The 114,545-nt window shown below is 63.3% G+C and carries 100 protein-coding genes (2 of these 100 cut by a window edge); 59 read left to right on the forward strand and 41 right to left on the reverse strand.

Annotated features, from left to right (window positions below):
- Positions 1–259: the beginning of a GTP cyclohydrolase II gene (gene ribA, locus AAGS40_RS20525; RefSeq protein ID WP_345816528.1), read on the reverse strand. It extends 392 nt beyond the left edge of the window; only the first 259 of its 651 coding nucleotides appear in the window; its start codon is at positions 257–259; its stop codon lies off the left edge, out of view.
- A gap of 274 nt (positions 260–533) precedes the next feature.
- On the opposite strand from ribA, the gene AAGS40_RS20530 reads away from it, so the two are divergent.
- A complete protein-coding gene (locus AAGS40_RS20530) occupies positions 534–980 on the forward strand; it encodes a CBS domain-containing protein (RefSeq protein ID WP_345814601.1) in 447 nt (148 codons plus the stop codon).
- Between the two features lie 347 nt (positions 981–1,327).
- On the opposite strand, the gene AAGS40_RS20535 is transcribed toward AAGS40_RS20530, so the two are convergent.
- Together AAGS40_RS20535 and AAGS40_RS20540 are read right to left on the reverse strand one after the other, a co-directional pair.
- Positions 1,328–1,678, reverse strand: a complete 351-nt coding sequence (locus AAGS40_RS20535) for a DUF4148 domain-containing protein (protein ID WP_345814602.1) — start codon at positions 1,676–1,678, stop codon at positions 1,328–1,330.
- Between the two features lie 223 nt (positions 1,679–1,901).
- Positions 1,902–2,519, reverse strand: a complete 618-nt coding sequence (locus AAGS40_RS20540; protein WP_345814603.1) for a DNA-3-methyladenine glycosylase — start codon at positions 2,517–2,519, stop codon at positions 1,902–1,904.
- Between the two features lie 348 nt (positions 2,520–2,867).
- Here AAGS40_RS20540 and AAGS40_RS20545 point away from each other — a divergent pair, with 348 nt between their 5' ends.
- Positions 2,868–3,224: a BON domain-containing protein gene (locus AAGS40_RS20545; protein WP_345814604.1), complete on the forward strand. Its 357-nt coding sequence runs from the start codon at positions 2,868–2,870 to the stop codon at positions 3,222–3,224.
- 295 nt (positions 3,225–3,519) lie between these two features.
- On the forward strand, positions 3,520–4,602 hold the full coding sequence (locus AAGS40_RS20550; protein WP_345814605.1) for an ionic transporter y4hA: 1,083 nt from the start codon (positions 3,520–3,522) through the stop codon (positions 4,600–4,602).
- A 55-nt stretch (positions 4,603–4,657) separates the two neighbouring features.
- Here AAGS40_RS20550 and AAGS40_RS20555 read toward each other — a convergent pair whose 3' ends face one another.
- Positions 4,658–5,551 carry a LysR substrate-binding domain-containing protein gene (locus tag AAGS40_RS20555; protein ID WP_345814606.1) on the reverse strand — a complete coding sequence of 298 codons (894 nt, stop codon included), beginning with the start codon at positions 5,549–5,551 and terminating at the stop codon, positions 4,658–4,660.
- Between the two features lie 531 nt (positions 5,552–6,082).
- On the opposite strand from AAGS40_RS20555, the gene AAGS40_RS20560 reads away from it, so the two are divergent.
- The 7 genes from AAGS40_RS20560 to AAGS40_RS20590 all read left to right on the forward strand — a co-directional run bounded on the left by AAGS40_RS20560 (position 6,083) and on the right by AAGS40_RS20590 (position 12,537).
- Complete coding sequence (locus tag AAGS40_RS20560; RefSeq protein WP_345814607.1) at positions 6,083–7,177, forward strand: extracellular solute-binding protein; 1,095 nt, start codon at positions 6,083–6,085, stop codon at positions 7,175–7,177.
- Positions 7,174–8,169, forward strand: a complete 996-nt coding sequence (locus AAGS40_RS20565) for an ABC transporter permease (RefSeq protein WP_345814608.1) — start codon at positions 7,174–7,176, stop codon at positions 8,167–8,169. The genes AAGS40_RS20560 and AAGS40_RS20565 overlap by 4 nt, the downstream gene beginning before the upstream one ends.
- Complete coding sequence (locus tag AAGS40_RS20570; protein WP_345814609.1) at positions 8,166–9,050, forward strand: ABC transporter permease; 885 nt, start codon at positions 8,166–8,168, stop codon at positions 9,048–9,050. The genes AAGS40_RS20565 and AAGS40_RS20570 overlap by 4 nt, the downstream gene beginning before the upstream one ends.
- A gap of 59 nt (positions 9,051–9,109) precedes the next feature.
- Positions 9,110–10,204 carry an ABC transporter ATP-binding protein gene (locus AAGS40_RS20575; protein ID WP_345814610.1) on the forward strand — a complete coding sequence of 365 codons (1,095 nt, stop codon included), beginning with the start codon at positions 9,110–9,112 and terminating at the stop codon, positions 10,202–10,204.
- Between the two features lie 41 nt (positions 10,205–10,245).
- Entirely contained in the window at positions 10,246–11,064 is an 819-nt protein-coding gene (locus AAGS40_RS20580; RefSeq protein WP_345814611.1) for a transporter substrate-binding domain-containing protein, read from the forward strand.
- Positions 11,065–11,131: 67 nt separating this feature from the next.
- Complete coding sequence (locus AAGS40_RS20585; protein ID WP_345814612.1) at positions 11,132–11,878, forward strand: amino acid ABC transporter permease; 747 nt, start codon at positions 11,132–11,134, stop codon at positions 11,876–11,878.
- A gap of 2 nt (positions 11,879–11,880) precedes the next feature.
- Entirely contained in the window at positions 11,881–12,537 is a 657-nt protein-coding gene (locus AAGS40_RS20590; RefSeq protein WP_345814613.1) for an amino acid ABC transporter permease, read from the forward strand.
- Between the two features lie 93 nt (positions 12,538–12,630).
- Here AAGS40_RS20590 and AAGS40_RS20595 read toward each other — a convergent pair whose 3' ends face one another.
- Genes AAGS40_RS20595 through AAGS40_RS20605 form a run of 3 tightly spaced genes read right to left on the reverse strand, consistent with a single transcriptional unit; the run spans position 12,631 to position 16,633 of the window.
- Positions 12,631–13,911 carry a cytochrome c gene (locus AAGS40_RS20595; RefSeq protein WP_345814614.1) on the reverse strand — a complete coding sequence of 427 codons (1,281 nt, stop codon included), beginning with the start codon at positions 13,909–13,911 and terminating at the stop codon, positions 12,631–12,633.
- 12 nt (positions 13,912–13,923) lie between these two features.
- Entirely contained in the window at positions 13,924–16,176 is a 2,253-nt protein-coding gene (locus AAGS40_RS20600) for a xanthine dehydrogenase family protein molybdopterin-binding subunit (RefSeq protein ID WP_345814616.1), read from the reverse strand.
- Position 16,177: 1 nt separating this feature from the next.
- On the reverse strand, positions 16,178–16,633 hold the full coding sequence (locus AAGS40_RS20605; protein WP_345814617.1) for a (2Fe-2S)-binding protein: 456 nt from the start codon (positions 16,631–16,633) through the stop codon (positions 16,178–16,180).
- A gap of 326 nt (positions 16,634–16,959) precedes the next feature.
- On the opposite strand from AAGS40_RS20605, the gene AAGS40_RS20610 reads away from it, so the two are divergent.
- Complete coding sequence (locus AAGS40_RS20610; protein WP_345814618.1) at positions 16,960–17,361, forward strand: hypothetical protein; 402 nt, start codon at positions 16,960–16,962, stop codon at positions 17,359–17,361.
- A gap of 406 nt (positions 17,362–17,767) precedes the next feature.
- Here the strand turns inward: AAGS40_RS20610 and AAGS40_RS20615 are convergent, their stop codons facing one another.
- The 4 genes from AAGS40_RS20615 to AAGS40_RS20630 form a co-directional block, all read right to left on the reverse strand.
- The gene (locus tag AAGS40_RS20615) at positions 17,768–19,123 is read right to left on the reverse strand and encodes a cytochrome c (protein ID WP_345814619.1); all 1,356 of its coding nucleotides are present in this window, start codon (positions 19,121–19,123) and stop codon (positions 17,768–17,770) included.
- A complete protein-coding gene (locus AAGS40_RS20620) occupies positions 19,120–19,920 on the reverse strand; it encodes a (2Fe-2S)-binding protein (RefSeq protein ID WP_345814620.1) in 801 nt (266 codons plus the stop codon). The genes AAGS40_RS20615 and AAGS40_RS20620 overlap by 4 nt, the downstream gene beginning before the upstream one ends.
- On the reverse strand, positions 19,917–22,745 hold the full coding sequence (locus AAGS40_RS20625; RefSeq protein WP_345814621.1) for a molybdopterin cofactor-binding domain-containing protein: 2,829 nt from the start codon (positions 22,743–22,745) through the stop codon (positions 19,917–19,919). The genes AAGS40_RS20620 and AAGS40_RS20625 overlap by 4 nt, the downstream gene beginning before the upstream one ends.
- Positions 22,746–23,401: 656 nt before the next feature.
- Positions 23,402–23,569: a hypothetical protein gene (locus tag AAGS40_RS20630; protein WP_345814623.1), complete on the reverse strand. Its 168-nt coding sequence runs from the start codon at positions 23,567–23,569 to the stop codon at positions 23,402–23,404.
- Between AAGS40_RS20630 and AAGS40_RS20635 the strand changes: the two genes are divergently transcribed.
- Positions 23,568–23,867 (forward strand): hypothetical protein, encoded by a 300-nt coding sequence (locus AAGS40_RS20635; protein WP_345814624.1) that lies wholly within the window; start codon positions 23,568–23,570, stop codon positions 23,865–23,867. The two genes, AAGS40_RS20630 and AAGS40_RS20635, sit on opposite strands and share 2 nt — an antisense overlap.
- 30 nt (positions 23,868–23,897) lie before the next feature.
- Here AAGS40_RS20635 and AAGS40_RS20640 read toward each other — a convergent pair whose 3' ends face one another.
- Positions 23,898–25,058 carry a porin gene (locus tag AAGS40_RS20640; RefSeq protein WP_345814625.1) on the reverse strand — a complete coding sequence of 387 codons (1,161 nt, stop codon included), beginning with the start codon at positions 25,056–25,058 and terminating at the stop codon, positions 23,898–23,900.
- A gap of 511 nt (positions 25,059–25,569) precedes the next feature.
- On the opposite strand from AAGS40_RS20640, the gene AAGS40_RS20645 reads away from it, so the two are divergent.
- Together AAGS40_RS20645 and AAGS40_RS20650 are read left to right on the forward strand one after the other, a co-directional pair.
- On the forward strand, positions 25,570–26,679 hold the full coding sequence (locus AAGS40_RS20645; protein ID WP_345814626.1) for an OpgC domain-containing protein: 1,110 nt from the start codon (positions 25,570–25,572) through the stop codon (positions 26,677–26,679).
- A gap of 110 nt (positions 26,680–26,789) precedes the next feature.
- Positions 26,790–27,662, forward strand: a complete 873-nt coding sequence (locus AAGS40_RS20650) for an alpha/beta hydrolase-fold protein (RefSeq protein WP_345814627.1) — start codon at positions 26,790–26,792, stop codon at positions 27,660–27,662.
- A gap of 192 nt (positions 27,663–27,854) precedes the next feature.
- Here AAGS40_RS20650 and AAGS40_RS20655 read toward each other — a convergent pair whose 3' ends face one another.
- Positions 27,855–28,937, reverse strand: coding sequence for an AI-2E family transporter (locus tag AAGS40_RS20655; protein ID WP_345814628.1), 1,083 nt, complete (start codon positions 28,935–28,937; stop codon positions 27,855–27,857).
- 341 nt (positions 28,938–29,278) lie between these two features.
- Between AAGS40_RS20655 and AAGS40_RS20660 the strand changes: the two genes are divergently transcribed.
- On the forward strand, positions 29,279–29,554 hold the full coding sequence (locus AAGS40_RS20660; protein WP_345814629.1) for a DUF3331 domain-containing protein: 276 nt from the start codon (positions 29,279–29,281) through the stop codon (positions 29,552–29,554).
- A gap of 235 nt (positions 29,555–29,789) precedes the next feature.
- Positions 29,790–32,417: an adenosylcobalamin-dependent ribonucleoside-diphosphate reductase gene (locus tag AAGS40_RS20665; RefSeq protein ID WP_345814630.1), complete on the forward strand. Its 2,628-nt coding sequence runs from the start codon at positions 29,790–29,792 to the stop codon at positions 32,415–32,417.
- A gap of 107 nt (positions 32,418–32,524) precedes the next feature.
- Here the strand turns inward: AAGS40_RS20665 and AAGS40_RS20670 are convergent, their stop codons facing one another.
- Positions 32,525–33,457: a 2-hydroxyacid dehydrogenase gene (locus AAGS40_RS20670; protein ID WP_345814631.1), complete on the reverse strand. Its 933-nt coding sequence runs from the start codon at positions 33,455–33,457 to the stop codon at positions 32,525–32,527.
- 286 nt (positions 33,458–33,743) lie between these two features.
- Here AAGS40_RS20670 and AAGS40_RS20675 point away from each other — a divergent pair, with 286 nt between their 5' ends.
- Positions 33,744–35,222: a sensor domain-containing diguanylate cyclase gene (locus AAGS40_RS20675; RefSeq protein ID WP_345814632.1), complete on the forward strand. Its 1,479-nt coding sequence runs from the start codon at positions 33,744–33,746 to the stop codon at positions 35,220–35,222.
- 28 nt (positions 35,223–35,250) lie between these two features.
- Here AAGS40_RS20675 and AAGS40_RS20680 read toward each other — a convergent pair whose 3' ends face one another.
- Positions 35,251–36,651, reverse strand: coding sequence for a heavy metal sensor histidine kinase (locus tag AAGS40_RS20680; RefSeq protein ID WP_345814633.1), 1,401 nt, complete (start codon positions 36,649–36,651; stop codon positions 35,251–35,253).
- On the reverse strand, positions 36,648–37,319 hold the full coding sequence (locus AAGS40_RS20685; RefSeq protein ID WP_345814634.1) for a heavy metal response regulator transcription factor: 672 nt from the start codon (positions 37,317–37,319) through the stop codon (positions 36,648–36,650). The genes AAGS40_RS20680 and AAGS40_RS20685 overlap by 4 nt, the downstream gene beginning before the upstream one ends.
- Positions 37,320–37,504: 185 nt before the next feature.
- Here AAGS40_RS20685 and AAGS40_RS20690 point away from each other — a divergent pair, with 185 nt between their 5' ends.
- From AAGS40_RS20690 to AAGS40_RS20700, 3 genes are all read left to right on the forward strand, one after another.
- A complete protein-coding gene (locus AAGS40_RS20690; RefSeq protein ID WP_345814635.1) occupies positions 37,505–38,137 on the forward strand; it encodes a hypothetical protein in 633 nt (210 codons plus the stop codon).
- A gap of 189 nt (positions 38,138–38,326) precedes the next feature.
- Positions 38,327–38,962: a cytochrome b/b6 domain-containing protein gene (locus tag AAGS40_RS20695; protein ID WP_345814636.1), complete on the forward strand. Its 636-nt coding sequence runs from the start codon at positions 38,327–38,329 to the stop codon at positions 38,960–38,962.
- Complete coding sequence (locus AAGS40_RS20700; protein ID WP_345814638.1) at positions 38,959–39,756, forward strand: molybdopterin-dependent oxidoreductase; 798 nt, start codon at positions 38,959–38,961, stop codon at positions 39,754–39,756. The genes AAGS40_RS20695 and AAGS40_RS20700 overlap by 4 nt, the downstream gene beginning before the upstream one ends.
- A gap of 24 nt (positions 39,757–39,780) precedes the next feature.
- On the opposite strand, the gene AAGS40_RS20705 is transcribed toward AAGS40_RS20700, so the two are convergent.
- Positions 39,781–40,749, reverse strand: a complete 969-nt coding sequence (locus AAGS40_RS20705) for an AraC family transcriptional regulator (protein WP_345814639.1) — start codon at positions 40,747–40,749, stop codon at positions 39,781–39,783.
- 318 nt (positions 40,750–41,067) lie between these two features.
- On the opposite strand from AAGS40_RS20705, the gene AAGS40_RS20710 reads away from it, so the two are divergent.
- Entirely contained in the window at positions 41,068–42,120 is a 1,053-nt protein-coding gene (locus AAGS40_RS20710) for an NAD(P)-dependent alcohol dehydrogenase (protein ID WP_345814640.1), read from the forward strand.
- A 409-nt stretch (positions 42,121–42,529) separates the two neighbouring features.
- Positions 42,530–43,486, forward strand: a complete 957-nt coding sequence (locus tag AAGS40_RS20715; protein WP_345814642.1) for a LysR family transcriptional regulator — start codon at positions 42,530–42,532, stop codon at positions 43,484–43,486.
- Positions 43,487–43,526: 40 nt separating this feature from the next.
- Here AAGS40_RS20715 and AAGS40_RS20720 read toward each other — a convergent pair whose 3' ends face one another.
- The 5 genes from AAGS40_RS20720 to AAGS40_RS20740 all read right to left on the reverse strand — a co-directional run bounded on the left by AAGS40_RS20720 (position 43,527) and on the right by AAGS40_RS20740 (position 49,384).
- On the reverse strand, positions 43,527–44,672 hold the full coding sequence (locus AAGS40_RS20720; RefSeq protein WP_345814643.1) for a nucleoside hydrolase: 1,146 nt from the start codon (positions 44,670–44,672) through the stop codon (positions 43,527–43,529).
- A 214-nt stretch (positions 44,673–44,886) separates the two neighbouring features.
- Entirely contained in the window at positions 44,887–46,368 is a 1,482-nt protein-coding gene (gene zwf, locus AAGS40_RS20725) for a glucose-6-phosphate dehydrogenase (RefSeq protein ID WP_345814645.1), read from the reverse strand.
- A 233-nt stretch (positions 46,369–46,601) separates the two neighbouring features.
- Entirely contained in the window at positions 46,602–47,546 is a 945-nt protein-coding gene (lhpI, locus tag AAGS40_RS20730) for a bifunctional Delta(1)-pyrroline-2-carboxylate/Delta(1)-piperideine-2-carboxylate reductase (protein ID WP_345814646.1), read from the reverse strand.
- A 116-nt stretch (positions 47,547–47,662) separates the two neighbouring features.
- Positions 47,663–47,935 (reverse strand): hypothetical protein, encoded by a 273-nt coding sequence (locus AAGS40_RS20735; RefSeq protein ID WP_345814647.1) that lies wholly within the window; start codon positions 47,933–47,935, stop codon positions 47,663–47,665.
- A 108-nt stretch (positions 47,936–48,043) separates the two neighbouring features.
- Complete coding sequence (locus tag AAGS40_RS20740) at positions 48,044–49,384, reverse strand: FAD-binding oxidoreductase (RefSeq protein ID WP_345814648.1); 1,341 nt, start codon at positions 49,382–49,384, stop codon at positions 48,044–48,046.
- Between the two features lie 260 nt (positions 49,385–49,644).
- Here AAGS40_RS20740 and AAGS40_RS20745 point away from each other — a divergent pair, with 260 nt between their 5' ends.
- From AAGS40_RS20745 to AAGS40_RS20755, 3 genes are all read left to right on the forward strand, one after another.
- Positions 49,645–49,935 carry a helix-turn-helix transcriptional regulator gene (locus tag AAGS40_RS20745; RefSeq protein WP_345814650.1) on the forward strand — a complete coding sequence of 97 codons (291 nt, stop codon included), beginning with the start codon at positions 49,645–49,647 and terminating at the stop codon, positions 49,933–49,935.
- Positions 49,929–51,287, forward strand: coding sequence for a type II toxin-antitoxin system HipA family toxin (locus AAGS40_RS20750; RefSeq protein WP_345814651.1), 1,359 nt, complete (start codon positions 49,929–49,931; stop codon positions 51,285–51,287). The genes AAGS40_RS20745 and AAGS40_RS20750 overlap by 7 nt, the downstream gene beginning before the upstream one ends.
- Positions 51,288–51,615: 328 nt before the next feature.
- Positions 51,616–52,470 carry a helix-turn-helix domain-containing protein gene (locus AAGS40_RS20755; protein WP_345814652.1) on the forward strand — a complete coding sequence of 285 codons (855 nt, stop codon included), beginning with the start codon at positions 51,616–51,618 and terminating at the stop codon, positions 52,468–52,470.
- A gap of 55 nt (positions 52,471–52,525) precedes the next feature.
- Here AAGS40_RS20755 and AAGS40_RS20760 read toward each other — a convergent pair whose 3' ends face one another.
- Together AAGS40_RS20760 and AAGS40_RS20765 are read right to left on the reverse strand one after the other, a co-directional pair.
- Positions 52,526–54,376 (reverse strand): ATP-binding protein, encoded by a 1,851-nt coding sequence (locus tag AAGS40_RS20760; RefSeq protein WP_345814653.1) that lies wholly within the window; start codon positions 54,374–54,376, stop codon positions 52,526–52,528.
- Positions 54,346–54,936, reverse strand: coding sequence for a molybdopterin-dependent oxidoreductase (locus tag AAGS40_RS20765; RefSeq protein WP_345814654.1), 591 nt, complete (start codon positions 54,934–54,936; stop codon positions 54,346–54,348). Before AAGS40_RS20765 ends, AAGS40_RS20760 begins: the two co-directional genes overlap by 31 nt.
- A gap of 238 nt (positions 54,937–55,174) precedes the next feature.
- Between AAGS40_RS20765 and AAGS40_RS20770 the strand changes: the two genes are divergently transcribed.
- Positions 55,175–56,134, forward strand: a complete 960-nt coding sequence (locus AAGS40_RS20770) for a phosphoribosyltransferase (protein ID WP_345814655.1) — start codon at positions 55,175–55,177, stop codon at positions 56,132–56,134.
- Here AAGS40_RS20770 and AAGS40_RS20775 read toward each other — a convergent pair.
- Positions 56,131–57,825, reverse strand: coding sequence for an ATP-binding domain-containing protein (locus AAGS40_RS20775; protein ID WP_345814656.1), 1,695 nt, complete (start codon positions 57,823–57,825; stop codon positions 56,131–56,133). The two genes, AAGS40_RS20770 and AAGS40_RS20775, sit on opposite strands and share 4 nt — an antisense overlap.
- 295 nt (positions 57,826–58,120) lie before the next feature.
- Here AAGS40_RS20775 and AAGS40_RS20780 point away from each other — a divergent pair, with 295 nt between their 5' ends.
- Positions 58,121–58,747 (forward strand): glutathione S-transferase family protein, encoded by a 627-nt coding sequence (locus AAGS40_RS20780; protein ID WP_345814658.1) that lies wholly within the window; start codon positions 58,121–58,123, stop codon positions 58,745–58,747.
- 51 nt (positions 58,748–58,798) lie between these two features.
- On the forward strand, positions 58,799–59,437 hold the full coding sequence (locus AAGS40_RS20785) for a Fur family transcriptional regulator (protein ID WP_345814659.1): 639 nt from the start codon (positions 58,799–58,801) through the stop codon (positions 59,435–59,437).
- A 226-nt stretch (positions 59,438–59,663) separates the two neighbouring features.
- On the opposite strand, the gene AAGS40_RS20790 is transcribed toward AAGS40_RS20785, so the two are convergent.
- Together AAGS40_RS20790 and AAGS40_RS20795 are read right to left on the reverse strand one after the other, a co-directional pair.
- Positions 59,664–60,176 carry a response regulator gene (locus tag AAGS40_RS20790; protein ID WP_345814660.1) on the reverse strand — a complete coding sequence of 171 codons (513 nt, stop codon included), beginning with the start codon at positions 60,174–60,176 and terminating at the stop codon, positions 59,664–59,666.
- 368 nt (positions 60,177–60,544) lie between these two features.
- Positions 60,545–61,321, reverse strand: a complete 777-nt coding sequence (locus tag AAGS40_RS20795; protein WP_345814661.1) for a TetR/AcrR family transcriptional regulator — start codon at positions 61,319–61,321, stop codon at positions 60,545–60,547.
- A 140-nt stretch (positions 61,322–61,461) separates the two neighbouring features.
- Here AAGS40_RS20795 and AAGS40_RS20800 point away from each other — a divergent pair, with 140 nt between their 5' ends.
- The 3 genes from AAGS40_RS20800 (at position 61,462) to AAGS40_RS20810 (ending at position 66,045) form a co-directional block, all read left to right on the forward strand.
- On the forward strand, positions 61,462–62,928 hold the full coding sequence (locus AAGS40_RS20800) for an MDR family MFS transporter (protein WP_345816529.1): 1,467 nt from the start codon (positions 61,462–61,464) through the stop codon (positions 62,926–62,928).
- 432 nt (positions 62,929–63,360) lie between these two features.
- Positions 63,361–64,698 (forward strand): hypothetical protein, encoded by a 1,338-nt coding sequence (locus AAGS40_RS20805; RefSeq protein WP_345814663.1) that lies wholly within the window; start codon positions 63,361–63,363, stop codon positions 64,696–64,698.
- Between the two features lie 261 nt (positions 64,699–64,959).
- Positions 64,960–66,045, forward strand: a complete 1,086-nt coding sequence (locus AAGS40_RS20810) for a TAXI family TRAP transporter solute-binding subunit (RefSeq protein WP_345814664.1) — start codon at positions 64,960–64,962, stop codon at positions 66,043–66,045.
- A gap of 48 nt (positions 66,046–66,093) precedes the next feature.
- Here AAGS40_RS20810 and AAGS40_RS20815 read toward each other — a convergent pair whose 3' ends face one another.
- Positions 66,094–67,530 (reverse strand): PLP-dependent aminotransferase family protein, encoded by a 1,437-nt coding sequence (locus tag AAGS40_RS20815; protein ID WP_345814665.1) that lies wholly within the window; start codon positions 67,528–67,530, stop codon positions 66,094–66,096.
- A 115-nt stretch (positions 67,531–67,645) separates the two neighbouring features.
- On the opposite strand from AAGS40_RS20815, the gene AAGS40_RS20820 reads away from it, so the two are divergent.
- The 14 genes from AAGS40_RS20820 (at position 67,646) to AAGS40_RS20885 (ending at position 80,638) form a co-directional block, all read left to right on the forward strand.
- A complete protein-coding gene (locus AAGS40_RS20820; RefSeq protein ID WP_345814667.1) occupies positions 67,646–68,524 on the forward strand; it encodes a DMT family transporter in 879 nt (292 codons plus the stop codon).
- A gap of 287 nt (positions 68,525–68,811) precedes the next feature.
- Positions 68,812–69,705: a MurR/RpiR family transcriptional regulator gene (locus tag AAGS40_RS20825; protein ID WP_345814668.1), complete on the forward strand. Its 894-nt coding sequence runs from the start codon at positions 68,812–68,814 to the stop codon at positions 69,703–69,705.
- A 32-nt stretch (positions 69,706–69,737) separates the two neighbouring features.
- On the forward strand, positions 69,738–70,301 hold the full coding sequence (gene ddpX / locus AAGS40_RS20830) for a D-alanyl-D-alanine dipeptidase (protein WP_345814669.1): 564 nt from the start codon (positions 69,738–69,740) through the stop codon (positions 70,299–70,301).
- Between the two features lie 57 nt (positions 70,302–70,358).
- On the forward strand, positions 70,359–70,628 hold the full coding sequence (locus tag AAGS40_RS20835; protein WP_345814670.1) for a hypothetical protein: 270 nt from the start codon (positions 70,359–70,361) through the stop codon (positions 70,626–70,628).
- 250 nt (positions 70,629–70,878) lie between these two features.
- Positions 70,879–71,493, forward strand: a complete 615-nt coding sequence (locus AAGS40_RS20840) for an N-acetyltransferase family protein (protein WP_345814671.1) — start codon at positions 70,879–70,881, stop codon at positions 71,491–71,493.
- Positions 71,494–71,497: 4 nt separating this feature from the next.
- On the forward strand, positions 71,498–72,373 hold the full coding sequence (locus AAGS40_RS20845; RefSeq protein ID WP_345814672.1) for a MerR family transcriptional regulator: 876 nt from the start codon (positions 71,498–71,500) through the stop codon (positions 72,371–72,373).
- Positions 72,374–72,545: 172 nt separating this feature from the next.
- Positions 72,546–73,544, forward strand: coding sequence for a sulfonate ABC transporter substrate-binding protein (locus AAGS40_RS20850; protein ID WP_345814674.1), 999 nt, complete (start codon positions 72,546–72,548; stop codon positions 73,542–73,544).
- A gap of 183 nt (positions 73,545–73,727) precedes the next feature.
- Positions 73,728–75,329, forward strand: a complete 1,602-nt coding sequence (locus AAGS40_RS20855; protein WP_345814675.1) for an NAD(P)/FAD-dependent oxidoreductase — start codon at positions 73,728–73,730, stop codon at positions 75,327–75,329.
- 103 nt (positions 75,330–75,432) lie between these two features.
- Positions 75,433–76,341, forward strand: a complete 909-nt coding sequence (locus AAGS40_RS20860) for an SDR family NAD(P)-dependent oxidoreductase (protein WP_345814677.1) — start codon at positions 75,433–75,435, stop codon at positions 76,339–76,341.
- Between the two features lie 78 nt (positions 76,342–76,419).
- Complete coding sequence (locus tag AAGS40_RS20865; RefSeq protein ID WP_345814679.1) at positions 76,420–77,301, forward strand: metal-dependent hydrolase; 882 nt, start codon at positions 76,420–76,422, stop codon at positions 77,299–77,301.
- Positions 77,298–78,263 (forward strand): alpha/beta fold hydrolase, encoded by a 966-nt coding sequence (locus AAGS40_RS20870; RefSeq protein ID WP_345814681.1) that lies wholly within the window; start codon positions 77,298–77,300, stop codon positions 78,261–78,263. The genes AAGS40_RS20865 and AAGS40_RS20870 overlap by 4 nt, the downstream gene beginning before the upstream one ends.
- A gap of 265 nt (positions 78,264–78,528) precedes the next feature.
- On the forward strand, positions 78,529–79,476 hold the full coding sequence (locus tag AAGS40_RS20875) for an urea transporter (protein ID WP_345814683.1): 948 nt from the start codon (positions 78,529–78,531) through the stop codon (positions 79,474–79,476).
- Positions 79,477–79,607: 131 nt separating this feature from the next.
- Positions 79,608–80,384: a class II aldolase/adducin family protein gene (locus AAGS40_RS20880; RefSeq protein ID WP_345814685.1), complete on the forward strand. Its 777-nt coding sequence runs from the start codon at positions 79,608–79,610 to the stop codon at positions 80,382–80,384.
- Positions 80,385–80,446: 62 nt separating this feature from the next.
- Positions 80,447–80,638 (forward strand): 4-oxalocrotonate tautomerase, encoded by a 192-nt coding sequence (locus tag AAGS40_RS20885; RefSeq protein WP_345814686.1) that lies wholly within the window; start codon positions 80,447–80,449, stop codon positions 80,636–80,638.
- Positions 80,639–80,723: 85 nt separating this feature from the next.
- Here AAGS40_RS20885 and AAGS40_RS20890 read toward each other — a convergent pair whose 3' ends face one another.
- The 4 genes from AAGS40_RS20890 to AAGS40_RS20905 form a co-directional block, all read right to left on the reverse strand.
- Positions 80,724–81,923: a porin gene (locus AAGS40_RS20890; RefSeq protein ID WP_345814687.1), complete on the reverse strand. Its 1,200-nt coding sequence runs from the start codon at positions 81,921–81,923 to the stop codon at positions 80,724–80,726.
- 93 nt (positions 81,924–82,016) lie between these two features.
- On the reverse strand, positions 82,017–83,369 hold the full coding sequence (locus tag AAGS40_RS20895; RefSeq protein WP_345814688.1) for a TRAP transporter large permease: 1,353 nt from the start codon (positions 83,367–83,369) through the stop codon (positions 82,017–82,019).
- A 7-nt stretch (positions 83,370–83,376) separates the two neighbouring features.
- Positions 83,377–83,856 (reverse strand): TRAP transporter small permease, encoded by a 480-nt coding sequence (locus AAGS40_RS20900; protein WP_345814689.1) that lies wholly within the window; start codon positions 83,854–83,856, stop codon positions 83,377–83,379.
- 168 nt (positions 83,857–84,024) lie between these two features.
- Entirely contained in the window at positions 84,025–85,020 is a 996-nt protein-coding gene (locus AAGS40_RS20905; protein WP_345814690.1) for a TRAP transporter substrate-binding protein, read from the reverse strand.
- Between the two features lie 799 nt (positions 85,021–85,819).
- Here AAGS40_RS20905 and AAGS40_RS20910 point away from each other — a divergent pair.
- On the forward strand, positions 85,820–86,575 hold the full coding sequence (locus tag AAGS40_RS20910) for a class I SAM-dependent methyltransferase (RefSeq protein WP_345814691.1): 756 nt from the start codon (positions 85,820–85,822) through the stop codon (positions 86,573–86,575).
- A gap of 104 nt (positions 86,576–86,679) precedes the next feature.
- Here AAGS40_RS20910 and AAGS40_RS20915 read toward each other — a convergent pair whose 3' ends face one another.
- Genes AAGS40_RS20915 through garD form a run of 3 tightly spaced genes read right to left on the reverse strand, consistent with a single transcriptional unit; the run spans position 86,680 to position 90,083 of the window.
- Complete coding sequence (locus AAGS40_RS20915; RefSeq protein ID WP_345814692.1) at positions 86,680–87,609, reverse strand: SMP-30/gluconolactonase/LRE family protein; 930 nt, start codon at positions 87,607–87,609, stop codon at positions 86,680–86,682.
- A complete protein-coding gene (locus AAGS40_RS20920) occupies positions 87,606–88,448 on the reverse strand; it encodes an NAD(P)-dependent oxidoreductase (RefSeq protein WP_345814694.1) in 843 nt (280 codons plus the stop codon). Before AAGS40_RS20920 ends, AAGS40_RS20915 begins: the two co-directional genes overlap by 4 nt.
- 45 nt (positions 88,449–88,493) lie before the next feature.
- On the reverse strand, positions 88,494–90,083 hold the full coding sequence (garD, locus tag AAGS40_RS20925) for a galactarate dehydratase (protein WP_345814695.1): 1,590 nt from the start codon (positions 90,081–90,083) through the stop codon (positions 88,494–88,496).
- Between the two features lie 225 nt (positions 90,084–90,308).
- Here garD and kdgD point away from each other — a divergent pair, with 225 nt between their 5' ends.
- From kdgD to AAGS40_RS20940, 3 genes are all read left to right on the forward strand, one after another.
- Positions 90,309–91,226 (forward strand): 5-dehydro-4-deoxyglucarate dehydratase, encoded by a 918-nt coding sequence (kdgD, locus tag AAGS40_RS20930; protein ID WP_345814696.1) that lies wholly within the window; start codon positions 90,309–90,311, stop codon positions 91,224–91,226.
- Between the two features lie 176 nt (positions 91,227–91,402).
- Positions 91,403–92,776, forward strand: a complete 1,374-nt coding sequence (locus AAGS40_RS20935; protein ID WP_345814697.1) for an MFS transporter — start codon at positions 91,403–91,405, stop codon at positions 92,774–92,776.
- An 87-nt stretch (positions 92,777–92,863) separates the two neighbouring features.
- On the forward strand, positions 92,864–93,607 hold the full coding sequence (locus AAGS40_RS20940) for a FadR/GntR family transcriptional regulator (protein ID WP_345814699.1): 744 nt from the start codon (positions 92,864–92,866) through the stop codon (positions 93,605–93,607).
- Between the two features lie 145 nt (positions 93,608–93,752).
- Here the strand turns inward: AAGS40_RS20940 and AAGS40_RS20945 are convergent, their stop codons facing one another.
- Entirely contained in the window at positions 93,753–95,336 is a 1,584-nt protein-coding gene (locus AAGS40_RS20945; protein ID WP_345814701.1) for an aldehyde dehydrogenase (NADP(+)), read from the reverse strand.
- Between the two features lie 241 nt (positions 95,337–95,577).
- On the opposite strand from AAGS40_RS20945, the gene garL reads away from it, so the two are divergent.
- Together garL and AAGS40_RS20955 are read left to right on the forward strand one after the other, a co-directional pair.
- Positions 95,578–96,378 (forward strand): 2-dehydro-3-deoxyglucarate aldolase, encoded by an 801-nt coding sequence (gene garL, locus AAGS40_RS20950; RefSeq protein WP_345814702.1) that lies wholly within the window; start codon positions 95,578–95,580, stop codon positions 96,376–96,378.
- Between the two features lie 32 nt (positions 96,379–96,410).
- The gene (locus AAGS40_RS20955) at positions 96,411–97,304 is read left to right on the forward strand and encodes a 2-hydroxy-3-oxopropionate reductase (protein WP_345814703.1); all 894 of its coding nucleotides are present in this window, start codon (positions 96,411–96,413) and stop codon (positions 97,302–97,304) included.
- Positions 97,305–97,415: 111 nt separating this feature from the next.
- Here AAGS40_RS20955 and AAGS40_RS20960 read toward each other — a convergent pair whose 3' ends face one another.
- Both AAGS40_RS20960 and AAGS40_RS20965 read right to left on the reverse strand, forming a co-directional pair.
- Positions 97,416–98,708: an MFS transporter gene (locus AAGS40_RS20960; RefSeq protein ID WP_345814705.1), complete on the reverse strand. Its 1,293-nt coding sequence runs from the start codon at positions 98,706–98,708 to the stop codon at positions 97,416–97,418.
- Between the two features lie 49 nt (positions 98,709–98,757).
- Positions 98,758–99,591: an NAD(P)-dependent oxidoreductase gene (locus AAGS40_RS20965; protein ID WP_345814707.1), complete on the reverse strand. Its 834-nt coding sequence runs from the start codon at positions 99,589–99,591 to the stop codon at positions 98,758–98,760.
- A 650-nt stretch (positions 99,592–100,241) separates the two neighbouring features.
- Here AAGS40_RS20965 and AAGS40_RS20970 point away from each other — a divergent pair.
- The 4 genes from AAGS40_RS20970 to AAGS40_RS20985 all read left to right on the forward strand — a co-directional run bounded on the left by AAGS40_RS20970 (position 100,242) and on the right by AAGS40_RS20985 (position 103,868).
- A complete protein-coding gene (locus tag AAGS40_RS20970) occupies positions 100,242–101,666 on the forward strand; it encodes a cytochrome ubiquinol oxidase subunit I (protein WP_345814709.1) in 1,425 nt (474 codons plus the stop codon).
- 37 nt (positions 101,667–101,703) lie between these two features.
- The gene (gene cydB, locus AAGS40_RS20975) at positions 101,704–102,708 is read left to right on the forward strand and encodes a cytochrome d ubiquinol oxidase subunit II (RefSeq protein ID WP_345814711.1); all 1,005 of its coding nucleotides are present in this window, start codon (positions 101,704–101,706) and stop codon (positions 102,706–102,708) included.
- A complete protein-coding gene (locus AAGS40_RS20980) occupies positions 102,683–102,883 on the forward strand; it encodes a hypothetical protein (protein WP_345814712.1) in 201 nt (66 codons plus the stop codon). The genes cydB and AAGS40_RS20980 overlap by 26 nt, the downstream gene beginning before the upstream one ends.
- A 205-nt stretch (positions 102,884–103,088) precedes the next feature.
- On the forward strand, positions 103,089–103,868 hold the full coding sequence (locus AAGS40_RS20985) for a response regulator transcription factor (RefSeq protein WP_345814714.1): 780 nt from the start codon (positions 103,089–103,091) through the stop codon (positions 103,866–103,868).
- Here the strand turns inward: AAGS40_RS20985 and AAGS40_RS20990 are convergent.
- Positions 103,865–105,676, reverse strand: coding sequence for a hybrid sensor histidine kinase/response regulator (locus AAGS40_RS20990; RefSeq protein ID WP_345814716.1), 1,812 nt, complete (start codon positions 105,674–105,676; stop codon positions 103,865–103,867). The genes AAGS40_RS20985 and AAGS40_RS20990 overlap by 4 nt on opposite strands.
- Before the next feature lie 364 nt (positions 105,677–106,040).
- On the opposite strand from AAGS40_RS20990, the gene AAGS40_RS20995 reads away from it, so the two are divergent.
- The 3 genes from AAGS40_RS20995 (at position 106,041) to AAGS40_RS21005 (ending at position 111,276) form a co-directional block, all read left to right on the forward strand.
- The gene (locus AAGS40_RS20995) at positions 106,041–106,832 is read left to right on the forward strand and encodes a hypothetical protein (RefSeq protein WP_345814717.1); all 792 of its coding nucleotides are present in this window, start codon (positions 106,041–106,043) and stop codon (positions 106,830–106,832) included.
- Positions 106,833–106,994: 162 nt separating this feature from the next.
- Positions 106,995–110,414, forward strand: coding sequence for an alpha/beta fold hydrolase (locus AAGS40_RS21000; RefSeq protein WP_345816530.1), 3,420 nt, complete (start codon positions 106,995–106,997; stop codon positions 110,412–110,414).
- An 85-nt stretch (positions 110,415–110,499) separates the two neighbouring features.
- Complete coding sequence (locus AAGS40_RS21005; RefSeq protein WP_345814719.1) at positions 110,500–111,276, forward strand: hypothetical protein; 777 nt, start codon at positions 110,500–110,502, stop codon at positions 111,274–111,276.
- Between the two features lie 30 nt (positions 111,277–111,306).
- Here the strand turns inward: AAGS40_RS21005 and AAGS40_RS21010 are convergent, their stop codons facing one another.
- Both AAGS40_RS21010 and AAGS40_RS21015 read right to left on the reverse strand, forming a co-directional pair.
- Entirely contained in the window at positions 111,307–112,731 is a 1,425-nt protein-coding gene (locus AAGS40_RS21010; protein WP_345814720.1) for an FAD-binding oxidoreductase, read from the reverse strand.
- A gap of 24 nt (positions 112,732–112,755) precedes the next feature.
- The gene (locus AAGS40_RS21015; RefSeq protein WP_345814721.1) at positions 112,756–113,736 is read right to left on the reverse strand and encodes a 2-oxoglutarate and iron-dependent oxygenase domain-containing protein; all 981 of its coding nucleotides are present in this window, start codon (positions 113,734–113,736) and stop codon (positions 112,756–112,758) included.
- Positions 113,737–114,031: 295 nt separating this feature from the next.
- Between AAGS40_RS21015 and AAGS40_RS21020 the strand changes: the two genes are divergently transcribed.
- Positions 114,032–114,545, forward strand: the 5' portion of a protein-coding gene (locus tag AAGS40_RS21020) for a transporter substrate-binding domain-containing protein (RefSeq protein WP_345814723.1). Its footprint extends 314 nt past the window's final position; 514 of the gene's 828 nt are visible here — the first part of the coding sequence; the start codon lies at positions 114,032–114,034; the stop codon falls past the right edge of the window.

The following is a 114,545-nucleotide window of genomic DNA, read 5'->3' on the forward strand; positions in this document are numbered from 1 at the left end:
GCTCGCCGCAATCGCAACGATACGAGCCGAGCACGTCGCCGGTCAGGCATTCCGAGTGCAGTCGCGTGAGGACGGACGACTGGTTGGCAACGTCGCCCATCACCAGCGCGAGATGCTCGGCGCCGCTTTCGACCACGCGAAACACGTAGGAGGTGAACGTGCCGTAGCGCGTGGGCAGCGTGGCGGTCGCGTCGAGAACGACGCATTCGCCCTTGTTTTCGCCGTCAGTTGCTTGCGACGGATCGTGAGACGTGAGCATGGCTTTGGACAGTGGTGCTGACATGAACCCGATCGAACCGGGGATGAGGTACGGACTGCGAGTTTACCGCTAATCGGCGTGGCGTATGCGGATGCCCCTGCACATCCTGAACATCAGCGGTTCGCGCGGTTTTCTGCCCCGGCGCAAACGCGGCGGCACATAGGCATAGGTATTCCCCGAGTCCCGTGGCGGCGTGGCGCGCCTATACTGAAATAGCCTGTACTCATGACAGCGCGCCAGCTTGGCGTGCTGCACTGCGAAACGGAGCCGCTCCATGACCAGCGTTGCCCAGCTTCTTAAAACGAAACCGAATAACACACCAGTCTTTACCGTTTCCGATAACGATTCCGTCTACGACGCGATCAAACTGATGGCGGAAAAAGGCATCGGCGCACTGGTCGTGACAAACGCCAGCGGCATCGTGGGGATCGTCACCGAGCGCGACTATGCCCGCAAGGTCGTGCTGATGGACCGCTCGTCCAAAGCAACGCCCGTGCGCGACATCATGAGCACGGCAGTGCGTTTCGTGCGTCCGGATCAGACCACCGAGGACTGCATGGCGCTGATGACCGAGCGCCGGATGCGCCACCTTCCGGTGATCGAGAACGACAAACTGATCGGTATGGTGTCGATCGGCGACCTCGTGAAAAACATCATCGCCGAACAGCAGTTCGTGATTCAGCAACTCGAGTCGTACATTCACGGCGGCGAGCAGCCTTAAAGGCGGCCGACCCGCGTCGACGACCCAACGCGCTGCGGCGTCGGGCGCAAAAAAAGCCCAATCCTCGAAAAGGTTGGGCGAAGCTACCTTGCGGCAGCGGAGGTTTCTGAATGAGTGAGCCGCAGCGAAACGGTATGCGCGGCGAATAAGTTCGAGCGGTGCGCAGTTAAAAAGTACTACGTTCGCCGCTACCAGAAACAGTAAGAATGGGGTGACGTGCGCCGGTTCAGCCGGATGTCGCACGTCGAAGTCTGGTGACAGACAATTATTCCCAGATCGGCGAGTCGCGGCAGTCGGCAGGTCATCCCGCAGGGCCGCGCGCCGATTGCCAAGCTGGAAATCCGAGCTTAGTTACCAAAATAAATCGACTTCGGGCCGCTTGCCGGCTGCAAGACGCCGCCCGACGCTGACGTGCCGCTCATGACGCCGCCGTAGCCGCTCGTATCGGCAGTAGGCTCCTGCATTTTCGCCTGGGCGATAGCCGGGTTGTCCGCAGATACACGATGCTCAGCGGCTTGAACATCCGACGGGTAGGTCGGGTCGTTGCTGGTAGCCGGGTTGTAACCTGCCTGTTCCATCTGGATCAGATCACTGCGCACTTGCGCGCGGGTCACCGGTTGCTGATCGGCCTGCGCGAACGATGCAACAGGTGCGGCGAGAACGGCTGCAATAGCGACTGCCTTGATGAGCGATTTCATGGCGACTACCTCCATAACTGGTTTTTTTGGGCTCTGCCTGCCACGCTGCGTGGGAAGCGAGTAAGTCCAGTCTAGTCAGCGGACCTTCGAGGGAAAACCCCTATTTGCGAGATAAATAATTGTTGAAAGCGCAACAAAAGCGCGCTATTTACCTCATGATGCGGAATGCGTGAGATATTTTCCGTAATAATTGTCGGAATCGTAACGCTTTGTGTCAGATGTTTCAAAAACTCTCAAGCAACTTCCGCGGCCCGCTGACAAATGCGCTGTCCGGCATGAAGAACCGCAACGGCCGGTCGGTCTCGCGCGAAAGTCCAATGCGTGTCGTGACGCCAACGGGCATGGGCGCTGTTTCGATCGCGCCAATCCACAACCCTTGCCCCGCGCACAGATCGCGGCCGTCAAACGATTGGCCGATGCCGAGTGCCATCGTCAGCCGGCCGGGTCCGCGCGCCAGATCACGCAAGCCTACGCCGGGCCGGCGCGCTTCCATGAGCGGCAGACCTTCCAGCGGCTCGATCGCGCGAAACAGGATTCCGGCGCCGACATCGACCGCTTCCGCCGACATGTTGAGCATGTACGACAGTCCATACGTCAGCCGGACATAAGCATGGCCTCGCGCGAGATACATCGAGCCGTTATGAGGACGACGTCCTTTGAACGCATGGCTTGCCGCGTCGCCGGGCGGATACGCCTCCGTTTCGACGACACGTCCACTCGTGCGACCATCCGGCGTGTCGTGCACCAGGTATTTACCGATCATGAAGCGCGCCAGTTCGACGGTATCTACTGGCAAATCGTCACGTGAAAGCGGCACAATGGCTAGCGCGGGAGTGGGCATGAACGGAACGGTGACAGGGTTGCAGAGGACGGCCGGACAAGCGGAACATCGCCATCGGCCAGCTTTGATCGGCCTCTTCGTTGTACCAAAGCCTCATTTCAAGGCAGCGCCGCGTTTAACATGGCACTAATTGGAGTATCGTGTGTTTCCGGCCTGCAGCACAGCCCTGGCCGGCCGCATGTGCCAGTCAGCTCTGACAGACCCGCATCCGGACACCTCGCTTTTGCATCACCGCAATTGCAGTACGCGCAGCAACGTTCCATTCAGATCCGATCCCGAATTACCCGCAGGTGCAGTACCACGTCCCCGCCCGGGGAAGATGTGTCCATGACAACAGGAGAAAGTTGAATGAAAGCATTTCCGGCAATCAAGATGATCGGCGGCGCGCTGATCGTTCTGGCGTCCCTCAATGCGTATGCGCAAAGCAGCGACGCGATGGCCACCACGGCCGCGCCGTCGGCATCGAACAGCAAGGCGGACAAGGCTGCAAACCGCGCACTGGGTCGTAAGGTGCGTAGCGCGCTTTCGAAAACCAAGGGGCTGAGCGTCGCCAACATCACGGTGCGCGCGCGCGGCGGTGCAGTGACGCTGGCTGGCACGGTGCCGGAGCAACAGCAGATCGATCTGGCTACGCAGGCGGCGCAAGGCGTCGCTGGCGTGACGTCGGTGAAAAATGCGCTGACGATCCGTCCGGTCGGCCAGTAAGCCGTCTCATGGGCATCGTGATTTGAACCAGGCGCGCCGTCTTTCTGCAAGGCGGCGCGCCCTGCCCGGACCTCGGCCCTGCGCTGAAGAAACCAACGTCCGGCGGTTTTCATGCCCCGGCTTTCTCGTATCACCTGGCGCTGATTTCTGGAGCGCTCAACAAATCGATTCTTGCGTCAGCCTCACCGCCTGCATGGCGGCGCGCGACGCAACTCGACGCGACGCTTAACGGCGCAATCGCGCAGTCGCTCAGCGGCGCAACGCGCCGTACAACAAGCCGAATCAGGAAGCCCGAATGTCCCTGCCCGCGACCGTCTTGCCCCGCTGGACCATCGCCGCGCCATTCGTTGCGTGGATCGTGCTGGGCGCGGCTTACGCACTGCCGGGCAACGGCCTGCTGCTGACCCTGGTCGGCGTGGCGCTGTGCGCAGCCGTTTTCACCGCCGTTCACCATGCCGAAGTCGTCGCGCATCGCGTCGGCGAACCGTTCGGCACGCTGGTGCTCGCTATCGCGGTCACGGTGATCGAAGTCGCGCTGATCGTGTCCGTCATGCTCACGTCCGGCCCGGAAAAGGCCGGTCTTGCCCGCGACACCGTTTTCGCCGCCGTGATGATCGTCTGCAACGGAATCGTCGGCATCTGCCTGCTGGTCGGCGGCATCCGGCATCGCGAACAGGATTTTCAGATTCGCGGCGCCGCTGCGGCGCTCGCTGTGCTGGCGTCGCTCTCCGTGCTGACCATGGTGATGCCGAACTACACCACGACCAGCGTCGGGCCGGTCCTGTCGCCGTCGCAACTCGCGTTCGCGGGCGTTTCGTCGCTGGTGCTGTATGGCGTGTTCGTATTCGTGCAGACGGTGCGCCACCGTGACTATTTTCTCGCCGACGCGTCCGACGCGGACGTCCACGCGGTGCCCCCCACGTCCGCTGTCGCGCTGACTGCGGGTGCTCTGCTCGTGGTGTGTCTCGTCGCCGTGGTGCTGCTCGCGAAAGTGCTCTCGCCGGTCGTCGAAACCGCCGTGAAGAATGCGGGCGCGCCGGCTGCGGTGGTGGGTATCGTGATTGCCGCACTGGTGTTGCTGCCCGAAGGGCTGGCCGCGGTGCGCGCGGCGCGCGCCGACCGTTTGCAGACCAGCCTGAATCTCGCGCTCGGTTCGGCGCTCGCCAGCATCGGGCTGACCATTCCGACCGTGGCCGGCGTTTTCCTGTGGACCGGCCAGCCGCTCGTGCTGGGCATCGACGGCAAGGAAACCGTGTTGCTGATCTTGACGCTACTCGTGGGCACGCTGACGCTGAGTACCGGACGCACTACGATTCTTCAGGGCGCGGTGCACCTGTCGCTGTTCGCGGCGTATCTTTTTCTTTCGTTCGCGCCCTGAGCCGGCCTGCTCGTCAGGTGCCCAGACGGCCACCGGCAAGGCAGCGCGCGTTGCCCTAATGCTCCCAATTCGCCGCAATCCAGTCGCGAAAAAGATTGAGTTTCTGCTGATGCGCGACCGAATCCGGATAAACGAAGTAATAGCGCCAGCCAGTTTTCAACACCGTATCGAATGGACGCACGAGGCGCCTCGCCGCCACGTCCTCGTCGATCAATGCGAGATCGCTGATCGCGACGCCGAAACCCTGCAACGCGGCGTTGGTGGCCATGTCGAGCGTGTCGAAACTCGGGCCGTGCCCGGCGTCGATCGTCTGCGCGCCTTCGGCGTCTGTTTCGCCGATCTTCGCGAGCCACATTTTCCAGTCGCGATGATCGCGTGTGGGATGCAGCAGCGTATGCCGCGCGAGGTCGCCGATCCGCGCGAGCGGTTTGTCCTTTAGCAGATCGGGCGCGCACACCGGCGTCAGACGCTCCTCGAATAGCGGCACCGCCTGCACGTCCGCGCCCGGCGACGACCCGTAAATGATCGCCGCGTCGAACGGTTCGAGCTGGAAGTCCACGTCGTGCTGCCAGGTGGTCGTGATCTGCACGTGCAGGTCCGGATACTCGGACTGAAAGCGCATGATTTTCGGCAGCATCCAGCGCATCACGCAGGTCGGCACCTTCAGCGCGAGATCGGTGCGCTGCCGCGTGAGCCGCAGCGAAATCTCCTCGATGCGCGCAAAGCTCTCCTTGACGGCCGGCAGCAGCAATTCGCCTTCGGCGGTGAGCGTGAGCCCTTTCGCGTGACGCTTGAAGAGCGGAAACTTGTAGTAATCCTCGAGCGCGATGATCTGGCGGCTCACCGCACCTTGCGTCAGGCACAGGTGATCGGCGGCGCGCGTGAAGCTGCGGTGCCGCGCGACCGTTTCAAAAATCTGCAGCGCGTTAAGCGGCGGGAGACGTCGCATGAGCGTGGTCGGATGGGTCTGTCAGGGATCAGGAAAATTCATTGCGGTGGCATTCGGCCCACACGGTCGATTGCCCGCGAAGCCTCCAGCATACGTTGATTACGGGCCAGGACAAAAATCGCCGACTCGATCGACACATGCACGCCGCTCATGATGACCATGCGGTCGTGCAATGTCCTGCGTGACGGGCGCAGAGACAGCAGACGCTCCCGCCGCCGTCCCGCCGAAACCCGGCTTTCCTCATACCTCGCCTCGCCCGACCCGAACGCAGCATTCGTGGACGATGGTCAGCGGACGTCCTTGCGCAAGCGCTCGCCGCCGATTTCGCCAGGCGGCTCGTCATTGCCGCGCTGTTTGCGGGCGCATGAGATTACGTCATGCTGTCCATGCGCATATTTCGGTTGTTGAGGGATTTTGGCAAACCTAGAGTGCATCACGCGCTGCGCTTCGCGCAGCAGGCCGCGGGTCGGTCAGAGCCAGGCGGACTCACCACGGCACACAGGCAACAGGCGTTCAACACGGGAGACTGCCATGCAGGACATCAAACGGGGTAGAAGGCAGGCCATCAAGACGATCGGCGCGGCGCTCGCGGCGTCCACGTTGCCGATGCCGTTCATCAACGTCAACGCGCAGAAGCACAACTTCTCCGGCAAGACGCTGCGCCTCCTGACCTGGTCGGACGACACCGGCGCGGCCGCATTGCGCAACATCGCCGCGACGTTCACCGCGAAAACCGGCGCCAAAGTGATCGCCGACCGCGCCGACGGTACGTCCGGCATGGTCGCCAAAGTCAAGGCCGCGGGCAATCGCCCGACCTACGACGTGATCACGCTCGCAGGGGTCGGTGCGGCCGGCCTCGGCGACGCCGGCCTGCTGATGAAACCCGACCTCGACAGGCTGCCGAATCTGAAAGACGTCGCGCCACCATACCGCACGGGCGCGAGCGGTTTTGGCGTCGGCTATCTGCTGTGGTCGGACGGGCTGATCTACAACACGTCGACGGTGAAGACGCCGCCCTCGACGTACGAGGCGCTCTGGGACCCGAAGTACGCAGGCCGCCTGTTCCTGCCGCCGCCCGAATGGGCCGAGGCGGTCGATCTCGCGATCATCGCCGCGAAACTGAACGGCGGCTCGCAGCAGAACATCGATCCGGGCTTCAACAAGCTCGCGCAACTGAAAGACCGCGTGATGACGCTCGGCGAAAACCCGAATCAGGTCGCCGATCTGTTCCGTACAGGTTCGCTCGATATCGGCGGCATCTATTCGCCGGCATTCTTCCCGGATCAGATCCGCAAGCCCGAATACAGGATGGGTGTGACATACGGCATGAAGGAAGGCTTCGCGACGCAGCTCATGTTCACCGTGATCCCGAAAGCGCATCCGGGCGACGTCGATCTGATTCACGCGTTCATCAACCATTCGCTCGACGCAGGCGTGCAAGGCCGCATGGCCGCGGACGTGCTGAACGGTCCCGTCAACTCGAAGGCGGTGATTCCCGCCGAAAGCCGCGCGTTCGTGCCGAGCCCGCAGCAGATCGCCGATAAAGCCGTGCTGCACGACGACAAGGCCCTCGCTGTCGTCCAGCCCGCGTGGATCAAGCGGTACACCGAACTCTTCTCGGCATGACCGCGATGCTTGCGCGCTTTTCGCGGCGTGCCGCAGCGCAGGCGCACGAAAGACCGGACGCCGCCGGCGACACGTCGTCCAAAGCGGTGCCGGCGGACGCACACGGCTCGCCAGTTCTGCCCGGCGAAAGCGCGCTGTCGCCGATGCAAAAAGCGCGGCCGTGGCTCCTGCTCGCGCCCATTCTGCTGTTCCTCGCGATTCTCGGTGCGGCCGCGCTGGTCGTGCTGCGCATGAGCTTCGGCACGCAAGGCGACGAGTGGCACGGGTTCACGCTGCGGAACTACGCCGACCTGCTCGACGGCTACTTTATGAAGTCGCTCTGGCTCACGCTCAAGCTCGCGTTCCAGAGCATGATCTGCGCGGTGCTGCTCGCGATTCCCGTCGCATTGGCGATGGCGCGCACGAAATCGCGGCTCGCGCGGCGTCTGCTGCTGGCTGGCGTGCTGTTGCCGCTGCTCGTCAATCTGCTGTTGCAAGGCTACGGCTGGCTCATCATTCTCGGGCCGGCTGGCCTGCTCAATCACGCGCTCGTCGGCAGCGGCCTCGTGCAACGCCCGCTGATGTGGCTGTACCGCGAAAACGGCGTGCTGCTCGGGCTGATCCAGACGGCGTTTCCGCTTGCCGTGCTGCCGCTGTCGAGCGCAATGCGCGCCGTCTCCACCTCATACGAAGAAGCCGCCGCGACGCTCGGTGCGTCGCGCTGGCAAACGCTGCGTCACGTGGTGTTGCCGCTGGCGATGCCCGGGCTCGTCTCCGGCGCGCTGCTGGTGTTCGCGTACAACGCGAGTGCGTTCGCCGTGCCGCTGCTGCTCGGCGGACGCCGCGTGCCCATGCTCGCGGTGCTGGTCCACGATCAGGTCGCGCCGCTGCTGAACTGGCCGGCTGCGTCGGCCTCCGGCGTCGTGCTGATGCTCGCCACGCTGACGGTAATGGGGCTTTCGCAGCGGCTCGTGCGCCGTACGCAACGTCTTGCCGAGGAGCCTCACCCATGAGCACGCCCGCTCAGACCGCGCGCCGGCATGCTCCGCAGCCTCGTTCTCCACGTCTGCGCATGACGCTGCCCGGACAGCTCGGCAAAGCCACCGCGCTGCTCGCCGCGATCGTGCTGTTTCTCGCCGCGCTGCCCATTCTCACGATGATCACGATGTCGTTCAGCGCGGCCGACACGCTCGAATTTCCGCCGCACGCGTACGGGCTGCACTGGTATCGCGCCGCGTGGCACAGCTTCGTGTCGCCCGACGCGAGCGACACGCTCTCGATGGGCGCGGCATTGAGCACGAGCCTGATCGTCGCGCTCTCGACGATGGTGATCGCCACGTTCGTCTCCGTGCCCGCCGCTTACGCGCTCAGCCGTTACCGGTTTCGCGGCAAGCCGCTGGTTGAACAGCTGGTGGCGCTGCCGCTGGTGTACCCGCTCGTGATGCTCGGCCTCTCGCTGCTGCTCGTGTTCAACGTGCTGCCCGTCGAACTCGGCGTATTCCGCCTGATCATTGCGCATGTGATCCTCGCATTGCCGTTCACGGTGAAGAACTGCGCGGCGTCGGTGGCGGCAATCGGTCCGCAGTTCGAGGAAGCCGCCTGCGTAATGGGCGCGAGCCCATTGCGCGCGCTCGTCGACGTGATCCTGCCGCTGATGCGCCCCGGCATTCTCGCCGGCATGCTGTTCGCGTTCATCGTCTCGTTCAACGAATTCACCGTGACGTTTTTCCTCTACGGCATCGATACGATGACGCTGCCGGTCTGGCTGTACAGCCGCACGGTGTCGTCGCTCGATCCGACCGTATTCTGTTTTGCGGTGTTCATCGTCGCGATCGACTTCGCGCTGATCTGGCTGCTCGAAAAGCTGATCGGCGACGAAGGTGTCGCCCTTTGACACGCGGCCGCTTCATGCGAGCCACCCCACCGAATTGACGCGTTTAGCCGGAGCTTTCGATGACCCATCTCACCTTGCAGGCCGTCACCCGCCGTTTCCACGCGACCTATGCCGTGGACAGCGTCGATCTGAACGTGCCCGACGGCAAGCTGGTGTGCTTTCTCGGACCGTCCGGCTGCGGCAAGACCACGTTGCTGCGCATGATCGCCGGACTCGAAACGCCGAGTTCGGGCAGCATCCAGTTCGCCGGCCGCGACATCACGCGATTGCCCGCGAACCAGCGCGACTTCGGCATGGTGTTCCAGTCGCTCGCGCTGTTTCCGCATATGACGGTCGCGCAGAACATCGCGTATCCGCTGAAGCTGCGCAAGATCGGCAAAGAACAGCAGACGCGGCGGGTTGCCGAGCTGCTGGAGCTGATCCAGCTGCCGAACATGGCGAACCGGCCTGTCACGCAACTTTCCGGCGGCCAGCGCCAGCGCGTGGCGATTGCCCGCGCGATCGCATCGCAACCCAGGCTGCTGCTGCTCGACGAACCGCTCTCCGCGCTCGATGCCAAGCTGCGCGAAGCGATGCAGGTGGAGATCCGCCTGCTGCAGCAGCGCCTCGGCATTACGACGATCATGGTCACGCACGACCAGCGCGAAGCCATGACGATGGCCGACGAAATCGTGGTCATGGAAAAAGGCCGCATCGCGCAGGTCGGCAAGCCGCTCGACATTTATCGCGATCCGGTAAGCGAGTTCGTCGCCGACTTCATCGGCTTCGGCAATATCCTGCCGGTCACGTACGACGGCGCGGGCGGCGTGCATTTGCCGGGTGGCCGGCGTATCGCGCTTGCGCAATCGGCGCGCGTGCCGGATTCGACGAATGACATCCGCCTGCTGATCCGTCCGGAAGACGTATGCGTCAGGACCGCCGACACCCGGACCGACGACGCCGACGCTCGCGGCAACCGCCTGCGAGGCACGGTCGCGTTTATTCGCGACGTGGGCGCGTCGCTCGAAGCGACGATCGACTGCGCGGGCTTCACGCTGACCGCCGCGACCACGCCTCGCGAAACGCCGGGGCTTGCGCTCGGCATGACCGTGCTCGCGGAGTTGCCGCCGCACGCGTGCAAGCTGATCGCGGCGCGCACGGTCACGGCGCACTGAATCACCCACTCCAATACCGACGAACCGACAGAGGAAAGACCATGACTCACTCAGCCCAGCCCCACATCCGCCGCGTGTTTGCCGCGCTGGCCGCCACACTCGCGTTCACCGGCCTCGGCGCGTTGTGCGCGTTTTCTCCGGCGGCGCACGCCGATGCGCTCGACGACATCGCCAGGTCCGGCACGGTACGGATCGGCGTGTTCGAAGACTATCCGCCGTTCGGCTCCATTGGCCCGGACATGAAGCCGATGGGCTACGACATCGACGTCGCGAATCTGATCGGCAAGGCGCTGAACGCGAAGGTGGAACTCGTGCAGGTCACGGGCGACAATCGCATGGCCTTCCTCGCCGACCACAAGGCCGACATGCTGCTCTCGGTGGGCCAGACCCCGGAGCGCGAAAAGGTGATCGATTTCTCGCAGCCCTACGCGCCCTACTACCTGGCCGTGTTCGGCCCGAAAACGCTGCCCGTCAAAAGCGCCGCGGACCTCGCCGGCAAGTCGGTTTCGGTCGCGCGCGGCACGCTGGAAGATCTGAGCGTCACCAAGATCGCGCCGCCCACGGCGACGATCAAGCGTTTTGATGATCCTAACGGCGCAATTTCGGCGTTTCTTTCTGGTCAGGTACAGTTGATGGTGGTCGGCAACGACGTCGGCGCAACCATTCTCGCGCGTCATCCGGCGAATGATCCGGAGCAGAAGTTTTCGCTTTTCAGCTCGCCGGACCACGTCGGTCTGAACAAGAACGAACCGCGCCTGAAGCAGAAGGTCGACGACACGATTGCCAAAGCCCGCAAGGACGGCACGATGAACGCGATCTCGCAGAAATGGTTGCGCGCACCCTTGCCGGCCAACCTCTGAACCTTCACTACGCGCATGGGTGAGCCCCTGCGCGGCGGAGTCCTGATTTCATGATGAGCGCCACGCCATGACCTATGCGTTCGACTTCACCGGCTTCGGCCTCTATGCGGGCATGCTTGCGCGCGGCGCGGCCGTCACGCTCGGGCTGACCGCCGTCTCCACCCTGCTGGGCGGCGTGGTCGGGATAGCCGGCGCGAGTATCGCGGCGGCCGGCCCGAAATGGGCGCGCTGGGTCGTGGCGAGCTACGTGGAACTGATCCGCAACACGCCGTTCATCGTGCAACTGTTCTTCGTATTTTTCGGCCTGCCGAGTCTCGGCATTCATATCGATGAAGTCCAGGCCGCGATTCTTGCGATGACCGTCAATCTCGGCGCTTACGCCATTGAAATCGTGCGTGCGGGCATCGACTCAATTCCGCACGGCCAGGTGCAGGCGGCTCAGGCGCTCGGCCTGCAAGGACGCCAGGTGTTCCGTTTTGTCGTGCTGCCGCAGGCCATTGCCAACGTGTTCCCGGCGCTGCTAAGCCAGGTGCTGATCGTGATGCTCGGCTCGGCGGTGGTGTCGCAAATCTCGGTGCCCGATCTCACTTACGCGGCGAATTTCATCCAGTCGCGCAACTTCCGCTCGTTCGAGAGCTATCTGATTATTACCGTCGCGTATCTCGCGCTTTCCATCATCTTGCGGCAGGTGCTGAACCGGCTCGGGCGGGGTCTGTTCGCGGGCCGCGTCGCGCGCGGCGCCGAAAGCGGGCCGCGCGGTTGGCGCAACCGCCTGATGTGGCGCGGCGCTCGCACCCTGCCGACGGAGCGTTGATCATGGTCGAATTCACGCTGTGGGACATTGCCCGCAATCTGCTGCTCGCCGCCCGCTGGACCGTGCTTCTGTCGCTGATCGCGTTTGTCGGCGGCGGCGTCGTCGGTCTGATCCTGCTTGCCATGCGCGTATCGCCGATCGCGTGGCTGCGACGCGTGGTCGTCGTGTACGTGGAAATTTTCCAGGGCACGCCGCTGCTGATGCAGCTGTTCCTCGCATTCTTCGGGCTGCCGCTGCTCGGCGTGGACGTGTCGCCGTGGGTCGCCGCCACCGTCACGCTGACGCTCTACACCAGCGCCTATCTCGTCGATATCTGGCGCGGCTGCGTCGAGGCCGTGCCGCGCGGCCAGTGGGCGGCGGGTGCGAGTCTGGGCATGACCTTCGGCCAGCAGTTGCGCTATATCGTCTGGCCGCAGGCACGCAGGATCGCGGTCGCGCCCACGGTCGGCTTTCTCGTGCAGGTGGTGAAGAGCACGGCGCTGGCGTCGATCATCGGCTTCACCGAGTTGACCAAGACCGGCACGATGATCACGAACGCGGCGTTCCGCCCATTTCCGATCTACGGCATGGTTGCGATGATCTACTTCGCGATGTGTTTTCCGCTGACCTGGTATGCGCGCGTGCTCGAAAAGCGGCAGAAGGTCGGGCAGCACCGTTGAACATCTGTATGCGGATACAAAAGAGAAGCGGCAACCGCCCGTGAGGCGGTTGCCGCTTTTTTCCGGCACGAGCTATGACGAAGGCACGCGCCGTTACTTCGCCGCCTGGGTCGACTTGCGCAGCTTCGCCACGTCTTCGGCCGAGACCGAAGGCGCGCCGTTGTTCCACCCGCCGCGCACGAAGGTGAGCACGTCGGCGATCTGCTGATCGTTGAGCACCGGCGCGTACTTCGGCATCGGATACGGCGCGGGGATGCCGCCGATCACCAGGTCCTCGGTGCCGTTCAGCGTCACGTTGATCAGTGACGACGGATCTTTCTCCAGCACGTTCGGATTGCCCGACAGCGGCGCCAGCATCGGCGCGAAGCCGCGCCCATCAACGCCGTGACAGTGCATGCAGTACGCCGTATAGACACGCGCGCCGGCATTGTTCGCCGGACGGTTCAGCGACACCTTCGTCGCCTGCGGATCGAACGTGTACGGCGGCGCACCGGTGCCGCCCGCCGCCGGCAACGACTTCAGGTAAGCCGACATGGCCGCGACGTCCGTGTCGCTCATGTTCTGCGTGCTGTTGTTGATCACGCTGGTCATGGAGCCGAACGCCGACGCATGACGGTTCGCACCGGTCTTCAGGAACGCCTGCAGATCCTGGTCGTTCCAGCGGCCGAGACCCACGTTATGCTCGCCCGTCAGGTTCGACGCGAACCAGCCGTCGAGTACGCCGCCCGTCAGGAACGCGCTGCCGGTTTCGTCGAGCGCCTTCTCCTGGAACGCAATACCGCGCGGCGTATGGCATGAACCGCAGTGGCCGAGGCCCTGAATCAGATACGCGCCGCGATTCCATGCCACGTCCTTGCCCGACTTGTCCTGATAGACGCCCTTGTCGAGAAACACCATGTTCCAGAACTTCAACGGCCAGCGCATGTTCAGCGGCCACTTGATGTCCGGCTCGCGGTTGGGTTGCTGCACGGGTGCGACGCCGCTCATGAAATACGCGTAAAGCGCCTTCATGTCGTCGTCGTTGACCTTCGCGTAGGACGGATACGGCATGGCCGGATACAGATTGTGGCCGTCTTTCGCGACGCCTTCGCGCATCGCCCGCGCAAAGTCCGCCTCGCTGTAGCTGCCGATGCCGGTCTGCTGATCCGGTGTGATGTTGGTGGTGTAGATGCGGCCCATCGGCGTGTTCATCGGCAGGCCGCCGGCGAACGGTTTGCCCTTGGGCGCCGTGTGACAGGCGACGCAGTCGCCGAGCTTCGCGACGTAAGCGCCGCGCTGCACGAGCGCCTGGTCGGCGGCATGGGCGGGCACCTGGGCGGCGAACGGCAAGACCGCGCACAGCGCCGCAGCGAGACCCTTCAGTGTAGTTTTCATGTGAGGCTCCGGTTAGGCGGTCTGTAGCTGGCTGCCGACGGGCAACTGCCGCAGGCGCTTGCCGGTGGCCGCGAAGATCGCGTTGGTCAGCGCAGGCGCGAGCGCCGCGGTGCCCGGCTCGCCGATGCCGCCGGGCGCCTCGCTGCTTTTGACGATATGCACGTCGATCGGCGGCGTCTGATCGATACGCAGCATCCGGTAGTCAGTGAAATTGTTCTGCTCGACGCGGCCGTCCTTGATCGTGATCTCGCTGTAGAGCGCCGCCGTGATCCCGAAAATGATGCCGCCTTGCACCTGCGCCTCGATCGTGTTCGGGTTGACCACCATCCCGCAGTCCACCGCGCACACCACGCGGTTCACCGCGACTTCGCCCTGATCCACCGACACGTCCACCACCATCGCGAAGTAGCTGCCGAATGCGTGCATCACCGAGACGCCGCGCCCCTGCCCTTTGGGCACCGCGCTGCCCCAGTTCGCCGCCTGCGTGGCCGTGTTCAGCACGTTCAGCGCGCGCGGCGTCTTGCCCAGCAGATCCTGGCGGTATTTGACGGGATCGACCTTGGCCTGCGCCGCCAGTTCGTCGATGAAACTCTCCACCACGAACGTGCCGCGCGTGGGACCGACGCCGCGCCAGAACGCGGTCGGCACGGCGTGCGGCTCCTGGCGCACGTAATCGACCAGTTGGTTCGGCAGGTCGTACGGCAGATCCGCCGCGACTTCCACGGCGTCCGGATCGAGCCCATCCTTGAATGCGGGCGGCGCAAAGCGCGCCATCACCGACGAGCCGACGATCCGGTGCTGCCACGCGACCGGTTTGCCGTTCGCGTCGAGTCCGGCCGAGATCTTGTCGTAGTAGTACGGGCGGTACATGTCGTGCTGGATGTCCTCTTCGCGCGTCCACAGCACTTTGACCGGCGTCTGCACCTGCTTGCCGATCTTGACCGCCTGCGTGACCATGTCGAACTCGAGCCGCCGTCCAAAGCCACCGCCAATCAGGTGGTTATGCACGACGATCTTGTCGGCGGGCAAGCCGGTTTCCTTCACGGCGGCATCCACCACGCGCGTGGGCACCTGCGAGCCGAGCCAGATGTCGCAGCCGTCGGCGCGCACGTGAACCGTGCAGTTGATCGGCTCCATGGTGGCGTGCGCAAGAAAGGGCTGCTGATACACGGCGTCCACGCGCGTTTTCGCATTGGAAAACGCGTTGCCCACGTCGCCTGCCTTGTGCGCGATCGCCCCGTTGCGCTGCGACGCATTGGCCAGATCGTCGACGATCTGCTTCATGCCGATGTTCGCGCCCGCGCCTTCGTTCCAGGTGATGTTGAGCGCCTGCACGCCGCGCTTCGCGGCCCAGGTATGGTCGCCGATCACGGCCACCGCGTTGTCGATCCGGATCACCTGGCGCACGCCCGGAATCTGCTTCGCGTGGGTGTCGTCCACCGTCGCAAGCGTGCCGCCGAACACCGGGCAGTTCGCGATGGCGGCGTACACCATGTCGGGCACGCGCACATCGAGGCCGAACATCGCGGTGCCGTCCACTTTCTCCGGCGAGTCCAGACGTTTGGGCGACGTGCCGATCAGCTTGAAGTCTTTCGGGTTTTTCAGGGGGACGTTCTGCGGCACGGGCAGTTTGGCGGCGGCGTCGACGAGCTGCCCGTAGCCGATGCTGCGATTGCTCGCCGCATGTATGACCTGGCCGGCCTGCGCATGGCAGCTAGCAGGTTCGACCTGCCATTGCTGCGCGGCTGCGCTGATCAGCATGGTGCGGGCGGTGGCGCCGGCTTTGCGCATGGGGTCCCACGCATAACGGATCGACGTGGATCCGCCGGTCAACTGGCCGCCGAGCAGCGGGTCCGTGAAAAGCTTGTCGTTCGGCGGCGCGTGATCGACCACGACCGAGTCGAGCGGCACTTCGAGTTCCTCGGCGATCAGCATTGGAATCGACGTGTAGACGCCCTGACCCATCTCGACCTTCGGGATCACCAGCGTGACCTTGCCGGCAGTGTCGATCTGGATGAATGCGTTTGGCGCGAATACACCGCTTTGCGGCGCTTCATTGCCGTCGCCGCCAATCACCGATTTACCCGTTTTCTGATCCTGGCTTGCAGCGGGCAGGCTGAAACCGAGCAGCAGACCACCACTGGCCGCCGCGCCCACTGTCACGCCGAACTTGAGGAAGTTGCGCCGCGAGAAACCCGCCGCGGCTTGCGCGCCGTGCGTGCCAGGCTGCGCGCCATTCTGTGCATCGAGCAATCCCTGGGACATGTCAGGCTCCCTTCGCGGCTTGCTTGATGGCCGCGCGAATGCGGTTGTACGTCCCACAGCGGCAGATGTTGCCGGCCATGGCGGCATCGATGTCCGCATCCGTTGGATTGGGGTTGCTCGCGAGCAGTGAAGCCGCCGACATGACCTGGCCGGACTGGCAGTAGCCGCACTGCACTACGTCGAGCTGGCGCCATGCCTGTTGCACTTTCTGTCCGGCGGGCGTCGCGCCGACTGCTTCGATCGTGGTGATCTTCCTGTCGCCGACGGCGGCGGCCGGCAGCACGCACGAGCGTACCGCCACACCGTCCAGATGAACCGTGCAGGCGCCGCATTGAGCAATGCCGCAACCGAATTTTGTGCCGGTCAAGCCGACGAGGTCGCGCAAAACCCACAGCAGCGGCATGTCGGGCGGCGCGTCGACGGTATGGGTTTCGCCGTTGATAGTGAACGTGGTCATAAGCGGCTCCGGGGTGGGGATTATTGTTAGTGAGTCAGAAAAGCCGGCTCTTTAGCGAGAGCCGTCAAACCAAAACCGAAAGAGTGGCGACGTTTATTCGATTAACCGGACTAATACGCAGGGCGGATTGCGCACAGTCCAGCATCGCGGCGAAGGCCGACAGCAAGGGCCTTCGCGGCGTCGAGCAGATTGTAGTCGGGAAAAGAAAATTCGCGTGCCCGCGCGCGCATCGGCATGCCATGTGCATCTCGCACGGTTCGAATCGAAGCCGGGCAATTTTGATAGCATGGACAGTCATCTCGCCGACCATACGAAGGAGCCGCACGATGAACGACCCGCAATGTACTCAATTCCTGTCGGAGATTCGCAAGCCGCTGCTCGCATTGCATAAGGCTATTCTGGATCATGAACGCGCGGCTTACGAGAAAGAGTTCGGCCCGGTAACGCCCGCCGCATTTTTGCAGGTGCTGATTAACGGTTCCGGCTTTCGCTGGCTCACGCCGCTTTCAACGGTGATCGCGAGCGTCGACGAAATTCTCGACGACAAGGAAGCCGATGCCGGTGACCGTCTCGCCGCCGCCGAGGCAGTCACAGGACTCTTCTCGTCCGACATGCCGAACAATATCTTCCTGCCCCGCTATCTGCCGCTGTTGCAATCCGATCCCGGGATCCTGCATCACCACGGACAGGTGGCGCAGTTGCTGCGCGGAATCGAGGAAAAGAGGTAGCCGCATCCCGTATTTCCTCACCTTCCGGAAGCGCGGTATCGAGCAGTCGGGCAGTGCATAGGCGGCGCACTGCCCTGACGCGATGAATGGATGACCCGGCTTTGTGGACTATGAAGGTCGCCAGCACACGCGAAATAGCGCAATGTGTATGGGATTCGTACGGGATTCGCAACAGTGACGCTTCCAGCCACGTTGCACGAGCCCGTATCAGCGCGCCGCCTTTCAAATTGCCTGGGTTTGCTGAATAAAAGCAAGGGTGAGCTTTTACGGGAGCGCACGCCATGTGACGCGTGCCGCACGGTGCAACAGCCGCGCGCTTCGTCGCCGGAAAATAAAAATGCCGATGCCCATCACAGGCACCGGCATTTTCGTTGAGCCACTTTACGCGCGCGCAGCGCGACAGCTTTTACCGCAGCGCTTTGACCGCGTCCGCCGTTACATTGGCGGGCTGGCCGCCCCACGTGGCGCGCAGATAGTTTGCGAGCTGCGCGAGTTCGGTGTCGCTCAGTTGCCGCGCGAAGCCCGGCATGTCCTGCATGCGCTCCAGGCCCGGAAACTCCTCCGGCTCCAGACCGTCGAGCATCGCGACGAGCAGATTGCGCGGATCGCTTTGACGCAGCGTCGAGTTTGCCTGCATCGGCACGGCGACATGCGGCTTGCCCTGCCCGTTCAGTCCGTGACAACCCGCGCACACCGCGAGGTAGACGTTGCGGCCCGCTTCGAGTTGCGCGGCATCGGCCGAACCCCGCTGCAACGCCTGCGGCGCCAACGGATGATCGCCAAGCAGATAGGTAGAGAGCGCGCGCAGATCGTCATGCGTCATGTACTGGCTGCTCAGATGGATCACCGGATACATTTCGCCGAACGCCGAGCCTTGCGGCGCAATGCCCGTTGCGAAGAAGGCCTGCAGATCCGTCGCCGTCCAGCCCCGTGCGGCGAGACCCTGCGGCGTGATATCGGGCGCGGCGATACGGCCAAGCGCCGCGCCCGTCAGCGGCCTTGCATTATCGAGCTGGCCCGAGAACGCGCGCGGTGTGTGGCACTCCGCGCAATGACCCAGTGCGTTCGCCAGATACCGGCCACGATTCCAGTCCGCCGATTGTCCCGTCGATGCATCCGGCAACGCGTCCCTCAGGAACGCCCAGTCCCAGAACCGCACGCCAAAGCGCAGGTTGAACGGGAACGTCAGGTCCGGGTCACGATTCGTTACGGCAGCCGGTTTCTGCGCCATCAGGTAGGCGTAGATTGCGTCGCTGTCCGCGCGCGACAACATCCGGTACGACGTGTACGGCATCGCGGGATACAGATGCTTGTCCGGCGCCACGCCGTCATGCAGCGCTTTATACAGGTCGTCGGCAGTCCAGTTGCCGATGCCGTGCGTCCTGTCGGGCGTGATGTTGGTCCCGTAGAACGTGCCGAACGGAGACGCCAGCTTCACGCCACCGGCGAACGGCGCGCCGTCCGCGGCCGTGTGGCACGCGGCGCAGTCGGCGGCCTTGACGAGATAACGGCCACGCGCGAGCGGATCGGCGGCAGTGGACTGCGGACCCATGGCGGCGGCGGCGGCCGTAGCGGCGGCCAGATCGTCCTGCTTCGCACAGGCGCTCAGCACGAGCGCGGTGCCGAGCGCCAGTAGCGCGCGGCTGACGCGCCGGGGACGATCGCCGAAGCGGGTCGTTCGAGCCGCCACGCGATTCTCAAGGCGACTCGCGCTGCCGCTCCCCGAGGTTGTCGCCATGCGGCTTGCGATGCGTCTCGTCATGCTGCGGCTCCCGGAACGGCATCTTTCACGAGGCCGGGCGTCGTCATCACGACTTCCTTCACGGCTTCGTAATAGCGCACGTAGCCCGTGCAGCGGCAGATGTGGTCGTTCAGCGCGGCGGTGATGGTGACTTCCACCTTGTCGCGCGCGACCGGCTGACGCTTCAGGCGTTCGAGCAACACGATTGCCGCATTGACGAAGCCCGGCGTGCAGTAGCCGCACTGGAAACTGAAATGCTCCAGGAACTTCTGCTGGATCGGCGCGAGTTCGACGACCTCGCCCGCTTCGTTGCGCGTCGCGTGCCCTTCGATCGTGCGAATACTTTTGCCGTGGAAGAAGTTTGCACCGGTGATGCAGGTGCGCACTTCCTCGCTGGTGCCGTCCGGGTTGTCCACGATCACGACGCACGCGTGACAGATTCCCTGACCGCAGCCGAGCCGCGAACCGGTCAGGTGCAGATACTCGTGCAGGTAGTCGATCATCATCAGACCGGCCGGCACGTCGGTCGGTCCGACCATGCTGCCGTTCACTCTGACCGACAACGGCAGCTTGCGAAAATGCGTCAACGGCTGTTCGACGGGCGGGCTTGCAGGACCAGCCGGTGTGCCGGCGGACGTGCTGCCCGTGGTCGTCACCGAAGAACTGGCCGCGACGGCGGAAGCCGCCTGAGCATCGCTTGCGGGAACCCTGGCAGTGGCGTCGGCAGCCGCGCCACCCGCGGCGGTTGCGTTCACCGCGCCGCTCGCCGCGCTGGCGCTCGTGCTGGCATTGGCGTTGGTTTGAATAGCGTCCGTCATGCGAGCGCCTCCTGAATACGTTGCGGGGTAACCGGCAGGTCGGTAAAGCGATGGCCGATCGCGTGGGCGATAGCGTTCACGATGGCGCCGACCACTGGAATCATCACGACTTCTGCGATGCCCTTCGGCGGATCGGTGTCGGTCAACGGCGGCAGCACTTCGCCGGTCTGGGTCCAGACGGCGACGTCGGTGGCGCGCGGCAGGTGGTATCGATTGAAATTCCACGTGCCGTTGCCGGGGCCATCTTCGTAAAGCGGCAGATATTCGTGCAGTGCGTGGCCGATGCCCATGGCAAGACCGCCCTGCAATTGACCCGACACGAGTTGTGGCGAAATCTGATTGCCGCACTCCATGATCGAATGATGCGCAAGCAGATCGACCTTGCCGCTCGCCTCATGCACCGATAACTCGACGAGCGTGCCAACCGCGCTGTAATACGTGACGGCGGCGTTGTTGCGTTGCACCGGCGCAATGAATACGCGCTGACGGTCGAGCACACGGTAGCGGTTCACCGTGGTCTGCAACTTCTTGCGCTCGTCGGCGGCGTTATCGCCATAGCGCACCGAAAGACCGTCGAGCGGCAGACGCACCACGTTGCCGTCGATATCGAATTCCGCCTCGGTCCACTGCCAGCGGTTGAACACATGGACCGTCGCACCCGTCACGAGTCCGAGTTCGTGCGCCTTCTTCGCGAGCTGATCGAACGGCAGCGCTTCGAGACCTGCTGCGGAGAGCTTGCCGTCTACCCAGCGTGCGTCTTCGATACGCACGACCAGCGGCGCGGCCTGTCCGCCGCCGATACCCTGGCCCCAGAGGCTCAGCGCCGCCGGCCACAGACCGTGGGTGAACAGCACGCGTGCGGCCTCGCGGGTGCTGTGCGTGAAGTAGTACGCCGAATTCGTCGCGCTCGACGGCGACGCATAGCCGGGCGACCAGCGCGGATTCGCTGCGAGCTTGTCCTGATCCGCCTGCGACATCGTGTATGGATCGCCGCTCGTCACGACCGGCAGATCCGGCCAGTCCGTGATCGCAACGTGCACGTCGGTGGCCGGCTTGCCAAGCCACTTCGCGACAGCGACCGCCTGCGACGTCGACATACCCGTGCCGATTTCTGCCGCCGTGTGCTGCAGGCTGATCTTGCCTTCGGCCGTGAACTCGACCTTCGCGAACGAGGTCTCCGCGCCCGTGCCGAAATCTTTCTGTACACACGCGAAGCCGACGCCGTAGCGCTTGCCCGGGTGCGTCGCTTCGAACTCGGCCTTGCGCTTTGCGCGGTTGATCCACAGCGGATGCACCTTCGCCTTGTTCAGCACGTCGTCGACGCGAATCGCGCCGGCCGGCACCGCGCCCTGCGTGTTCTTCATGCCCGAGCGCAGCGCGTTTTTCAGACGGAAGTCGATGGGATCGACCCCGAGTTGCGCCGCGATTTCGTCGACCATCATTTCGGTCGCGGCCATGCTCTGCAGCGTGCCGTAGCCGCGCGCGGAACCTGCGTCGATTGCACGCGACGCAACGGCGACCGCGGACAGATCGTTCTTCGGGAAGTAGTAGATCGATTGCGCGGCCGTTGCGCCCACCATGGCCACCGACGGCGAGAAGTTGCACCGTCCGCCGCCGTTCGCTTCCATCTCGGCCTTGAACGATTGCAGCAGACCCGTCTTCCTGTCGACCGCGATCCGGTAATTCATCTTGAACGCATGGCGCTTCAGCGCAGTCTGGAACTGCTCGTAGCGGTCGTTGGCAAGACGCACCGGCCGGCCGTCCGAGTACAACGAACAGACGAGGCCGTAGAACGGCACGTTGAAGTGATCTTTCGAACCGTAGCCCACGGTATAGCACGGGTGAATGAACAGCTTCTTCACCGGGAAAGCGCATTTCGCGACCATCTCCGCGGCGCTGTCGCCGACTTCGGACGGCGCTTGCGTCGGCACGACCATATGCAGCGATTGAGTCGCTGCGTCGTACCACGCGTTTACGTTGTCGGGCTCGAGCGCAGCCGTATCGATCGACTGTGTGTTGTACTCGCGCGCCATCACAAGCCAGTCCGGCGACGGCTGGTCGAGTTCGTGCTGGATCTGCGCGGCGTGGAACATGCCCTGCTCGTCGAGCTTGCCGTGTTCGACGCCGTCCGGCCACACCGGCTGATGTTTGCGCATCATGCTCGGGAAGATCGGCGCGTCTTTCAGGCTGGAGTAGCTGTCGTCGTCATAAGGCGTGTTGCCGCCGACACGCACGAAGCGGAACGTGCCCCACGGATCGCGCTCGAGCGGCCCGGTCTGCGCGCCGTAACGGATGATCTGATCCTGGAACTTGAGCTTGTCTTTTGCAAAGCGGAAGCGCGCGAAATCGTGATAGATGAGAATGGCCACCGCGTGCCCGAGGTAGGCGGGCGTCTTGCCGGGCGGCAGCAGCATGTCGTCGCCATAGAACGCGGGGAACACGAGGCCGTCGCGCTTCAGGTCGTCGGCGCTCACCACGCGATCCGGTTTCAGCTCGTCGCCGAGCAGGCTCAGATCGAAGCCTTCATAGGTACGGTCGGCGAGCGTCGTGCGCAGAATGAATGCATGCGACTGCTGTTGCGGCCAGTGCGGCATGTCGGTTGCGCGAATGTCGCGCGCGAATACTTTCGAACCCGTCACCTTGGATATTCCGTCGATACGGAATTTCGCCTGGCCGTTGACGGCGTCCCACTGAACCGGCGTGAGAATCTTCTCTTCGAACAACGCGGCGAATGCGCGGCTGCCCATCGGCGCGATATAGACCGAGACACCCGCCAGCACACTGGCCTTCAGAAAACTGCGACGCGAAAGGCCGAGTTTCCCCATGGACTTCTCCTTTATTGAAAACAGCGGCAACACGGCGGCGCAGCCGACTTGCTGCGACCTCGTGCGCAGCCGCGCGCCATGCGCGCCAAACCCGCGTTGAATGGCTTTCGCCGCGACGAGGGAGGGGTTCGATCAGCAGGCGCAAGCTCGCGCCCGAGCGGTCGGCGACCTGCGGCGGCTATTCATTCAGCGTATGACCGCGCCGCAGTCGTTGTGACTTTCGTTGAACTACCGTGAGTTGCCCACTCTTTGTCCTACAGAGGACAAGGGCCGCGATTATCGCGCTGATTTGCCGCACGTTGCGTCAAATTTTGTCCCGCTATCTCGCAAATAAAGAAACGCGTATAGATTGTCATAACGCCAGTTATATAAAGCTCATGCGGCTTTGTTAATAAGCTGATTTCGGACCGGTCGGCGGTTTCCGCCGTGCGATCAGAAAGCACGTCTGTTTATAAAGGGTTCCTAATTATTTAAGGTGCTCAAGTCTCTTTACGGATGGGTACTCGCCACGCGCAGCTTTTTGCTGAACGCCAGGCTCAATCTCTTTAATGGTGACGGCAATCGCCAAGGGTCGCGCGAACACCCCGCCCTTTCGGACAAATCTTATGCGCCATTAGGAATAGGACGATAGGTAGGCAATCGCGAAAAAAATATTCTTACGCGTCCGCCCCTTGCCTGGCCTGCGCCGCGTCCAACGCGGCAGGCTGGTCAGCCGGGAAATCCATACCGTCAGAATATTTTTCTTCGCCGCCTTCCCAGCGCGGCGAAGCGTCGAGGTGAACAGTGGACCCGCTCAGCCCATCCAATTCGGCCAGCCGCTTCATGAGCGGCTTTTTTCTCGGCGCACTGATCGCCGCCGTCATCATGGTTCTGCTATGCAACGCTGGCCAGTTCTCTCCGTTCATGGCACGGCTGCATGCGCTACAACAGGTGATCGTAACGGCGCTCGTGTCGCTCGTTATCGTCGACGCAAAACCGTTGATGTACAAAACCGTCTGGCGTGAAAAACGCTGTAGTTTCGTGCTCGACGAAGACATCAGCGCGACGCTTCGTGGCCGTACCTTCGGCATTCCTGCCGGCGTGATTGTCGGCATCCTGATCCAGAACTTCGTGATGAACTGAGCGTGTGCCGGCTCGTCGCCCGGCCGTTCGCTAGAACTTGTGCCTGATCGCCGCGCGCACCACGACCTGCTTCGACGTGGATGACGGCGATTGCGTGCCGACGTTGAACGCATCGTCCAGAATCGAATAGGTCGAGTCGCCCGTCACCTGCTGGTATTCGCCCTGTATATAGACGTCGGTGCGTTTGGACAGGTTGTAGTCCGCCATCAGACCAAACGAGTGGACCCGCGGCTTGACCCCGCCGTTCGAAGCGTCATAGGTTTCCATCGTATAAACGTACTGCGCGCCGACGAAAAACATCGGCGAGATCTGATACTTGCCATTCACTTCGAAGTTTTGATATTTCAGCGAGTTCAGCAGAATGCCCGGCGGCGCGAGCGGCGTGATACCAAGGTAGCCGTTGCCGGTCGGGTCGAGGTAATTCGAATTCGTATAGACGAAGCCCGCGGTGGCCGGCCCGAACGTGTACGTCATCCCGCCGCCGAACGTGCGCATGCGGCCCGCTATGAAACTCGCGTCGTTCGAGGTGATCGCGCCATTCGCGCCATTCCCCGGGTTATCGGCCTGAAGATAGGCGCCCGCGACGAGCAGGCCGCCGTACGCATACTGTCCGCCGAAACTGTACGCACGGTTATTCGCGAAGCCGGTGTCGTTGCTGAAGCTGTACATGCCGCCGAACTGGAAGCCGGACAGCGACGGGCTCGTGTATTTGACCGCGTTGTCGAGGCGAAACGAGTTGTCGGTGTTGTCGTTGTCGTACGGGTGGGAAAACAGCAAGCCGGCCCAGTTGCCGTTTGCGGTGGTCTGCGCAAGATAGTCGACCATCGAATCGTACTGGCGGCCGAACGTCAATGAGCCGTAGTTGTCTGCGCTCAGCCCGACGAATGCCTGGCGCCCGAACAGCCGGCCGCCCTGGTTCAGGCGCCCGGAGTTCACGTCGAAACCGTTTTCAAGCTGGAAGATCGCCTTCAGTCCGCCGCCGAGTTCTTCCGAGCCTTTCAGACCCCAACGGCTGCCTTGCGCATAACCGCTTGTCAGTTCATACACATGACCGCGACCGGCGTTGTTCGTGTAGTTCACACCCTCGTCGATCACCCCGTAAAGCGTCACGCTCGTCTGCGCCGAAGCGGACGCTGCAAATGCGGCGCACAAAGCGGCAGAGACAGCCAGCGCGAACACTTGCTTGTTCATGAAGATCTCCCTGCACTCTCGAGTAATGGGACAACTCGATCCGACCGCCCGATCGCCCTTCGACGGGTCAACCACGGACTCCGGGGCGCTTGTTGGAAATCGTCACACGCCGATTGCTGGCCGTCCATTGGGTGCCACGCTCAAAGCTCAAATCGTTGCTAATTCTCCACTTGCCACACCCGCCCCTTTTTTTGACGAGCGCAATGAGGTAAGCGGCGAGCCGTCTTGAGCGCACTTCCGCTGTGTTCAGTATGGTTGGGGTTAACGCGTAGATTTAACGGCCGCATTGTCACAAAAAGAAATATAATCATGGACTTGCTGCACCGCGGCGGCGGAACCCATGAACGGTTGTCAGGGTCTCCATGAAAGCTATTTTTTGCAAAAGCAGGTGGCCCGAGCTTCGGCGGCTCCAGACCGATTCGCGACAGAGTGGCAACGAAAATCTGACGCCTGGCGACGTTTGCCGCGCTGCATGAGCGCGCCGTCGCGACGGGCATTTTGACGACAAGAAATGAAACAATCGCAATCCCGCCTGATCGAGCTCGATTTTTTCCGCGGACTGGTCCTGTTGATCATCGTGGTGGACCATATCGGCGGCAGCATTCTGTCGCGTGTCACGCTACACGCCTACGCACTGTGCGATGCCGCCGAAGTGTTCGTGTTTCTCGGAGGCTTTGCCACCGCCACGGCTTATGCGGCCCTTGCCGAACGGCGCAGCGAAGCCACCGCGCGCAACCGGTTCCTGCGCCGCTCGCTGGAGATCTACCGCGCGTTCCTCGTCACTGCGGGTCTGATGCTGCTGGTCAGCGCCGTGCTGACCGCTTTCAGCATCGACGCTCCTAATCTCGCCACCACCGATCTCGACGACCTGATGGACGCGCCGCTTGCCGCGCTTCGCGACATTCTGCTGTTTCGCCGCCAGCCGTATCTCGCCTCGGTACTGCCCATGTATGCGTTCTTCGCGCTGCTCGCGCCCATGGTGCTGCCGCTTGCGCGCAGCAAGCCGTGGCTGCTGCTGGCCGGCAGCGTCGCCTTGTGGGCCGGGGCGCCGGCCGTCGACGCCTATCTGCCCGCAGCGCCGGACATGCATTGGGATTTCAATCCGTTTGCGTGGCAACTGCTGTTCGTGATCGGCGTACTCGCGCGCTGCCAGCGCGTCTACCAGCGGGTCAGCGCGCATCGGCTTGGCTGGATCGTGAGCGCCCTCGCTTTCGCCGTGGTGGCGGCGGCCGCGTATTACAAGCTTTTCATCGAACACGAGCCGCTTGACGGCAGCCTGAAGCAGAACCTTTCGTACTTGCGCGCGGTGAATTTTCTTGCGATCGGCTGGCTCGTCGCCAATCTGATCCAGCTCGGCTGGGCAAAGAAGGCCGCGCAGTGGCTGCCGTGGGTCGGCGTGATCGGCCGCAAGGGGTTGCTGTGTTTCGTGGCGGGCGCGGTGATTTCGCTGACCGTCGACTCGGTGCTCTACGCGGCCACCGACGGCTATCTGAACTATCCGCTCGGCCTGCTCGCGGACGCAATTGCGGTCGGCGCGCTGTTCGCGGTGGCGCTGGCATCCGAACCGCTCAAACGTTTCTTTGCCCGGCTTTACGGCACCCGTCTGCGCACGTGGCCGTAAGCGCTGCAAGATCGTGGCGAGCCGCGCTTTTGCTCGCCGTACACGTTGAAGAGGCGCCACCGGTTAGTCCCACGCCGCGAGTCACCCAAGCGCCGCACGCTCCATCCGATATGCGTCCACTCCTGCACTCCGCCCTTCTCGTTGTGTGCGCCGCCACTCAGGCGCAGGCTGACGCCAGTACGGTGATCACCCGCAGCTTTCACTCAAATGCGCTCGACCGCGACTGGTCCTACACGATTTACCTGCCCACCGGCTATCGCCACGATGGCGCCCGGATCCCGGTGCTCTATCTCCTGCATGGCAACAATGGCGACGCGACCGACTGGATCACGCAAGGCCACCTGCAAACCGCCGCCGACGTGCTGATCGAGCACAAGGAGATGCCGCCCGTCGCGATCGTGATGCCGCAGGGCGGCACGGACTGGTATGTCGATCGCAAGGAGAAAATGGAGACCGCGTTTTTCGACGATCTGCTGCCCGAGATCGAATCGCACTATGCAGTGTCCACGCAGCGTGGCGGCCGGATGATCGGCGGTGTGTCGATGGGCGGCTTCGGCGCGCTGCGCTATGCGATGACGCAACCCGAACTGTTCTGCGGCGCATTGCTGCTGAGCCCGGCCATTTATGCGACCGAGCCGCCGCGCGCGTCCGCGGCGCGACGGGTCGGTGTGTTCGGCGAGCGGCAATTCGATGCGAGTGTCTGGCACGCGCTCAACTATCCGGCGCAGTGGGAGCACTACATGAGCCGGCCGTATCGGCTGCCCATGTTCATCGCCGCCGGCGACGACGATCTCTCGATCCAGGCCGAGGCATCATCGCTGTACACGCATTTGCGGCTGGCGGGAAACCCGGCGGCGCTGCGCATTATCGACGGCGGCCACACGTGGGACGTGTGGAGCGCATTGCTGCCGGCCGCGCTCAAGTACACGCTCGCCTGCGTGAAGCCCGTTGCGCAGGAGCACCCGTCTTATCAGCGGCCATGAGCCTGGCGGTTCATGTGGCGGCTGATGTGGCGGCTGATGTGGCGGCTCATGTGGCGGCTCATGTGGCGGCTCATGTGGCCGCTCATGTGGCGGCTCATGTGGCCGCTCATGTGGTAGTCATGTGGCGACTCAAGTAGCGGCCTGACACGACGACTTGCCAGAACCGCCGCCCTCCCGCCATCGCGTGTGCAACTATTGCACGAGGTCAGTCCACAGCACCATCAGCACGGTCATCAACGCGGGCCCGATGAACAGCCCGAGCAGCCCGAAGGTCTCCGCGCCGCCAAGAATGCCGAACAGAACGAGCAGAAACGGCAACCGCGTGGAATTGCCGATCAGCACTGGCCGGACGAAGTGCTCGGCGACGAACACCACCACCGTGCCAAACGCGGCCAAACCGATTGCGCTCGCCACCGAACCCTGCGAGAACAGCCATAACGCAGCCAGCCCGAACGTGAGCGGCGCACAGAATGGCAGCATCGCGGCGATTGCGGTGATCAGCGCCAGCAGTGCGACGTGCGGCAAGCCGGTGATGAAGTACGCCACGCCCATCAGCGCACCCTCCCCGAGTCCGACCACCACGAGTCCGGACACCGTTCCGCGCACCGCCGCGGCCATACGCTGAAGCAGTTGCGCACCGGCTTCGCCGAACGCCCGCCGCATGCCCTTGATCAGGTCGCCGGACAGGCGCGGCCCTGCCTGGAAGATCACGAACAGTGTGACCAGCATGAACGCGAACACCATCATCGCGTGAATCGCGCGTGCGCCGAAATGGCGGCCGAGCGTCATAACCGTGGCGCCGTGCAACTGCTTCATCGCCGAGGAATCACGCAGCGGTTGCGCGAGATTGGCCTGCCACCAGGCGGTGATCTGATGCGCGCCGACAGGCAGGTTCTGCAGGAAAGCCGGCATGGGGATGCCATTTTCCTGCGCCGTCTTGAACCATTCAGTCAGGTCATGCATTTCGTGCAGCGCCTGGCCGATGGCGATTCCCACAGGCAGCACGACCAGCAATGCAATGGCGAGCGTGAGCGCGACGGCCACCAGGGTCGTGCGGCCCTTGCACCAGCGGCTTCCCTCGAGTTTGTGCAGCAACGGCCACAAAGCAATGGCGATGACGCCGGCCCACGCCACCACCGCGATAAAGTCGCGCACGACCCATAGCGCGAGCAGCACCAGCCCGATATACAGTGCGAGCGAGTACGCCCTCTGCTTTCTCAGGCGATCCTGCGGTGACGACGATTCAGAAGGGACAACGGGTGGGCGTGAATTCATGGAGACTCTTTGGTTTTGCGAACCTGCGCGCGAGCCGACAGGAAAAAAATAAAAGCGCTAGACTTGTTCCCGGTCGCTCTGCAATAGCGACATCTTAAAGGAAGCGCCCGTGCCCTTTACAGGCGGTGATTCCGTCGCGCTCCAGTCAACACTGCGTTGCAAAAACAGACGTTATCGAAAAATGCCCTTTGATCAGGCCGCCTCAAGCCGGTCGTTGGGAGCTGGCGCAAATGTCAAGCGTAATTGTTGCTAAATCGAGAACAGTGTTTCAACGCGGACAGAATGGCTCTTAAGCGTCCGCAGGAATACATTCGGCACACCACCACACGGAGCCGACCACGATGACCTTAGAGTCCATCCCCCTAGACGGTAGCAACGGCGTTCGCATCGAGATCCTCGAGCGCTCCGACACTACGCTGGTCATCCGCTGGGTCGAGCCAGGCCGTTGCCATTATGGCGAGCAGCGCTGGCGCCGTCGCTCGGCGCATACGTCTGGCACATGCGCGGTATCGCGCCGCAAGATCCGTCGCGGCGATGCGGTCTTCAAGCCGGCAGAGCGTCCCGCACCCGCCAATGCCTCCGCGATGATCTGCGCCGATCTGCTCGGCGAAGCCTGAAAAGTCTGTCTGTCGCGCCGGCAGCGTCTTATCCCGCCAGACGCGCCGGTCTGCGGTCATGACCGCACGCCACATCGCGCGACGCAAAACCACCCCCGATTGCAGCCCTGCGCCTCGTGCGTTAAGGTGGATCTCATTGCGGCTCGTCACCGCGCCGGCGTGGTACGCGGCGTAGTATCGACCGCATTTCCACCCACCGCGCCGCGAACGTTGCGGCGCTGCATGAGGGCACACCATGGCTGAAGATACGCCGGACACCCGCATTCCCGCTGCACCATCGGTCTCATCCTCCACCGCACCCGACGCGCCGCGCGCCGCCCTGATTGCTCCTCAACAGTTCTCGCTCGACGTGCTGCTCGAAAAGTACGCAAAGGGCGACGAACAGTCCGCTGACGACGTCTACCGGCGCGTCGCGCGCGGCGTTGCGCAGGCGGAGCCGGCAGCACTGCGCGACACGATCGAGGCGCGCTTCGTCGACAATTTGCGGCACGGCGCGCTCGGCGCTGGCCGCATCATGAGCGCGGCCGGCACGGGCATCGCGGCGACGCTGATCAACTGCTTCGTGCAACCGGTTGGCGACGCGATTCAAGGCGTCGACGAAGACGGGTTGCCCGGCATCTACGTCGCCCTCTTGCAGGCTGCGGAAACCATGCGGCGCGGCGGCGGCGTCGGCTATAACTTTTCGGCGATCCGCCCGAAGGGCGCGCGCGTGCACACTACCAGTTCGGCGGCCTCCGGCCCATGCAGCTACATGGACGTGTTCGACGCGTCGTGCCGGACGGTCGAAAGCGCCGGCTCGCGGCGCGGCGCGCAGATGGCCGTGCTCGATTGCAGCCATCCTGACCTGCTCGAATTCATCGAGGCCAAACATTCGAAGGGGCGCTGGAACAACTTCAACGTGTCAGTCGGCGTAACGGACGAGTTCATGCGCGCCGTCGAAGACAATCAACCCTGGCAACTCGTGCACCGCGCGGAGCCTTCGCCCGCGCTGCGCGCAGCCGGCGACGTGCAGCAGCGCGAAGACGGCCTGTGGGTCTACAGCGAGCAACCTGCCCGCTCCATCTGGGAGCGCATCATGCGCTCCACGTATGACGTCGCCGAACCGGGCATCGTCTTCATCTCGCGGATGAATGAGGACAACAACCTGCGCGCAGTCGAGACCATTCGTGCGACCAATCCGTGCGGCGAGCAGCCGTTACCCGCATATGGCTGCTGCAATCTCGGGCCGCTGAATCTCACGCGTTTCGTGATCGACCCGTTCGCGCAACTGCAAGGCCGCCAGCCGTCGTTCGACTTCGAAGGCCTCGCGCAACGCACGCGCACGCAAGTACGCTTTCTCGACGACGTGCTCGACGTGACGCTCTGGCCGCTGCCGCAGCAATATGACGAATCGCGCGCGAAGCGGCGCATCGGCGTGGGTTTCACGGGCCTCGGCGACACGCTCGTGATGCTCGGTCTGCGCTACGACTCGCAGGAAGGCCGCGACTTCGCGGTACGCATTGCGCGACTGATGCGCGACGAGGCGTATCGCGCATCAGTCGAACTCGCGCGCGAACGCGGTGCGTTTCCGCTTTTCGACGCCGAGCGCTTTCTCGAAGCCGGCACGTTCGCGTCACGCCTGCCCGACGACCTCAAGCAGGCGATTCGGCGCGACGGGATTCGCAACAGTCACCTGCTCTCCATCGCGCCGACCGGCACGGTCAGTCTCGCATTTGCGGATAACGCATCGAACGGGATCGAACCCGCGTTCTCGTGGACTTACACGCGCATGAAGGTGATGGCCGACGGCGGCCGCGAATCGTTCGACGTCGAAGACTACGCGTATCGCCTGTACCGCGAACTCGGCGGCGACGTGAAGAATCTGCCCGGCTATTTTGTCAGCGCGCTCGACATGTCCGCACGCGACCATCTCGACATGATGGCGGCCGTGCAACCGTATGTGGACACGTCGATTTCGAAAACCGTGAACGTGCCGGCCGACTATCCATTCGAGTCGTTCGAAAGCCTCTATTTCGACGCATGGAAAAGCGGCCTGAAGGGCCTCGCCACCTACCGTCCCAATGAGACGCTCGGCGCGGTGCTCAGCGTGAGCCCGCCGCGGGCGGACGCCGACGGCCCGCTCGCCGAAACCGATCTCGACCCGCTGCGTATCGCGATCGACCATCGGCCCAAGGGGGAGTTGCCGGCGATCATCGAAAAGGTCGAGTATCTGACGCAGGCGGGCAAGAAATCGCTGTACGTCGCGGTGTCGTTCATCGAAGTCACCGGGCGGCTGGGTGGCGAAGAGGTGACGATCGAGCGGCCTATCGAGTTTTTTATCCCGACCGGCCAGCGCGATGAGTCGCAGCAGTGGATCACGGCGACCATGCGCTCGCTGTCGCTTGCGGCACGCGGCGGCTTTGTCGCGCGCAATCTGCAGGATATGCGCAAGGTGTCGTGGGATCGCGGCCAGGTGCGGCTTGGCGAAGTGCTGCGGCTCGACGGCCATCGCACGCCGCGCTGGCACGACTCGGAGGTCGCGGCACTGGCGTTCGCGATCCAGCAGATCCTGCATCGTCGCGGCTTTCTCGACGCCGAGGGCAATCAGGTGCCCTCGCGCATGCTAGCGCGCCTCGCGCGCGGACAGATGAAAGTGGAGACGGCACTGCCCGCCGATTTTGGCCTCCGCCCACATCCGGCCGACACCCCTCGCTCCGCCGGCACCGCCGACGCCGACGAATCGACGTTGACGCAACCGGGCGGCGCGCAAGGTCTGCACACCATGCTCGGCCGCAAATGCGGCACCTGCGGCGCAAACGCGGTCATCCGCAAGGACGGTTGCGACTTCTGCACCGCGTGTGGCGAAGTGGGCGCGTGCGGCTGATGTTCCGCGCGCTGCAGCGGCAAAAGATCTTTACTGTCGGTTCGCCGCCCGGGCCAACGCGCCGATGAGTCCGGCGCCGCCCTTGCCGCCAACCGGCGCTGCATCGTTCAGATCGGCGTCAGCACGGGTTGTCCCGTGAAATGCCGGCGCGCGTTGGTCAGGAAGTTATCGACCGAGGCGGTGACGGCTTCCGGCGAACGGCCGGCCACATGCGGCGTCAACACCACATTGTGCAGCGTGAGCAACGCCTGCGGCGGCTTGGGTTCGCCCTCGTAGACGTCGAGCGCCGCGCCGGCAATCGCGTTCGCCGTGAGCGCCTGGGCCAGCGCCGCGGTATCGAGCACGCTGCCTCGCGAAACGTTCACCACATAACCGTTCGGACCCAGCGCGTCGAACACGTCCTTGCCGATCAGATGGTGCGTTCCGGGGCCACCGGGCGTGCACACGACCAGAAAGTCAGCCCACTGCGCGAGCGCTTCGACGGTGTCGAAGTATTGCAGTGGCGAAGCTTCGCGTGGTCGGCGGTTGTGATAGCCGACCTGCATGTCGAATCCCGTGCCCCGCCGCGCCACTTTCTCGCCGATATGGCCGAGCCCGACAATACCAAGGCGTTTGCCGGAGACATTAGGCTGCATGGGCAACGTATCGCGCCAGACGCCAGCGCGTGTGGCGTGGTCCAGATGCGGCACCGCGCGCACTACCGCCAGTAGTAACGCGAAAGCGTGATCGGCGACGCAGTGGTCGTTCGTGCCCGCGCCATTCGCGAGCACGATACCGTGTGCCCGGGCATGATCGACGGCCAGGTTTTCGAAGCCGGCACCGAGCGCGCTGACGAACTCCAGCCGTGGCATGCGGTCGATGTCGGCGGCGCTCAGTCCGGTCGTTCCGTTGGTCAGCACGGCGCGCACCGCGTCACCGTGCGTATCCAGCGCTGCTCCGCGCTCGCCCGGTGTGGGTGCGTAGATGATCTCGAAGTCGGCCGCAAGACTGGCAAGGCTCGACTCGTTCAACTGGATCAGGACCAGCAAAGTGGGCTTCATGATGAAAGATGTCTGGCTGCGTGGGCGGACGGAGGCTACGTCCGACGAGTGTAGCAAGGCTGCGGGCGTGCTGCCGTAACGGTCGCCTGAAAGGCAATTGCAGGGCGCATGCAGGCGCAGACGGCAAAGCGCGCGAAGCGAGCACGGCTTTGCCTCAAGTCGCGCGGTGGCTGGCCGTTAATTCCGCTGAATGAGCCACGCGCGCCATCGACCCGCCCGCCGCCAATCTTTTCAACCGACGCCGATCCCGTCTTAAAATAGTCGGACTTCCGATCAAGAGATTCTCATGCTGGATATCCTGCCGCTCGGCTCCGCCGCCACGAATGACGATTCCGAGATGTTTGAACTCGCGCCTGTTTCGCTGTGGCTAGAAGACTTCAGCGGCGTGCGCGCGCTCTTCGACGCATGGCGGGCGGACGGTGTGACCGACCTGCGCGCGCATTTCGCCGCCAATCCGACCTTCGTCGCCCAGTGCGCGCACAGCATCCGCGTCATCAAGGTCAATCAGAAGACGCTCTCGCAATTCGAGGCCGCCGACTTCGACGCGCTGACCCGCAGTATCGGGTCGGTTTTCCGCGACGACATGCTGAAAACGCATCTCGAAGAACTGTGCCAGCTATGGGCCGGCGAGTCGCATTTCACCAGTCAAACCGTGAATTACACGCTCGGCGGCCGGCGGCTTGACGTGCTGCTCAAGGGCACCGTGCTGCCGGGTCATGAAGCGCGCTGGGATCGCGTGCTGGTGTCGACTGAAGACATCACCGAACTGGAAGGCGCGCGGCATCGCGTGGCGCTGGCTGAACAATATGTACGCGGCCTCTTCGAGCATTCGCCGGTTTCGCTGTGGGTAGAGGATTTCAGCGCGGTCAAACGCTTGCTCGATGAAGCCCGCGCAGCCGGCATCAGCGACTTTCGCGTGTTCACGGACGTGCATCCCGAGTTCGTCGAACGTTGCATGGCCGAGATCCATGTGCTCGACGTGAACCAGCACACGCTCGAGATGTTCGGCGCACAGGACAAGAAAACGCTGCTCTCGCGGCTTTCCGAAGTGTTCCGCGACGACATGCGTCTGCATTTTCGTGAGCAGTTGCTCGACCTGTGGGACGGCAAGCTCTTCCAGCAGCGCGAGGTGCTGAACTATTCGCTCGACGGCGGCGAGGTGCACGTGCACCTGCAATTCTCGGTGTTGCCCGGGCATGAGAAAAACTGGGACCTGGTGCTCGTCGCGCTCACCGACATCACCGCGCGCAAGAAGGCCGAGGCCTACCTGGAGTTTCTCGGCAAGCACGACGTGCTGACCAAACTGCGCAACCGCTCGTTTTACGTCGACGAATTGAACCGGCTGGAGCGCAAGGGCCCGTGGCCGGTGACGATCATCATGGCCGACCTGAACGGTTTGAAGCGCGTGAACGACCAGCTGGGCCATGCGGCCGGCGACGCGCTGCTGCGTCGCGCGGGCGAAGTGCTGGCGAAGGCGATGGAAGCGCCGTTTCACGCCGCGCGTATTGGCGGCGACGAATTTGCAATCCTGTTGCCCGATACCGACGAACGCGGCGGCGCGGCGATGATCGACGCAATCCGTCAGCTGGTAGAGATGAACAACCAGTTCTACCCCGGCTCGCTGCTGAGCTTCTCGATGGGCGCGGCGACCTGCCAGCGTGGCGAGCGGCTCGAAGCGGGCGTGCAGCGCGCCGATCTCCTGATGTACGAGGAAAAGCGCACGCATTACGCAAACCAGTCGACGAGCGGCACGCAGCGCGATTGACACTGTGCAGGCGCGCTACCTGCTGCAGTCAGACGCCCGGAAAACGCAGTTCGAAGCGCACCACGCCTCTCGCCGGGCACAATACGCGCGCGCTGCCGCCGTGCAAATGCATGATCGCCTTGACAATCGCCAATCCCAAGCCGTGCGATTCGGTCATCGCACTGCGCGCGCTGTCCGCACGGTAGAAACGGTCGAATAAGCGGTCGAGCTGGTCGGGCGGAATCGGCTCGCCGTCGTTTTCCACCGTCACTATCGCGCCCTGTGCGTCCTGCTCGCCACGCATGCGCACCACGGTGCCGCCCGCGCCATACCGCACGGCGTTGACCACCAGATTGTTGATCGCGCGCCGGCATAACATGGGATTGACCGTGGCGACGCCGCGCGCGTCGACGTCGAAACGCATGTTGCGCTCGTCGGCCGGCCCCTCGAAATATTCAGCGATCCTCACGAGTTCACCATGCAGATCGAGCGATTCACGCTCGATGGTCACTGCCGCGTGATCCGCATGCGCGAGAAACAGAATGTTCTCCGCGATGTGGCTCAGGCGGTTCAGTTCCTCCAGATTGGATTCGAGCAACTGCTGGTATTCATCGACTTCGCGGGGCTTGGCAAGCGTGACCTGGGTCTGCCCGATCAACGCGCCGACCGGCGTGCGGATCTCGTGCGCCAGATCGGCGGAAAACTGCGACAGGCGCTGATAACCATCGGCAAGACGGTCGAGCATGGCATTGAACGCATGCGTGAGTTGCCGCAGTTCGAGCGGCGCAGCGCTGCTGTCCAGCCGCACGGACAGGCTCGCGGGGCTGATCTGCGCGGCGCGGGTCGCAATGTCCCGGACCGGCCGCAACGTGCGGCGCAGCACGTAGTAACCCAGTAGCGTCGCGGCCAGCATACCGATGAATGTCGCCAGCAGAATGCGGTTCCGGTAGGCGGCCAGCATGCGTACTTCTTCTGTCATGGGGTGCGCGGCGATCACCTCCACTTCCGTGCCGTCCTCGCGTGCCTTCGCGCGGGCAATGGCCCAGTGGACCGGCACGCCGTCAGGCAGGCGCGTCTGGCGTACATCGGCGAGAGTTGGCAGGCGGCCGCCGTTGTCGGCCCATAACACGGGTATCGCCATGCCTGCGGGATTCACGTCGATGAACGGCGCCTCGCCGGGATGACGAAACACGAGCACGTCCTGCTCGGCGCCAAGCATGGTCTCGAACAGGAGCGGCCGGTTCTTTAGTTCGCTCACCGAATAAAGATCGCGCACGATACGGCTGAAATGCTCGACGCGGGCAGTCAGCACCAGATCCGCGCGATGTTCCAGCGACACTTCGGCTGAATGGTAGAAATACGCGCCGAGCGTGCCAATCACCGCGCACGCAATGGACGCAAAAAGAATCGTGGTGCGCGCGGTCAGCGAACGCTCGGTCCACAGTTTCACGATCCGTCACCGAACGTGTAACCGATGCTGCGCACCGTGTGAATCAGCTTCTTTTCAAACGGATGATCGATCTTCGCGCGCAGGCGTTTGACCGCGACGTCCACTACGTTCGTATCGCTGTCGAAATTCATGTCCCATACTTCCGACGCGATCTGCGTGCGCGACAACGCTTCGCCCTGCCGCCGCACGAGCAGATGCAGCAGCATGAATTCCTTGTTCGTGAGCGGTATTTCCATGCCTTCGCGCGTGACCTTGCGACGCAAAACATCGAGCTTGAGGTCGGCAATCTCGAACACGTCGCTTTCGCGGATTACGCCGCGACGCAGCAGCGTGCGGATGCGCAGCACCAACTCGGTAAATGAAAAAGGCTTGACCAGATAATCGTCCGCGCCGAGTTCGAGACCGCGAATGCGGTCGCTGACATGATCCCGGGCGGTCAGGAAAATGACCGGCAGGTCGCGCCGCGCGCGCAATGCCCGCATGATTTCCCAGCCGTCGATGCCCGGCAGCATCACGTCGAGCACGACGAGGTCGTACGCATGTTCGAGCGCCATGTGCAGACCGTCCGTGCCGGTACGCGCGAGATCGACCGCATAGCCGCTTTCGCGCAAGCCCTTCTTCAGATAATCACCGGTTTTCAGATCGTCTTCGATGACGAGAATGCTCATGATGCCTGCTGCTCCCTCATTCTGAATGGCCACCCGCCCGGCGCGGACGCAGGACATAGCCGTGACGGCCATTTTACGTGGCTGCAATACCGCGTTCATGACGTTTTTGTCATTCGACTGTCACCCGGCGGAGCCACTCGCACCCTTAACCTGCCTGATATCGTTCACCCACCTGGAGCAGATACATGAAGATCGTTTCCACGAACGCACTGCGCGCATTCGTTGCCCCTGCGTTCGTTGCCGCCGCCCTGTTCGCGAGTGCCGGCGCCGTGCAGGCCCAAACCGCCGCGCCCACCGGCGTGCGGGGCACCGTCACGTCATTGTCGGGCGATCTGTTGAAAGTGCATACGCGCGACGGCAAGGACGTCGACGTGAAGCTCGCGAAAGACACGCCGATTCGCGGCGTGGCGCTCGCCAGCGTCAACGACATCAAGCCCGATAGCTACGTCGGTACGGCGGCCATTCCGCAGGCGGACGGCACGTTGAAGGCACTCGAAGTGCATGTGTTCCCGGCGAGCATGCGCGGCTCTGGCGAAGGCCATCGTCCGTGGGATCTCGGCGCGAACAGTTCGATGACGAACGGCACCGTGGGCTCGCTCGTGGTGAGCAACGGCCGCACGATAACGGTCAAATACAAGGATGGCGAGAAGAAAATCGTCATTCCGCAAGACGTGCCGATCGTGAGTCTCGAACCAGGTGATCGCTCGCTGCTGGTGCCGGGCGCCAAGGTCGTGCTGTTCGCCCACAAGGACGCCGACGGCACGATGGCGGCCAACTTCATCTCGGCAGGCGAACACGGTGTAACGCCGCCGATGTGACGGGGCGGGCTCAGGCAGAGCCGTTCCTGTGCAACGGATGCGATGCGTTTGGCTGCGAAGTGATGCAAGACGATGCGAAGCCATGCGAAGCGATGCGCCGGACAGATTCGCCCATAGCCGCAATCCAGCCGGCCGCACTGCCTTCTGATTGCATATTCGCAGACCTTTGACCTTACTTTCCTGATAGCCATGCCCGACCCGCTCAAGCGCTCCATCGTCGTTCATCCGCTGATCGTTCGCGTCACGCATTGGGTCAACGCGTTCGCCATGGTCTGCATGGTGATGAGTGGTTGGGCGATCTATAACGCGTCGCCCTTCTTCCCGTTCAGATTTCCGGCGTGGGCCACCGTCGGCGGCTGGCTCGGCGGATCGATTGCATGGCATTTCGCCGCCATGTGGCTGCTGTGCGGAAATGGCCTGCTGTATCTCACTTATGGCGTCGCACGCGGGCATCTGCGCCGCAAGCTTTTGCCGGTTCATCCTCGCGACGTCATGCACGACGCGGCATTGGCGCTGCGTTTCAGGCTTGCGCACGATACCGGCAGATATAACGCGGTACAACGCGCGCTTTATTGGGTCGTTCTTCTGCTTGGCGTCGTGCTGGTCGCGTCGGGACTGTCGATCTGGAAGCCTGTGCAATTTTCGTGGCTCACCGCGCTATTCGGCGGTTTCGACCTGGCGAGGCGCGTGCATTTCATTGCGATGGCCGGCGTGGTCGGATTCGTTGCCGTGCATCTGTCGCTGGTGCTGCTGGTGCCGCGCACACTACTGCCCATGTTGACGGGGCGCGCGAAACACGTCGCGCAGAAAGAGAATCACGCATGAATACAACCGATCCCAGCAGCAAGTATCCTGGCGACGTCACGCACGGCAGGACCTCGCGCGTCGTTCTCGCCGATCACAAACCGCAAATCGAACGTCTGCAACGGCGTCTCTTTTTGCGCTCGTCGTTATCGATCGGCGCGCTCGCCATGCTGTCCGGCTGCAACATGCAGGACGGCGATTCGGTCGACAAGGTGTTGTGGGCCATGTCGCGCTGGAACGATCGCGTGCAGGCGTGGCTCTTCAATCGCAACCGCCTCGCGCCGACCTACGCGGCGAGCCAGATCACCGACCCGTTTCCGTTCAACGCGTTCTATCCAGAGTTCGACGCACCGGACATCGACGGTTCGACGTTTGAACTTGAAGTTTCCGGTCTCGTCTCGAACAGAAGCACCTGGACGCTCGAACAACTGCGTGCGCTGCCGCAGGCCTCGCAGATTACGCGGCACATCTGCATTGAAGGCTGGAGCGCGATTGGCCAATGGCGCGGCGTGCCTTTTCGCACGTTTCTGGAGCGTGTCGGCGCCGATCTGAACGCACGCTACGTCGGCTTCAAATGCGCGGACCGCTATTATTCGAGCCTCGACATGGCAACCGCGCTTCATCCGCAGACGCAACTCACGCTCGACTTCCGCGACGCGCCTCTGCCGGCGAAATACGGGTATCCGCTGAAGTTACGTGTGCCCACCAAGCTCGGCTTCAAGAACCCCAAGCACATTGCCGCGATCTTCGTCACCAACACGAATCCGGGCGGCTACTGGGAAGACCAGGGCTATAACTGGTTTAGTGGCCTGTAGCCGCGAAGCCGCCCCGGCGACGCATCACACAGCAGTCACGTAACGTGCGACCGGCTTCGGCACACGCGCGGGCGGCGCGTCGTACACCGTGCGCATACGTTTGACTTCGTCCACCGGGCTCAGTCCAAAAAGGCGCTTGAATTCGCGGCTGAATTGCGACGCGCTCTCGTAGCCGACCCGCGCAGCCGCCGCGCCCGCGTTCAGGCCGTCCTGCACCATCAGCAAACGTGCGTGATGCAGGCGCGTGGTTTTCACATACTGCATCGGCGAGGTCGAGGTAACGGCCTTGAACTGCGCATGGAAAACGGCGAGGCTCATGCCCGCTTCCGCCGCAAGCGTATCGACGTCGAGTGAACCCTGGTAGTCCGCATGAATACGGCGCAGTGCCTTGGCAATGCGGCCGAAATGATTCTGATGCGTGAGCGCTGCGCGGATCGCATCGCCCTGCTCGCCCGTCAGCACGCGATAGCAGATCTCCTTCACGATTCCGGGTGCAAGAATGCGCGCGTCGAGCGGCGACGCCAAGGCGTCCATCAAGCGCAGCACGGCGTTGGACAACGGTGCGTCGAGCGGTGTTGAGTAGATGCCGACGGGATCGTTCTGCGCGGCGCCCTGCGATTCGTTCAACGCCATCAGCAACTCCGCCACCATCGCGAGATCGACGCGCACGGAAATCGCGAGGAACGGTGCCTCGGGCGTGGCTTCCGTTTCGCATTCGAACGGCAGCGGCACGGACAGCACCAGATACTGCTGCGCGTCGTACTGGAACACCTGATCGCCGAGAAAGCCCCGTTTGCGCCCCTGACAAACAATCACAATGCTCGGTTCATACATGACTGGCATACGCGGCATGGGGGCATTGGCGCGCATCAGACTGACGCCCTCCAGACTCGAACGTGTGAAGCCGGGATTGGGCGCCAGCAAATCGAACAGCTCGGCGACGCGCTGCTGCGCGGCTTGGGTGGCGTCGGGGTGGACAGCGTGTGACGACATGACGATATAGTGACGAGCAAGAGAATAATGCTTGAAATTTAGCACCAAACAGCCTACCGCGCTCGTGGGCAAGAGATTTAGGCAAATCTTCAAGACATTCAGGTATTCCCGATAGCGTGCCCGGCTCCTAACATGGGAACCCTGCCGGATCGTGATGTCCGGCGCCTTGCGGGCTTGGCCGTCAATTCACTGCTTCGGCGGATTGCGCGGTCACTGCGGGCGCCTTGATCCCGGCCTTCAGAAGGTTCAGCCGCATCGGCGACATGCGTCGCCTGTCGACGGCGCCTTGCAATCATCACCCTCTTGCTGGAGCTACCCATGAGCACGACTTATGCCTATGCAGCGACCGACGCTACCACGCCGCTCGCTCCGTTCGAAATCCAGCGCCGCGAACTGCGTGCCCACGATGTACAGATGGAAGTCCTGTTTTGCGGCGTGTGCCATTCCGATTTGCATCAGGCGCGCAATGAATGGAAAAACACTGTTTATCCGGTTGTGCCGGGCCATGAGATCGTCGGCCGCGTGACTGCGGTGGGTTCGGATGTGACGAAATTCAAGGTGGGCGAACTGGTCGGCGTCGGATGCCTCGTCGATTCGTGCCGCACGTGCACGAGCTGTGCGGAAGGGCTCGAACAGTATTGCGAAAACGGATTTGTCGGTACGTATAACGGCACGGACAAGGTCGACGGCAAGAACACGTATGGCGGCTACTCCACCCAACTCGTCGTGGACGAAGCATTCACGCTGCGCGTGCCGGACAATCTGGATCCGGCCGGCGTCGCGCCGCTGCTGTGCGCGGGCATCACCACGTATTCGCCGCTACGCACATGGGGTGCTGGTCCTGGCAAGAAGGTCGGGGTCGTCGGTCTCGGCGGGCTCGGCCACATGGGCGTGAAGCTTGCGCGCGCGATGGGCGCGCACGTCGTGCTGTTCACCACGTCGCCTTCGAAGATCGAAGACGCGAAGCGTCTGGGCGCGCACGAAGTGGTCATTTCGAAGAACCCGGAAGAGATGGAAGCGCACGCGAACAGTTTCGATCTGATCGTGAACACGGTCGCCGCGCCGCATGACCTGAATCCGTTCCTGAACCTGCTGAAGCGGGACGGCACGATGGCTCTCGTGGGTGCGCCGGAGCATGATCACCCGTCGCCGCAAGTGTTCAACCTGATCATGAAACGCCGCCGCCTGGCGGGTTCGTTGATTGGCGGGATTGCTGAAACGCAGGAGATGCTGGACTTCTGTGGTGAGCATGGAATTACTTCCGATATCGAGGTGATTCCGATGCAGCAGATTAATGAGGCATATGAACGGATGCTCAAGAGTGATGTCAAGTACCGGTTCGTCATTGATCTCGATTCTCTGAGGAAGTAATAGCGGGATTGTCAGGTCCGCGCGACGGGCGGGTTGGGTTGCCCGTGGCGCTGGCCTCCTGTTGTTGTGCGAGTGGTCTATTCGTGCCGCCCCTTTGCCGGGCGGCACACACTTGCGTTGCGGCCATGCAGGCCGCAAGCAAGCCAGCAATGCAGGCTTCAAACCGCCAGTCCATAAGCGCGTCCCCCGGCCTGAAGGGGAAGTGGTCCGTATCCCGCGTTGGTGACAAGCCAGTCATTCTTGCGGCGACGCATTTATAAAGCCGCTTCTTACTGTGTTCTGGATACCGAATCAATGGGTTCCGCACTGAACACGTGCAACGTTGATCGTTCCCGTTATTTCGGCATTTCTAAATGCCGAAACCGACCCGAATGACGAATGAAACCCGGATTTCGATGGAGTAAAACCCATGCTCGACAGAATTACCGCCATGCGGACATTCGTCCGGATCGTGGACACCAACAGCTTCACCCGTGCGGCGGAGTCATTGAACATCCCGCGTGCGACGGCGACCACCATCGTTCAGAATCTGGAAGCCCTGCTAGGCACAGCGCTGCTCGCCCGCACAACACGGCGCCTGAGCGTTACGCCGGAAGGCGCGGCCTACTACGAGCGCTGCGCGCAGATCCTCGCCGACATCGACGAGATGGAAGCCAGCATTCGCCATTCGACAGACAACCTCAGCGGCCGCCTGCGTATAGAAATGCCCGGCGCAGTCGCGAGTGCTATCGTGCTGCCGGCATTGGACGAATTTCACGCGCGCTATCCGCATCTCGACCTCGCCATCGGCATCAGCAATCGCACGGTGGACCTGATCTCCGAAGCGATCGACTGCAGGATTCAACTCGGCGAACTGCCGGATTCGAATCTGGTCGCGCGGCAATTGGGCACGCTGGAACACGTGACGTGCGCCAGTCCCGCTTATCTCGCGCGCTACGGCACGCCCGCGAGCCTGGATGATCTGCGCGAGCACGTCGCGGTCAACTGCATGTCGCCGCTCAACGGGCGCGAAGTGGATTTCGATTTCGAAGTAGAGGGCGAGGCGCAAGGCGTGAAAGTCAACGGCTTCATCAAAGTGAGCGACGAACACGCTTACCTGACTTGCGGCCTGCAAGGGCTCGGGCTCATTCAGCCCGCACGGATCGCCGCGCAGCCGTACCTCGACTCCGGTCTGCTGCGCGAAGTCCTGCCGCAATGGAAACCCGTGCCGATGCCGGTCTCGGTTGCGTATGTGAAAAACCGCCGTGTTTCGCCGCGCGTGCGCGCGTTCGTCGACTGGCTCGTGGAGTTGTTCGAGAAGACCGAGCACGTCGAGCAGGATCTCTCGCGCGTGCGCCAGTTGCTGCGTGGCCTGCATCCCGCCTGAGGCGGTGCGATGCCGGTCCACGGCAGCAACCCTCGGTGCGTCAGCCCGGCAGTTTGACCGGCACTGGACGCGTCAGCAGATCCACGTAGAAGTCGAAGAAGCTGGGATTATCGAAGCGCTTGACGACTGTCATCTTCTGCAAGCCCGCCGGCGGCGAACTCGTGTAACCCGTTGCCTTGCCGTCATTCGCGCCGAAAGTCGTATCCACGTCCACCCACTCTTCCACCGTTTGCGTCGCGAAAGAAGGACGCATCAGATACGCGAGCGTCAACGTGTCCCAGATGTTCGTCGTGTAGTTCGGATTCGTCTCGAAGCCGTTCTTGCCGTCGAAGCCATACCCATTCAACGTTTTGAAAAGCTGCGTAATGATGGTCTGCCTGTTCGGGTCGTGCGCGACGCGGTCGTAGAGCGTCTTGTCCATCTTCACGGTATCCGTTACGTCGAGCGGCACCACTACCTGCCTGATCGGCAACCGCAGCACCGTTTTCGCGGCTTCCGGGTCGAACCACCAGTTGAATTCTGCCGTAGGCGTGGTATTTCCCGCGACGTCGATTGCTCCGCCCATGTAGATGATCTGTTTGATCAACGGAACGATCTCAGGATGCTCACGTGTGGCGAGCGCAATATTGGTCAACGGGCCGATTGCAAGAATGGTGACTTGCCCCGGATATTGCTTGACGGAGTCGACGATAAAGTCCACCGCGCTCTTGCTCTGCACTTTAGTGTGCGTGGCAAAGCCATCGGGTGGTGCAACGAGATCGCTATCCGATTTTGGCTCGGGTGTATTCCATGCGCCGAGATAACCGTCGCCACCGGGGAATTGCTTGAGCTCTGCCTGAATGGTCGCGTAATCGTGCGACAGCGCGTAATTGGCGCCCGCATAGACGCCGATCTGATTTTCGACGCCGAGACGTTCGACTGATTTCAACGCGTCTGCGACACCCTGCTTCAGCCACTGGTTTCCAGATACCACGGTAATGCCCAGCACCTTGAGCGACCCCTGTGCCTGCAACTGTGCCGCCATGACGCCAAGCTGGCCGTCGTCGCTTAACGTGTTGTAATCGCTGTCGATAATAACCTTGGGTGGGTCGGCGGGCGAATTGATACTGCTGCCGCCACACGCGGGAAGAGCGAGAGTTGCCACCAGGCTGGCTACGCCTGTCAATGCCACGAGAACCCGCTTCATTGATGTCTCCTTTTTCTGATATCGCGTTGTTGCGCGATCGGGAGAGTCATCATAGACGTAAACATACTGAAAACAAATCGTCATCTTCATCGGACTAGCACGAGCAATCCGCCGCATTAACGATCTTGTTGCTGTAAGCCGGCGCGCTGCGCGCGCAAAAAAAAAACGGCCCGTATTGAAACGGGCCGCTCTTTTTTTATCGTTCAGGCGAAGCTCATTGCGATTCTTCCGCCCACACCGTGTTCTCGCGCGCCATCAGCGCTGTCGACGCCGACGGCCCGAACGTGCCCGCCGTATAGGCGCGCGGCTTCTCGTTCGACCTGGCCCACCCTTCGAGAATCGGCTCGGCCCACGCCCATGCCGCTTCCAGTTCGTCGCGGCGCATGAAGTGCGTCAGACGCCCGCGAATCACGTCGATCAGCAAACGCTCATACGCCTCCGCGCGGCGCTCGGTGAACGCCTGCTGCAGATCCAGATTCAGATTGACGGGCACCATATGCATGCCGCTACCCGGTTCCTTGGCGAGCACCTGCAGCTGGATCGACTCCTCCGGCTGTAGCTGGATTACGAGACGATTGCCATAGTTATGGCCACCATTCGGAAAGATCGAGAACGGCAGTTCGGAAAACTCAATGACGATCTCCGACACCTTCTTCTGCATCCGCTTGCCCGTGCGCAGGAAGAACGGCACATGCGCCCAGCGCCAGTTGTTGATATGCGCGCGCAGTGCGACGAAGGTTTCCGCGCGGCTGCCCGCCGGCACGTTTTCCTCTTCCTGATAGCCCTTCACTGCTTCGCCTTCGACCGCACCCGCCGTGTACTGGCCGCGCACGGTGTCGCGCGCGATGTCTTCCGCCGTCATGGGGCGCAGCGAGCGCAGCACCTTGAGCTTTTCGTCGCGCACCGCGTCCGGGTCGAGCGACACCGGCGGCTCCATTGCGACGATACACAGCAGCTGCAGCAAATGATTCTGCACCATGTCGCGCAGTGCGCCGGTCTTGTCATAGAAGCCCGCGCGAGTGCCCACGCCGACGGTTTCCGCGACCGTGATCTGCACGCTCTTGATGTACGGCGCCTGCCACAGCGGCCCGAAGATCGGGTTGCCGAAGCGCAGCACCATCAGGTTCTGTACCGTTTCCTTGCCCAGGTAATGGTCGATCCGGTAGATCTGCGCTTCGCTGAAATGCTTGCCGACCGCCGTGTTGATTTCCTGCGCGGAGGCGAGGTCGTGGCCGAGCGGCTTTTCGAGCACGACGCGGGAATTGGCGTCGATCAATCCGGCCGACGCCAGGTTGTCGCAGATATTCGTGAACAGATCCGGCGACGTCGCGAGATAGAACACGCGGCGCACGCCGGGCCGCGACGCTTCGGCAAGGCGCGCGTAGTCCTCGGGCGAATCGACGTCCATGCGCACGTATTCGAAGAGCGCGAGGAATTTGTCCCAGGCGGCTGCCTCGAACGCTTTCTTTTCGATGAAGGGCTTTGCCTTCGTTTCCATGAACTCGTTGATGTATTCCTCACGCGACCACGGCTTGCGGCCGATCGTGAGAATGCGGGTATCCGGCGGCAGATTGCAGTGCAGGTGCGCCATGTATAGCGCGGGCAGCAGCTTGCGGAACGACAGGTCGCCGGTGCCGCCGAAGATGATCATGTCGAGCGGCAAATCGGGAGTGGCAGAAGCGTGTTGGGTCGTCATAGCGCGGTCGCGGCGTAGTGATGAAGAAGGCGTCGATCAGGAGCGGAAAAGGCATAGGCAAGCATAGGCGAAGCCTACGCGCCTCGCCAAACCGGCACTTTTTTCTCGCAAACGCTCATGTTGCAACGTTTTGGGATTGTTTGCACGGCAACATGTGCGTCAGGTTCGCACAATATGCCAACCCACTATGGCAAGTACCTGTTTCTCGGGCTTTTTCGCCGTTCCCGCGTGAGTCATTGATCGGATAGCGTCTCGCGCGCGACCCGGCATGCGGCGAGATCCCACGCTGCACAACCCACGGTTTTGAAAACGACCGGTCTATTTTTCAGCGACGCCGCCGACGCATCCGCCCCGCGCAAAACAGAAGCCACTCCCCGTACTGTGGACCAGTCGACGTCGGCCTGGATGAAGTCGCCGGCCTCATGCCTCGCACCGGCTTCATCGTCGACGAAAAGCGCGCTGCCCGCGAGCGTTCGTGCGCCGATCTCGGCCATAGCCGGCGTAAATGCGCCGACGCCGATGACGAGCCGCTCCGCGCGCGCCGCTTCGTCGTAGACCGGCGACGTGCTCGTAGTCAGCGCAATGACCACGTCCACCGAAGCGGGAATCGCGGCGTCCGGTTCCGTCAGTGCGCGAAGCTCGTTCACCTTGCCGCGCTGCGCGGCGCAAAACGCTTCGGCGCGAGCGGGTGTGCTCCCTTTGATCCACACCCGCGCGTGCGGATACAGTTCGCCGATCGCTTCCAGATGGTTGAAGGACTGCGTGCCGGTGCCGATCAGCAGAAACTCATGTGGCGTGCCGGATGCGAAACTCTGAACGCCGAGCATCGACATCGCGGCGGTGCGCCGGCCGGTAACGGTGGGGCCGTCGAGGATAAAGAGGGTGACGCCGGTCTGCGCGTCGAAGGCCATCACCTGGCCGTGGATGGTCGGCAATTCACGTGCGCGGTTCGCAGCGCACACATTGACCAGTTTGTGGATCGCGAGATCCGGCGCCGTGGCGGGCATCGACAGCATGATGCCGCCTTCGGTCAGCGGCACGACGAGCCGCTCGGGACTCGCGATACGCTTGTCCTCATAATCGATGCTCGCACGCTTCAATGCGTCGACGAGCGCTGCGTAGGGAATCAGCCGCGCGGTCGCGGCAGCGTCGAAAATGGGCGTGGTCGGGCGAGTCATGAGCGTTATCGTTTCAATCCTTCGTGAGGCGCGAGAAGGCAGCACAAAGCGGTCACGGGGAGCAACTGCCGCTCGTCTGGCGCTCGTCTGGCGCCGACGCTACGCTCTGGCGTCGCTCACTGCGCTGTGCCCTTGTCGCGGCCCTTGTCACCACTTTTTTTACCACCCTTGAACATCGCCCGACAGGCGGGACTCAGTTCCTGGACGTGTTGCTTCATGCAGGCGGTGATCTTTTCCTTATCGGGAATCTCGCTCGAACAGAAGTGGATGGCGTCGCCGCGGCAGGCTTTCGCCTCTTCGTCTTCGGTCGCCGCATGGGCAGCGTTCAAAGACAATGCAGCGCTGGCCGCTACAAGGCTAACCGCAAAAAAAGCGTGGAGTCGGTTCATGGCAAATTCCGGTATCGCAAATGTTCGGTGTGACCATTTAGCAGAAAGCGGGCCTGATCATTGCAAAGGTAGCGGGGCTCACCTGTCGCAAAGCCGGGAGGGGCATTCCTACAACATGCTGCGCGGACGCTGCATGGTGCCGTCGAAGAAGCGCTGCAAACGGAATGCTGACAGATCGAGCGAAGCCTCGCCACCGTCGTTCATCTCGGCCAGTAGTTGGCCGACGATCGGCCCCAGTGCAAAACCGTGACCGCAAAAACCGGTGGCGATCGTCAAACCGCGCACCTGCGGCGGCGCATCGATCACCGGAATGCCGTCGGGTAGCACATCGATCAGACCGGCCCAGGATTCCACCACCTGCGCATCTTTCAGCGCGGGAAAGAGTGCGCGCAATTTTTGCAACGCGCGCGGCGCATGGCTTACGTTCGGCTGCGGATGCGGATCTCGCGGATGCAATACGCGCTCGGCCGCCGGTACGCCGCCAGGCAACCGCTCGCGCAGGTCACGCAGACAGGCGCCATCAAGATGGAAGCTGAACTTTTCGCGTTGAGCCCATAGCTCCGGCAAAAACCATTTGAGCGCCCGGAAATGGCCGAGCGTCATGTCCACGTCGACCTGCATGTCGTCGGCAAGATTGATCGCGCCGTTCGCGCGCTGCCGGATGCCGAGCCCGTGCCCCCAGAAAGTGGACGCGGTGATCGACGGCAGCGGGTTCGTGCGCATGCAGGTGCCGCGCACCGCCTGCTGCGGCAGTTCGAGCCCGAGCGTTCTGAGCAGACGCCAGCTGCTCGCGCCCGCCGCACAAATGAATCGCGAAGTCGCGACCGTGCCGCGCTCCGTGACAACGCCTGCAATCGCGCCGGCCGCGCGTTCGACGCCTACCACGCCGCAGCCTTCGAAAAACAGCGCGCCGGCTTCGCGCGCCCGCGCCGCGAACGCGGCCGCAGCGCGGCGTGGTTCGGCCTGGCCGTCGCTCGGCGTGTAGAGTCCGCCGAGGGCCGGACCTTGCATACCGGTTACGACCGCGTCGATCTGCCGACGGTCCAGCGTGCGGGTGTCGAGCCCGTGCTGGCGCGCGACGTCCATCCATTGCTGGAAGGAAGCCCAGTCCTCCTCCTGAGTCGCGACATAGAGGCAGCCGCCCTGGCGCCATTCGAGATCGAAGTTCAGCTCGCGTTCGAGTTGTTGCCACAGCGGAATGCTCGCCATCATCAGCGGCACTTCGGCGGACTCGCGGCCTTGCTGGCGCACGAAGCCCCATGCGCGCGACGACTGCTGGCCCGCGATCCGCGATTTGTCGAGCACTACCACCGCCAGACCGCGGCGCGCGAGATAGTACGCGGCGGCGCAGCCCATGATGCCCGCGCCGGCAATGACGACATCGGCCTGCTTCGGGAAGGGTTGATCGGCGGTGGTGAGATTGGCGTGCAGCGGGTAAGTCGTGGTCATCAGGGAACGCGGTCTCGTCAGGGCATTGAAAACGTGGGCGTCATCTTCGCAGGCGAGGCGGTTGTCTGCAATGCGACTCCAGGCGGGTGCAGGCCTGTCCGCTTGCTTTCTGACGCATGTCGCGACGGCCCGCCTTTCGCAGCACCAGAATTCGCAAATATCTTTCACACAGATATTTGCAAAATATCCGCTATACGCATATTTGACAAATATCCGTCTGACGCATAAACTGCATTTATTCGTCTCGCGGATATTTTGCCATGCTCCACGTCATCGCCACGCCGGACCAGATGTGTCAGCTTCTCGCCGCCAGCCGCCGTCAGGCGGGACTGACCCAAACAGAAGCCGCCATGCGGGTCGGCATCAGTCAGAGCCGCATTTCCGCGCTCGAAACCGACGCTGCCGCGCTAACGCTCGCTCAACTACTGGCGCTGTGCGGCGTCTATGGTCTGCAACTGCAAATCAACGACAGAACCGGCGAACCGAACGCATCATCGTCTGGTTCCGTGTCCGGCACGGCGCCCGATGCCGGGCCGCCGGTCGAATGGTGAGCGCACTGTCCCCGGCACGCCACACCCGTTCCCGCGCGCTGTCGGTGTGGGCCAACGGTGAGCGCGTGGGCGTGTGGCGCCTGCCTTCGCGCGGCCCAATGGAATTTTCGTACGATCTGCCGTGGATCGCGTCGGCCGCGGGCCGGCCGCTGTCGCTCTCGCTGCCCTTCACGCCCGGCAACTTCGCGCACAAGGGCTCGCGCGTGCTCAACTATTTCGACAATCTGCTGCCGGACAGCGAGGCAATCAGAAAGCGCATCGCGCAGCGCTACAGAACCGACACACTCGACGCGTTCGACCTGCTGCAAGCCATCGGCCGCGACTGCGTAGGCGCCGTGCAACTGCTTGGAGAAGACGACAGGCCAGTCGGCATCGGCCGGATCGAGGGCACGCCGCTCGCGGACGACGAGATCGAAGCGCTGCTGACGCGCACGGTCAGCTCCGCGGCGCTCGGCGCACTCGACGACACCGACGATTTCCGCATCTCGCTGGCCGGCGCACAGGAGAAAACGGCGCTGTTGCGCCACGACGGCGCATGGCTGCGGCCGCACGGCGCAACGCCCACGACCCATATCTTCAAGCTGCCGCTCGGCCTCGTCGGCAACCGGCGCGCCGATCTGACCACGTCGGTCGAAAACGAATGGCTGTGTCTGCGGATTCTGCGCGCCTATGGGCTGCCGGTGGCCAACGCGGAAATTCTCACATTCGGCAAGCAGCGCGTGCTGTGCGTCGAGCGCTTCGACCGTCAGATGCATTCGAGCGGTCAGTGGCTCCTGCGCCTGCCACAGGAGGATTTCTGCCAGGTGTACGGGGTGCCGTCACATCGCAAGTACGAAAACGAAGGCGGCCCGGGCGTGCTGGACCTCGCGCGGGTGCTGCAGCAGTCGGTCGATGCGCGTCAGGATATCGAAACACTGCTGGCCAGCCAGATCCTCTTCTGGATGCTCGCCGCGCCAGACGGTCACGCGAAAAATTTCAGTATTCGCCTATTGCCGGGCGGCCACTACCGCCTCACGCCGCTTTACGACGTTATGTCGATCTGGCCGGTGGAAGGCAGCGGCCCAAACCAGTGGTCGTGGTTCAAGGCGCGGCTTGCCATGGGCATGTGGTCGCGCAGCAAACATGACGCGTTCCGCGACGTGCAGCGCCGGCACTTCAATACGATGGCGCTCAAGTGCTCATACGGCGCGAGTGCCGAACCGCTGATCGAGCGGCTGATCGGCGACACGCCACGTGTGATCGCGCAAGTTGCGGCGCAACTGCCGCCGCACTTCCCCGGCGCAGTAGCCGAACGTGTGTTCGATGGCCTCGAAAAGTCAGCGGCCAGGCTCGCCGCCATGCCGGCGAACTAAGGCTGTCCAAGGCGTCCTCCGGCTAAAAGTGTGTCATTCGCTGATGCGACACCTTTTCATCGGTAAAATAGACTGATGCGAAATGAATAGGCAGCAGGCGATCGCGTCGTTGGAATTCGCGCCGGCGTGTGTGCACGCTCGCGCGTCTGAATGGTCATACAAAAGGGCTGACCGCGGCGCGTTTTACGGTACATTGGCTGTCTCTTGCGGAATTCCGGTTATGCGAAGTACCCGTTTTCTGCGGTATCGCAAACGCGCGGCGCGTGTCGCCGGACGTCCCAAGGCAGCACCCCACAGCCCACTTTAAGACAGCGGACCCTTACGCAGTATGGCCAACGAAACACACTCACCTGACTCCATCGCCGTGGCGGAACGCGTGCGCGAGTTGATGAGCCGGCACGGAATCGGCAAGCGCCAGCAGACCACGGAGCTATGCCGGATCCTCGACCTGAGTTTTTCACAGGGACACCGCAAGCTACGCGGCAACAGCCCGTGGACACTGTCGCAGATCAAGAAGGTCGCCGAGGTCTTCGGCGAACCGGCCGCGCAACTGTTCGGCGCCCAATCGCTCGATCCGGGCATGGTCGGCGCGATCGCCCAGGAAGCGATCTTCACTATCGGCGCGATCGAACTCGCCTGTACGGCATGGGTGGGCGCAGCGCTGGAACCGGGCAGCCGCCCCGAGTTCGTCGCGTATTCGCGGCTCGGGCAATGGCGCGTGGCGCGTCACGACGGTGCGCTCTACCAGAGCGCGTACGAGGTCCACAAGATCGAGATCTATCCGCGCCGCGCCGAAGCCGACAAGCCGACCATCGCCGTAGTCGACGACGATCAGGCGTCCGCCGACAATCTGCGCGACTATCTGGAACGCAGCGGGTTTGCCGCGGTCGCCATCTACGGGCTCTCCGCGTTCGCGGAGCAGTTGCAAACCCAGGTGTTCGACGGCGTCGTGATCGACTGGCTGTTTGGCTCGCAAACGTCGGCGTCAGCGATCCGCGCGGTGCGCGGCTCGGAAAATCCTGATGCGCCGATCTTCGTGCTGACCGGCGAACTGCTCACTGGCAAAGCCAGCGAATCGGAAATCAGCCAGGTGATCCGTCACTACGACGTGGCGTGTTATGAAAAGCCCGCGCGCATGGCGATCCTCGTCGCGGACCTGTCCAAACGGCTGAATCGGCCTTGATAAGTGGCGGGGGCGTGTGCCTGAAGAAGCCAGGCGGCCGCCACGGCCGCCCGTGTCACACCGTATGCCGCGAACCCAGCGCGCGCTGCAACGCATTGCGCAGATCTTCATAGTGCACCGGCTTCAATAGCGCTTCGAAGTACGGCTGCTCGCCCGCTTCGCTCTCTGTCCCCGAGTCGGCGAGCCGCTCCGGCGAATAGGCGCTGACCACGATCACCGGCACACCCGCCGACGGGCCGCCGCGTTCGGCCAACTCCGCGAGAAACGTGTAGCCGTCCCGATCGGGCATATGCAGATCGAGCAACACCACGTCGCACTGGCGCGTGTCGAGCCACGCGAGCGCGTCGTCGGCGCTGGCACATGCGTGCACGTCGTAATTCATGTGGGCGACCATCTCACTGAGCGACTCGCGAATCAGACGGTTGTCGTCGACGATCAGCACACAGGGCCGCGCGCCCGCCGCGCTCGCCTCTTCGTAGCGGCCAGCGGGTTCGGTGGTCGCCACCGGCGTGACCGGAACGGTCACGGTGAAACTCGTCCCCTCGCCGACCACGCTCGCCACGTCCACCGTTCCGCCGAACAGTTTGACGAGCCCCTGGACAATCGTCAGCCCCATGCCCGCGCCTTCGAAACGGCGCGTGCGCGACGCGTCGAGTTGCGTAAACTCCTGGAAGATCAGCGGAATCTGCGCTTGCGGCACGCCAGGTCCCGTATCGCTCACGACGAACACCAGCGCCGCGGGTTGCTGACGCAACTGCACGCGCACGGTGCCGTCCTCGGTGTAGCGGATCGCGTTGGTGACGAGGTTGTTGACGATCTGCCGGATGCGGTGCGGATCGGACTCGACGAGCCCGCTCGCGCCGCTCGCCTCGCTTTCGAGCAGCAAACCACGGGCGCGCGCCGCCATTGCGTGTTCGTCGACAATCGACGCGAGCAGCTCGCGCGGCTCGAAATGCTCGTGGCGCAACTCCAGCTTGCCGGCGCCCAGACGCGCGTAGTCGGTCAGATCCTTCATTTGCGCTTCCAGATGCCGCGCCGCCGATTCGAGCCGCTGGATCACCTTGCGGTCGGCCTCGGAGTGATAGTTAAAGCCCAGCAATTCGATCGACGACACGATTGCGTGCAACGGCGTGCGCAGTTCATGGCTGATCATCCCGAGAAACGCATCTTTCGCGGCACTCGCTTCGCGCGCCGCGCGACTTGCCTGGTGCTCCGCTTCGAGCGCCGCATGCTGCTGATCGAGCAGACGCGCGCGCCGCCGGCCGTTGAGCACCAGCAACAGCGTGGCCGCCGCCGACAGCAACAGCAGCAGCAGGCCGCCTGCGAACAGCATGCGGCGCTTGCTGATGAAATCGCGATTCAACGCCTCGCGGTCGGCGACGTCGGCGAAGCGGCGGCTGAGCGCAAGGTCGTTGACTTCGCTCCAGTGTTGCCGCAAAGCGTCGACGACCCGGCTCGCGCGACTGCGATCTTTCGCGAGCGCGTTCACGTCTGGCTGGATGCCGCCGAGCAGTTGATCGAGCGACTGGATTTCGTCCAGTTGCCGTTGCAGTAACGCGAGTTGCGCGGTCAGACGGCGCGTGGAGCCCGCGATCACATGAAGCTTCGATTGCAGCAACTGATAGCGCAGCATCAGGCGCGGATAATCGTTGTCGACACCCGACTGGTACAGCAGCAACTGATTCTCAAAGCGCGCGTAGGCAATCTGCAACTGTGCGGCGTCCCAATAGAAACCGTCGTAAGAGCCGGTCAACTGCCCGGTCGCGCGCGAATTCAGCAGGTTGGCGTACAGCAGATAGCCGATCGCGCCGGCAGGCGCGGCGAGCGCGGTCAACCAGATCAGCACGTAGATGAAGCGACGCCACGGCCTGGGCGCTATTTGACGATGAGGGCCTTGATCTGCCATACGAATTTCGAATCGCCCACCGCGCCCGTCAGCTCATCGGGAAACGCGTCGCGCGGATAAATGAGAAACAGCGGCCCAAAGTCGCTGATCTTCAGGCGCTTGCCGTTCAGGCTGTATGCCACGACCACGCCATAGCGATCGCAGTCCGACACCGGCACGGTGTACGTGTAGTCGTCGAGCGTCAGCACCTCCACCTGCGTGCCGTACGCGCCGACTGTCTTCAGAATATCCGCCAGCAGCGGTCCTGTGAAGGTGGAACGCGGAGTCCACGTGGTCGCGGTCGTGATCGAATGGACCGGCAGCGCGAGTAGCTGCGCCTCGCTGAAGTGATAGGACTGGTGAGCGACGTCGGAAGGCTTGCTGATTTTGCCCGACACGTCGAGTGACAGGGGCGGAATATCCGACTGCGCGTGCGCGTTGAGCGCTGTCAGCGTAAGCAGCAGCACGGCTGCGCAGCGCGCGGCGTGCGAGCCGCCGGGCCGTGGTTCGCCACACGGGCGGCCCGCGCCCCTCCCGTGAGTGCGCGCATCGTCGCGCACCGGTTCGGTCACCTTCGTCATTTTTTTATTCCGTTATGTATTTCACAGCATCCCGCGACGACGGGCATTCCCCACCCGCCACCGCCGGCAAACGCGTGTCACCCCGACGCGCGCTCTTTGAGTCGCATGCATAATATCGCCAAAATTCTTTGTCTCAAAAATGGGGCGTAAGGGTCGCGTCCGCGCGACGAAACGCGCCCCGGTCAACACGGTCAGATCCGGGTCGCACGGCTCGGCCCCAAGCGACACGCGAAGAGTCATGAACAAGCCGGTATTGCCCCTGACTTACGAACAGCTCGATCACTGGATCGAATCGCTGCGGCCCGCCTTGCTGGCTGCGCAATTCACGATGGCAGTGGGGATTCTGCGCGGCGGCGCGCCGCTCGCGCTGATGGTGTCGCACGCGGTGGGCACGCCGGTCGCATTCGTGCGCTATGACCGGCAGTCCCGCACGGTCACGTGGGATTCCACGCTGCCGATGCCGCCCGCGGGCTCGAGAGTGCTGCTGTGCGAGGACATTGCGGGACGCGGCTTGACGCTCGCCGACTGCATCGGCTTTCTACGCGGTCATGGGCTCGATGTCACGACGCTGACCGGCGCGGTCGACGATCTGAGCCGCGTGCAACCCGACTATGCGATCGACGCGCGTGGCTATTTCGCGCTTTTTCCGTGGGAGCGCCAGGCGTACACCGAGCGTTACCGCGACGACTGGCTGCGGGTCGAGGCCGGCGACACGCCGGCCATGGCGGAAGATCACGAGTACCTCACCTATGCGATCGACCTCGACGGCATTCTGCTGCCCGACGTGCCGCTCGCGCGCTACGACGAGGATCTCGCCGCCGCGCTCGCCGAACGCGACGCGCTGCTGCCCTTCGATGCGTTGCCGGACGTCGACCTGAAACGCGTGCGCACGATCATCACGGGGCGGCCGGAAGCGGACCGCGCGCGCACTCTCGGCTGGCTGGAGCGGCACGGCTTTGGCCATATGCAACTGGTGATGCGCGTGCCCGGCGCGCACGACGAAAGCCCGGCGGGCGCCGCGGCTCACAAGGCCGCTGCCGCACTGCGCGGCGGCGTCACGCATTTTGTCGAAAGCGATCCGGTGCAGGCGCTGCTGATCGCGCAGCAGGCGCCGCTGCTGCGCGTGATCTGGTGGGACGCTCACAGCCGCACCGCCACGCTGGTCGGCGCGCGTGCGTGGACGAGCGGCGAGCGCTAGACCGCTTTCGCGAGACCCGGCTCTCGGTGGGTTCTGTCAGCGCCTCGCTCCAGAAACCGCGCCGCCCGCTGCGACGCCACCACGATCAGTTTCATGGTGGCACGCGTAGCGCCGACGAACAGCTTGCGGGCGATGCGCTCGTCGAACGAATCGAAATCGACTTCCGTGAAGATCACGCACGGCGCCGCCTGCCCCTTGAAGCGATAGATCGACTCGAACAGCACGTCGCCTTCGCGATATTCCGGGTTGCCGAACAGATCGTACTTGCCGGTGAAACTGCGCAACCGGTGCGGGCCGAGCTGATCGAGCGCCGTCATGGCCGACCCTTCGCGGCCGCGGAACGACAGCACGGCAATGTCCTGCTTGCGAAAGCCGAGCGACAGCGCCTGCGTGATCGCACGCTTGGTGGCGTCGATGCTGCCTTCGGCCGCATTCGCTTCGTCGTAGACGGACAGCGAAATGTCCGAGCCATCGAACGGACTGCCCGACCTGAGCGCCGCCGCTTCCGGCGCGGACCCGCCGACCAAGTCGCGCACGTATTCGAGAATGTCGCGCGGGCTGCGGTAGTTCGTGGTTTCCGTGAGCGTGGTCCAGCCCGGCAGCGCCACCGGTTCGCGCATGTACAGATTCTGCAGCGGATCTTCGAGCCACCACCACGACGCGCCGGGACGCAGCAGGCGCTCGAGCGCTTCGACCCACGGCTGCTGGAAATCCTGACCTTCGTCCACGATCAGCACGTCGAACTGCCAGCGCGAATCGATTGGCGTGCCAGCAAAAATCGTTTCGAGCTGGTCGAACACGTCGCCTGCCTGGAAATCAGGCTCACGACCGGCGTCGCGCGCAATCCAGTCGCAGAGCTGGTGATAATTCGCCACTTTGGCTTCGGGCGGCGCCACCTGCGCGATGTGATCCGCCAGCGGCCGGTTGAAGCACACATACAAAGGACGCCGGCCGCGGCCGACCGCGTCTTTCATCACCTGTACCGCGAGCTGGGTCTTGCCCGAACCGGCCGTGCCGATCACGCGCAGCCGGAACGGCGAGAATTCGAGCCGCCGCGCCCATGTCGCGAGACCGCCCGCGAGCCGCGTGACGAGCGTATCGGCCTGGCCGACCAGCGCGCTGGTGTCGGGCGAAAGCGCGAGTTCGTCGGCGAGAAAATGGTGGATCTTCGGTGCGCACGCAAGACGCGGCTCATCGGCGGCCAGCGCTTCGCGGATGACCGCCGCGAGCCGGTCCTTGCGCGTGGCGTCGACGATGCGCGCCGGGTCCACGCCGGCAATGGCCGCGTCCTTCACGTTGTGGTCCGGGCAGTACAGCAACGCTTCGATGAAATAGGTGCCCGCCCCGAACGCGGCGGTAAATCGCCGGTGCAGATTTTCGACGGTGTGCGCGAGCGCAATCGCGACGTTGCGCTCGGTTTGCAGATACACCTTGACGAGCCCCTTCGCCGTTTCGCGAAGGAAACCGGTTTTCTGCTCGACGATCATCACGCGCCCTGCCGGACTGACGACCACGAAGTCCGCTTCGCCGAACACGGAGAAATTCTGGTTCAGGCGGGTCCAGTGCACGCCGTGATAGACCGTGTAGTCGTCGGGCAGCGCGTGCTCAAGCAACGCGAGGGTCTCGCGTTCGCGCGCCGCCGCGCCGGTTGCGGCGAGACTTTTCCAGTCGTCGGGAACAATGCGGGCCATGCGTTGCCTCTTGGTTTTCGGTTGCGCTCATTGTACGCAACGGCCGGGCCTGTTCGTGGCTGCCTGCGCACGCTGCTTCGCGCCTTCGCGCGCATCGTGTATCGTTACTGATTCGGTGTTACGCACAGGCATGGCAGAAGCAGCAAGCGGCAAGCGGCGCGCGGGGTTGGATAACGACGTGGAGCACGATCCGGGCGCGGGTTGGATCGAACGCCGTGCATAAGGCGCAAATGGGCGTGCCACGACGCGCTCGAAACGCGCCCTGCCACTCTTCGAATCAAAAAGGATTGACCGGATGATTACGATCTGGGGACGCACCAACTCGGTCAACGTCCAAAAAGTGTTGTGGTGTTGTGACGAACTGGTGCTGCCGTATGCGCGCATCGACGCAGGTCTGCAATTCGGCCGCAACGACGAGCCCGCCTATCTGGCGATGAACCCTACTGGCAAGATTCCCACGCTGATTGACGATGACTTCGTCCTGTGGGAATCGAACTCCATTCTTCGCTATCTCGTGCGTCAGTATGGCGAGTCGAGCCCGCTCTATCCCGTCGATGCACGCACCAGTTCGCGCATCGACCGTTGGCTCGACTGGTCGCTCTCCACGCTGCAACCCGCTGAGCGGCCTGTGTTCTGGACGCTCGTGCGCACGCCGGCAGTCGAGCGCGATCTCGCGAAGCTCGCCGGCGATTTCGAGGCGGTGACGCAACACTGGCGCATGCTGGACACGCATTTGCAAGCCCGGTTTTTCCTCGAAGGCGATAAATTTACGCTCGCCGACATCGTGATCGGCGCGTATGCGAAACGCTGGTTTGGCCTGGAAGGGGTCGAAAGGCCGCCGCTGCCGAACCTGGAGCGCTGGTATTCGCGCATTGCGACGCGTTCGGGCTTCAAGAAATATGTGGATTTTCCGCTGACCTGACGAGCATGGGCGGGTGCCACGCCATTGTGCGCTGGCCTTTATAATCGAATTATGAAGAACGCCAAGCCCTCCGCGACCACTGCGAAAGCTGTTCCCGCAGCCAGCGCGTCCCGCACCCTGTCCGCGACCACCGCCCGCGCCGCCCACGAACCGGCGCACGACCACCCACACGACCATGCGCATGAGTTGGAACACGTGCACGGTGGATCGCAGGAAGCTGCGCTGACGCTTGCGGAAGAGTATTGCCGCGAGCGCGGCGAAAAACTCACGCCCATTCGCCGCAAAGTGCTCGAACTGCTGCTAAATTCCGGGCGCGCGACCAAAGCGTATTCGCTGCTGGATGAAATGCGGCAGATTCATCCCGGATCAGCGCCGCCCACGGTATATCGCGCGCTCGATTTTCTGCTGACGGCGGGTCTCGTGCATCGAATCGAGTCGATCAACGCATTCACGGTCTGCCACGATCTGACGCAATGTCAGCACGGCATTCTGGTGGTGTGTCAGCAGTGCGGCAACGTCACTGAATTGCATCAGCCGAAGCTGCGCCAGGCGCTGATCGCGCAGATCGAAGACGCGGGCTATCGCGTCGCAAGCGACGAGATTGAACTGAAGGGTGTATGCGCTGCCTGTCAGGCAGCCGAAGCCACGGCAGGCGCGGCGACCGCCGTGGGAGCGGTGGCGGCGAAATAGGAAGACGACGGTCGCGTAGTGCGTGGCAACGCGGGTCGCGTTTGCAATGCGGTGCGCCGGCAATGCCGTTGAAAGCACACCGAGGTCAGGCAACGCGAATCGCCGTGCGCGCGTGGTCGGCCTGTTTCTGCCAGCATCTTTACCGCCTCGCGGGCGCTGACGCCTAAGCCTAAGCCGCGAGCAACGCCCGGCGGCACGCCGGACGAACCTTAAGCCATCGCGTCCATCAACCTGCTGCGCGCGCGTGGATCGCGTCGTGCAGCAACGTCACGAGGTCATCGGGCAACGCCGGCTTTGTCATGAAATGCTGAAAGCCTTCGCCAATACTGCGCAAGCGGTAAGCGTCGTCGGTGTGGCCCGTCAGCGCGACGGCAACCGACGGCGCGTGGTCACTGCGAATCTCATGATCGCGAAGCCGCTGGATCATGTAGAAGCCATCCATGGCAGGCAGTTCGAGGTCGCAGACAACGGCGTCGGGCAATAATCGGAGCGCCGCTTCGACACCCTCTTCCGCATCCGCCACGGCGACGACATGCGCGCCTTCCGCTTCGAGTAACAAGGTCAACGATTCCCGGCTATCCGGGTCGTCTTCGACGAGCACGATCGTGGCCTGATCGAGTCTCAATGCTCCGTTCATTTTCTGTTGTTGCTCTAAAAAACCGGTTAGGCCGTCAGACTTGGCCAACGTGTCGCCTTGCTGCTGGCCGCCTGCCTGCACGGCTGCGATGTTGCTGTTCATGATTCCGACTCGATGTCATGCACCGAGCTACGTCCAGCCCAAATTGTAAAACATTGCCAGGACGCAACGCGGCGCACAGTAACGCGCCAATTGCACGCCAATAAAAATACGGCATCCGGCATTCCTGCTTCGGCTGGCCGGTGCCGGCACCCGAATCGCCGGACGGCTCGCGCAGACCCCGCCTGCGTGGCACGTCCCGTCCAGCGACTTTTCTCGTATCCCGATTCTTTTGCAACGCCCCCGGCCGTACAAACCACGAGGCGTTCATGTTCAACGCATAGGTAGCATGTTGCGTGCCGCGGTTGTGCATCACTGCACGGAGATTGGGCATGGACGGCCAAGGTCGTGACCTCGTGCACACGCAGTGGTCAGCCTGCGTGGATTGGACCGATGCCCTGCACCAGCAACGCAATGGCATGTCGCGCAATGTCTTCGCCGCCTATATTTTTGCGCACCGGATCGGTGTGCCAGAGCTGAGACGACGCGAGAGGCAGGATGGTGAGCCCGAGCAGCGTGATGAATACGAGCGACGGCTCGAGCCCGGCATTCAGCCGCCCCTCTTGTTGCCAGCGCGAGATGGCCGCGAGCGACGCCTTCTGGTACGTGTCGCCGAAACGTTCGTGCATGCGCTGGCGCAACAGCCCGCCATCGCTGATTACTTCACGAATCCACAGCGACGGAAACCACGGATGTTCCGCCGCCACGTCGACGAGCCGCCGCGCGAGTTGCGTGATGGCCGCGACCGGATCGTCGGGATTTTGCTGGAAAGGCGTGCCGAGTGCCGCGCGCAACGGCGCGAAGCGTTCGTCGATCAAGACGTCGAGCAACTGGCCGCGGGTCTTGAAGTAGTAATGCACCATGGCCGGCGTGAAGCCAGCTTCGCGTGCGATCGCACCGAGTGTCGTGTCGACGATCCCCTGCCGCGCGAATAACGCCAGCGCGGCGTCGAGCAAACGCGCGCGCTGCCCGGCGCCTCGCACCGCGCCCGACGGCCGGCCCGGCCGCCGTACGGACGCAGTGGCGGCAGTCGGGTGGTCGGCGCTTGCCCGGGCCTCGCCGCCTGCCGCGTCGTTCAAGCGGCGACTGGCAGCCGCGTCGTGCGGGCCGTCGTCCATCGGCGAGTCGCCCCTCGGAATATGTGTCATTGCAATGATTTGACGAAAGATCAGGTAACGCCTATATTAATCTTCTTGTTAATTAATTTCAATGGCTTGGGAATATGGAACATTTGACACCGCAACCTGCGGACTTGAGCCAGGACGAAGCGAACGCCAGCGCCCCGGCCATGGACCATCCGCCGATACGGTTGCTGTTTCCGGCGCTGCTGCTCGTCATGCTGCTCGCCGCGCTCGACCAGACGATTGTCTCCACCGCGCTGCCGACTATCGTCGGCGAGCTGGGCGGCTTGAACAATCTGTCGTGGGTCGTCACCGCTTACCTGCTCACTTCGACGATCGTCGTTCCGTTATACGGAAAGCTTGGCGACCTGTTTGGCCGCAAGATCGTACTGCAGACCGCGATCGTGGTGTTTCTGGTCGGCTCCGCGTTGTGCGGCATCGCGCAGGACATGACCCAGTTGATCATCTTGCGCGCGCTGCAAGGCCTTGGCGGCGGCGGTCTGCTGGTCGTCACCATGGCCGCGATCGCCGACGTGATTCCGCCCGCCGAGCGCGGCCGCTATCAGGGCGTATTCGGCGGTATGTTCGGACTCGCCACCGTGGTCGGTCCGCTGCTCGGCGGCTTTCTCGTCGAGCACCTGACGTGGCGCTGGATTTTTTACATCAATCTGCCGCTCGGCATCGTATCGCTGATCGTGATCGGCGCAGTGTTCAGGCCGCACGCGCGCCATGTGAGGCACACCATCGACTACATGGGCGCCGCGTTTCTCGCCGGCGCACTCACCTGCATCATCCTGTTCACGAGTCAGGGCGGCACGATCCTGCCGTGGTCGTCGCCGCAACTCTGGTTCACGCTGGCAATGGGGCTCATCGCGATCTGGGGTTTCGTCCACGAGGAGCGTAGCGCGGCCGAGCCGATCATGCCGCTCGAACTGTTCCGCCAGCGCACGTTTTTGCTGAGCAGTCTGATCGGCTTCATTATCGGCGTATCGCTATTCGGCTCGGTGACGTTCCTGCCGCTCTACTTGCAAGTGGTGAAAGGCTCCACGCCTTCGCAGGCCGGCATGCAAATGCTGCCGATGATGGGCGGCCTCTTCATCATGTCGATGGTCACCGGCCGGGTCATCTCGAAGATCGGCAAGTACCGGATGTTTCCCATTGCCGGCACGCTGCTCGTCGCGATCGCCATGTTTCTGCTTGCGCGCTTGCAGATCGCGACACCCATTCATGTGATGTATGTCGACATGGGCCTTCTCGGCTGCGGCCTCGGCATGGTGATGCAGGTGCTGATCCTCGCGGTGCAAAACACCGTCGAATTCCGGCACATGGGCGTGGCCACTTCCGGCGCAACGCTGTTCCGTTCTATAGGCGGTTCAATCGGCGTCGCGGGCTTCGGCGCGGTGTTCTCGAACGGGCTGGCCTCGCGGCTCGAAACGCTGATCCCGCCCAACACCGAATTACCCCATGCGCTTGGACCCGCTGCAATCCACCAGTTGCCGCAAGCGTTTCGCAACGACTATCTGCAGGCTTTCGCAGGCGCGCTGCATACCGTGTATTTATCGGCAGCGTGCGTCGTGCTGCTTGCGTTCGTGCTCGCATGGCTGCTGAAGGATCACCCGCTTCGCACGCGCTGATCGTTGCGCACGCATCCACTGTGCCGACCTCACATCCCCCGTATTCCGCTGATTAAAGCGCTTAATGACGAGGCTGACGCAGCGCCAGCCTCGTTGCATTCCGATACACCGGATGACGACCGCCGCGAAGTCGTCCCGACAACGCGACCGCGTTGCCCAACCGTTCAAAATGCCTTGCCGATGCGCGTTTTGCCGTCACAGGCGGTATTTCGTCGTACGTGGATATGTGCGCTAGCGCACACAGGATAGGTAGGAACGGCGATTGACGACTGAATTGAAACGCCACATATTGGTTGCAGCAGCGCAGCAAGACTTCTGCGTCGCCGACTCTCCGGTGCATGTGGATCGTGAATTCCGCGGATAGGACTCCTGCTTCAGCACGATCCGGAGCATGCCGTATCAGGCATTGATTTCCTCAGGCGGGTCCTTAGCATGTCCACCCAGACACTTCCTGGCCAAAGCTTTCCTACGCCCTGCAAAAGATGTGGAGGCGCTCTCTACCGGCAGGTCGATTATTGTCCGTACTGCGGCGCGGGTGATCCTCTCGACGCCGGTCCGCATAAACGCACGGTGATTCCCGGCAGCCGCGCTAGCGCGAGCGCCACGCCCAGGACTACGCCCAACAATCCGTTCGACGCGCCATTGGCCGACGGTGCCGGCTTCGCCTCGCGCGAAGCCAGAGCGGGCGACCCTGCTGCCGTGAAAGCCGCGCCACGCCCATCCGCCCTGTCGACGCCCGGCGTGTCCATTCCGCAGTCCGCCGAATCGTCCGTTGGATTGCCTGTCAGCCTTGGCCCGTCCGCCCGCACCACGCAACTTATTCGCAAGTCTTTGTTCTGTGCTGCGGCAGTTGTCGGCGTTGGCCTGGTGCTTGTCGGTTACGCGCTATTCCGCCCGGACGACGAGACGGATAGCAACGCCAACGATCAGGTATCGGACATTCAGGATGCCAGAACAACCGCCGGCACAATCGCGCCTTATACGCCGGCACTCGCGCCGAATCGTCAACGTCAGCTTAATAAGGCGATTGTCGCGACACCTGGCACACCGGCCACTCCCACGAAAGCCGCGCCTGCCATCCCCGTTACGCCGATCATGCCGCTCGTCGCTGCCGCCCCGGTCAAGCCGGCCAGCGCACAGTTCCGTGATGCCGGTCAGGCCGTGCAGGCTGCCCGTGTCGCATATCGTGCAAACAATCTGTCCGCCGCGCAATCCGCGCTTGCTGCCGCGCAAACTTTGCAACCCGACAATGCGGACGCGCTGAGTCTGTCGCTGGAACTGAAGCCCGCGATTGCGCGCCGCGACGCTGCGCTGCAAGCGGCGCAAGCCTGCTTCACGCAGCAGTCGTGGGCATGCGCACGCCAGCATGCGACCGATGCGCTCTCGATCGACAGCGGTAGTGACGCAGCCAGTTCGATGCTCGAGCGCGTCATCACGCAAACAGGTTGGGCGCCGCTCCACTCGCCCGCCGCAACGAGTGTCCCGTCCGCTGCACCGCTGCAAACGCAAGCGCTGGCAACGGTGCCCGCAGCGGCCGCGACACTGCAGGCGAAGCCGGCACCCGCGCAGATTTCGCCGCAGACACGGCTGCCTCAAGGACCGCCGGCTGGCAACGATACCTCTGCGATAGCCGCACGCCCCGCCCAACCGGCGCTCGATCCCAACAGTGTCGAGGCGCGCGAGCGTGCGATACGGGAATCGGGCTGGAACCGGGCGGCGCAGAACAGCGCGAAGCCGGCAGCCGGCTCGACGGCCAGCAAACAGCCATGATTTGATACGGATGCCGAAGTAATGATGGAAGCACGAAATGCACTCCGCAAGCGGTTACATAAGAGCTCCACTCTTGAGCCGGCATCGCATGCGCATCAGGAAAAACACTGATACGGCCACACGATCCGGTTGTCTGTGAGCGGCACCACACGTACAGAGCAGGCACAACGCGCTACACACGGGAAGGCGTCCATTCACCGATGCTTTGCTCGCGCCGTCGGGCGAGGCGATATCAATCTGACCGACAGGTAGAGAAAGACCATGCTGAAGAGACTTCTGGCAGGATGGCTGGGGATGGCGCTGATGCTCATGTCATCACTCGGATTCGCGGAGCCCGCGCATTACAAGATCGTCACCGGACCGGAGCGGGGCACCTATATTCAGTTTGGCCAGGATCTGGCGAAGTGGGTTGCCCAGCCGGCGGGGATCGACCTGGAAGTGATGGCTTCGAAAGGGTCAGCGGAGAATGTGCAGCGTATGCGCTTCGAGCCGGGCGTCAAGCTCGCGCTGGTGCAATCCGACGTGTATCAGGCTTACCTCGACATGGCGAACGCCGGCAATGCCGATGCGGGCACGGCGATCCGGCCGCTGCGGCTCATCATGCCGCTCTATGATGAAGAGATCAACGTCGTGGTGCGCGCGGATTCGCCAATGAAAACCTTCGCCGATATCAAGGACAAGACGATCAGCGTGGGCCTGCTCGGCAGCGGCACCGCGCAGTCGGCCACCACGCTGTATCACCTGATGTTCGGCCAGGCCATTCCCGAGCAGAACATCCAGCATCTGAGCAACGAGGACGCGCTCGCCGCGCTGATCGTGAAAAAAGTGGACGTGGCGATTATCGTCGTCGGGCAGCCGGCCAAGCTGTTCAACGACATGAATGCGGACCTTCTGCAACAGATCCGTCTGCTCAGAGTCGATCCGGCCGCACCTGAAACCGCGCGCGCGAGGCAAACTTACTTCCCAGCGACGATCCGCGCCACCAGCTACCCGAACTGGCTGAAGGAAGACGTGCCCACGCTGACGGTCAAAGCGTTTCTCGTCACCTATGACTATGGCTTGCGCGACACGGTCGTCAATCTGAATCATTTCGCCGATTCGCTGTGCACGAACTTCGACAGCCTGCAGGAGCACGGCCATCCGAAGTGGAAACAGGTGAAGCTCGAGTTGCCCACGCTCGTGCGCGGCTGGAAATATTATTCGCCGGTCGAGAAGCGTCTGCGCGCGTGTCTTGCGACGAGGAGCGCGGCGATCAACGCGACGGCGGCAACGACGGGTGCCCAGCCGGCGCAGAAACCGCGTTCTTCGTGCACGGACCAGGAGCGCCTGCTTCTGCTTTGCAAATGAGCGGCGCACGGTAAGCGCGAAGAGCGCGGCAAGCGGCGCGCGTTCGGCTCAGGCGCCCGCCCGCATCGCTGACGCAGCCGACGCATCCATCGCCCGCTGCAATGCCTCGTAGACTTTCGGACGATTGCATTGCGAGACGTTAAAGCGCAGGAAGCCGGCGGCCGACTGCGACGCGCTGAACACGTTGCCCGGCGCGAAGACCACGTCTTTCGCGAGCGCATGGCGCGCCACGTCGGCGGCGTCGAGCGAACCGGGCAAACGCGCCCACACGAACAGTCCCGCGCGCGGCCGCGTCCACAGTTCGAGGCCCGCATGACCGATGCGCGTGACCGTTTCGCCCATTGCATCGGCAAGTCTCGTGCGCATGGTTTCCAGATGGCGCCGGTATGTGCCGTCCACCAGCAGGCGATGCACCACGCTCGCCGCAAGTTGCCCGTTGCCGAACGACGTCGCGAGTTTCAGATCGATCAGCGGCTCGATCCACTCGGCGCTTGCTGCAATGTATCCGCAGCGCACGGCCGCCGACAGCGTCTTCGAAAAGCTGCCGATCGACACCACGCGCGACAGCCCGTCGAATGCGGCTAGACGCGGGGCGGCTTCGTCTTCAAAGTCGGCGAAAATGTCGTCTTCCACGATCAGCAGACCGTGCTCTCCTGCCAGCTTGAGCAGACGGTGTGCTACCGCTGGCGCGAGCGTTGCGCCGGTCGGATTGTGAATCGCGGAGTTCGTCACATAGAGCCGCGGACGGTGCTCGATCAACGCACGTTCGAATGCCACCAGATCCGGGCCGGTACGCGTGTAGGGCACACCCACCACGCGGGCGCGGTGAGCCCGCAGCAAAGCCTGAAAGTTGAAGTAGCACGGATCGTCGATCAGCACGGTGTCGCCCGGTTCGAGCAAAAAGCGGCACACGAGATCGAGCGCATGCGTGGCGCCGTCGGTCAGCACGATCTGCTCGGGCGACGCCTCCACGCCGTGCTGCGCAAGCCGCCACGCGAGTTGCTGACGCAGCGCGGGCAGGCCAGACGGACTGGCATATTCGGCAAGCGACGCCTGCGGGTCGCGCGCCACCGCGCGCAACGCGCGGCGCACGCCGTCCTCCGGCATCCACGAGGGCGGCATCCAGCCGCAACCCGGCTTCAATACGCCCGACGCTGCTTCGAGCGACTGACGCGTGAGCCATAACGGATCGACTTCGCGGTCGAGCCGCGGTCCGAGATCGGCCAGCGCAAGCGGCGGCGCGTGTCCCGACACGAAAAAGCCCGAGCCGCGCCGCGCGACGATCGCACCCTCCGCCACCAGCCGGTCATAAGCTTCCACGACCGTCGATTTCGACACGCCGAGTGCGTCCGTCATGACGCGAATCGATGGCACGCGCGCACCCGGCATCAGCGAGCGGCTTGCAATGCGCTCGCGCAGGTTGTGCATGACCGCGTCGACGCGCGTGGCCGGCTGCGCTGTCTGACCGGATTCATGGTCCGCCATCTGTACTGCTCCCTGTTTGGTACAGTTTGTACGAATTGTACTGATCCGTAGCTTACCTTTTCCGGTCCGGAAGTAGATGCTCAAGCGTTCCGGTTTTACTTACAGGCGCACTTTCATGGACAAACTGACGAGCGGATGGCTGAGCGGACTCATCGGCGTGTTGATATTCAGCGGCTCGCTGCCGGCCACGCGCATCGCAGTCCAGGGCCTCGACCCCGTGTTTCTGACTGTGGCCCGCGCGACGATTGCCGGCACACTCGGCCTCCTGCTGCTGGTCGTCTTCCGTCAGCCGAGGCCGGCGCGCGTCGACCTCGTGCCGCTCATGATCGTCGCGCTCGGCGTGGTGGTCGGCTTTCCGTTGCTGACCGCGCTGGCGCTGCAGCATGTGAACGCCGCACATGCGGTCGTGTTCGTCGGATTGCTGCCGGTCGCCACCGCGATTTTTGGTGTGCTGCGCGGCGGCGAGCGTCCGCAGCCGGCGTTCTGGCTCTTCTCCGCGCTCGGTAGCGGCGCGGTCGTCGCGTTCGCGGTGCGTCACGGGCTCAACGCTTCGCCGCTGGGCGACGCGTTGATGCTGGCCGCCATCATCGTATGCGGGCTGGGCTATGCGGAGGGCGCGCGTCTGTCGCGACGCCTCGGCGGCTGGCAGGTCATTTCGTGGGCGCTCGTGCTGTCCCTGCCGCTGATGGTGCCGCTCGCGTGGTGGACACGCCCCATGTCATTGGATGGCGTCAGTCACGCTGCGCTTTGGGGCCTCGCGTATGTGTCCCTCTTCAGCATGTTGATCGGCTTCGTGTTCTGGTATCGCGGCCTGGCGCTGGGCGGGATTGCGGGTGTCGGGCAACTGCAATTGCTGCAGCCGTTTTTCGGGCTGCTGCTGGCCGCCCTGCTGCTCGATGAAAAGGTGCCCCCGTCGATGGTTCTCGTTACGATCGCCGTGGTGGCCTGCGTCGCCGGGGCGCGGCGGTTTTCCCGAGCGGCACCGGCGCGATGAACAGGCGGCATCTCGCGTGGAGCTTCACGGTTGCGGTGGGGCATATCGTGTGGGCTTGATGCGGCCTTGAGTAAGGCCTTTAGTCCGGCCATTAGTACGGCCTTTAGTACGGCCGTTATTGCGACCTTCAATGCGGCCTTTAATGCGCCTTAAGCCCGCCTTCCAGCGCGACTTTCCACATCACATTCGCTGCAACTCGACGGCCGTTGTACTTCAAGGACCGGACCGGCGGCGGGATATGTCATCATTCCGGTGACCAGCCACCACCGCGCAGCGCCGCGACAACGATGCCGACTGCTTTCGCTCAAACCGTCGAAGCCCGTTTTGCCGAACTCACGCCCACCTCCAAACGCGTTGCCAGCTATATGCTGGCCAACCTCGACCGGCTCGGTCTCGAAACCGCCGACCAGATCGCGCAACAGGCCGGCACGAGCGGCATCTCGGTAGGCCGCTTTCTGCGCAGCATCGGCTACCGGAATCTCGACGACCTGAAGCGCGAACTGCGCGGCACGCAGGAGCGTCCATGGATGATTACCGACCGGCTCGACGCGTTCCGCCGGGCCTCGGGCCATCACGACCACACGACGGCTGCTGAAAACGGTGCAGCGCCACCGAACGCCGCGCTCGCGCATTCGCTCGAACTCGAACTCGGCGCGATCCAGCACGTGTACCAGCTCGCGCAAACCCCCGTCTTCGCGCGAGTGGCCGAACGGATTTCGAACGCGGACGCCGTCTATATTCTCGGCATTCAATCCACACGCGGCATCAGCAATGCGTTCTACAGCTACCTCGAATACATCCGTGCGCGCGTTTTCTATTCCGACGGCATGTCCGGCTCGTATGTCGACTCATTGAATTCGGAATTCGAGTCGCCTTATCTGATCGTGACCGACACGCGCGCCTACTCGAAGGTCGCACGCCGCTATTGCGAAGCGGCAACGCAACGCGGTCTGCCCTTCGCGCTCGTCACCGACATCTACTGCCCGTGGGCGCGCGAGTTCGACGGCGACCTGCTGCAGGTGAAAACCGACGTCGGCCAGTTCTGGGATTCGCTTGCACCGCTCACGTGCCTCTTCAACCTGCTGATCTCCGCGATCGTCGAACGCCTCGGCCCCGGCATCGACGGGCGGGTGGCCCGCAACCGGGAGCTGCAAAGCGAATTCGACCAGTTCGACCTTTGACGCGCTTCTGACAAACCTACGCCCAACACGTCATGACCGACCATCGACTCATCGAGATCACGCCCGCCACGCACGGGGTGGACATCGACCTCGTCTACGCGACAGACCGCAACCTGACGGGCAGGCCGATCTACCGGGCCGCCCATTGCCTGCTGCTCGAACCCGCCGAAGCCGCACTGCGCCGCGCGGTCGAACTGGCGGCGCAGATCGGCATGACCTTGCGTATCTTCGACGCCTACCGGCCGCCGCAAGCACAGCAGGTACTCTGGGACTTCCTGCCCGATCCCACCTATGTGGCCGACCTGAGCCGCGGCTCGAATCATAGTCGCGGCACCGCGCTCGATCTGACGCTGCTCGACGCGCAAGGCGACGAACTCGATATGGGCACCGGCTTCGATGCGATGACGATCGCCTCCGAGCATTTTCATGCGGGCTTGCCCGTGCAGGTACAGCGCAACCGCATGCTTCTGCTCGGCGTCATGCATGGCGCAGGCTTCACGCATATCAAGGCGGAATGGTGGCACTACGAATTGCCGGGTTCACGGGCGTTGCCGGTGATCGACAACAGCGAGAGCGGACCGCTGCGGTTGATGTAACGGATCGGTTGCAATAAAAAAGCAGGTATCCTCTCCCGCTCGTTCAAAGGAGGATGCATGAAGTTTTCGATCTGTCTCGCGGCCGCCGCGCTCACGTTGTCCGCAGGCGCTTACGCACAAAACTCGCAGACGTTCCATTTCGGCGAAGGCCAGAGCGGTATGTCGTCGGGCAACACGCATGCTGCGCCTTCCGCGCAGGCGCCCGCACCGCAGGGCTCCGAGGACGCCGGCCACACAAACGCCACGGCGAAGCCCGCGCACAAGCCGAAACACCGCAGGCATCATCGCGGGCACGCGACCCAGCCCGATACGTACTCGCATAACTGACCGCGAGCAGACGTTCATCCACGCGCCACGCCCGCCGGCGTGGCCGGGCGGCCGCGTTGCAATGTTTGTCGCGGACCTTGCGGGGCCCTTCAGTCGTCAAATCACAAGCGGCAACGCGGCCGTTACGGATCAAGGTTCGCGGCCCTTATAGTGGGCATACGTCACGACGATTTTTGACTCGCTTCAAATTCGCACACGCGGCGAGCATAGTAAAACGTATCGTCAACCGCTTGCCGCGACAGGACCCTGTATGAGCATCACGCGCTCCAACCATTCCCCTGATACTGCCGCCCCGCCGCTGAGCGCGCCATTGATTCGCGATGCCGAGGACAACGACCTGCCCGCGATCCAGGCGATCTACGCGCACCATGTGCTGACCGGCGTGGCGTCGTTCGAAGAAACCCCGCCTGGCGTCGATGAACTGCGCTCACGGCTCGCGTCGGTACGCAGTCATGGGCTGCCGTATATGGTCGCCGACATCGACGGCGAGGTCGCAGGCTATTGCTACGCCACGCCGTATCGCCCACGCGCCGCGTATCGCAACACCATCGAAGATTCAATCTACGTGAGCGACGCTTATCGCGGACGCGGTCTGGGCCGCGTGCTTCTGCAGGCGCTCATCGAGCGCTGCGAGTCAGGACCGTGGCGCCAGATGGTGGCCGTGATCGCCGACGGCGGTAGCGGCGGTTCGCTCTCGTTGCACACGCAGTTGGGCTTCGAACTGATCGGCACATTGAAAGCCGTCGGCTTCAAACATGGCCGCTGGCTCGATACCACGTTGATGCAACGGACGCTGGGCCGCGGCGACTCGACACCGCCAGACGATGTCGGGCGCTCGCCCGGCCAGGGCGCCGCGTTAAAATAAATGCATGCCCAACACGCCGCCTCCCGTGCCGCCCTCTTCCACTGCTGAGCTGCCCGCAGCGGACGCGCCGCGCAACGAATACACCGTCGATGAACTCGCACGCGTGACGGATACCACGGTGCGCAACGTGCGCGCGTATCAGGACCGTGGCCTGCTCGCGCCGCCGGAGAAACGCGGTCGTGTCGGCGTCTATGACGACACGCACGTGTCGCGTCTGAAACTGATCAACCATCTGCTCACGCGCGGCTACACGCTCGCGAACATCCAGGACCTCATCATGGCCGTCGACGAAGGCCACGATCTGCGCGCCATTCTTGGACTGGAAACGGCGATCGGCGGCCGCTGGTCGCGCGAGCGGCCCAAAAAATACTCGCTGATCGAACTGCTGCAGATGTTCGGCGACAAGGCATCGCCGGGCGCGCTCGGCAAGGCGGTCGATCTCGGCTTGCTGGAGCGCGAAGGGTTGTCGTTCGTGTCGGGCAGCCCTGCGGCGCTCGCGGCGGGCGCCACGCTCGCGAAAGAAGGCATCCCGCTCGCCGATCTGCTCGACGCCGTCGCGATCGCACGGCCGCATTTTCACGCGGTCGCGAAGGCGCTCGTCGATCTGGTGGTGCGCCAGTTGGACCGTTACGACGCCGACGCTTTGCCACCGCCGGCCGATGTTCCCGCGCTCGTCGATGCGATCTGGCGCGTGCGGCCCCTTGCGATGGTGCTGGTCGAAACCGAAATGAACCGGGCACTGGAAGAAGCGTCCGGCGATTATCTCGGCGACCGTGTCGCGGCCATCATGGCCAGAAAGCTCGGGCATGCTCGTGAAAGCTCGTCGGCGGAACACAGCGCGGTTCGATCCACCGTGAAGAAGGGCAAGCCTTCCGCGTAGTAGCGGGCCGGGCGCACGCGCAGCGCGCCTGTCCCCGTACGCGTCATATTCAAATCTCCATTGCTTCGTTTGACTCGCGCGTCGTCCATGCGACGATCCCCGCACGTTGCTGCAGCGTTCGCCGGGCAGCCAGGCATTCAAGCATTCAATCGGACACAATGGAGATTCCCGCATGGGCCGTTCAAATCGACTTTCGCTTCACGTGGGCGCCGCGCTGCTCGCGGTGTTGTCCCCACTCACGTCGCCTGGCGCGCAGGCTCAGGCGAGCGGCGGCGAGCCGTCGAAAACGTTGCGGATCGGGTATCAGAAGTCCGGGCTCCTTGCCGTCCTCAAGGCCCAAGGCTCGCTCGACGACAAGCTGAAGTCGCTCGGCTATAGCATCAAGTGGTTCGAATTCCCCGCCGGTCCGCAACTGCTCGAAGCGCTGAACGCAAACAGTATCGATTTCGGCTATACCGGCGCGCCGCCGCCCGTCTTCGCGCAGGCCGGCGGCGTGCGCTTTGTCTACGTTGGCGCGGAACCGTCGGGCCGGCACGCCGAGGCGATCCTCGTGAAAAGCGATTCGCCTTTGCGCCAGGTCGCGGACCTGAAGGGCAAGAGCGTGGCCTTGCAAAAGGGTTCGAGTTCGAACTACCTGCTGCTCGAAGCGCTCAAGAAAGCCGGCCTGCAATACGAAGATGTTCACGCGGTCTACTTGCCGCCCGCGGACGCGCGCGCGGCGTTCGAAAGCGGCAAGGTGGACGCGTGGGTGATCTGGGACCCGTACTACGCTTCCGCGCAACAGGCGCTGAAGGCGCGCACGCTTGCCGACTATTCGGAACTCAACGGCCCCTACAACTTTTACGAAGCGACGCGCGACTTCGCTCAACAGCATCCGGATGTGATCGGCGCGATTCTCGGTCAGTTGCGCACGGCCGGCCTGTGGGTCAACGCACACCCGAAGGAAACTTCCGCGCTGATTGCGCCGAAGGTTGGACTCGACCCGCAACTGGTCGAAACCTGGGTGCGCCGTTATCCGTACGGGACCACTGCCGTGACCGACGAAATCGCGCGTTCGCAGCAGAGCGTCGCGGACGCTTTCTATGGCGCGCATCTGATTCCGCAAAAAGTCACGGTGAAGGACAACGTCTGGCAAAACCGTGATGTGACGAGCGCGCTCGCCGCGAAGTAAGCCGCCAACCCAAGCACGGGCCACGACGCCCGGTGAGATCGACCCGGGCGGACGCGTGGCGATCCGCCAATTTCTCGTTGGCTAGAGTTGCTCGTCTAGCCGGTTTCTTGCGCCATCCACTCCTCGCCTCTATTGTTACATCAACCAATGTAACAGTGTTCAGCGACAAGGGAGACTGCCCGGATGAACGCACGCACGATGCTGCACGACCCCACTACGCCCCGCGACTCCGCGCCTGTCCATACCGATCTCGCGATCATCGGCTCGGGGTTTGCCGGGCTCGGCATGGCGATCCGGCTTCGGCAAGTTGGCATCACCGACTTTCTCGTGGCCGAAAAAGCGGATTCTGTCGGCGGCACGTGGCGCGACAATCATTACCCGGGCTGCGCGTGCGACGTCCAATCGCACGTCTATTCGTTTTCTTTCGCTCCGAATCCTCGCTGGTCGCGCCTGTTCGCGCGCCAGCCCGAAATTCGCGCGTACCTCGAAGCATGCACGCAACGCTTCGGCGTGCAGCGTCATCTGCGCTTCGGTCATGAACTCGCGACGGCCGTGTACGACGACACGCTGCATCGCTGGCAACTCACGTTCGCGAACGGTCAGCAATGGTCGGCGCGCGTGCTGATTTCCGGCATGGGCGGTCTGTCGCGCGCGGCACTCCCCGACATCGCCGGTATCGAAAACTTCAAGGGCAAGGCGTTTCATTCGCAACACTGGGACCATGCGTATTCGCTCGAAGGCAAACGCGTCGCCGTGATCGGCACCGGCGCGAGCGCCATCCAGTTCGTGCCGCAGATCGCGCCGCGCGTTGCGCATCTCGACCTGTTCCAGCGCACGCCGCCGTGGATCATGCCGAAGGCCGACCGCCCGGTGAAGCCGCTTGAACAATGGCTCTTCACACACCTGCCGTTCACGCAGCAGATCCTGCGCTCGGCGCTTTACTGGATGCTCGAATCGCGCGCCATCGGCTTTGCCATTCATCCTTCGTTGATGAAGACAGCGCAGAAGGCCGCGGAGCGCCATTTGCGCCGGCAGGTGAGCGACCCGCAGTTGCGCGAAACGCTCACGCCGCGCTATACGATGGGCTGCAAGCGCATTCTCATTTCGAACGACTACTTCCCCGCCGTGTCCCGGAAGAACGTTTCGGTGATCACCGCCGGCATTGCCCGCGTCGAGGAAGACGCGATCGTGACGGCCGACGGTGTGCGTCATCCAGCGGACTGCATTATTTTCGGCACCGGGTTTCAGGTGGCGGCCCCGTTTGCGCCGGGCGTCGTGCGCGGACGCGGCGGCGTGGATATCGTCGACACATGGCGCGACGGCGCGCATGCGTATCTGGGGACCGCTTTACCTGGTTATCCGAATTTTTTCATGATCGTCGGCCCGAATACCGGGCTCGGCCACAACTCGATGGTCTTCATGATCGAATCGCAGGTCGAGTACATCCTGCGTGCGCTGCAGACGATAAACGCCGGGCGCGTCGCCGCAATCGAAGTGCGCCCGCACGTGGAACGCGCTTACAACGAGCGGATCCAGCAGAAACTCGGCCGCGCTATCTGGTCGACAGGCGGTTGCACAAGCTGGTATCTCGACCCGAAAACCGGCAGGAACACGACGTTGTGGCCAGGATTTGCGTACAGATTCCGCCAGGCGGCCCGCACGTTCAGGATGACCGATTACCTCGCGTACGTGCCTGCGCCCCGCGCGGTGAATGCGCCTACCGACTCGCCACAACCGGTGCAGGCAGGCGGCCATGCCGCCCGGACTTCCGTAGAGGCATCCTGAGAAAGCGGAACGACGCACACCGTTGCGTGCGAACGGCGAGCACAGGCATGGCATCGGAGTGAGCACACGAAGGGTGATTCCGGCCAACAGGGAGACAGACGCAATGAAGCACTTCACCGACAGAGTCGCCGCCATTACCGGCGCGGGCTCGGGCATGGGCCGTTCCCTCGCGATCCAGCTCGCGCGCGAAGGCTGCCATCTCGCGCTCGCGGATCGCAACGCCGCAAGCCTTGCCGACACCGCGCAACTCGCGCAGGCTGCCGCGCCGCGGATCGTGGGCGCACCGCTGCGCGTCACGACGCGCGTGCTCGATGTCTCGGATCGCGCGGCCATGTTCGATTGGGCCGCCGCAACAGCCGCTCAGCATCGGCGTGTGAACATGGTGTTCAACAACGCGGGCGTCGCGCTATCCAGCACGATCGAAGGGATGGATTATGCGGACCTGGAATGGATCGTCGGCATCAACTTCTGGGGCGTCGTACACGGGACGAAAGCGTTTTTGCCGTACCTCAAGGCCTCGGGCGAAGGGCATATCGTCAATACGTCGAGCGTATTCGGGTTGTTTTCACAGCCGGGCATGAGCGGCTACAACGCGACGAAATTCGCCGTGCGGGCTTTTACCGAAGCGCTGCGCCAGGAACTCGACCTGATGAAGTGCGGCGTGTCGGCGACCTGCGTGCATCCGGGCGGCATCCGCACGAACATCGCGCAGTCGAGCCGCGTCGCGCCGAGTATGGTCGGCTTCATGCTGAAAAACGAGCAGCAAGGCAAGGACGACTTCGAGAAGCTTTTCATCACACCCGCAGACGAAGCCGCGCGCGTGATTCTCGAAGGCGTTCGCAGGAACAGGCGGCGTGTGCTGATCGGCCGCGATGCGCGCGCTGCCGACTGGCTCGCGCGCACGTTGCCGGCCGCCTATCAGGTACTCGTCGTCATACAGGCGCGCCGGATGATACGCATTGCCGACAAACGCGCGCGACGCACGGCGCAGGTCGACGGCAAGCGCGCTTGATTTTTGCGCGCGTCCGCTGATTCCAATCCCTGCGGCAAGCCATACCGCCCCACACAGGGGATCACCAGGAGAATGGTCATGATGCCGGTCCGCCGCGACCTCCGTTTCAACCTGCCACAGGAACGCGCGTGCGATTGGCACGTGCAGGGCTCGCATGTGACACACTTCTTCAATGCGCTATCGCTGCTCTTTCCGGCGGGCGAGCGTTTTTTCATGGACAGCGTGCGCAACTATCGCGACCAGATCGACGACCCCGTGCTGAAGAAGCAGGTGCTGGGCTTCATCGGGCAGGAGGCCATGCATACGCGTGAACATGTCGAATACAACGATCTGCTGCAGGCAGCCGGCCTGCCGGCGCACAAGCTCGACAGGCGGCTGTGGGCGATACTGAACTTCGGCCGCAGAATCCTGCCGCATTCGTACCAGCTCGCGGTTACGGTGTGCCTCGAACACTACACGGCCATGCTCGCCGGTCTGCTGCTGGAAGACGCGTCGCGCCTCGGCAGTTCCGTGGAGGGCTTTACACAGATGTGGACATGGCATGCACTGGAGGAGACCGAGCACAAGTCCGTTTCCTACGATGTATGGAACACGGTGCTCGAGCCCGGCGTGGGTCGCTACCTGTTGCGCACCGGCACCATGCTCGCCACCACGCTGACGTTCTGGCTGATCGTATTCGACTATCACGTCCGACTGATGATCGCCGACCGCCAACGCGGCGGCCATCTTCGCGGCATGTGGCGCGTCGTGATGTATCTGTATGGTCCGAAACACGGCATCTTTCCACGCATTGCCGGCGAATGGCTCAGCTTTTTCCGGCCCGGCTTCCATCCGTGGGACCACGACAATCGCGCGCAACTGGCGCGCATCGACGCACTCGTAGCTGAGCTCGATGCGACCCACGCGGCTACGCCAGGCACGCGCAACACCGCGCGACGCGGCGTACGGGCGAACGCGTGACACGCGACACGCTGTCGGTCGAGGCCGGCGACGTGCGGCTCGCGGTCTACATGAGCGGGCCGCGTGATGCACCGCCGATCGTGCTGGTGCACGGTTACCCCGACTCGTCAGCCGTATGGGAACCGTTGCGCGCGCAACTGGATGCGCGTTACTGGGTCATTGCCTATGATGTGCGCGGCGCTGGGGCGTCGCAGGCACCGGCCACGCGCGGTGCGTACCGGATGGAGCGCCTCGCCGCCGACCTCGCCGCCGTCGCCGACGCAACATGCGGCGCGCGTCCGTTTCATCTCGTCGGACACGACTGGGGATCGATTCAGAGCTGGGAAGCGGTGACCGATCCGGCGTTCAACGGCCGGATAGCGTCGTTCACGTCGATCTCCGGACCTTGCCTCGATTATGCGCGGAGCACCAGGCGCGGCGGCGACGCTTTCGCACGATCAGAACAAAGTAGACGCCCGTCCGGTAGCGGCCTTCGACAGATGCTGAAGTCCTGGTACATCTTCTTCTTTCATCTGCCGTGGTTGCCGGAGTGGGTGTGGCGCGCCGGCGCCGCACGCATGTGGCCGCTATGGCTGCGTCTCACCGAACGCGTGCGGCCGGCCCGCGATCCCGCGCAAATGCGCAATGCACTCAATGGCCTGAACCTGTACCGCGCCAATATCATCGACCGGCTGCTGCGCCCGCGCGCGCGTCACGCGCATGCGCCGGTGCTGTTCATCGTGCCGCTGCGCGACCGCTACGTCAGCCCCGCCCTCTCACTCGGCCTCGAGGGCTGGCTTGGCGCCTACGAACGCATCGAAATCGACGCGGGCCACTGGGTCGTGCTGCGTGAACCCGCGCGAATCGCGGCCTGCATCGACGGCTTCGTCGTGCGACAGACGGCGTCGGGTGAGGCATCGGGCGGGGCATCGGGCGCGGCATCAGGAATTGCATCAGGCAACGCCCGCTCAGCGGGTTCATAAGCCGGGCCACCGATCATGTTGCAACTGCCTGCCATTGTGTGAAACCTTTCGGTCCGCCGACAAGGCGCGCCTCCTGGCACTTCTTTTGCCGACCCAACCGCGTGTCGCAAATAGCCACTATCAACAGCAGCAAATGGCCGCGGCGACGCCGCTGGCCTATGCTCGCGGTTCGCCCTATCCTGACGCCGCGTGTGTGTTTTAGCGACTAGCTGCCGGATGCGGGCGCCGTCCTGTCAATTGCCACGCCGCCCGCTATCGATCCCCCATGCACGCTGCCGCGACCGAAGCTCAATCCGCCGCCTTGCGCACGCTGTTGCGCAGTCTCGGCCAGATCGTGCTTCAGCCGAACGCCTTCACCGGCGCATGCCTGCTTGCAGCGTGGTTGATTCACGATCCGCGGCTGGCCTGCGCCGCGCTGATCGGTGCAGTGGCGGCCAATGTGAGCGCGACCCTCGCGGGCTACGACGGTCACGACACGCGCGCCGGATTGCACGGTTTCAACGGCGCGCTTGCGGGACTCGCCGCGTTCGTCAATATCTCCGACAACACGACGGCGGTCGCCGTGGCGATTCTCGCGGCGACCGGAACTGCCTGGCTGTTGCAGCCGTGGTCGCAACGTTTGCGCAAACACGGGCTCGGGTATTTTTCGAGCCCATGTCTGCTCGTGACGTGGCTTTGGCTGGCTTTCGCCGCCTTCACCGTTCAAACGCCAGGCGTCGAAGCCGCGCAACACTTCAGCGCGGAGCGGGCAAGCGCAGGGGTTCTAGCAGGCCTCGCGCAAACCGGCTTTGCTTCGAGCGCGTACTCGGGTCTGCTGGTGCTGGTCGGCATTGCCGCGAGTTCGCGCAAACATGCACTGTGGGCGTTGCTCGGCGCGGCGCTTGCGAGCGCTGCCCAGCTGCTCCTCGGCGCGACGGCGAGTTCGTTCGACACAGGCCTGTTAGGATTCAACGGTGCGCTTACCGCGCTCGCGCTCGCGGACGGCAGCGCAGCGACGACGCTCGCGGGCGTGGGCCTTTCCGTCGCGCTCCAGGCACTCGCGGTGCAGTTCGGCCTGCCGGCCATGACCGCGCCGTTCGTGCTCGCGACATGGAGCATCCAGTTGTACAGGCAGCCTATGGCGAGCACGACGGCCGCAACGGAAGCGGTGGAACGCGGGGATAATGCGCGCCGTTCGAATGCGTCCGTTCGCGCGAGTGAGGCCGGCCGCTAGCGCACCGCGGCAGGACGCTTCGGAGCGGCCCGACGCTCGCCGACTCGACCGGCCATGCTGACGCCGCCGCCGACCACCGCGCTACATTCTTCACGCAAGGCCAGATGCTTCGCTGATCTCAGGAGACACTCATGTCATTCACACACGCGCCGAGCCGCCGCATCGCCGAAACAGGCCCACGCTCCGAAGCTGAACAGCAAACCCGGTTCGACCTCGCCGCCGCTTACCGGCTCGCGGCGCTCAACGGCTGGGACGATCTGATCTACACGCATATTTCAGCGAGCGTGCCCGGCGAGCCCGGCCACTTTCTGATCAATCCGTTCGGCTTCGCATTCGACGAGGTGTGCGCGTCGAACCTGGTGAAGATCGATATCCACGGAAATAGCGTCGGCACGAGCGAGCATCCGGTCAACGCTACGGGTTTCGCGCTGCACGCCGCCGTTCACGCCGCACGCGCGGACGCCTTCTGCGTGATGCATCTGCACAACACGGCGGGCGTGGCCGTTTCCGCGCAACCGGCCGGCTTGCTGCCGGCGTCACAACACGCGTTGCGGTTTTACGGCCAGCTCGCGTATCACGACTATGAAGGTCTTGCGTTCTCGCCGGCGGAAAGCGAGCGCCTCGTCGCGCATCTCGCGGACAAACCCGCGATGCTGTTGCGCAATCACGGCACGCTGACTGCGGGCCGCACCGTCGCCGAGGCCTACGTGCTCATGGCGACGCTGATCAAGGCTTGCGAGATCCAGTTGCAGGCGCAGGCATGCGGGGCCGACCTGGTGGTGCCTGCAGACGCCGTCGCCGCGCGCACGGCGCAGCAACTGTACGATGACGGCGCAATCGAAGGCGCGCTCGAATGGCCTGCCCTGCTGCGCAAGCTTGATCGGCTGGACCGGTCCTATCGCGACTAAGCGACTAAGCGACTGAGCGCCTCACCCCGATTCAATTCTTAATCTCTCACCGGAGACATGCCATGCCCACGTTTCACATCGAACTTTTCGAAGGCCGCACACTGGAGCAAAAGCGCGAATTCGTCGAAGCCATTACCCGCGCGACCTGCGAATCGCTGGGCGTCGAGCCAAATTCCGTCGACATCATTCTCACCGACGTGAAACGCGAAAACTGGGCCACAGGTGGCCGCTTGTGGTCGGACGCGGCCGCCTGAGCCGCTCCAGCTTTGCGGCTGATCCAGCGGCGCGCCGGCGGTGACGCAGCGCCGACGTGCTGCGCCACCGGACTGCCGTGCAATATCAGAAGCGGTGAATGATGCCCACGCCCGCAGCGAACTGGCTGCGTGATGACGAAGGCGCGCCGTTCTGACCGTCGCCGATATCGGCCGTCGCGTTGATGATGCTGACGCCGTTCGTGCCGATTGTCTGGCCGCCCGCACGTTGATAGGCCTCGAGCGCATACAAACCAGTCCGCTTGGAAAGGCTGTAGTACTGCGACAGATTGAACTGCTGATAACGAGCCGAGCTCGAGATGCCGTTCGATTCCGTCGCACGCGTATAGCTGTAACCGGCAGCCAGATCGAGCACCGTCACCGGCTTGAAGTGCAGCACGGCGCCTGCCGTATTGAACGTCGCCTGGCTGCGGAACTTCGAATTTACGCCCGGAATGTATTGCACATTCGAGTACGAGAACGATACGTCCCACTGCGTGCTGAACGTATAGCCGCCCGTTACCGCAACGCGCTGTTGGGCCTGCGCCGTCTGATAGCCGTTGTTGATGCCCGACACGGCCGCCTGCGCGCCCGCGTTCGACGTCGTGGAATCCGCACCCCACGCGCCGCCGCCCACAGTCGAATTGTTGATGCGCTGGAAGCCGGCTGCAATGCCGAACGGACCGTTCAGGTATTGCAGCGCCGCGCTCCATGTCGAGCCCGCGTTGAAGCTGCCCGCCACACCGCCCAGCGAATACGACGCGCTAGCCGTCAAGCCGTACATGCTCGGCGACGTGTACACCAGCGAGTTATTCGCGCGGTACAACGTATCCAGAGAATCGATATCGCCCGGATGCGCGCCGTATGCGCCCGTCAGCCAGTTGGTCGGGCTATAGGGCGACAGCAGCGTGTAATACGGCGTGTACTGACGGCCGGCCGTCAGCGAGCCGTAGGTTGCGTTCGTGAGGCCGACGTACGCCTGGCGGTTGAACGCCAGACCCGACACGCTTTGCGCGCCCGTGGCACTGTTAAAGCCCTCTTCCAGCTGGAAGATCGCCTTGGTACCGCCGCCCAGATCCTCGGCGCCTTTCAGGCCGAAACGGCTGCCGGCCCAGATCCCGTTGACCATCTTCACCACCGAGTGGCCGCCGGTGGTCGAGCCGAGCGACGTCTGGCTGCTTTGATAGCCAATCCCCGTATCGACGATCCCGTACAGCGTCACGCTGCTCTGCGCGTGCGCACCGAGGGCGACGAGGCCAAGGGCCGAGGTTGCTAGTGCCTTTTTCATTTCTGCTCCTCTTTGAAAAATTGTTCTTTAAGCGCGGCGTGTCTGAACGCCGCTGAGTGTGGATTGACTATTCAACCTGCTTGGGATGTCGAATCAGAATACCGGGTGGCCGTTGATCAGACTGGGCAGCCACGTCGAGAACATCGGCACATAGGTAACGATATTGATCGCACTGAAAATGGCCAGGTAATACGGCCACGCGACTTTCGTGGTCTCACCGATCGACACGTTGCCGATCGCGCATCCGATGAACTGGACCGAGCCGATTGGCGGGTGAACGAGGCCGAGCGCACAGTTCAGGAGGATCATGATGCCGAATTGCACTGGGCCTACGCCGCTATGCATCGCCATCGGCAGGAACAGCGGCGTGGTAATCAGAATGTGCGCCGCCATGTCGACGAACGTGCCGAGAAAGATCTGGATAATGTTGATATACAGCAGCATCAGCCACGGAATCGTCGTCGCGCCATCGAGCAGCCGTTCGATCGCATCCGGAATCTCCAGATACGCCATCTGATAGCGCAACATGTTCGATACGCCGATCAGCAGCAGCACCACGCCCGTGGTTTTCGCCGCCTTGGACAGTGCGAAGAAGAGCTTTTTCATCGTCATCGTGCGATAGACGACGATGGTCAGCACCAGCGAATACGCCACTGCAATGGCCGCTGCCTCCGTGGCCGTCGCGATACCCTTTGCGACGCACACCAGGATGATTGCAATCACCATCAAACCGGGCAATGCGCCGAGGAACGTGCGGCCCACCGCGAACCAGCCGGGAAAGCGCTGGAGTTCGGTCGAACCGTCAGGACGGCGCGGATACCCGTAGCGCACGGCCTGCCAGTACGCTGCGATCAGCACGAAACCCATCACCCACAGCACCGGCAGCAGACCGGAAAACAGCAGGTCGCCAATCGACACGCCGCTCATCTGATGGCCGTTGAGCGTACCGGTGATCCCTTGCGCAGCGAACGCGTAGATGATCATGTTGGTCGACGTCGGCATCAGCGCGCCCGCAAGCGACGAGTGCGTCGTCACGTTCACTGCGTAGGCGGCGCTATAACCTTCGCGCTTCATCAACGGAATGACCACGCCGCCCATCGCGGACGTGTCCGCGGTCGGCGAACCCGACACGCCGCCGAACAGCGTGCAGGCGACCACGTTGGCCATGCCGAGACCGCCGCGAAAATGCCCGACCGTAGCCTGTGCGAAACGCAGGATGCGGTCGGCGATGCCGCCATGCAGCATCAGTTCGCCGGAGAAGATGAAAAACGGCACCGCGAGAAACGAGAACGCGTTCATGCCGGAGATCATCGACTGCATCGCGGTGGCGGCCGGCAAGCCCTCGTACAGATAGGTCAGCACGCACGACAGGCCCAGTGCGAACGACACGGGCACGCCGAAAATAAGGAACACCAGGAAACTGATGGAGAGGATGGCGAGTTCCATGATTCTTCTATTTTTGTTTTTGCACAAAGAGCGCCAGCAGATGCTCGGCGGAAAAGAGCGCAATGCAGACGCTCGCGATGACCGGAATCACATAACGCAACGCTTCCGGCAAGCCGAGGATCGGAATCCTGTCTTCCATCGTCGTCTCCGCCATTTGCAGACAGCCGAAGAAGATCGCTACCGCAAGCGCAATCAGGCACAGATGCTGAAAACCTTCGGCGACGAGCTGGCCCTTCGGCGAAAGCTTCTTCACGAGCGAGTCGAGCCCGATGTGGCCGCTTTCACGTACTTTCAGCGCGGCGCCGAACATGGCGATCACGATCACCAGCAGCAGCGCGATGGGCTCGACGAAATCCGGCGCGTCGCTAAAAACATAGCGCATCACGACGCTGTAAATCACGAGCAGACTAAGCGCCGCGAGACTGATCGACGCCACGATCGTCAGCAGTAAAACGAGAACATCATTGGGGCGTTTCAGAAAATTCATTGATCCGTCCTTGCAAACCGCAAAGCTGTTTCCGAAGATCAGCCATCCTGTCGGACGGCGACGTCCGACAAGCCGCACACGCAGACACCCGTGCAGCAGCAAACCTCGCGGTCATTCCTGCGAGGCTTGCACGCTACGAGCGTTGGGATGGCGGGATTGCTGCGAACCTTATTTGACTGCCTGGATTTCGTCGACGAGCTGCTTCATTTGCGGCGTTTTTTCATACTTGGCCCACACCGGCTGCATGGCCTTCACGAACGCGGCGCGATCGATCTGCGAGGACGCGACGATCGTCGCACCACCCTTCGTGACTGTCTTGCTCGCGTCGGCTTCACGCGCGGTCCACAGCTTCTCGTAGTAAGGCACCGAGTCCGACGCGGCCTTTTTGATGATGTCCTGCTCTTGCGGCGTCAGCGTGTCCCATACTTTCTTGGAGAACACGAGTACTTCCGGAGTCATTGAATGCTGCGTTTCGGAATAGACCGGCGCGACTTCGAAATGCTTCGTCTCTTCGTACGACGGCAGGTTGTTTTCGGCTGCGTCGACCAGACCCGTCTTCAGGCCGGTATAGACTTCGGCGAACGGCATCGGCGTCGGCGTACCGCCCATTGCCTTGATTTCGTCCACCATCAGGTCGGATGGTTGCACGCGCACCTTGAGGCCTTTCATGTCGGCCGGCGAGTGAATCGCTTTTTTGGTGTAGATGGAGCGCGCGCCGCTCTCATAGAACGTCAGCGCGATCATGCCTTTGGCCTTGAAGGCATCGAGAATCTTCTGGCCTTCGGGACCGTACATGACCTTGCGGAAATGGTCGATGTCGCGAAACAGGAACGGCAGCGACGGAATCATCGATTCGGGCACGATCTCGTTGAACGCGGCGCCGTTTGCGCGCGCCATGTCGAGCGCGCCGATGCGGACCTGGTCGATCGTGTCGTTTTCCGAGCCGAGCGCGCTATTGCCGAACACCTTCACGGAATCCTTGCCGCCCGTTGCCTTGCTGATCTGTTCGCCCATGTACTTCACGGCCATGTTGGTCGGGTACGTATCGCCGTGCACGTCCGAAACGCGGAACACGCGCGCCTGCGCCGACAGCGCGCTGAACGCGAGCGCGGCGGCCGCAACCAGCAGCGGAATACGGGAAGGGGCAAACCTGTTGTTGTTCATCGTGACATTCCTCGAAATTAGTCATCCGATTGCGAGGGACCGCTTGCGCAAAGCCGTTGCAAAGTCGCGGCGTTCGGATGCGACATGGTTTTAATGCGTCTCCGGCAATGCGTCCGCTTTTCTCCTGGACGGCGGACGTCTCGCCGTGCCGATCCGCACACTGCCCCGGCACGGATAATCAGCACTCCTGTCAGACAACTTCACTACTGTCGATGCCACCGCGTTGGCCAGGTCCGCTACTAAACGGGTGGCTCACCGCCCATACCGAGCCGGGTCCGGAAAACCGGAGTGCGGCGAAAGGCATTTGTTTGGGCTTATACGTTGTATGACGACATATGAAGTCTATAAAACGGACTTTCACTTGTACAGACGGTATTTACCCGCACGCAGGCACTTGCTGCGGTCGCTTTGACCTGTAGTCGCATCAGGGGTTTGGACGACAACGCGCGTGGCGCGCGTGACACCGTTGTATCGCGGCGGCACGACTCGCAATCGAGGTTTAAAGCTGCCAGGTATCTGTCGCTTCCACGCTACAGTTGTACGACGAGTGATGAATTAGTTTGTGCAGATAGGAACATCAAGCGCATGTCCAATGCTTTGCGCACCACGTTCCTGCAAAGGCAACTAAGCCACAAGCGGTTTGATACAAGAAAACGCCGCGCATTCGATAGGAGCTTTTAATATCAATGACGGTGGCCGAGACTTTCGCACCGGCGCATTGCCGGTTACGGCAAGCATTCCACTGCGCAGCCCGGTCAAATGAAAGGCCTCTGCCTGTCTGAACGTCTGGCGAGACACCATGCAACCGATCACGGACACCCTTGGCCCCGTCATTCGCCTGTCGACATGCAAGGTCTGCGGAAACGAAGCGCCGCTTTACGGCGTCGCCGACTTCAACAAGAGCTGCGCGGAAAATCACGGCTGCTATCTGCCGCTCGCTGGCGTTCCCGTCTACTACCAGCGCTGCGCGCATTGCGGGCTGGTGTTCACCCATGCGTTCGATCACTGGGACAGGCGCGCCTATCTGCGACACATTTACAACGACGACTACCATCGGGTCGATCCCGACTACGCCGACGCGCGGCCCTCCGCCAATGCCGCGCTCGTCGCCGACTTCGTCCACCATGCGGCGGCGCTGAAATGTCTCGACTACGGCGGCGGCAACGGCCGACTCGCCGCGCTTCTAAGGGAGCGCGGCGTGGATGGCTATAGCTGGGATCTGATGCGAGATGACGAAGCCGAACCGCCAGAGCATGCGTTCGACCTCGTCACCGCCTTCGAAGTGCTGGAGCACACGCCGCAACCGTTGACCACGGTGAGACAGGCGCTTGCGTTGCTCAACTCACGCGGCGTGATGCTGTTCTCGACGGTGACGATCGACGCCCTGCCGCAGCGTGCGATGGACTACTGGTACATCGCCCCGCGCAACGGACACATTACGATCCATACCACGCGGTCATTGCAAATCCTGTTCGCGACATGCGGCTATCGGATACATCACTTCAATCAGGATCTGCATCTGGCGATCAGGGAATTGCCTGACTGGCTCCGCTAGTCCCTGATGCAACGCATGGGCTCATCGGCCAAGAACCTGCAAACCGACCCGACGTCACGACAACTGACGGCAGTCGACCGCGGTACACGCGGTCAAGCGGATCTTCACAGGCGGCCTGCGTATTCCGGCTCGGGCAAACCGCATACGCCGGGGCGCACGGCAAAAAGATGTCCGTCGTGTTCGCTCGCGTCGACGCCGGGGCGAATCGACGTAATGAACAGCGTGTCCAGGTCCCGGCCGCCGAATGCGCACATCGCGGGCTTGGCGGCCGGCACCGCGATCTGACGGTCGAGCTTGCCCTCGGGCGTGAAACGCAACAGCCGGCCGGCGTCGTTTGCGCAGATCCAGTAGCAGCCATCGGCGTCCACCGCTGCGCCGTCGGGACGACCCGCGTAATCGTGCAGATCGGCAAACACGCGACGGTTGCGCGGCTCACCGGTCGCCACGTCGTAGTCGAACGCCCAGATCAGGCGGCGCAATGGGTGCGAGTCGGACAGATACATGGTTGCGCCGTCCGGCGACCAGCCGAGGCCATTCTGCGTGATCAACGCATCGACCACCGGTGCGGACAGCACGCCGTGCTCGTCGAAGCGGTACAGCGCGCCCGCTGGGTTCGCCGCCGACATGTCCTGCACCATCGTGCCGGCCCAGAAGCGACCCTGGCGATCGCAGCGGCCGTCATTAAAGCGCATGCCCTGCGCAGCGAACACCGGCGCCGCAAGCTTGCGCGTGGTCACGCCCAATGACTCGCCGCCCGCCGATGTCCCGGACAACGTGACCGCGAACAGACCGGTTTCGCAACCCGCCAGCACGGTGCCGTCACGATCGAAAGCAATGCACGCGACTTTCTCCGGCAGGCGCCATTCGGCGCGCTCGCCCGAATCGACACGCAACCGCACGATTTTCTGCGCGGGAATGTCCACCCAGTAGAGCGCCTGCCCGGCCGCTCGCCAGACCGGACTCTCGCCAACCGACGCCGGCTCGCGACCCGCCGCCTCGACCCGCTCGACCCGCGGATTCGCCGAACCGCTCACCGTTTCGGCTCCATGGGACCGGCGAGCACAAACGCGCCGCCCTGGAAACGCTGCGTGGGATCGTCGAGGTTCGTGGTGGGCGCGCTGAACGGAAAGAGATGCTCGAATTCCGCTGAACTGTCCTGCGGACGGAAGCCGAGGAAGGCCGCCTTCGTGTTATCCACCCACTTGATGCGGTTATCCGACACGCCGTACACGATCGCATGCCCGACACGATTGGTGAACAGCGAACAGCGCACGAGCTCGATGAAGTCGCGATAGCTCAGGTAAGTGACGAGCATGCGAGGATTCTTCGGCTGCTCGAACGACGAGCCGATGCGCAGGCACACCGTCTCGAGACCAAAGCGGTCGAAGTAATAGCGCGACAGCGATTCGCCAAAGCACTTCGTCACGCCGTACAGGCTGTCGGGACGCAGCGGCGCGTCGATATCGACGACGTCCGTCACCGGATGAAAACCCACCGCGTGATTCGAACTCGCATACACAATGCGCTTCACGCCCTGCTTCTGCGCGGCCGCGTACAGGTTGTACATGCCGCGAATGTTCGCTTCGAGCAGGTCTTCGAACGGCGCTTCGACGGAAATGCCGCCGAGATGCACGACGGCGTCCACGCCTTCGAGCAGCGTATGCACCGCGGCTTCGTCCGCAATATCGACAACCGACGCTTCCTCGTGCGGCGCCACGTCGCCCAGCGGCGCAATATCGGAAACGCGCACGATGTCGGCCCACTGCGCGAGCGCGCCGCGCAACTGTTTGCCGAGGTTGCCGGCCGCGCCGGTCAGCAGCAGCCGGCGAAAAGGTTTCGGCGCCGCTGAGCGGTCAACGTTGGGATCAGTCATGTCTGTGTGTGTCATGGTGTTTGCAACCGGTAGGGGTGGCGGCAATCAGGTCACCGGCGCCGGATTGAACAGCGTCAGCGCGTTGTGCAGTTTCAGCTTTTCCGCGCAGGTCTGCTGGCGGCCACTCGCGACGTCAAGCATCAGGCGGAACAGTTCCCAGCCCACCTCTTCGATCGTCGACACGCCCGTTGCAATCGTGCCCGCGTTGATGTCCATCAGGTCATGCCAGCGGCGCGCGAGGTCCGAGCGCGTGGCGACCTTGATCACGGGCACTTCCGCGAGACTGTAGGGCGTACCGCGGCCGGTGGTGAACACATGCAGGTTGATGCCGGCGGCCACCTGCAAGGTGCCGCAGATAAAATCGCTTGCCGGCGTCGCGGCGTAGATCAGCCCTTTCTGCTTGACCTTCTCTCCCGGTGACAGCACGCCGGAGATCGCCGAGTTGCCCGACTTGATGATCGAGCCCATTGCCTTTTCGACGATGTTCGACAAGCCGCCCTTCTTGTTGCCGGGCGTGGTGTTCGCGCTGCGGTCGGCGCCGCCGCGCTTCAGATAATTGTCGTACCACTGCATCTCGCGGATGATCGCCGCCGCGACTTCCGCGTTGGCTGCGCGCGCCGTCAACTGATCGACGCCGTCGCGCACTTCGGTCACTTCCGAGAACATCACCGTCGCGCCGGCGCGCACCAGCAGGTCGGTCGCGAAACCCACGGCGGGATTGGCGGTGAGGCCGGAGAACGCGTCGCTGCCGCCGCACTGCACACCCACCACGAGATCGGCGGCCGGACAGGTTTCGCGGCGGCGATTGTTCAACCGTTTCAGATGGCCGTCGGCCATCCTCATGATCGAATCGATCATCGACTGGAAGCCGACGTGCGACTCGTCCTGAAGCACGACCACGTCGCCGTTCAGATCGCCGCTCATGTCGCCGATATCCGCGACTTCCGCGACATTCGCAGCGGCCGCGATCGGGATCGTGCCGGGCGGCATCAGACGCTCGGGCTGCAACTTTTCACAGCCGAGGCTCACCATCATCACTTCGCCGCCGAAGTTCGGATTCAGGCTGATGTTGCGCACGGTGCGGATGGGCACCATCGCGTCGGGCGCGTCGATCGCGACGCCGCAGCCATAGGTATGGCCGAGGCTCACCACGTCGTCGACATTCGGATAGCGCGGCAGCAGTTCGGCCTTGATGCGCGCGACGGCATGCTGAACCACGTCGGCGACACATTGCACGGTGGTGGTGATAGCGAGAATGTTGCGCGTCCCCACCGAGCCGTCCGCGTTACGAAAGCCCTCGAACGTGAAACCCTCGAGCGGCGGCATCTCCGGCGGCCGGATGGTGGCAATGGGCAGGTCTTCGAGCCCCGGCGGGCTCGGCATACGGATCACGTGTTCGTTGATCCAGCTGCCCTTGGGAAGCGGCTTTTGCGCATAGCCGATTACCACGTTATAGCGGATGACTTCGGCGCCTTCGGCGAGGTCAGCGAGTGCGACCTTGTGCCCCTGCGGCACGCGCTCACGCAGCACGAGGCCGTCCGGAAAAACCGCGCCCTCACCCAGACCGCCGTCGTTGACGACGATCGCGACATTGTCGTTCGGGTGTACGCGAATGTAGAGCGGAGTGTTGTCCATCACATCGATCCTTATGGCGAATTCCGCCGACTGCGGTCGTTATTCATACGTCATCCTACAACATGAAAGTTCGTGCGGCGGTTACGTATTTACCCTATGGCATGCATTATGCCGCGAAAACACCGTTGAGTTAGCCGTTTCATTGTTGTACGATGACGTATAAGAAATCTCCTTACGCTGATTTCTGATTACTTCCTAATCTATCGCGACGCCCGGACCCTCATCATGACGACACCGCAGGAACTCAAGCAGATCGTTTCGGAAGGACTTCTTTCCTTCCCCGTTACCGACTTTGACGAACAGGGCGACTTCCGTGCCGACACGTATGCCGAGCGTCTCGAATGGCTCGCGCCGTATGGCGCGTCGGCGCTGTTCGTCGCCGGTGGCACGGGCGAATTTTTCTCGCTCACGCATAACGATTACTCGAACGTCGTCAAAACGGCCGCCGAAGTGTGCAAGGGCAAGGTGCCGATCCTGGCCGGCGCGGGCGGCCCGACGCGCGTGGCGATCGCCTATGCAAAGGAAGCCGAGCGTCATGGCGCGAACGGCATCCTGCTGATGCCGCATTATCTGACCGAAGCCTGCCAGGAAGGCATCGCCGCGCACGCGGAAGAAGTCTGCAAGTCGGTGCCGAACATGGGCGTGATCATTTACAACCGCGCAAATTCCAAGCTTAACGCCGACATGCTCGAAGGCCTCGCCGAGCGCTGCCCGAACCTGATCGGCTTCAAGGACGGCGTCGGCGAAATCGAGAACATGGTGACGATCCGCCGCCGCCTTGGCGACCGCTTCTCGTACCTCGGCGGACTGCCGACGGCGGAAGTCTATGCCGCCGCTTACAAGGCGCTGGGTGTGCCGGTGTACTCGTCGGCGGTATTCAACTTCATTCCGAAGACCGCGATGGCCTTTTACCGCGCCATTGCCGCGGACGACCACGCCACGGTCGGCAAGCTGATCGACGAATTCTTCCTGCCGTATCTGGCGATCCGCAATCGCCGCCCAGGCTACGCGGTCAGCATCGTCAAGGCGGGCGCGAAACTGGTCGGCCACAGCGCCGGCCCGGTGCGCGCGCCGCTGACCGATCTGACCGAAGAAGAAATGGCAAAGCTGGACGCGCTCATCAAGACGCTCGGCCCGCAATAACGCGCACAGCATCACCGACGCATCGGGCGCGCGAGCCGCGAGCCAGCGCCGCGCGCACGGCTCCGGCATGAACGCCCGGGACGGCAACGTCGCCGGGCGTTTGTCCAACGGGTCGAAGCGATGATGCGCGGCGCACCGTCGTCACGATACGCCGCCTGCCCGCATACATTCAGGAGATGACCATGGAAATGAGCCGCACGGCCAGTTCCGTCCACGTCGCGAAGCGCACGCGGGTCCGCTACACGATCCTGCTGCTGATCTTTCTGATCACCACGTTCAATTACGCGGACCGCGCGACGCTCTCCGTCACCGGCTCGGCCATGCGCGGCGAATTCGGCCTCGACGCGATCCGCATGGGCTACATCTTCTCGGCGTTCAGCTGGGCGTACGTACTGTCGCAACTGCCGGCCGGCTGGCTGCTCGACCGCTTCGGCGCGCGGCGCGTCTACGCGGCGAGCATCTTCTTCTGGTCGCTCTTCACGCTGCTGCAGGGCTCGATCGGTCTTCTGGGCAGCGCGGCGGCCGCGATCACCGCGCTGTTCGTGCTGCGTTTCGCGATGGGCGCAGCCGAGTCGCCCGCATTTCCCGCCAACGCCAAGGTCGTCGCGAGCTGGTTCCCGACCAACGAGCGCGGCACGGCGTCCGCGATCTTCAATTCGGCACAGTACTTTGCGGCAGTGATTTTCACGCCGCTGATGGCCTGGCTCACGCATGCGTTCGGCTGGCACACGGTTTATCTCGTGATGGGCGTACTTGGGCTGCTGCTCGCCTTCACGTGGCTGAAGGTCATGAAACATCCGACCGACCATCCGCGCGTGTCGCGCGCTGAACTCGATTACATCGAACAGGGCGGCGGCGTGGTGAACGGGCATGCCACTCGCGCCGGACTGACGGCGGAGCGCCCCGCCGACATTGCAAAAGCAGGCGGCTGGTCGCTGGTGCGGCAACTGCTGACCAACCGGATGCTGCTCGGCGTGTACCTCGCGCAATACTGCATCAACGTGCTCACCTACTTTTTCCTGACGTGGTTTCCGATCTACCTCGTCCAGGCGCGCGGCATGACGATCCTGCACGCGGGTCTGGTGGCGTCGTTGCCGGCGATCTGTGGATTCTCCGGCGGCGTGCTAGGCGGCGTGCTGTCCGACGGCTTGATCCGGCGCGGCCATTCGCTGACCATTGCACGCAAGGTGCCGATCGTGGGCGGCATGCTGCTGTCGGTGTGCATCATCGGCTGCAACTATGTGTCGACCGACTGGATCGTCGTCGCGCTGATGTCGCTCGCGTTCTTCGGCAAAGGCATCGGCGCGCTCGGCTGGGCGGTGGTCGCGGATACGTCGCCGAAAGAAGCGCTCGGTTTGTCGGGCGCGATTTTCAACATGTTCGGCAACGTGGCCGGCATCGTCACGCCGATCGTGATCGGCTACCTCGTCGCGAAGTCCGGCTCGTTCAACGGCGCGCTCGTCTTTGTCGGCATGAACGCGCTGCTCACGGTGTTCAGCTATCTGGTGATCGTGAAAGACATCAAGCGGGTTGAACTGCGCACAAGCTGATCCTTCTTTTGCATAGTCAGTCATCAGACGACGGTATAATGGGACGCAGAAAGATTCTGCAACTATTTGATTCGAGGGGCGTTTTCGATGGCTACACCACTGACATCCGCGGCACCGCCACGACGCGCTCGCAACCTGGCCGAATTCGTCGTCAGCTATGTCACCGAGCAGATCGCGTCCAACGCGCTGAAACCCGGCGACAAGCTGCCCACCGAATCGCAACTCATGGTGACGCTGAGCGTGAGCCGCACGGTGATTCGCGAAGCCATATCGCGGCTGCAGGCGGGCAAGATCATCGAGACGCGCCACGGCATCGGCAGCTTCGTGCTGGAACCGCAGCGTGAAAAGCTCGGCATCGACATGGTGCCCGCCACGACGCTGCGCGACGTCCTCTCCATTCTGGAGCTACGGATCAGCCTGGAGACCGAATGTGCCGGCCTTGCCGCGCAACGCGCAAAACCGGACGACCTGGCCCGCATGCGCGCCGCGCTCGACGCGATCGAGGCCACGCGCCACAACGGACTCGACAGCGTGGACGCCGATCTGCAGTTCCATATTTCGGTGGCACGCGCTACGGGCAACCGTTATTTCGTCGACATTCTCACGCAGATGGGCAGCGCGCTGATTCCGCGCAACCGCCTCGACTCCGCGGGTATTGCGCGCGCGGAGCCCGACGCGTATCTGTCGCTCGTGAATCTGGAGCACGAGAGCATTCTGGAAGCCATCTCGCGTCACGACGCGGAAGGCGCGCGCGCGGCCATGCGCATGCACCTGTCGAATAGCCGCGAGCGCTTGCGGCGCGCGAATGAAACGACCGAAGCCCACAGCTGATTCGCACGAGCTACTAGCAGTCACTGCAGACGAAAAAATGGCCGGTTCATCCCGGCCATTTTTTTGCCTCACTGTTCTTGCGCAGCTTGCCGCTTGCCGCGTTTTACTCTTCACTCTCACGGCAAACGGCAACGTCAGCCTCGCCTCAACTACGCGTGATTTCCCCATCGCGATGGCGCCACAGATCCAGCGGATTGCTGTCGGCGAGCGCTGCCGGCAGCAGATCAGCCGGGAAATCCTGATAGCAGACCGGCCGCAGGAAACGTTCGATCGACGTCGTGCCGACCGACGTCGCGCGGCTGTCCGACGTAGCCGGGAACGGGCCGCCATGGACCATCGCATGCGACACCTCCACGCCCGTCGGGAAACCATTGACCAGAATCCGACCGGCTTTGCGTTCGAGAACCGGCAGGAGCTTTTGCGCAATCGCCAGGTCGGCGCTATCCATCTGCAAGGTGGCCGTCAGTTGTCCGGCAAAGTGCTCGGCTACGGCGAGCATTTCGCGTTCATCGTTGCAGCGAACGATCGTCGACACCGGCCCGAACACTTCGTCTTCCAGCGTAGGCGTGGCAAGGAACGTTTGCGCGTCGGTCACGAATAGCGCGGCGCGCGCCTGCGTCGGACCCGTTGCATCGAGACCGCGTGCCACGGTTTCCACGCCCGCGGTTGCGGCCAGCTTGTCCTCGCCCTTCTCGTAGGCCGAGTGGATGCCGCCAGTCAGCATGGTCTGCGCGGGTTTGCCGCCCAAAGCCTGCGAGGCCGTCGCGACAAAGCCTTTGAGCGCGTCGCTGTCGACGGCAATCGCGAGGCCGGGGTTCGTGCAGAACTGGCCCGCGCCGAGCACGAGCGAATCCACGAAACCACGCGCGATTGCGTCGCCGCGTTGCGCGAGCGCTTCGGGCAGCAGAAATACCGGATTGACGCTGCTCATTTCCGCATACACGGGAATCGGCTCGGCGCGCGCCGCCGCGATGCGCATCAGCGACAGGCCGCCTGCGCGCGAACCTGTGAAGCCGACCGCCTTGATCGCCGGATGCGCAACCAGCGCTTCGCCGACTGCATTGCCTGCACCGACGATCATCGAAAACACGCCCTCGGGCAGATCCATGCCCTGCGCGACTTGCTGAATCACGCGGCCGACCATTTCCGACGTGCCGAGGTGCGCGGGGTGCGCTTTCACCACGACCGGGCACCCTGCCGCCAGCGCGGCCGCCGTATCGCCGCCCGCCACGGAAAAAGCCAGCGGAAAATTGCTTGCGCCGAACACCGCAACCGGGCCGAGCGCGATCTTCTGCATGCGCAGATCGGAGCGCGGCAAAGGCTTGCGCTCCGGTAGCGGCGAATCGAGCGTGGCGGCGAGCCACTGACCGGCGCGCACCACTTGCGCGAACAGCTTGAGCTGGCCGGTCGTGCGACCACGCTCGCCTTCGAGACGCGCCTTCGGCAAGCCGGACTCCAGCTGCGCGCGCTCGATCAGCGCGTCGCCTAGACTGGTGATGCCGTCGGCAATGCGCTCGAGAAACTCGGCGCGCACCGTGAGCGGCAACCGGCGGTATGGGTCGAATGCCTGTTGCGCGAGGTCGCAGGCAGTGCCGACGTGCGCTGCCGAGCCGCCGCCGAAAACCGGCTCCGCAATCTCAGCGCCTGTAGCGGGATTAAAAGCGCGCAGCGCTGCTTCATTGCCGCGCACGGCTTGACGACCGATCAGCATTTCGCCGGTGATTGACATTGAGTTTCCCTGGTTCGACTAGACAAGATATAAGTCATCCTACAACATAGCAAGAGTGAAAAGCAAATCGAACTGGCGGCCAGTAAGGAACTGCGGGTTTACGTGGCCGTTACAGCATCACACGCCGGTGCTAATCTGCAGTAGACATACGACGACCTATAACATCGAATGCGCACGTGTTAGTGCATCGATTCCTGGCCGCCGACGTTACCCGACCACTCGCCGTCCGAGGAACACCTCCATGTCAGCAGCCACGCCTTACCAGCCTATCCCCAATAGTTTCCGTCGCGCCGTCTGCGGCGGCGAAACCCTGATCGGCTGCTGGGCGTCGCTTGCCAGCCCGATCGCCACGGAACTGCTCGGCATCATCGGCTTCGACTGGATGCTGCTCGACGCCGAGCACGCGCCGAACGACGTGCTGACCCTGATCCCCCAGTTGATGGCGCTCAAAGACAGTCCGAGCGCGCCGGTCGTGCGGCCGCCCGCCAATGACAGCGTGTTCATCAAGCGCCTGCTCGACAGCGGCTTTTCCAACTTCCTCGTGCCGTTCGTCGACAGCGCTGACGACGCCGCGCGCGCCGTCGCCGCGACCCGTTATCCGCCGCAAGGCATACGCGGCGTGTCGGTCAGCCAGCGCGGCAATCGTTACGCGACCGTGCCCGATTACTTCAGGATTGCGAACGACAACGTCTGCGTCATCGTGCAGATCGAAAGCCGCAAAGCGGTCGAGTCGATCGACGACATTCTCGCGGTGGAAGGCGTCGACGCCGTGTTCGTCGGCCCATCGGATCTCGCGGCGACGCATGGCCACATCGGCGACCCGAGCCACCCGGACGTGCAGCAGTCGATCGCGCATGTGTTCGAACGCGCCAAGGCTGCCGGCAAGGCGAGCGGAATCCTTGCGCCTGTTCAGGCGGACGCCGAACGCTATATCGCAATGGGCAGCAGCGTCGTCGCGGTGTGCGCGGATATGGGGCTGCTGAAAAACGCCGCCCAAGCCGTACAACACCATTTCTCGCAGAAACAGGCGGCCCGGCAGTAAGCGTGGCCGCCATGACCTCTCCGGAACATTCCATGGAAAAAGCAGGCTTTATCGGACTCGGCATCATGGGCAAGCCCATGGCCGCGAATCTTTTGAAGAACGGCGTTGCGCTAGCCGCCTACACGCGCAGCGGCGTGCCGGACGACCTCGAACAGGCGGGCGCGGTGGCGTGCGACAGTCCGGCGGCTGTCGCCGCGCAGGCAGACGTCATATTCATCATGGTGCCCGACACGCCGGACGTCGAGCGCGTGCTGTTCGGCGAACAGGGGCTCGCCGGCGGCCTGCGCGCGGGCCAGGTGGTGGTCGACATGAGCTCGATTTCGCCGATGGCCACGCGCGAGTTCGCGGCCCGCGTTCGCGAGCAGGGCGCCGACTATCTGGATGCGCCGGTGTCGGGTGGCGAGGTGGGCGCCAAGGCTGCATCGCTCACCATCATGGTGGGCGGCGAAACGGCCACCTTCGAGCGCGTGAAGCCTCTGTTCGACATGATGGGCAAGAACGTCACGCTGATTGGCGCCGTGGGCGCGGGCCAGGTGTGCAAGGTGGCCAACCAGGTGATCGTTGCGGCGACGATCGAGGCGGTGGGCGAAGCGCTGCTGCTCGCGTCGAAAGCGGGGGTGGACCCGGCACGCGTGCGCGAGGCGCTGATGGGCGGCTTCGCGTCGTCGCGCATTCTGGAAGTACACGGCGAGCGCATGACGAAGCGCACGTTCGACCCGGGTTTTCGCATCGAACTGCACCAGAAGGATTTGAACCTCGCGCTTTCCACCGCGCAGGCGCTGGGTGTGTCGCTGCCGAATACGGCCACCTGTCAGGCGTTGTTCAACGCCTGCGTCGCGCACGGCGGTCAAGCGTGGGACCACTCGGCGATGGTGCGTGCGCTCGAAGTCCTCGCGAATCACGAAATCGGCCAGACAACCGCCTGATCTGCGTTGTCTTATCCCTGCCTTATCTGACAAAAAAATGGCGGCGCCCTTCGAGGCGCCGCCAATTTTTCATGCTCCGGGAACCGGCTCGTTACCGGTTCGCCGTCAACCTCATTTCACCACCGCGCCCGCCGCTGCCCAGCGCGGCTCGGGCAACTTGTCGGCGCTTTTCGCGAGCAGACACACCACGGCAGCCGCGATGATGTCGAACACGGCCAGCACGACGAATAGCGGGCTATAGCCGATCTGCGTGACGAGCACGCCAAACAGCGTGGTGAACGCGGCCGCGCCCAGATAGCCGGCCATGCCGCCCATGCCCGTCGCGGTGGCGACCTCGTTCTTGCCGAACATGTCGGACGTGATCGCGTATAACGCGCCCGACAACGTCTGATGCGCAAAGCCGCCCACGCACAGCAGCGCCACCGCCACGTACGGGCTTGCCACGAGGCCCACGCAGGCGGGCCCGATCATGCACAGCGCGCCGACCACGAACACCATTTTCCGCGACGTGAACAGCGACACCTTCGCGTACTGATGGAACAACGGACTCAGGTAGCCGCCCAGCACACAGCCAATGTCCGCCGCGAGAAATGGCATCCATGCGTAAAGCGCGACTTCCTTCAGATTCATGTGACGCTCGGTCATCATGTACAGCGGAATCCACGCGTTGAACGTCTGCCAGGCCGGCTCGGACAGAATGCGCGGAATGCCGATCGCCCAGAAATCGCGGCTGCCGAGCATCGCAAACCAGTTGCGCTTCGGCGCGCTCGGGTCGCTGTGCTTCGCTTCCTGGCCGCTCAGGATGTAATCACGCTCGGCGTCGCCCAGCAGCTTCTGTTTGCGCGGATGCTTGTAGAGCACCATCCACAGCGCGCTCCACACGATGCCCGCCACGCCGACGATCACGAACGCCAGTTGCCATTTCCCTTGCAGCAGCGCCCAGACCACGAGCGGCGGCGCGAGCAGCGCGCCGATCGACGAACCGATGTTGAACCAGCCGATCGCGACCGAGCGCTCCTTCGCCGGGAACCATTCGCTCGTCGCCTTCACGCCGGCCGGAATGCCGGCCGCCTCCGCCACGCCGAGCAGCCCACGGAAAAACGCGAGGCTGCGCCAGCCGGTCGACCACGCGGCCGCCGCGCATGCGAGCGACCAGGCCAGCGCGAAAGCCGCGAAGCCGAGCTTGGTGCCGACGGTGTCGAGCACGAAGCCGGCCACCGGCTGCATGAACGCGTAGCAAAGCTGCCAGGCGACCACCACGTGAGCGTATTGCTCCGTGGTGATGTTGAGGTCTTTCATCAGCGTGGGCGCGGCCACGGACAGCGTATTGCGCGCGAGATAATTGATGATGAGCCCGGCGGCGACCAGACTGACCATCCACCAGCGGATGCCCTTGATCTTCATGACTGCGTCTCCTCGTGGTCCTGCAATGCTTGACTGTGTTTCCGGTGGATCATGCCGCGGGCGGCATGGCCGCCGCCGCGTCCACGGCATCCGTGGTGCGCGAGTAATCGATGCCGACAAACCCGCCGCCCTGGAAGCGCTGACCCAGCGCATCGAGCGGATTGGGCCGCGCGAGGATGGCTTCGGCATAGTCCTCGGCGTTCTGCGTGGGCTGATAGCCAAGACGCTCCGCGCCACTGTTGTCCCACCAGCTGCGCGTGTTGGCCGAGACGCCCCACACGGTGATGAAGCCCACGTCCTGCGCCTGCACGCAGCGGTCGAGGAAGTGCAGCAGATCGCGATGGCCGAACCACGTGCTCAGGTGCCGGGGCTCGGTCGGGCGCTCGACGCAGCTGCCGATACGCACGCAGATACTTTCGATGCCGTGCTTGTCCCAGTACATTCTCGCGAGCGCTTCGCCCCACACCTTGCTCAGGCCGTAGAACCCGTCCGGACGCAACGCGCAATCCAGGCCGAGATGTTCGGTGACCGGGTACATGCCGATCGCGTGGTTCGAGCTGGCGAACACCACGCGGCGCACGCCCTGCCGGCGCGCACCTTCATACACTTCGACGAGCGCGCGCAGATTGTTGTCGATGATCTCGGGCAGCGGGCGCTCTACACTCGTTCCGGCGAAGTGGATCAGCACATCGACGCCGTCCAGCAAGCGTTCGACGGTCGCGGGGTCGCGCAGATCGCCGTGCATCACATCCTCGCCTTCGACGAGCGGCACGAGCGGCCGGGAACCGGCTGCGGAGCGCAGCGGCACGCCGCGCGCCACCAGCGCCGCGCGCACCACTGAGCCAAGCTGGCCGCCGGCCCCACTCAAGGCAATCTTTTTCATCAGGTTCCTTTGCTGCGCTGCGCGCGGTCCAATTCAGGCGCGTCGCTGCACGATGACTATTCAATGCTTGGTTGTACGATGACGTACTATCTCCGATGCGGATGCGCTTTTCAATTAGGCATTTACCCTGATGCTTTTCGGGCGACATTCTCCTTTTTCCGACCAATCAATGACATAACGCGCTCTCATTTATGTGACATCGTATAACTGCGAACGGGATTCGATCCGAGCTTGCTAGCCGCGGCGACACCTTCGCTATTGGAGCCCGTCCCCGAATGAAGATCCGCCCCGCGTTGCGCCCCGCCGCACTCCCTGAGGAGCCCGCCAGCTGTAACGCCCTTCTCAGGCGGCACGATCAGGCCACATAGCCTGCACGGACACATCGTGCTGCAGCGCGGTCGATTGACGCATGCAAGCGCGCATTTGCGGGATAGCCCGCCGTCGTGCGCTTAGGAAAACTTGAGATACATCAAGCGTTTGCGGCCTGAAAATCGGAACGCGCCTCAAAACAACGTGGTTTTTTGACGCACGTCGCACCGCAGCAATAAAACGCCTGATCCCCTACTCTTGCGCCATCTGCCCAGCGCAGAGCGCACCGACACCGGTCGACGCGCGTAGTCCGGCCTCACGCACTTACGCACCTCACAGTCATGAACTCCGCTCTATCGGCATTCGATCTCGCCCGCATCCAGTTTGCGTTCACCGTTTCGTTTCACATCGTTTTTCCGGCGCTCAGCATTGGCCTCGCCAGCTTCATCGCCGTGCTCGAATGGCGCTGGCTGCAAACCGGTAAGGCGTACTACAAGGATCTTTGCCTGTTCTGGTCGAAGATCTTCGCCGTCGCGTTCGGCATGGGTGTGGTCTCCGGTGTCGTGATGAGCTACGAGTTCGGCACCAACTGGTCGGGCTTCTCCAGCTTCGCCGGACCCATTACCGGTCCGTTGCTGATGTACGAAGTGATGACCGCATTCTTTCTCGAAGCCGGCTTCCTCGGCATCATGCTGTTCGGCTGGCAGCGCGTGAGCGCGCGCGCGCACTTCGGCGCCACGCTGATGGTCGCCATCGGCACGCTGATCTCGACTTTCTGGATTCTTGCCTCGAACAGCTGGATGCAAACGCCGCAAGGCTTCGAGGTGGTGAACGGCCACGTCGTGCCGCTCGACTGGTTCAGGATCATCTTCAATCCATCGTTTCCCTACCGGCTCGTGCATATGGCGCTCGCGGCGTTCATCGTCGCGGGGCTGGTCGTGTCGGCGGTGGGCGCGTGGCATCTGCTGCACGGACGGCGCGACCCGGCCGTCAGAAAGATGTTTTCGATGGCCCTCTGGCTGCTATTGATTCTCACGCCCGTGCAGGCGTTCGTCGGCGATCAGCATGGTCTGAACACGCGCAAGTATCAGCCGGCGAAAATCGCCGCGATCGAAGGACTGTGGGACACCGAAAAGGGCGGCACCGCGCTGAACCTGTTCGGCATTCCCGATATGCAGGCGGAGACGACGCGCTATGCAGTGTCGATTCCGCACCTGGGCAGCCTGATCCTCACGCATAGCTGGGACGGCGAAATCCGTGGTCTGAAGTCATTCCCGCCGCAGGATCGCCCGAATTCGACGGTGGTGTTCTGGAGCTTTCGCATCATGGCGGGTCTCGGCGTGCTGATGATCGCGATGTCGTTGGCCGCGTGGGCGCTGCGCCGGCGCGAGCGCCTGTTCGAAGCGAAGTGGTTCCAGCGCTTCGCGGTCGCCATGGGTCCAACGGGTTTCATCACGCTGCTGGCCGGCTGGGTGACGACCGAGGCGGGCCGCCAGCCGTGGGTCGTGTACGGCGTGATGCGGACCTCTCAAGCCGTGTCGCCGCTCACCACGCAGCAGGTCGGCATTTCGCTGATGGTCTTCGTGCTGGTCTATTTCCTCGTGTTCGGCACCGGCATCTACTACATGCTCAAGCTGATGCGCAAAGGCCCGCCGCTGCCCGGTCAGACGCCGCAACGCGCGGCGGGGCACGCGCCCGGCTTCGTGCCGAGCGAGACGGCTCGCCGCCCGCTCTCCGCCGCCGACCAGTTGATCGACGCCGCGTGATCGCCTCTTCATTACCCTGCTGCTTGCGAGACAGACAATGGACGTAACCGTAGTGTGGGCCGCGATCATCGCATTGGGCCTTTTCATGTATGTCGTGCTGGACGGGTTCGATCTCGGCATCGGCATCGTCTTCCCGTTTTTTCCCGACGAAACAGAGCGCGACCTGATGATGACCACCGTCGCGCCGGTATGGGACGGCAACGAGACATGGCTGGTGCTCGGCGGCGCCGGTCTTTTCGCCGTGTTTCCGGTCGTGTATTCGACCGTGCTGTCCGCGCTCTATCTGCCGCTCATTTTCATGCTCGTGTGCCTGATCTTCCGGGGCGTGTCGTTCGAGATCCGCGCGAAGGCGAATCGTACGAAACACCTGTGGGACCTTGCATTCATCGGCGGCTCGGCAGGTGCGACGTTCTTTCAGGGCATCGCACTCGGCGCTTTCCTGCAGGGCATTCCGGTGCAGAACGGCGCGTATGCCGGCGACGCGTTCAGCTGGCTCACGCCGTTCAGCCTGCTGACGGGTCTCGGGCTCGTCGTCACCTACGCGCTGCTCGGCTGCTGCTGGCTGGTCGCGAAGACCGAAGGCGATCTGCAGCGCCGCCTGCACCGCGTGGTGTGGCCGTTGACGATCGTGCTGCTCGCCTTCATTGCGATCATCAGCCTGTGGACGCCGCTGCAGGACCCGAACATCGCGCAGCGCTGGTTCCATGACGGACTGCTGCACCGCTTGCTGCCCGTGCCGTTCCTCGTCGCGGTCTGCGCACTGTTCATGTACCGCGCGGTGCGCGCACGGCACCACAACACGCCGTTCGCGCTGGCATTGCTGCTCGTGCTGCTCGGCTATGCCGGATTGCTGGTGAGCCTGTGGCCTTACGCGATTCCGTCGAGCATGACGCTATGGGAGGCGGCCGCGCCGCGCGCCAGCCAGACGTTCACGCTGGTCGGTGCGGCGATCATTCTTCCGGTCATCATCGTCTACACGACGATGGGTTACTGGGTCTTTCGAGGCAAGGTGCGTCATGGCGATCAACATCACTACCACTAGGCGAACGCGCGAGAGCAGCGACCGGCAAAGTCCGCAAATGCCCGGCATGCCGGTCCGTAACATGCCGGGCTGGTTGTGGTTCGTCGTTCTATGGTGCTTCGGCGTGGCGTGCGCCGTGTCGCTCGGGTTCGCTTTCAAAATGCTGATGAACGCCACGCTGTTCGCAGTCAGATGACACGCCGGCCAACATGGAACTGGCACGCATCGCGTTCCGCGTCCCGTGCGCGATTAAAAAAAGCGCCACATGACTCGTTTAATGACCAGGTCGGCATCGACCCGCGCGTGGCGACCCGTGATGCGATTCCCGCGACGAGAAGTGAAAAACGAGGCACTCTAACGGCGGGAGTCCACAACGGACAGACCCGACTCGCGGAGACATCATGAAGTTTCTTGTGGCCGACGACCACGAACTGATCCGGCAAGGCGTCAAGGGGCTGCTGCGCGGCCTCGACCCCGACGCCCAGTTCGACGAGGCCGATACCTGGGAATCCCTCGCATCCGCCGCCCGTCCGGATGCAAATCACGACCTCGCGATCGTCGATCTGCATATGCCGGGCATGAGCGGCGCGTCGTCGCTCGAATTGCTGCTCAAAGCGAATCCGGCGCTGCCGGTCGTCGTGCTTTCCGCCGAAGAATCGCCCGACGAAATGCGCGCCGTGCTCGCCGCCGGCGCGCTCGGCTTCGTGCCGAAACGTCAGCCCGCGAGCGTGATGCTCAAGGCAATCGAACTGGTGCTGTCGGGCGGCGCCTATGTGCCCATGGAAGCGCTCAGCCTGCTCGGGTCGCGCGACGCTCAGCCGTCTGGCGCGAGCGGCCAGACCGCCTCCGCGGCGCCGGTCCAGAGCGCGACCCAGGGAATCACGCCAGCGCCGGCGCCCACCGGCGCTTCCCTCACCGAACCGATTACCGAGCCCGCGCAACTGCACACGCTACAGCCGCATCAACAGCATCTGCTGGAAAACCTGTCGCCGCGTCAGCAAGACATCATGCGGCTCGTGCATCGCGGCTGGACCAACAAGATGATTGCGCGCGATCTCGGCGTGGCGGAAGGAACGGTCAAGGTGCATCTGTCGGTGATCTTTCGCGCGCTCGGCGTGCACAACCGGTCGACAGCGATCGCGGTCATCAACGGCTGGCTCGAAGGAGGCAAAGCGCTCTAGCCGTCGGTTTCGCGCAGCGCAATGGTCGCCGTCGTGCGGCCCTTGTCCAGCTCGGCCTGCTGCCAGAGCATTTCGAGGGTGCGCCGCAGGCGCGCCGGCGTCACCGGCTTGTGCAGCACCGGAATGCCCTGCAACGCGAGCGCCGCCAGCTCGGCGGACGCCATGTCGCCGGTAATCAGCAACGTCACCAAGCCTTCATGCCCCACGTCGGCAAGCGCATTGCGCACCGCGATCAGCGCCTGCGCGCCCGTGCGATGATGGGCGAGCTGGTAGTCGCACAACACCGCGTCCGGCACGAAGCCGCTTTCGATCGCGGCGAGCGCGCCAGCTTCGTCACGCACGCCGCGCACCATGCAACCCCAACGCCCGAGCAGGCTCCTGAGCCCTTCGAGGATCGACGCTTCATCGTCGATGCACAACACGCGGCGGCCCTGCGCCGAAGGTCCGCCCACCACCGTTTCATTCAGGCTTGCGACCAGTGCGCCCGCGTCGCCTGCCTGCACCGGAAAGCGGAACACCGAGCCGCGCCCCGGCGCCGAGCGCAGTTCCAGTTCGCCGCCGAGCAGTTCGACGAGCCGCTTCACTGTCGGCAGGCCCAGACCGTGTCCGGCCCGCGCGTCGCGCTGCGGATTGGCGACCTGATAGAACTCCTCGAAGATCCGCTCGTGCTCCTCGGCGGGAATGCCGACGCCCGAATCGCGCACCTCGACGTAGCCCCCAGATGCGCGCCCCGCGCGACGATACCCCAGCCAGATCGCGCCCTGCTCGGTGTAGCGCACGGCATTCGATAGCAGATTGCTCAGCACGCGTTCGAGCAGCACCGGATCGTCGTACACGATCATCGCGGTCGGCGCGATGCGCAGCGCCAGTCCCTTTGCCGCCGCCTGCGGACGATACTGGCTACCCACCCGCTCGAACAGTTCCGAGAGCCGGAAATGCAACCGGATCACTTGCGTCACGCCGCTTTCGAGCCGTGCAAGCTCGAGCACCTGATTGAACAGCTGGTTCAGCGCCTCGACGTTGTAGACGATGTGCTCGGAGGTCTTCGCCTGCTGCACGGGCGTGGCAGCCGGATCGTTCAGCGACGCCGCGAGCAAACCGATCGCATGCAAAGGCTGGCGCAGATCATGGCTCGCGGCCGCGAAAAACCGTGTCTTCGCGAAGCTCGCATCTTCGGCGACCCGTTTCTGCGCAGCGAGAGATTCGGCCAGATACTGCTGATCGACCCGTGCCTGCACGACCTGCCGGAAGAGCTTCCGGTAACTCAGCGCGTAGACGTTGATCGCGCAAAAAAAGAACGCGAGGACGAGCGCGAGAATGGTGCGGTCGAAAGTATGTGCGCCGACATGCATGACGATCGACGGCAGCAGCAGGAACGGCAGCGACGTGGAGAAATTCAGGAGATCGAAACCATTCGACATGAACACGCCCGCGGCCAGCGTGACGAGCATCACGGTGTGCAGGATCGGCAGATCGGACTGCGGGCTCTGAAACGCGAACCATACGGCGATGCCCGGCGCGGCGTACAGCAGCATGCCGCGCACCGCGTGCAAAACGATCCAGCCGCGCGGCGAAACCAGTTGCGGATAACGGCGATTGCAGATCCACAGCGCAAGACTGCCGATATTCGCCGCCGCATAGAACCCGAAGCACGCGATGAAAAGCGGCGGCGACGGAATGTTCGGCCAATAGATCGCCACCAGCACCGCGATCGAAAACCAGTGCGAAAAGAACGCAATCGGGTCTTGCGCGTACAGCACGCGCACCAGGTCTTCGTCGATTGCACGCTGGATCGGATCACCCCGCATCACGCAGTCTCCTCGTCAGGCACGGCTCCCGGTGGCGTAGCGCGAAACCCCGCGATGCACGCGCAACGCTGCGGGCCGGGTGGACGCGCCGTGGGCGTTGCAGGCATGGCGTCGCACCGGCGTTGCGGCGGCGTTGCCGTAACACGCCGGGTGCACCCGATTATCAGATGAATGAGCCGGTCTATGCGAAATGGTTTACCCGGCAGTTTACCCACCAGCTACCACTTAATCCATATAGGCGAAGGCGCCGGCGAAAACCATACTGGGTTCACATTCAGCGCGGCTTCACGGTTTCACGCACTCCCCTCCCGCCTGCAGTCGAAGGCTCACCGCGCTCGTTGCCACACCCCTTATGGAGGCTCTCATGGGCGCTGTTCCTAGCCGCGAGTTCGTTCGCAATCTCGACGATGCGATCCTGCCCGACCTGTGGCGCCGTCGCACCCGGCTCTCCGCCAACGAAATGGTGTCGATGGTGGAACTGGTCAAGCGTGCATTGCGAACCTATCACCCGATCGAGTTGCAGGCGCTGGGCGACGACAAGGAAGAACTCGTGGCCCAGTTCATTTACGCCAGGGTGCTGCGTCTCGCGCCAGGCCACACCGAAACCCATGCCTGTGCCGAGAGCGCGCCGTCCAACAGCTATGCACTGTGCGCGTATTTTCGCCGGTATCTGATCGATTGCCTGCGCAGCGCCGGCCACCAGCGCAACGTATCGATGGAAAACGAGGGCATGGCGCAGGAAATCGATCTGCACGCGCAGGCGCTCGAAGATCCGGTGCAGAGCGTGCTGCTGCAGTACGGCCTCGACGAGCGACGCGTGCGGCTCGCCGCGCGCGCTTTCATCGACGGGCTCGACGGACCCGAGCGCATCGTGCTGGCCGGAACGCTCGGCTGGTGCTCGGAAAACAGGGGCGGACTGTCGGCCGTCGCGACGCAGCATCGTGTACCCTCCTATCACTATCGCGCCGTCAAACTGGGCGTCACCATGAAAAAGACGGCCGGCTCCGAGGATTTTTCGAATACCAGAATTGGCCGCTGGCTCACGGACGTGCTTGGCATCGCCATCCACATCGACAATCGCGCGGCCATTCTGCTTGCGCTGAACCTGCTCGCCGCCGAATCCAGCGACAGCGAAATCGACGAAGCCGCCGCCTGATCGCCCAAGCATCGCCCGGCGGCGCGCCCGCACCCGCATGCACGCACGCGACGGCCGCGGCGCTTCGCACGGTCACTTTTTTCCCGTACCTTAGCGTGACATGAAGAAAATGCGCGGCCAAGCGCCGCGTTCTACGCACGCCTTTCTGAAGAGGTAGTCGTGATGAACCGCTTGTCGAGCGCCGTGACGGCGATGAAATCGCATTACGATGTAGTGGTGATCGGTTCGGGCTACGGCGGCGCGATTGCCGCGAGCCGCATGGCGCGCGCGGGCCGCAGCGTCTGTCTGCTCGAACGCGGACGCGAATTCACGACGGGCGATTATCCGCGTTCGCCATTTCAGGGCGCGGAACAGGTTCAGTACAACACGCCGCTGGCGCAGGTCGGTTCACCGCTCCCACTGCTCGAAGTGCATGTGAACGACGACGTGAACGCGGTGGTGGGCTGCGGGCTGGGCGGCACTTCGTTGATCAATGCGAACGTGGCACTTGAAGCCGACCCGCGCGTCTGGGACGACGTCCGCTGGCCGGCCGCATTACGCGAGGACGAAAGCGGCCGCGAACGAGGCTACGCACTGGCCCGCGCCATGCTGGAACCGTCGCCGGTACCCGACGATTACCCGGCGCTGCCCAAACTCGAAGCGCTGAAGAAATCCGCGCAGGCGCTCGGCAAGGAGAACCTCTTTTGCCGGCCGCCTATCACCGTTACGTTCGAGAAGCGCATCAACGCAGCAGGCGTCGCGCAGAACGCCTGCGTCGGCTGCGGCGATTGCAACTCCGGCTGCAACTACGACGCGAAGAATTCCACGCACATGAACTATCTGCCCGACGCTGTCGCGCACGGTGCGCAGATCTTCACGGGCGCCGCCGTTCATTCCGTGACGCGCGACGCCGCGACGCAAACATGGCGCGTGGCATTCCAGCTCGTGAGCCTGGGGCGTGAGAGCTACGACGCACCCGACCTCGCGGTCAGCGCGGACATCGTAATCGTATCGGCCGGCACGATCGGCTCGACCGCCTTGCTGCTGCGCTCGGCACGCATGCCGGGCGGCCTCACCGTGTCGCCGATGCTCGGTCAGCACTTCACCGGCAACGGCGACGTGCTCTCCTTCGCGTACAACACGAACGACGTGATCAACGGCGTCGGCTGGGGCACGCATGAACCCGGACAGATCGCGCCAGTGGGGCCGACCATCACCGGCCTCATCGACGTGCGCCAGACCGCGAACGTGAAAGACGGCTTCGTGATCGAGGAAGGGTCGCTGGCGGGCCCGGTCGGCGCGGCGCTCAACGCGCTGCTTGGCGCGGCTGCGCCGCTCGAAGGCGTGGATGTCGGGCCAACGCGCACGTTGCAGCAACAGCTCGACTACGACGGGCGGGTCGTCGAAGGGGACGTGCGTGGTCCGTATCACGGTGCGCTCAACCATACGCAGACCTATCTCGTCATGGCGCACGACGACGAGCGCGGGCGCATTACCGTGGACGACCATGGACGCGCGCGCATCGAATGGAAAAACGCCGGCAGGCAGCCGGTCTACCAGACAATCGAAAAAGTGCTGGAAGACGCCACTCTTGCACTGGGCGGCAAATATCTGCGCGACCCGATCTCGGCCGACCTGGTCGGCAACCGGACAGTGACGGTGCATCCGCTGGGTGGCTGCGGCATGGGCGAAGACGCCGCGCGCGGTGTGGTCGACCATATGGGCCGGGTCTTTAGCGGCGCGGACGACGCCGTGCACGATGGCCTCTATGTGATGGACGGCGCAGTGATGCCGATGTCGCTCGGCGTGAATCCGCTGCTGACGATCTCTGCGCTGACCGAACGCAATTGCGCGCTGCTTGCGCAAGCGCGCGGCTGGACGATCGACTACGCAGCGAAAGGCGCAGCCGCGCCGCCGCCGTCGCCGTCGCTGAAAATCGGACTGCACTTTACCGAAACGATGGTGGGCACCTACACGCCCGCGGTTGCCGGCGGCGCCGTCAGCAGCCCGATCGAATTTACGCTCACTGTCGTTTCGGACGATCTCGCCGACATGCTAAGTCATCCGCAGCATCTCGCGAAGACCTCAGGCACGCTCAGTTGCGCCGCGCTTTCCGGCCAACCCATCACGATCACGGAAGGCACGTTCAACCTGTTCGTCGTCAACGAGTCGGACGTGGACGAGCGCAACATGAACTACCGGATGACGCTCGATACCGCCGAAGGCAGAACCTTCCATCTGACCGGTCAGAAGATCATCACGCGCACGTCGCCGGTCAATCTGTGGGAGCAGACCAATACGCTGTACGCCGAGATTCGCGACTCCGTCCGTGCCGACGCGCCGCCCATCGGCACGGCCACGCTCGTCATCACGCCCGAGAACTTCCTGAAGCAGCAACGCACACTCGAGGTAACGAACACACCCGATCTGAAAACCCGGCTCGAATGGACGCTCCGGTTCGGCAAGTTTTTCGCGGGGGTGCTGTTCACCGAGTACGGCGGAGTGGCCGCGCCGCTGCAATATTTCGACCCGCACGCCGAGCCCCGGCTAAAACGCGCATTGCGCGCACCCGCGCCTCAGGTGTTTTATTTCGACACACGCGACGGCACGACACTGAGACTCACCCGTTATGTCGACCCGCGGAACAAGGCCGCGCGCCCGGTGCTGCTGATACACGGCTCGGGCGTGTCGAGCCGCATATTCTCGACTGATCTGGTCGAGACGAACCTCGTCGAATATCTCGGCATGAGCGGCTACGATGTGTGGCTCGTCGATCTGCGTGTCAGCATCGAGATGCCGAGCGTGATGATCCCCACTAATGTCGACAAGGTGGCGCGTGAAGATATTCCGGCCGCCGTCGCGCGGATTCTCGAACTCACGGGTGCCGACAATATTCAGGTGGTGGGCCACTGCCTGGGCGGCCTTTCGCTGACCATGTCGCTGCTTGCCGGGTTGCAGGGCGTGCGCTCCGCGGTCATTTCGCAGGTGTCGGCGCATCCGGTTCCCGGCACGCTGCAAAAGATCAAAGCCGGCTTGCACATTCCAGGCATCATGGAGCATCTCGGCATACGGGACCTCACCGCCTATACGCAAGACGGCAAGTGGCCCGCCAATGTGCTGGACAACGCGCTGCGCCTCTATCCACTCGATCACGACGAAGGTTGCGGCAGCCCCATCTGCCACCGCGCGACCTTTCTTTACGGCCTGCTCTATGAACACCGGCAATTGAGCCAGACCTTGCATGCCAATCTGCAGGAATTGTTCGGCGTGCACGACGTGGAAGTGTTCCGGCATCTCGCCACCATGGTGCGCACAGGCAAGGTCGTCGACGCAGAAGGCGAGGACGTCTATTTGAGCGGCGCGCACGGCATGAAGGGGCTGGAGGGGATGCGCCTGCCGATCGCGTTCATTCACGGCGAAAAAAACGAAACCTATCTGCCGCAAAGCACGCTGCTGACTTACGACCTGCTGAAAACGCACTTTCCCGAGCAGCCTTACGAACGGCATCTGATTCCGGGCTACGGGCACATAGACTGCATCTTCGGCAAACACGCCGCGCTGGACGTTTATCCCCTCATCAAGACGTATCTGGATGCTCACTGACAGCGCATGCCGCGACGGGTCCTGCGCATGAGAGAATCCGGCAGACGCCGCGAGCGTCGCGCCAATCAATCACCAGAACTACGCTATGGAACAGTTGACCTTCGGGGCTTGCGTCAAAAAAGGCTGGATCAGTTCGTGGCAGGCCGTGAAGCACATGCCCTGGGTTTTCATCGGCACCTGTGCGGTGCTGGCGTGCACGTCCCTGCTGACGGCGCCGCATCCGTCTTCCGTCGAATCGGGCGACGCCAGCGCGCGCGTCGGCCAAGGCCTGCTTTCGCTGCTATGGCTCGTGCTGCAACTCGTCGTGTCCGGTACGCTGACGATCAAGGTGCATCGCTTCGTGCTGCTCGGCGAAGGGGCGAACCCGCTCGTGCCGCTACAAGGCCGCCCCCTCGGCCGCTATGCGATCGTGTGGCTCGCAGTCGCGCTGACAATGCTGGTGCTTGCGGGCGTCATCTTCGTGGCCGGCCATGCGTTCAAATTCGGCATTCTGATCTACGTGCCGCTGCTGCTGATTTTTCTGTTCGTCATCATCCGGCTGAGCCTGCTCTATCCGTCCATTGCGCTCGGCAGCCGGCTCACATGGCGCGCGGCCTGGCGCGACAGCCGCGGGCATTGGTGGAGCATCCTTGGCGTGGGCTTCGTCACCTATCTGCCGCTCTTCGTGGTCAGCGGCGTGTTCTTCTTCGTGGTCGGACCGAAAGTGCTCGCCGTGCAGCAAAGCCAGGGCGCGGCTGTCGTCGCGATCGTGCAGGCGCTGCTGAATGCGGTGTTCATCGTGTTCGCGGCGGCGTCGCTGTCGTGGCTGTACCGCCGCTATGCGCAGGAACTGCTGACGCACGCACACGACCAGCCGCACTGAGCGCGGCGCGCGTCTCGCAGCCCGGCTGCTTCAAAGCAGCTTGCCGGGATTCAGAATGCCGTGCGGGTCGAGCGCTTTCTTGATCGCGCTCATCGCGGCCAGTTCAGCGGGCGAGCGCGAGATCGGCAAAAACTCGCGTTTGAGCAGGCCAATGCCGTGTTCCGCCGACACCGAGCCGTTCAACGGTCCGAGCATCTCGTAGACGAACGCATACACGTCGTGATGATCGACGCCGGGAATCGAATGGCCGTCGACCGTCACGTGCAGATTCGAGTCGCCGATATGCCCGAAGAAATATGACGCGTTGCCCGGCCAGCGCTGATCCAGTGCCGCCCGGCAACGATCGACGAAATGGCCGATTTCGCCGATCGGCAGGCTCACGTCGAAATTGATCGCGTCGAGCCGCACTGGAAACTCCGCCGTGCATTCGCGAATGGCCCAGAGCGCACGCACGTCGGCGCCGGATTGGGCAATCACCGCGTCGCGGATGACGCCATCCTCGAGCGATTGGGTCAGCGCGCCGGAAAACCGCTCGCCGCCGTCCGCGGAATCGAAGCTTGCGTGCTCGATCAGTGCATAGAGCGGGTGCGACTCGCCGAACGGCGAGCGCGTGCCCGTGAGCTGCACGCCGAAGTCGAAGAACTCCGGCCACATGATTTCGAACGCGCCAATGTCGTTGCCAAAGCGCGTGGAGAGGCGGCGCAGCAGTTGGACGGCGGCGTCGTAGCCGTCGAGCGCGACGAGCGCCGTATGCCGTGCCGCACGCTGCGGATGCAGCCGCAACACCGCGCGCGTAATGACGCCCAGGGTGCCCTCCGAACCGATGAACCAGTGCTTCAGGTCGTAGCCCGTGTTGTTCTTGACCATCTTGCCGAGCGACGTCAGTACGTCGCCGTTCGCGAGCACCACTTCGAGGCCGAGCACCTGATCGCGCGCGGTGCCCGACTGGATGACGCGGTTGCCGCCCGCGTTCGTCGCCAGATTGCCGCCCACCTGGCAGGAGCCGCGCGCGCCGAGATCGAGCGCCAGTTCGAACCCGGCTTCTGCCGCCGCCTCCTGTGCAATCTGCAACGTGGTGCCGGCGCGAACGGTGAGCGTGGCGGAAGCCGTGTCCACTTCTTCGACACCGCTCAGTCGTTCGAGCGACAACGCGATATCCGTCTCGCGCGCAATCGCGCCGCCGGCGAGTCCCGTCATGCCGCCTTGCGGCACCACTGGCTGACAGGCCGCATGACAAATGGCGAGCGCGCGCGACACGTCCTGCGTCGTGCGCGGCAGCAGCAACGCGGCGGGACGCGTTGGCGTGTGGCGTGTCCAGTCGGTCAGCGCGCGCTCGCCGATCTGTTCGCCGGTACGCACCGAGTCGTCGCCGAGCGCTGTGCGCAGTGCGTCGAGCGTGGTGGAAAGCGACGCGGTGCTTCGCGTCGGCGCGTCGGTCGTAGTGTGGTCCGTCATGCAAGTGTCCTGGTGTTGCGGCGCTCAGGGGCTCGCCTGATGCGCCGCGCGTTGCTTCCGATAACCCATCGAATCGTTGATCCGGCCGAGAATGTAGTCGCCCGCCGCAACCGGCTGATACTTCAGATCAGCCTCGCTCGCCCCGAGCTCGCGCGGATCGACCTGCGCGCCGTAAGTCGGATCATAGAACGTGGCGATCGAATAGCGCTCACGCCCGGATGCATTGATGACGCGATGCAGCGTGGAGCGAAAGCGGTCATTGGTCCATCGCGCGAGCAGATCGCCCACGTTCACGACGAAGCTGCCTTCGACGGGCGGCGCATCCACCCAGGTGTCGTTGGCGATCTCGCGCACCTGCAGACCGCCGATCTGATCCTGCCACAGCAGCGTGATGCAGCCATAATCCGTGTGCGGCGCGACGCCGAACTGATCGGCATCCGACTGGGGCGGCTGCGGCGGATAGTAGACCATCTGCGTGCGCTGCATCCGTTTGGTGTAGCGCGGCGCGAAGAACTGCTCGTCCACCCCGAGGCTCACCGCGACCGCGCGCAACAGATCGGCGCCGCACGCCGCCACCGCCTCATAGTACCCGTACAATGCGGGCCGCAATGCCGGCATGAAGTCCGGCCAGTTGTTCGGACCCCGCAGCGCCTGCCCTGCCAGCACGTCCGGATCGTCTTCGGGCAACTCCAGGCCAATGCTGAAGAACTCCTTGTAATCGGGGCGTTTGGCCTGATACATGGTGGCGTCGCCGAGTGCATTGAATCCGCGATGCCGCTGATTGACCGCCGCGCGCCGCTTGGTTTCCACCGGAAACGCGAAGAAGGTGCGCGCAGCCTGTGCGGCGGCGTCGATCGCGGCCTGCGGGACACCATGATTGATGATGTAGAAGAAGCCGATTGTCGTGCACGCTTCGCGGATTTCCTGCGCGACGCGCTGCAAAGCCTGCGGGTCGCCGGCGCGTACGCCGGCGAGATCGATGATCGGAATGCGAGTCACGGGCATGCGTTGCTCCCAGAAAGGCCTGCTACTTCAAACGATTCAACCGACGCAGCACACGCTCGTGAGCTTGACCGACAAGCTTGACCGGAAAGCGCCGGGATCGTGCGTCCTCAGTTGTATATACCGCCAAAAGCGCCGCCGCAAGATGCACAAACGCGCCTGCCGTAAGGGCTTTTCTCTACGCGCGCGTTTATTTATTTCGCGCGAAAAACGCGGTATATACTGCGTCGCATGACTCGCGCCGGGCCGCTACGCAGGCCGCTTGCGCGCGGCACCGCTTTGCCAACCGGAGAATCCCATGAGCATCCTTGCAGGCTGGAAGTGTCGTCTGGTCATGCTGGCGTTGTGCGCGGCAAGCGTCACCGCGCACGCGGAAGATCAACTCGCCAAGGTGAAAAAAGCCGGCGAGCTGGTCGTCGGTACCGAAATGCAGTTCGCGCCTTTCGACTTCCTTGAAAACGGCCAGCAAGCAGGCTTCAACAAGGATCTGTTCGCCGAGATCGGCAAGGAAATGGGTGTGAAAGTGCGCTTCATCGACCTGCCCTGGCCGAGCGTGCTACCGGGTCTCGAAGCCGGCAAATTCGACATGGTGGGCGGACCGCTGACCGTCACCAAGGCGCGCATGGAGCGCTATACGTACACGCTGCCGATTGCCGACGCCACCGATGCATTGCTCAAACGTGCAAATGATTCGTCGGTCAAACAATCGTCGGATATCGCCGGCAAAACGGTGGGCGCGGGCAAAGGCTCGGCGCAGCTCGACCAGTTGAAGACCTACGTCGCAACGCTGCCCAAGCCGCCGGAGATCCGCG

This window comes from Paraburkholderia sp. PREW-6R (assembly GCF_039621805.1).
Classification (GTDB): domain Bacteria; phylum Pseudomonadota; class Gammaproteobacteria; order Burkholderiales; family Burkholderiaceae; genus Paraburkholderia.

Coding starts and splice junctions, on each gene's coding strand:
- AAGS40_RS20530 (WP_345814601.1), top strand. CDS start 534: ATGACCAGCGTTGCCCAGCTTCTTAAAACGAAACCGAATAACACACCA.
- AAGS40_RS20535 (WP_345814602.1), bottom strand. CDS start 1,678: ATGAAATCGCTCATCAAGGCAGTCGCTATTGCAGCCGTTCTCGCCGCA.
- AAGS40_RS20540 (WP_345814603.1), bottom strand. CDS start 2,519: ATGCCCACTCCCGCGCTAGCCATTGTGCCGCTTTCACGTGACGATTTG.
- AAGS40_RS20545 (WP_345814604.1), top strand. CDS start 2,868: ATGAAAGCATTTCCGGCAATCAAGATGATCGGCGGCGCGCTGATCGTT.
- AAGS40_RS20550 (WP_345814605.1), top strand. CDS start 3,520: ATGTCCCTGCCCGCGACCGTCTTGCCCCGCTGGACCATCGCCGCGCCA.
- AAGS40_RS20555 (WP_345814606.1), bottom strand. CDS start 5,551: ATGCGACGTCTCCCGCCGCTTAACGCGCTGCAGATTTTTGAAACGGTC.
- AAGS40_RS20560 (WP_345814607.1), top strand. CDS start 6,083: ATGCAGGACATCAAACGGGGTAGAAGGCAGGCCATCAAGACGATCGGC.
- AAGS40_RS20565 (WP_345814608.1), top strand. CDS start 7,174: ATGACCGCGATGCTTGCGCGCTTTTCGCGGCGTGCCGCAGCGCAGGCG.
- AAGS40_RS20570 (WP_345814609.1), top strand. CDS start 8,166: ATGAGCACGCCCGCTCAGACCGCGCGCCGGCATGCTCCGCAGCCTCGT.
- AAGS40_RS20575 (WP_345814610.1), top strand. CDS start 9,110: ATGACCCATCTCACCTTGCAGGCCGTCACCCGCCGTTTCCACGCGACC.
- AAGS40_RS20580 (WP_345814611.1), top strand. CDS start 10,246: ATGACTCACTCAGCCCAGCCCCACATCCGCCGCGTGTTTGCCGCGCTG.
- AAGS40_RS20585 (WP_345814612.1), top strand. CDS start 11,132: ATGACCTATGCGTTCGACTTCACCGGCTTCGGCCTCTATGCGGGCATG.
- AAGS40_RS20590 (WP_345814613.1), top strand. CDS start 11,881: ATGGTCGAATTCACGCTGTGGGACATTGCCCGCAATCTGCTGCTCGCC.
- AAGS40_RS20595 (WP_345814614.1), bottom strand. CDS start 13,911: ATGAAAACTACACTGAAGGGTCTCGCTGCGGCGCTGTGCGCGGTCTTG.
- AAGS40_RS20600 (WP_345814616.1), bottom strand. CDS start 16,176: ATGTCCCAGGGATTGCTCGATGCACAGAATGGCGCGCAGCCTGGCACG.
- AAGS40_RS20605 (WP_345814617.1), bottom strand. CDS start 16,633: ATGACCACGTTCACTATCAACGGCGAAACCCATACCGTCGACGCGCCG.
- AAGS40_RS20610 (WP_345814618.1), top strand. CDS start 16,960: ATGAACGACCCGCAATGTACTCAATTCCTGTCGGAGATTCGCAAGCCG.
- AAGS40_RS20615 (WP_345814619.1), bottom strand. CDS start 19,123: ATGACGAGACGCATCGCAAGCCGCATGGCGACAACCTCGGGGAGCGGC.
- AAGS40_RS20620 (WP_345814620.1), bottom strand. CDS start 19,920: ATGACGGACGCTATTCAAACCAACGCCAATGCCAGCACGAGCGCCAGC.
- AAGS40_RS20625 (WP_345814621.1), bottom strand. CDS start 22,745: ATGGGGAAACTCGGCCTTTCGCGTCGCAGTTTTCTGAAGGCCAGTGTG.
- AAGS40_RS20635 (WP_345814624.1), top strand. CDS start 23,568: ATGAGCGGCTTTTTTCTCGGCGCACTGATCGCCGCCGTCATCATGGTT.
- AAGS40_RS20630 (WP_345814623.1), bottom strand. CDS start 23,569: ATGAAGCGGCTGGCCGAATTGGATGGGCTGAGCGGGTCCACTGTTCAC.
- AAGS40_RS20640 (WP_345814625.1), bottom strand. CDS start 25,058: ATGAACAAGCAAGTGTTCGCGCTGGCTGTCTCTGCCGCTTTGTGCGCC.
- AAGS40_RS20645 (WP_345814626.1), top strand. CDS start 25,570: ATGAAACAATCGCAATCCCGCCTGATCGAGCTCGATTTTTTCCGCGGA.
- AAGS40_RS20650 (WP_345814627.1), top strand. CDS start 26,790: ATGCGTCCACTCCTGCACTCCGCCCTTCTCGTTGTGTGCGCCGCCACT.
- AAGS40_RS20655 (WP_345814628.1), bottom strand. CDS start 28,937: ATGAATTCACGCCCACCCGTTGTCCCTTCTGAATCGTCGTCACCGCAG.
- AAGS40_RS20660 (WP_345814629.1), top strand. CDS start 29,279: ATGACCTTAGAGTCCATCCCCCTAGACGGTAGCAACGGCGTTCGCATC.
- AAGS40_RS20665 (WP_345814630.1), top strand. CDS start 29,790: ATGGCTGAAGATACGCCGGACACCCGCATTCCCGCTGCACCATCGGTC.
- AAGS40_RS20670 (WP_345814631.1), bottom strand. CDS start 33,457: ATGAAGCCCACTTTGCTGGTCCTGATCCAGTTGAACGAGTCGAGCCTT.
- AAGS40_RS20675 (WP_345814632.1), top strand. CDS start 33,744: ATGCTGGATATCCTGCCGCTCGGCTCCGCCGCCACGAATGACGATTCC.
- AAGS40_RS20685 (WP_345814634.1), bottom strand. CDS start 37,319: ATGAGCATTCTCGTCATCGAAGACGATCTGAAAACCGGTGATTATCTG.
- AAGS40_RS20690 (WP_345814635.1), top strand. CDS start 37,505: ATGAAGATCGTTTCCACGAACGCACTGCGCGCATTCGTTGCCCCTGCG.
- AAGS40_RS20695 (WP_345814636.1), top strand. CDS start 38,327: ATGCCCGACCCGCTCAAGCGCTCCATCGTCGTTCATCCGCTGATCGTT.
- AAGS40_RS20700 (WP_345814638.1), top strand. CDS start 38,959: ATGAATACAACCGATCCCAGCAGCAAGTATCCTGGCGACGTCACGCAC.
- AAGS40_RS20705 (WP_345814639.1), bottom strand. CDS start 40,749: ATGTCGTCACACGCTGTCCACCCCGACGCCACCCAAGCCGCGCAGCAG.
- AAGS40_RS20710 (WP_345814640.1), top strand. CDS start 41,068: ATGAGCACGACTTATGCCTATGCAGCGACCGACGCTACCACGCCGCTC.
- AAGS40_RS20715 (WP_345814642.1), top strand. CDS start 42,530: ATGCTCGACAGAATTACCGCCATGCGGACATTCGTCCGGATCGTGGAC.
- AAGS40_RS20720 (WP_345814643.1), bottom strand. CDS start 44,672: ATGAAGCGGGTTCTCGTGGCATTGACAGGCGTAGCCAGCCTGGTGGCA.
- zwf (WP_345814645.1), bottom strand. CDS start 46,368: ATGACGACCCAACACGCTTCTGCCACTCCCGATTTGCCGCTCGACATG.
- lhpI (WP_345814646.1), bottom strand. CDS start 47,546: ATGACTCGCCCGACCACGCCCATTTTCGACGCTGCCGCGACCGCGCGG.
- AAGS40_RS20735 (WP_345814647.1), bottom strand. CDS start 47,935: ATGAACCGACTCCACGCTTTTTTTGCGGTTAGCCTTGTAGCGGCCAGC.
- AAGS40_RS20740 (WP_345814648.1), bottom strand. CDS start 49,384: ATGACCACGACTTACCCGCTGCACGCCAATCTCACCACCGCCGATCAA.
- AAGS40_RS20745 (WP_345814650.1), top strand. CDS start 49,645: ATGCTCCACGTCATCGCCACGCCGGACCAGATGTGTCAGCTTCTCGCC.
- AAGS40_RS20750 (WP_345814651.1), top strand. CDS start 49,929: ATGGTGAGCGCACTGTCCCCGGCACGCCACACCCGTTCCCGCGCGCTG.
- AAGS40_RS20755 (WP_345814652.1), top strand. CDS start 51,616: ATGGCCAACGAAACACACTCACCTGACTCCATCGCCGTGGCGGAACGC.
- AAGS40_RS20760 (WP_345814653.1), bottom strand. CDS start 54,376: ATGGCAGATCAAGGCCCTCATCGTCAAATAGCGCCCAGGCCGTGGCGT.
- AAGS40_RS20765 (WP_345814654.1), bottom strand. CDS start 54,936: ATGACGAAGGTGACCGAACCGGTGCGCGACGATGCGCGCACTCACGGG.
- AAGS40_RS20770 (WP_345814655.1), top strand. CDS start 55,175: ATGAACAAGCCGGTATTGCCCCTGACTTACGAACAGCTCGATCACTGG.
- AAGS40_RS20775 (WP_345814656.1), bottom strand. CDS start 57,825: ATGGCCCGCATTGTTCCCGACGACTGGAAAAGTCTCGCCGCAACCGGC.
- AAGS40_RS20780 (WP_345814658.1), top strand. CDS start 58,121: ATGATTACGATCTGGGGACGCACCAACTCGGTCAACGTCCAAAAAGTG.
- AAGS40_RS20785 (WP_345814659.1), top strand. CDS start 58,799: ATGAAGAACGCCAAGCCCTCCGCGACCACTGCGAAAGCTGTTCCCGCA.
- AAGS40_RS20790 (WP_345814660.1), bottom strand. CDS start 60,176: ATGAACAGCAACATCGCAGCCGTGCAGGCAGGCGGCCAGCAGCAAGGC.
- AAGS40_RS20795 (WP_345814661.1), bottom strand. CDS start 61,321: ATGACACATATTCCGAGGGGCGACTCGCCGATGGACGACGGCCCGCAC.
- AAGS40_RS20800 (WP_345816529.1), top strand. CDS start 61,462: ATGGACCATCCGCCGATACGGTTGCTGTTTCCGGCGCTGCTGCTCGTC.
- AAGS40_RS20805 (WP_345814663.1), top strand. CDS start 63,361: ATGTCCACCCAGACACTTCCTGGCCAAAGCTTTCCTACGCCCTGCAAA.
- AAGS40_RS20810 (WP_345814664.1), top strand. CDS start 64,960: ATGCTGAAGAGACTTCTGGCAGGATGGCTGGGGATGGCGCTGATGCTC.
- AAGS40_RS20815 (WP_345814665.1), bottom strand. CDS start 67,530: ATGGCGGACCATGAATCCGGTCAGACAGCGCAGCCGGCCACGCGCGTC.
- AAGS40_RS20820 (WP_345814667.1), top strand. CDS start 67,646: ATGGACAAACTGACGAGCGGATGGCTGAGCGGACTCATCGGCGTGTTG.
- AAGS40_RS20825 (WP_345814668.1), top strand. CDS start 68,812: ATGCCGACTGCTTTCGCTCAAACCGTCGAAGCCCGTTTTGCCGAACTC.
- ddpX (WP_345814669.1), top strand. CDS start 69,738: ATGACCGACCATCGACTCATCGAGATCACGCCCGCCACGCACGGGGTG.
- AAGS40_RS20835 (WP_345814670.1), top strand. CDS start 70,359: ATGAAGTTTTCGATCTGTCTCGCGGCCGCCGCGCTCACGTTGTCCGCA.
- AAGS40_RS20840 (WP_345814671.1), top strand. CDS start 70,879: ATGAGCATCACGCGCTCCAACCATTCCCCTGATACTGCCGCCCCGCCG.
- AAGS40_RS20845 (WP_345814672.1), top strand. CDS start 71,498: ATGCCCAACACGCCGCCTCCCGTGCCGCCCTCTTCCACTGCTGAGCTG.
- AAGS40_RS20850 (WP_345814674.1), top strand. CDS start 72,546: ATGGGCCGTTCAAATCGACTTTCGCTTCACGTGGGCGCCGCGCTGCTC.
- AAGS40_RS20855 (WP_345814675.1), top strand. CDS start 73,728: ATGAACGCACGCACGATGCTGCACGACCCCACTACGCCCCGCGACTCC.
- AAGS40_RS20860 (WP_345814677.1), top strand. CDS start 75,433: ATGAAGCACTTCACCGACAGAGTCGCCGCCATTACCGGCGCGGGCTCG.
- AAGS40_RS20865 (WP_345814679.1), top strand. CDS start 76,420: ATGATGCCGGTCCGCCGCGACCTCCGTTTCAACCTGCCACAGGAACGC.
- AAGS40_RS20875 (WP_345814683.1), top strand. CDS start 78,529: ATGCACGCTGCCGCGACCGAAGCTCAATCCGCCGCCTTGCGCACGCTG.
- AAGS40_RS20880 (WP_345814685.1), top strand. CDS start 79,608: ATGTCATTCACACACGCGCCGAGCCGCCGCATCGCCGAAACAGGCCCA.
- AAGS40_RS20885 (WP_345814686.1), top strand. CDS start 80,447: ATGCCCACGTTTCACATCGAACTTTTCGAAGGCCGCACACTGGAGCAA.
- AAGS40_RS20890 (WP_345814687.1), bottom strand. CDS start 81,923: ATGAAAAAGGCACTAGCAACCTCGGCCCTTGGCCTCGTCGCCCTCGGT.
- AAGS40_RS20895 (WP_345814688.1), bottom strand. CDS start 83,369: ATGGAACTCGCCATCCTCTCCATCAGTTTCCTGGTGTTCCTTATTTTC.
- AAGS40_RS20900 (WP_345814689.1), bottom strand. CDS start 83,856: ATGAATTTTCTGAAACGCCCCAATGATGTTCTCGTTTTACTGCTGACG.
- AAGS40_RS20905 (WP_345814690.1), bottom strand. CDS start 85,020: ATGAACAACAACAGGTTTGCCCCTTCCCGTATTCCGCTGCTGGTTGCG.
- AAGS40_RS20910 (WP_345814691.1), top strand. CDS start 85,820: ATGCAACCGATCACGGACACCCTTGGCCCCGTCATTCGCCTGTCGACA.
- AAGS40_RS20920 (WP_345814694.1), bottom strand. CDS start 88,448: ATGACTGATCCCAACGTTGACCGCTCAGCGGCGCCGAAACCTTTTCGC.
- garD (WP_345814695.1), bottom strand. CDS start 90,083: ATGGACAACACTCCGCTCTACATTCGCGTACACCCGAACGACAATGTC.
- kdgD (WP_345814696.1), top strand. CDS start 90,309: ATGACGACACCGCAGGAACTCAAGCAGATCGTTTCGGAAGGACTTCTT.
- AAGS40_RS20935 (WP_345814697.1), top strand. CDS start 91,403: ATGACCATGGAAATGAGCCGCACGGCCAGTTCCGTCCACGTCGCGAAG.
- AAGS40_RS20940 (WP_345814699.1), top strand. CDS start 92,864: ATGGCTACACCACTGACATCCGCGGCACCGCCACGACGCGCTCGCAAC.
- AAGS40_RS20945 (WP_345814701.1), bottom strand. CDS start 95,336: ATGTCAATCACCGGCGAAATGCTGATCGGTCGTCAAGCCGTGCGCGGC.
- garL (WP_345814702.1), top strand. CDS start 95,578: ATGTCAGCAGCCACGCCTTACCAGCCTATCCCCAATAGTTTCCGTCGC.
- AAGS40_RS20955 (WP_345814703.1), top strand. CDS start 96,411: ATGGAAAAAGCAGGCTTTATCGGACTCGGCATCATGGGCAAGCCCATG.
- AAGS40_RS20960 (WP_345814705.1), bottom strand. CDS start 98,708: ATGAAGATCAAGGGCATCCGCTGGTGGATGGTCAGTCTGGTCGCCGCC.
- AAGS40_RS20965 (WP_345814707.1), bottom strand. CDS start 99,591: ATGAAAAAGATTGCCTTGAGTGGGGCCGGCGGCCAGCTTGGCTCAGTG.
- AAGS40_RS20970 (WP_345814709.1), top strand. CDS start 100,242: ATGAACTCCGCTCTATCGGCATTCGATCTCGCCCGCATCCAGTTTGCG.
- cydB (WP_345814711.1), top strand. CDS start 101,704: ATGGACGTAACCGTAGTGTGGGCCGCGATCATCGCATTGGGCCTTTTC.
- AAGS40_RS20980 (WP_345814712.1), top strand. CDS start 102,683: ATGGCGATCAACATCACTACCACTAGGCGAACGCGCGAGAGCAGCGAC.
- AAGS40_RS20985 (WP_345814714.1), top strand. CDS start 103,089: ATGAAGTTTCTTGTGGCCGACGACCACGAACTGATCCGGCAAGGCGTC.
- AAGS40_RS20990 (WP_345814716.1), bottom strand. CDS start 105,676: ATGCGGGGTGATCCGATCCAGCGTGCAATCGACGAAGACCTGGTGCGC.
- AAGS40_RS20995 (WP_345814717.1), top strand. CDS start 106,041: ATGGGCGCTGTTCCTAGCCGCGAGTTCGTTCGCAATCTCGACGATGCG.
- AAGS40_RS21000 (WP_345816530.1), top strand. CDS start 106,995: ATGAACCGCTTGTCGAGCGCCGTGACGGCGATGAAATCGCATTACGAT.
- AAGS40_RS21005 (WP_345814719.1), top strand. CDS start 110,500: ATGGAACAGTTGACCTTCGGGGCTTGCGTCAAAAAAGGCTGGATCAGT.
- AAGS40_RS21010 (WP_345814720.1), bottom strand. CDS start 112,731: ATGACGGACCACACTACGACCGACGCGCCGACGCGAAGCACCGCGTCG.
- AAGS40_RS21015 (WP_345814721.1), bottom strand. CDS start 113,736: ATGCCCGTGACTCGCATTCCGATCATCGATCTCGCCGGCGTACGCGCC.